96 protein-coding genes, 4 pseudogenes and 1 riboswitch (1 of these 101 cut by a window edge) are annotated in these 94,601 nt (G+C 68.4%); of the genes and pseudogenes, 56 read left to right on the plus strand and 44 right to left on the minus strand.

Annotation, left to right across the window (positions count from 1 at the left end):
• Positions 1–163, minus strand: partial view of a DUF454 family protein gene (locus AC1RNC_RS20920; RefSeq protein ID WP_492888184.1) — the 5' portion only. It extends 116 nt beyond the left edge of the window; only the first 163 of its 279 coding nucleotides appear in the window; its start codon is at positions 161–163; its stop codon lies beyond the left edge, outside the window.
• A gap of 38 nt (positions 164–201) precedes the next feature.
• Positions 202–447 carry a hypothetical protein gene (locus AC1RNC_RS20925; RefSeq protein ID WP_492888185.1) on the minus strand — a complete coding sequence of 82 codons (246 nt, stop codon included), beginning with the start codon at positions 445–447 and terminating at the stop codon, positions 202–204.
• Between the two features lie 134 nt (positions 448–581).
• On the opposite strand from AC1RNC_RS20925, the gene ubiA reads away from it, so the two are divergent.
• Complete coding sequence (gene ubiA, locus AC1RNC_RS20930; protein WP_492888186.1) at positions 582–1,532, plus strand: 4-hydroxybenzoate octaprenyltransferase; 951 nt, start codon at positions 582–584, stop codon at positions 1,530–1,532.
• 117 nt (positions 1,533–1,649) lie between these two features.
• Here ubiA and AC1RNC_RS20935 read toward each other — a convergent pair whose 3' ends face one another.
• A complete protein-coding gene (locus AC1RNC_RS20935) occupies positions 1,650–2,012 on the minus strand; it encodes a lysozyme inhibitor LprI family protein (protein WP_492888187.1) in 363 nt (120 codons plus the stop codon).
• Positions 2,013–2,078: 66 nt separating this feature from the next.
• On the opposite strand from AC1RNC_RS20935, the gene AC1RNC_RS20940 reads away from it, so the two are divergent.
• On the plus strand, positions 2,079–3,023 hold the full coding sequence (locus AC1RNC_RS20940; protein ID WP_492888188.1) for a fatty acid desaturase family protein: 945 nt from the start codon (positions 2,079–2,081) through the stop codon (positions 3,021–3,023).
• Here AC1RNC_RS20940 and AC1RNC_RS20945 read toward each other — a convergent pair.
• Positions 3,009–3,142: pseudogene (locus tag AC1RNC_RS20945) on the minus strand (hypothetical protein); the annotation flags it as partial. The gene AC1RNC_RS20940 and the pseudogene AC1RNC_RS20945 sit on opposite strands and share 15 nt — an antisense overlap.
• Positions 3,143–3,156: 14 nt before the next feature.
• Here AC1RNC_RS20945 and AC1RNC_RS20950 point away from each other — a divergent pair.
• From AC1RNC_RS20950 to AC1RNC_RS20965, 4 genes are all read left to right on the plus strand, one after another.
• On the plus strand, positions 3,157–3,816 hold the full coding sequence (locus AC1RNC_RS20950) for a class I SAM-dependent methyltransferase (protein WP_492888189.1): 660 nt from the start codon (positions 3,157–3,159) through the stop codon (positions 3,814–3,816).
• 46 nt (positions 3,817–3,862) lie between these two features.
• Entirely contained in the window at positions 3,863–4,216 is a 354-nt protein-coding gene (locus tag AC1RNC_RS20955) for a VOC family protein (RefSeq protein ID WP_492888190.1), read from the plus strand.
• A gap of 17 nt (positions 4,217–4,233) precedes the next feature.
• A complete protein-coding gene (locus AC1RNC_RS20960; RefSeq protein ID WP_492888191.1) occupies positions 4,234–4,746 on the plus strand; it encodes a hypothetical protein in 513 nt (170 codons plus the stop codon).
• Between the two features lie 77 nt (positions 4,747–4,823).
• Positions 4,824–5,327, plus strand: a complete 504-nt coding sequence (locus tag AC1RNC_RS20965) for a YkgJ family cysteine cluster protein (protein WP_492888192.1) — start codon at positions 4,824–4,826, stop codon at positions 5,325–5,327.
• Here AC1RNC_RS20965 and AC1RNC_RS20970 read toward each other — a convergent pair.
• On the minus strand, positions 5,324–6,184 hold the full coding sequence (locus AC1RNC_RS20970; protein WP_492888193.1) for an NAD-dependent epimerase/dehydratase family protein: 861 nt from the start codon (positions 6,182–6,184) through the stop codon (positions 5,324–5,326). The genes AC1RNC_RS20965 and AC1RNC_RS20970 overlap by 4 nt on opposite strands.
• 34 nt (positions 6,185–6,218) lie before the next feature.
• Here AC1RNC_RS20970 and AC1RNC_RS20975 point away from each other — a divergent pair, with 34 nt between their 5' ends.
• The 6 genes from AC1RNC_RS20975 (at position 6,219) to rsfS (ending at position 10,988) form a co-directional block, all read left to right on the plus strand.
• Positions 6,219–6,578 (plus strand): MmcQ/YjbR family DNA-binding protein, encoded by a 360-nt coding sequence (locus AC1RNC_RS20975; RefSeq protein ID WP_492888194.1) that lies wholly within the window; start codon positions 6,219–6,221, stop codon positions 6,576–6,578.
• Positions 6,579–6,696: 118 nt separating this feature from the next.
• Positions 6,697–7,536, plus strand: coding sequence for an aldo/keto reductase (locus AC1RNC_RS20980; protein WP_492888195.1), 840 nt, complete (start codon positions 6,697–6,699; stop codon positions 7,534–7,536).
• An 87-nt stretch (positions 7,537–7,623) separates the two neighbouring features.
• On the plus strand, positions 7,624–8,406 hold the full coding sequence (locus AC1RNC_RS20985) for a hypothetical protein (protein ID WP_492888196.1): 783 nt from the start codon (positions 7,624–7,626) through the stop codon (positions 8,404–8,406).
• 126 nt (positions 8,407–8,532) lie between these two features.
• Positions 8,533–9,807 (plus strand): glutamate-5-semialdehyde dehydrogenase, encoded by a 1,275-nt coding sequence (locus tag AC1RNC_RS20990; RefSeq protein ID WP_492888197.1) that lies wholly within the window; start codon positions 8,533–8,535, stop codon positions 9,805–9,807.
• On the plus strand, positions 9,773–10,423 hold the full coding sequence (locus AC1RNC_RS20995) for a nicotinate-nucleotide adenylyltransferase (protein WP_492888198.1): 651 nt from the start codon (positions 9,773–9,775) through the stop codon (positions 10,421–10,423). Before AC1RNC_RS20990 ends, AC1RNC_RS20995 begins: the two co-directional genes overlap by 35 nt.
• Positions 10,424–10,556: 133 nt before the next feature.
• Entirely contained in the window at positions 10,557–10,988 is a 432-nt protein-coding gene (gene rsfS / locus AC1RNC_RS21000; protein ID WP_492837582.1) for a ribosome silencing factor, read from the plus strand.
• 6 nt (positions 10,989–10,994) lie between these two features.
• Here rsfS and AC1RNC_RS21005 read toward each other — a convergent pair.
• Positions 10,995–11,085, minus strand: a pseudogene (locus AC1RNC_RS21005) (hypothetical protein); the annotation flags it as partial.
• A 17-nt stretch (positions 11,086–11,102) separates the two neighbouring features.
• Between AC1RNC_RS21005 and rlmH the strand changes: the two are divergent.
• The 3 genes from rlmH (at position 11,103) to AC1RNC_RS21020 (ending at position 14,160) form a co-directional block, all read left to right on the plus strand.
• Entirely contained in the window at positions 11,103–11,567 is a 465-nt protein-coding gene (gene rlmH, locus AC1RNC_RS21010; protein ID WP_492888199.1) for a 23S rRNA (pseudouridine(1915)-N(3))-methyltransferase RlmH, read from the plus strand.
• A gap of 16 nt (positions 11,568–11,583) precedes the next feature.
• On the plus strand, positions 11,584–12,654 hold the full coding sequence (locus tag AC1RNC_RS21015; protein ID WP_492888200.1) for a murein hydrolase activator EnvC family protein: 1,071 nt from the start codon (positions 11,584–11,586) through the stop codon (positions 12,652–12,654).
• A 114-nt stretch (positions 12,655–12,768) separates the two neighbouring features.
• Positions 12,769–14,160 carry a S41 family peptidase gene (locus AC1RNC_RS21020; protein WP_492888201.1) on the plus strand — a complete coding sequence of 464 codons (1,392 nt, stop codon included), beginning with the start codon at positions 12,769–12,771 and terminating at the stop codon, positions 14,158–14,160.
• A gap of 66 nt (positions 14,161–14,226) precedes the next feature.
• Here the strand turns inward: AC1RNC_RS21020 and AC1RNC_RS21025 are convergent, their stop codons facing one another.
• Positions 14,227–15,447, minus strand: coding sequence for a dipeptidase (locus tag AC1RNC_RS21025; protein WP_492888202.1), 1,221 nt, complete (start codon positions 15,445–15,447; stop codon positions 14,227–14,229).
• A gap of 57 nt (positions 15,448–15,504) precedes the next feature.
• Positions 15,505–17,895 (minus strand): TonB-dependent receptor, encoded by a 2,391-nt coding sequence (locus tag AC1RNC_RS21030; protein ID WP_492888203.1) that lies wholly within the window; start codon positions 17,893–17,895, stop codon positions 15,505–15,507.
• A 283-nt stretch (positions 17,896–18,178) separates the two neighbouring features.
• Positions 18,179–18,293, minus strand: a riboswitch (glycine riboswitch).
• A 291-nt stretch (positions 18,294–18,584) separates the two neighbouring features.
• On the opposite strand from AC1RNC_RS21030, the gene AC1RNC_RS21035 reads away from it, so the two are divergent.
• From AC1RNC_RS21035 to AC1RNC_RS21050, 4 genes are read left to right on the plus strand one after another with little or no spacing between them, the layout of a single operon-like run.
• Entirely contained in the window at positions 18,585–19,766 is a 1,182-nt protein-coding gene (locus AC1RNC_RS21035; RefSeq protein ID WP_492888204.1) for a divergent polysaccharide deacetylase family protein, read from the plus strand.
• Positions 19,767–19,788: 22 nt separating this feature from the next.
• Positions 19,789–20,277 (plus strand): RNA pyrophosphohydrolase, encoded by a 489-nt coding sequence (locus AC1RNC_RS21040; protein WP_492837496.1) that lies wholly within the window; start codon positions 19,789–19,791, stop codon positions 20,275–20,277.
• 23 nt (positions 20,278–20,300) lie between these two features.
• Positions 20,301–21,710, plus strand: a complete 1,410-nt coding sequence (locus AC1RNC_RS21045) for an alpha/beta hydrolase (RefSeq protein ID WP_492888205.1) — start codon at positions 20,301–20,303, stop codon at positions 21,708–21,710.
• A 57-nt stretch (positions 21,711–21,767) separates the two neighbouring features.
• Positions 21,768–22,517 (plus strand): alpha/beta fold hydrolase, encoded by a 750-nt coding sequence (locus tag AC1RNC_RS21050; RefSeq protein ID WP_492888206.1) that lies wholly within the window; start codon positions 21,768–21,770, stop codon positions 22,515–22,517.
• Here AC1RNC_RS21050 and sugE read toward each other — a convergent pair.
• The 12 genes from sugE to AC1RNC_RS21110 all read right to left on the minus strand — a co-directional run bounded on the left by sugE (position 22,514) and on the right by AC1RNC_RS21110 (position 31,338).
• The gene (gene sugE / locus AC1RNC_RS21055; RefSeq protein WP_492888207.1) at positions 22,514–22,837 is read right to left on the minus strand and encodes a quaternary ammonium compound efflux SMR transporter SugE; all 324 of its coding nucleotides are present in this window, start codon (positions 22,835–22,837) and stop codon (positions 22,514–22,516) included. The genes AC1RNC_RS21050 and sugE overlap by 4 nt on opposite strands.
• Before the next feature lie 132 nt (positions 22,838–22,969).
• A complete protein-coding gene (locus tag AC1RNC_RS21060) occupies positions 22,970–23,716 on the minus strand; it encodes a hypothetical protein (protein ID WP_492888208.1) in 747 nt (248 codons plus the stop codon).
• Between the two features lie 168 nt (positions 23,717–23,884).
• Positions 23,885–24,145 carry an ATP synthase F1 subunit epsilon gene (locus tag AC1RNC_RS21065; RefSeq protein WP_066686484.1) on the minus strand — a complete coding sequence of 87 codons (261 nt, stop codon included), beginning with the start codon at positions 24,143–24,145 and terminating at the stop codon, positions 23,885–23,887.
• Positions 24,145–24,396: a hypothetical protein gene (locus tag AC1RNC_RS21070; RefSeq protein ID WP_492102718.1), complete on the minus strand. Its 252-nt coding sequence runs from the start codon at positions 24,394–24,396 to the stop codon at positions 24,145–24,147. Before AC1RNC_RS21070 ends, AC1RNC_RS21065 begins: the two co-directional genes overlap by 1 nt.
• A complete protein-coding gene (atpD, locus tag AC1RNC_RS21075; RefSeq protein WP_492888209.1) occupies positions 24,396–26,015 on the minus strand; it encodes a F0F1 ATP synthase subunit beta in 1,620 nt (539 codons plus the stop codon). Before atpD ends, AC1RNC_RS21070 begins: the two co-directional genes overlap by 1 nt.
• Positions 26,016–26,062: 47 nt before the next feature.
• Complete coding sequence (locus AC1RNC_RS21080; protein WP_492888210.1) at positions 26,063–26,941, minus strand: F0F1 ATP synthase subunit gamma; 879 nt, start codon at positions 26,939–26,941, stop codon at positions 26,063–26,065.
• Positions 26,942–26,948: 7 nt separating this feature from the next.
• On the minus strand, positions 26,949–27,578 hold the full coding sequence (locus tag AC1RNC_RS21085) for a pseudaminic acid biosynthesis-associated methylase (protein WP_492888211.1): 630 nt from the start codon (positions 27,576–27,578) through the stop codon (positions 26,949–26,951).
• Between the two features lie 10 nt (positions 27,579–27,588).
• Positions 27,589–29,121: a F0F1 ATP synthase subunit alpha gene (gene atpA, locus AC1RNC_RS21090; RefSeq protein ID WP_492837504.1), complete on the minus strand. Its 1,533-nt coding sequence runs from the start codon at positions 29,119–29,121 to the stop codon at positions 27,589–27,591.
• A 50-nt stretch (positions 29,122–29,171) separates the two neighbouring features.
• Positions 29,172–29,726: a F0F1 ATP synthase subunit delta gene (locus AC1RNC_RS21095; protein ID WP_492837505.1), complete on the minus strand. Its 555-nt coding sequence runs from the start codon at positions 29,724–29,726 to the stop codon at positions 29,172–29,174.
• Positions 29,727–29,918: 192 nt separating this feature from the next.
• Positions 29,919–30,152, minus strand: coding sequence for a hotdog family protein (locus AC1RNC_RS21100; protein ID WP_492837506.1), 234 nt, complete (start codon positions 30,150–30,152; stop codon positions 29,919–29,921).
• A gap of 160 nt (positions 30,153–30,312) precedes the next feature.
• On the minus strand, positions 30,313–30,651 hold the full coding sequence (locus tag AC1RNC_RS21105) for a DUF8200 family protein (RefSeq protein ID WP_492888212.1): 339 nt from the start codon (positions 30,649–30,651) through the stop codon (positions 30,313–30,315).
• A 270-nt stretch (positions 30,652–30,921) separates the two neighbouring features.
• The gene (locus tag AC1RNC_RS21110; RefSeq protein WP_492888269.1) at positions 30,922–31,338 is read right to left on the minus strand and encodes a hypothetical protein; all 417 of its coding nucleotides are present in this window, start codon (positions 31,336–31,338) and stop codon (positions 30,922–30,924) included.
• Between the two features lie 156 nt (positions 31,339–31,494).
• Here AC1RNC_RS21110 and AC1RNC_RS21115 point away from each other — a divergent pair, with 156 nt between their 5' ends.
• The 8 genes from AC1RNC_RS21115 to AC1RNC_RS21150 all read left to right on the plus strand — a co-directional run bounded on the left by AC1RNC_RS21115 (position 31,495) and on the right by AC1RNC_RS21150 (position 37,991).
• Positions 31,495–32,808 carry an acyl-CoA dehydrogenase family protein gene (locus AC1RNC_RS21115; protein WP_492888213.1) on the plus strand — a complete coding sequence of 438 codons (1,314 nt, stop codon included), beginning with the start codon at positions 31,495–31,497 and terminating at the stop codon, positions 32,806–32,808.
• Between the two features lie 80 nt (positions 32,809–32,888).
• Positions 32,889–33,524 (plus strand): LemA family protein, encoded by a 636-nt coding sequence (locus AC1RNC_RS21120; protein ID WP_492888214.1) that lies wholly within the window; start codon positions 32,889–32,891, stop codon positions 33,522–33,524.
• A 1-nt stretch (position 33,525) separates the two neighbouring features.
• Positions 33,526–34,329 carry a TPM domain-containing protein gene (locus tag AC1RNC_RS21125; protein ID WP_492888215.1) on the plus strand — a complete coding sequence of 268 codons (804 nt, stop codon included), beginning with the start codon at positions 33,526–33,528 and terminating at the stop codon, positions 34,327–34,329.
• 1 nt (position 34,330) lies between these two features.
• A complete protein-coding gene (locus AC1RNC_RS21130) occupies positions 34,331–35,032 on the plus strand; it encodes a TPM domain-containing protein (protein WP_492837512.1) in 702 nt (233 codons plus the stop codon).
• Positions 35,033–35,048: 16 nt separating this feature from the next.
• A complete protein-coding gene (locus AC1RNC_RS21135) occupies positions 35,049–35,828 on the plus strand; it encodes a CPBP family glutamic-type intramembrane protease (protein ID WP_492888216.1) in 780 nt (259 codons plus the stop codon).
• A 21-nt stretch (positions 35,829–35,849) separates the two neighbouring features.
• Entirely contained in the window at positions 35,850–36,281 is a 432-nt protein-coding gene (locus tag AC1RNC_RS21140; protein WP_492837513.1) for a DUF1330 domain-containing protein, read from the plus strand.
• A 95-nt stretch (positions 36,282–36,376) separates the two neighbouring features.
• The gene (locus AC1RNC_RS21145) at positions 36,377–37,564 is read left to right on the plus strand and encodes an acetyl-CoA C-acyltransferase (RefSeq protein ID WP_492888217.1); all 1,188 of its coding nucleotides are present in this window, start codon (positions 36,377–36,379) and stop codon (positions 37,562–37,564) included.
• 289 nt (positions 37,565–37,853) lie between these two features.
• On the plus strand, positions 37,854–37,991 hold the full coding sequence (locus tag AC1RNC_RS21150; protein WP_199743329.1) for a hypothetical protein: 138 nt from the start codon (positions 37,854–37,856) through the stop codon (positions 37,989–37,991).
• Positions 37,992–38,075: 84 nt separating this feature from the next.
• Here the strand turns inward: AC1RNC_RS21150 and AC1RNC_RS21155 are convergent, their stop codons facing one another.
• Together AC1RNC_RS21155 and polA are read right to left on the minus strand one after the other, a co-directional pair.
• Positions 38,076–40,037 carry a HAMP domain-containing methyl-accepting chemotaxis protein gene (locus tag AC1RNC_RS21155; RefSeq protein WP_492888218.1) on the minus strand — a complete coding sequence of 654 codons (1,962 nt, stop codon included), beginning with the start codon at positions 40,035–40,037 and terminating at the stop codon, positions 38,076–38,078.
• 174 nt (positions 40,038–40,211) lie between these two features.
• Complete coding sequence (gene polA, locus AC1RNC_RS21160; protein ID WP_492888219.1) at positions 40,212–43,103, minus strand: DNA polymerase I; 2,892 nt, start codon at positions 43,101–43,103, stop codon at positions 40,212–40,214.
• A 126-nt stretch (positions 43,104–43,229) separates the two neighbouring features.
• Here polA and AC1RNC_RS21165 point away from each other — a divergent pair, with 126 nt between their 5' ends.
• The 3 genes from AC1RNC_RS21165 to rarD all read left to right on the plus strand — a co-directional run bounded on the left by AC1RNC_RS21165 (position 43,230) and on the right by rarD (position 46,865).
• Entirely contained in the window at positions 43,230–44,612 is a 1,383-nt protein-coding gene (locus AC1RNC_RS21165) for a TonB family protein (protein WP_492888220.1), read from the plus strand.
• 96 nt (positions 44,613–44,708) lie between these two features.
• Positions 44,709–45,737, plus strand: a complete 1,029-nt coding sequence (locus tag AC1RNC_RS21170; protein WP_492837519.1) for an aspartate-semialdehyde dehydrogenase — start codon at positions 44,709–44,711, stop codon at positions 45,735–45,737.
• A gap of 216 nt (positions 45,738–45,953) precedes the next feature.
• Positions 45,954–46,865, plus strand: a complete 912-nt coding sequence (rarD, locus tag AC1RNC_RS21175; RefSeq protein WP_492888221.1) for an EamA family transporter RarD — start codon at positions 45,954–45,956, stop codon at positions 46,863–46,865.
• 17 nt (positions 46,866–46,882) lie between these two features.
• Here rarD and AC1RNC_RS21180 read toward each other — a convergent pair whose 3' ends face one another.
• The 5 genes from AC1RNC_RS21180 to divL form a co-directional block, all read right to left on the minus strand.
• Complete coding sequence (locus AC1RNC_RS21180) at positions 46,883–47,680, minus strand: transporter (protein ID WP_492888222.1); 798 nt, start codon at positions 47,678–47,680, stop codon at positions 46,883–46,885.
• A 154-nt stretch (positions 47,681–47,834) separates the two neighbouring features.
• Positions 47,835–48,959, minus strand: coding sequence for a serine hydrolase domain-containing protein (locus tag AC1RNC_RS21185; protein ID WP_492888270.1), 1,125 nt, complete (start codon positions 48,957–48,959; stop codon positions 47,835–47,837).
• 4 nt (positions 48,960–48,963) lie between these two features.
• A complete protein-coding gene (locus AC1RNC_RS21190; protein ID WP_492888223.1) occupies positions 48,964–49,815 on the minus strand; it encodes a bifunctional hydroxymethylpyrimidine kinase/phosphomethylpyrimidine kinase in 852 nt (283 codons plus the stop codon).
• 145 nt (positions 49,816–49,960) lie between these two features.
• Entirely contained in the window at positions 49,961–51,352 is a 1,392-nt protein-coding gene (ahcY, locus tag AC1RNC_RS21195; protein WP_492837525.1) for an adenosylhomocysteinase, read from the minus strand.
• A gap of 107 nt (positions 51,353–51,459) precedes the next feature.
• Entirely contained in the window at positions 51,460–53,784 is a 2,325-nt protein-coding gene (divL, locus tag AC1RNC_RS21200; RefSeq protein WP_492888224.1) for a cell cycle protein kinase DivL, read from the minus strand.
• Between the two features lie 154 nt (positions 53,785–53,938).
• Between divL and AC1RNC_RS21205 the strand changes: the two genes are divergently transcribed.
• Positions 53,939–54,340: a metallopeptidase family protein gene (locus tag AC1RNC_RS21205; protein WP_492888225.1), complete on the plus strand. Its 402-nt coding sequence runs from the start codon at positions 53,939–53,941 to the stop codon at positions 54,338–54,340.
• The gene (locus AC1RNC_RS21210) at positions 54,337–54,744 is read left to right on the plus strand and encodes an SWIM zinc finger family protein (protein WP_492888226.1); all 408 of its coding nucleotides are present in this window, start codon (positions 54,337–54,339) and stop codon (positions 54,742–54,744) included. Before AC1RNC_RS21205 ends, AC1RNC_RS21210 begins: the two co-directional genes overlap by 4 nt.
• Here AC1RNC_RS21210 and AC1RNC_RS21215 read toward each other — a convergent pair.
• Complete coding sequence (locus AC1RNC_RS21215; protein ID WP_492888227.1) at positions 54,741–55,226, minus strand: GFA family protein; 486 nt, start codon at positions 55,224–55,226, stop codon at positions 54,741–54,743. The two genes, AC1RNC_RS21210 and AC1RNC_RS21215, sit on opposite strands and share 4 nt — an antisense overlap.
• 128 nt (positions 55,227–55,354) lie before the next feature.
• Here AC1RNC_RS21215 and AC1RNC_RS21220 point away from each other — a divergent pair, with 128 nt between their 5' ends.
• From AC1RNC_RS21220 to mmcB, 4 genes are all read left to right on the plus strand, one after another.
• Positions 55,355–55,978, plus strand: a complete 624-nt coding sequence (locus AC1RNC_RS21220) for a class I SAM-dependent methyltransferase (protein ID WP_492888228.1) — start codon at positions 55,355–55,357, stop codon at positions 55,976–55,978.
• 169 nt (positions 55,979–56,147) lie between these two features.
• The gene (locus AC1RNC_RS21225) at positions 56,148–57,290 is read left to right on the plus strand and encodes a ferritin-like domain-containing protein (RefSeq protein ID WP_492888229.1); all 1,143 of its coding nucleotides are present in this window, start codon (positions 56,148–56,150) and stop codon (positions 57,288–57,290) included.
• 131 nt (positions 57,291–57,421) lie between these two features.
• Positions 57,422–57,955 (plus strand): lipocalin family protein, encoded by a 534-nt coding sequence (locus tag AC1RNC_RS21230; protein ID WP_492888230.1) that lies wholly within the window; start codon positions 57,422–57,424, stop codon positions 57,953–57,955.
• Between the two features lie 44 nt (positions 57,956–57,999).
• On the plus strand, positions 58,000–58,455 hold the full coding sequence (mmcB, locus tag AC1RNC_RS21235) for a DNA repair putative endonuclease MmcB (RefSeq protein ID WP_492837534.1): 456 nt from the start codon (positions 58,000–58,002) through the stop codon (positions 58,453–58,455).
• An 8-nt stretch (positions 58,456–58,463) separates the two neighbouring features.
• On the opposite strand, the gene AC1RNC_RS21240 is transcribed toward mmcB, so the two are convergent.
• Together AC1RNC_RS21240 and recQ are read right to left on the minus strand one after the other, a co-directional pair.
• Complete coding sequence (locus AC1RNC_RS21240; protein WP_492888231.1) at positions 58,464–58,793, minus strand: hypothetical protein; 330 nt, start codon at positions 58,791–58,793, stop codon at positions 58,464–58,466.
• A gap of 48 nt (positions 58,794–58,841) precedes the next feature.
• Positions 58,842–60,683, minus strand: coding sequence for a DNA helicase RecQ (recQ, locus tag AC1RNC_RS21245; RefSeq protein WP_492888232.1), 1,842 nt, complete (start codon positions 60,681–60,683; stop codon positions 58,842–58,844).
• A 245-nt stretch (positions 60,684–60,928) separates the two neighbouring features.
• Here recQ and AC1RNC_RS21250 point away from each other — a divergent pair, with 245 nt between their 5' ends.
• Positions 60,929–62,890 carry a transglycosylase domain-containing protein gene (locus AC1RNC_RS21250; protein ID WP_492888233.1) on the plus strand — a complete coding sequence of 654 codons (1,962 nt, stop codon included), beginning with the start codon at positions 60,929–60,931 and terminating at the stop codon, positions 62,888–62,890.
• On the opposite strand, the gene AC1RNC_RS21255 is transcribed toward AC1RNC_RS21250, so the two are convergent.
• The 4 genes and pseudogenes from AC1RNC_RS21255 to AC1RNC_RS21270 form a co-directional block, all read right to left on the minus strand.
• Entirely contained in the window at positions 62,887–63,630 is a 744-nt protein-coding gene (locus AC1RNC_RS21255) for a YgjP family zinc-dependent metalloprotease (protein ID WP_492888234.1), read from the minus strand. The two genes, AC1RNC_RS21250 and AC1RNC_RS21255, sit on opposite strands and share 4 nt — an antisense overlap.
• Before the next feature lie 37 nt (positions 63,631–63,667).
• Positions 63,668–63,909 (minus strand): annotated as a pseudogene (locus AC1RNC_RS21260) (hypothetical protein); the annotation flags it as partial.
• Positions 63,851–65,113: a polyhydroxyalkanoate depolymerase gene (locus AC1RNC_RS21265; protein ID WP_492888235.1), complete on the minus strand. Its 1,263-nt coding sequence runs from the start codon at positions 65,111–65,113 to the stop codon at positions 63,851–63,853. The gene AC1RNC_RS21265 and the pseudogene AC1RNC_RS21260, both read right to left, overlap by 59 nt.
• Positions 65,114–65,227: 114 nt before the next feature.
• On the minus strand, positions 65,228–65,818 hold the full coding sequence (locus tag AC1RNC_RS21270) for an SCO family protein (RefSeq protein WP_492888236.1): 591 nt from the start codon (positions 65,816–65,818) through the stop codon (positions 65,228–65,230).
• Between the two features lie 74 nt (positions 65,819–65,892).
• On the opposite strand from AC1RNC_RS21270, the gene AC1RNC_RS21275 reads away from it, so the two are divergent.
• Positions 65,893–67,293, plus strand: a complete 1,401-nt coding sequence (locus tag AC1RNC_RS21275; RefSeq protein WP_492888237.1) for an ActS/PrrB/RegB family redox-sensitive histidine kinase — start codon at positions 65,893–65,895, stop codon at positions 67,291–67,293.
• A gap of 76 nt (positions 67,294–67,369) precedes the next feature.
• The gene (gene spdR, locus AC1RNC_RS21280; protein ID WP_492888238.1) at positions 67,370–67,927 is read left to right on the plus strand and encodes a stationary phase response regulator transcription factor SpdR; all 558 of its coding nucleotides are present in this window, start codon (positions 67,370–67,372) and stop codon (positions 67,925–67,927) included.
• A 43-nt stretch (positions 67,928–67,970) separates the two neighbouring features.
• Here spdR and AC1RNC_RS21285 read toward each other — a convergent pair whose 3' ends face one another.
• The 3 genes from AC1RNC_RS21285 to AC1RNC_RS21295 form a co-directional block, all read right to left on the minus strand.
• Positions 67,971–68,756 carry an SDR family oxidoreductase gene (locus AC1RNC_RS21285; RefSeq protein ID WP_492888239.1) on the minus strand — a complete coding sequence of 262 codons (786 nt, stop codon included), beginning with the start codon at positions 68,754–68,756 and terminating at the stop codon, positions 67,971–67,973.
• Positions 68,757–68,932: 176 nt separating this feature from the next.
• Entirely contained in the window at positions 68,933–69,214 is a 282-nt protein-coding gene (locus AC1RNC_RS21290) for a 4a-hydroxytetrahydrobiopterin dehydratase (protein WP_492888240.1), read from the minus strand.
• 61 nt (positions 69,215–69,275) lie between these two features.
• Positions 69,276–69,917 (minus strand): HAD-IA family hydrolase, encoded by a 642-nt coding sequence (locus AC1RNC_RS21295; protein WP_492888241.1) that lies wholly within the window; start codon positions 69,915–69,917, stop codon positions 69,276–69,278.
• 145 nt (positions 69,918–70,062) lie between these two features.
• Between AC1RNC_RS21295 and AC1RNC_RS21300 the strand changes: the two genes are divergently transcribed.
• The 4 genes from AC1RNC_RS21300 to AC1RNC_RS21315 all read left to right on the plus strand — a co-directional run bounded on the left by AC1RNC_RS21300 (position 70,063) and on the right by AC1RNC_RS21315 (position 73,506).
• Entirely contained in the window at positions 70,063–70,650 is a 588-nt protein-coding gene (locus tag AC1RNC_RS21300; RefSeq protein ID WP_492888242.1) for a hypothetical protein, read from the plus strand.
• A gap of 76 nt (positions 70,651–70,726) precedes the next feature.
• Positions 70,727–70,831 carry a hypothetical protein gene (locus AC1RNC_RS21305; protein WP_492888243.1) on the plus strand — a complete coding sequence of 35 codons (105 nt, stop codon included), beginning with the start codon at positions 70,727–70,729 and terminating at the stop codon, positions 70,829–70,831.
• Between the two features lie 74 nt (positions 70,832–70,905).
• Positions 70,906–72,987 (plus strand): AsmA family protein, encoded by a 2,082-nt coding sequence (locus AC1RNC_RS21310; RefSeq protein WP_492888244.1) that lies wholly within the window; start codon positions 70,906–70,908, stop codon positions 72,985–72,987.
• A gap of 243 nt (positions 72,988–73,230) precedes the next feature.
• Positions 73,231–73,506: a YjhX family toxin gene (locus AC1RNC_RS21315; protein ID WP_492888245.1), complete on the plus strand. Its 276-nt coding sequence runs from the start codon at positions 73,231–73,233 to the stop codon at positions 73,504–73,506.
• 76 nt (positions 73,507–73,582) lie between these two features.
• On the opposite strand, the gene rsmD is transcribed toward AC1RNC_RS21315, so the two are convergent.
• Positions 73,583–74,146 (minus strand): 16S rRNA (guanine(966)-N(2))-methyltransferase RsmD, encoded by a 564-nt coding sequence (gene rsmD, locus AC1RNC_RS21320; protein WP_492888246.1) that lies wholly within the window; start codon positions 74,144–74,146, stop codon positions 73,583–73,585.
• Positions 74,146–74,766 (minus strand): TMEM175 family protein, encoded by a 621-nt coding sequence (locus tag AC1RNC_RS21325; RefSeq protein WP_492888247.1) that lies wholly within the window; start codon positions 74,764–74,766, stop codon positions 74,146–74,148. Before AC1RNC_RS21325 ends, rsmD begins: the two co-directional genes overlap by 1 nt.
• 143 nt (positions 74,767–74,909) lie before the next feature.
• On the opposite strand from AC1RNC_RS21325, the gene AC1RNC_RS21330 reads away from it, so the two are divergent.
• On the plus strand, positions 74,910–75,875 hold the full coding sequence (locus AC1RNC_RS21330; RefSeq protein ID WP_492888248.1) for a CPBP family intramembrane glutamic endopeptidase: 966 nt from the start codon (positions 74,910–74,912) through the stop codon (positions 75,873–75,875).
• A 9-nt stretch (positions 75,876–75,884) separates the two neighbouring features.
• On the opposite strand, the pseudogene AC1RNC_RS21335 reads toward AC1RNC_RS21330, so the two are convergent.
• A pseudogene (locus tag AC1RNC_RS21335) lies at positions 75,885–75,977 on the minus strand (hypothetical protein); the annotation flags it as partial.
• Between the two features lie 6 nt (positions 75,978–75,983).
• Entirely contained in the window at positions 75,984–77,243 is a 1,260-nt protein-coding gene (locus AC1RNC_RS21340) for a pseudouridine synthase (RefSeq protein ID WP_492888249.1), read from the minus strand.
• Positions 77,244–77,301: 58 nt separating this feature from the next.
• On the opposite strand from AC1RNC_RS21340, the gene tadA reads away from it, so the two are divergent.
• Complete coding sequence (gene tadA / locus AC1RNC_RS21345) at positions 77,302–77,799, plus strand: tRNA adenosine(34) deaminase TadA (protein ID WP_492888250.1); 498 nt, start codon at positions 77,302–77,304, stop codon at positions 77,797–77,799.
• On the opposite strand, the gene AC1RNC_RS21350 is transcribed toward tadA, so the two are convergent.
• On the minus strand, positions 77,796–78,215 hold the full coding sequence (locus AC1RNC_RS21350) for a hypothetical protein (protein ID WP_492888251.1): 420 nt from the start codon (positions 78,213–78,215) through the stop codon (positions 77,796–77,798). The genes tadA and AC1RNC_RS21350 overlap by 4 nt on opposite strands.
• Positions 78,216–78,347: 132 nt before the next feature.
• Here AC1RNC_RS21350 and pseB point away from each other — a divergent pair, with 132 nt between their 5' ends.
• The 3 genes from pseB to AC1RNC_RS21365 all read left to right on the plus strand — a co-directional run bounded on the left by pseB (position 78,348) and on the right by AC1RNC_RS21365 (position 81,894).
• Positions 78,348–79,388 (plus strand): UDP-N-acetylglucosamine 4,6-dehydratase (inverting), encoded by a 1,041-nt coding sequence (gene pseB / locus AC1RNC_RS21355; protein ID WP_492888252.1) that lies wholly within the window; start codon positions 78,348–78,350, stop codon positions 79,386–79,388.
• Entirely contained in the window at positions 79,385–80,557 is a 1,173-nt protein-coding gene (pseC, locus tag AC1RNC_RS21360) for a UDP-4-amino-4,6-dideoxy-N-acetyl-beta-L-altrosamine transaminase (RefSeq protein ID WP_492888253.1), read from the plus strand. Before pseB ends, pseC begins: the two co-directional genes overlap by 4 nt.
• A gap of 236 nt (positions 80,558–80,793) precedes the next feature.
• On the plus strand, positions 80,794–81,894 hold the full coding sequence (locus AC1RNC_RS21365; RefSeq protein WP_492888254.1) for a DUF5694 domain-containing protein: 1,101 nt from the start codon (positions 80,794–80,796) through the stop codon (positions 81,892–81,894).
• A gap of 28 nt (positions 81,895–81,922) precedes the next feature.
• Here AC1RNC_RS21365 and AC1RNC_RS21370 read toward each other — a convergent pair whose 3' ends face one another.
• Complete coding sequence (locus tag AC1RNC_RS21370; protein ID WP_492888255.1) at positions 81,923–83,623, minus strand: hypothetical protein; 1,701 nt, start codon at positions 83,621–83,623, stop codon at positions 81,923–81,925.
• A 221-nt stretch (positions 83,624–83,844) separates the two neighbouring features.
• Between AC1RNC_RS21370 and chvI the strand changes: the two genes are divergently transcribed.
• From chvI to AC1RNC_RS21400, 6 genes are all read left to right on the plus strand, one after another.
• Positions 83,845–84,564, plus strand: coding sequence for a two-component response regulator ChvI (gene chvI, locus AC1RNC_RS21375; protein ID WP_047412158.1), 720 nt, complete (start codon positions 83,845–83,847; stop codon positions 84,562–84,564).
• The gene (gene chvG / locus AC1RNC_RS21380; protein WP_492888256.1) at positions 84,539–86,155 is read left to right on the plus strand and encodes a two-component sensor histidine kinase ChvG; all 1,617 of its coding nucleotides are present in this window, start codon (positions 84,539–84,541) and stop codon (positions 86,153–86,155) included. The genes chvI and chvG overlap by 26 nt, the downstream gene beginning before the upstream one ends.
• A gap of 35 nt (positions 86,156–86,190) precedes the next feature.
• Positions 86,191–86,622: an HPr kinase/phosphorylase gene (locus tag AC1RNC_RS21385; protein ID WP_492888271.1), complete on the plus strand. Its 432-nt coding sequence runs from the start codon at positions 86,191–86,193 to the stop codon at positions 86,620–86,622.
• Positions 86,623–86,697: 75 nt separating this feature from the next.
• A complete protein-coding gene (locus tag AC1RNC_RS21390) occupies positions 86,698–87,105 on the plus strand; it encodes a PTS sugar transporter subunit IIA (RefSeq protein WP_125154933.1) in 408 nt (135 codons plus the stop codon).
• Between the two features lie 3 nt (positions 87,106–87,108).
• Entirely contained in the window at positions 87,109–87,378 is a 270-nt protein-coding gene (locus tag AC1RNC_RS21395) for an HPr family phosphocarrier protein (RefSeq protein WP_492888257.1), read from the plus strand.
• 2,159 nt (positions 87,379–89,537) lie between these two features.
• Entirely contained in the window at positions 89,538–89,693 is a 156-nt protein-coding gene (locus AC1RNC_RS21400) for a hypothetical protein (RefSeq protein ID WP_492888258.1), read from the plus strand.
• A 14-nt stretch (positions 89,694–89,707) separates the two neighbouring features.
• On the opposite strand, the gene bioB is transcribed toward AC1RNC_RS21400, so the two are convergent.
• Complete coding sequence (gene bioB, locus AC1RNC_RS21405; RefSeq protein WP_492888259.1) at positions 89,708–90,751, minus strand: biotin synthase BioB; 1,044 nt, start codon at positions 90,749–90,751, stop codon at positions 89,708–89,710.
• Positions 90,752–90,850: 99 nt separating this feature from the next.
• Between bioB and AC1RNC_RS21410 the strand changes: the two genes are divergently transcribed.
• Both AC1RNC_RS21410 and AC1RNC_RS21415 read left to right on the plus strand, forming a co-directional pair.
• Positions 90,851–92,332 carry a CYTH and CHAD domain-containing protein gene (locus AC1RNC_RS21410; RefSeq protein WP_492888260.1) on the plus strand — a complete coding sequence of 494 codons (1,482 nt, stop codon included), beginning with the start codon at positions 90,851–90,853 and terminating at the stop codon, positions 92,330–92,332.
• A 113-nt stretch (positions 92,333–92,445) separates the two neighbouring features.
• Positions 92,446–94,470 carry a phytase gene (locus AC1RNC_RS21415; protein WP_492888261.1) on the plus strand — a complete coding sequence of 675 codons (2,025 nt, stop codon included), beginning with the start codon at positions 92,446–92,448 and terminating at the stop codon, positions 94,468–94,470.
• The last annotated feature ends 131 nt before the right edge of the window (positions 94,471–94,601 follow it).

The raw sequence follows: 94,601 nt of genomic DNA on the forward strand, positions 1-94,601 counted from the left end.
GGAAGCACAGCACCGCGCCGATCCAGAACACCGTGGTCGGCATGCCCGGCGTGACGATCCCCACCGCGCCGGTCGCCAGCAGCGCCCCGCCCAGGCCATCCAGCACCCAGCGCTCGACGCGGCTCAGGCGGCGGCGCGGCTTGCGGGCGGGTTCAGGAGTCATGCGCCCAAGCTAACGCGTCGCGTTCGCGCTCGGAAGCCTTAGAACGCCTCCGCCACCCCGCCCACGCGGCGCGGCGGACGGCTGTTCAGGCCGCGCCGGATCTTCGGGCCGAACTTGGTGGCCGAGGTCAGCCGCGCCACCATGCCGTGGTCGCCGGCCAGGGCGAACAGCCTGCCGGCGGCGGTCCACAGGCGGGTGGTCACCGGGTGGGGCAGGACGATGCCGGCGCCGACGCCGGCCAGCAGCAGGCTCCAGCCGGAGAGACGGATTGCGGCGGTGGTCATAATTGTCGCTCCTGCGAATGACTTGCAGAAAGACCTTGGTCTCATCGCGCCCACAAATCCAATTGATTGTTTCTCTGGACGAGATCGATCTTCCCTATGGGATTCCGCGCGGTTTGCGCGGTAAGCCTCGCCGCATGACCGCCTCCGCCCAAAGCCCCACGGGGATCCTCCCCGACGCCGTCGCCACCAACTGGGTCGATCGCCACGCGCCCGAGCGCCTGCGACCCTGGCTGAAGCTGGGCCGGTTCGACCGTCCGGCGGGAATCTGGCTGCTGATGCTGCCCGGCTGGCAAGGCATCGCCCTGGCGGCCGCCGAGCAGGGCCGCTGGCCCAATCCACTGCTGCTTCTCGCGGTGTTCATCGGCGCGGCGCTGATGCGGGCGGCCGGCTGCGCGTTCAACGACATCGTCGACCGCGATTTCGACGCCCAGGTGGCCCGCACCGCCATGCGCCCAATCCCGGCCGGGCTGATCACCGTCAAGCAGGCCTGGCTGTTCCTGATCGGCTGCAGCCTGGTCAGCCTGATGATCCTGCTGACCCTGGGCTGGGTGGCGATCGGGCTGGGCGTACTGTCGCTGGGTCTGGTGGCGGGCTATCCGTTCATGAAGCGGATCACCTGGTGGCCGCAGGCCTGGCTGGGCCTGACCTTCAACTGGGGCGCCCTGCTGGGCTACGCCGCCGCCACCCACCACCTGTCCTGGTCGGCCGCCCTGCTCTACGCCTCGGGCGTCTTCTGGACCCTGGGCTACGACACGATCTACGCGATCCAGGACATCGAGGACGACGCCCTGGCCGGCATCAAGTCCTCGACCCGACGCCTGGGCGACCACGTCCAGATTGGCGTGGCGGGCTTCTACCTGGCGAGCTTCGTCTGCGTGGTCGCGGCCGGCTGGGTCGGAAACATCGGGCCGCTGTTCCTGCCCTTGGCCGCCTTCTTCGCCCTGCACCTGTCGCGCCAGGCGGCCGCCGTCCGCATCGACGACGGCCAAGGCGCGCTGAAGCTGTTCAAGTCCAACGCCGTGGCGGGACTGATCGTGTTCGCGGGGCTGGTGGCCGGACTGTGGAAGCCGGGCGTGCGGTTCTAAGAGCCCCTTCCCACTCGCGGGAAGGGGTTGGGGATGGGGGCGCCGGCTCCGTATCGGCCGGCCCGAAACGCTGGCTCCCCCACCCCCGCCCCTCCCCGCAAGGGGGAGGGGTTCAGATCAGAACGGCCCTTGCTGGTACACCCGCTCCATCACCGTGTTCAGCTGGCGAATGCGGTTGTCGTAGCTGCGCGCCAGGCAGGCGCGGTTGCCGCCGCAGGTCTTGCGCGCCGCCAGCCACGCGCGCTGGTCGTCCATGATCGCGCCGCGACCGCCCATCGGCACGAGATGGCGGGTGATCCCGTAAAGCTGGTCCATCCGCACGTCCTGGTCGTTGAGATCGCGGTTGGCGCAGATCGCCTTCTCGTCCGCGGTGCGGGCCTTGCGGCAATCGAAGCTGGCGGCGGCGGCGGGCGTCGCGCCAATGGCGAAAACACCGGCGCAGACAGCGGTCAGAACGAAAGCGGGGATCAGTCGGCGCATGGGTGGCTCCAAATGTGACGTCGGGTCATCCTGTCAGGCCTAAGCTGAATGTGCGATGATCGTTCCATGGCCGTCGCCCCCCGCGTCAAACCGCAGGATCTGTTCACGCCCGACGAATGGACGCGGATCTCCGCGCGCTCGTCCTGGCGCGGGATCTTCATGGTCGCCCACGCCTGGGCGGTGATCATCGCCGCCGGGGCGCTGTTCGTCTTCTTTCCCAACCCGCTGACCTACGTGCTGGCCGTGATGCTGATCGGCGCGCGGCAGCTGGGCCTGGCCATCCTGATGCACGAGGCCGCGCACGGCGGGCTGCATCCGAACCTCAAGGTCAACGACTGGCTGGGCGAGTGGCTGTGCGCCGCCCCGACCGGCGCGTCCCTGGCCAGCTATCGCCCCTATCACCTGACCCATCACAAATACGCCCAGCAGGCCGAGGATCCGGACCTGATCCTGTCGGCGCCCTTCCCGACCACGCGGGCCAGCCTGCGCCGCAAGATCATCCGCGACCTGACCGGCCAGACCTTCTTCAAGCAGCGGTTCGGACCGCTGCTGGGCAAAATGAAGGGGGATCAGCCGAAAGGCGCGATCTTCGCCGGCGAGGTGGCCCGGCAGAAGCCGTTCCTGCTGTGGAACCTCGGCATACTGATCGTGCTGTCGACGCTCGGCCTCTGGTGGGCCTGGTTCGCCCTGTGGATCGTGCCGATGGCGACCTGGTTCCCGCTGGTCACGCGCCTGCGCAACATCGCCGAGCACGCCCTGGTGGCCAAGGACGAGCCCGACCCGTTCCGCCACGCCCGCACCACCCACGCCAACTGGATCGAGCGCGCCCTGATCGCGCCCTATCACGTCAACTTCCACGCCGAGCACCACCTGTTCATGCACACCCCGTGCTGGAACCTGCCGATGGCGCACCGGCTGCTGGAGAAGAAGGGTCTGACGTCGGGCATGCTGACCGCTCCGGGCTACCTGACCGTGCTGAAGGCCGCCTCTAGCAAACCGGTCGCCGCCTGAGGCCCGCCCTCGTCCTTCGACAGGCTCAGGGTGAGGACGACTTCAACGTCACGGTAGAAATCCTCATCCTGAGCCTGTCGAAGGACGAGGATTTCGGCTCCCCAGCCGAAGCCCTGGATGCTCTAAGCGCGCCATGATCGTCCAGACCCTGGAAGGCCGCCGGGCCTTCATCCGCGACAACACCCGCTTCCAGCCGACGCCACACGCGCCGGAACTGTCGCTTCACCTGGCCGACGAGATCACGCCGATCTGGAAGCTGACCGAGGAGGCGCTGGAAGAGATCGGCCTGCCGCCCCCCTTCTGGGCCTTCGCCTGGGCGGGCGGCCAGGCCCTGGCGCGCTTTATCCTCGACAACCCCGAGACCGTCGCCGGCAAGCGCGTGATCGACTTCGCCACCGGCTCGGGCATCGTCGCCATCGCGGCGATGAAGGCCGGCGCGGCCAGCGTGCTGGCCGCCGATATCGACGTCTTCTGCGAGGCCGCCATCGGCCTGAACGCCGAGGCCAACGGGGTCGCGGTGGCCTTCACCGATGTGAATCTTCTCGATGCTCCGCCGCCGGCCTGCGACGTGCTGCTGGCCGGCGACATCTGCTACGAGAAGCCCATGGCCGAGGCTGTGATGGACTGGCTGCGGCAAGGCCGGGCCGCCGGCGCGACGGTGTTCATCGGCGATCCGGGCCGCACCTATTTCCGCAGGGACGACCTGGTGAAGCTGGCCGAGTATCAGGTCGAGACCACCCGCGAGCTCGAGGACTTCGCCGTGAAGCGCACGAGCGTCTGGACTCTGCCCTAGCGGCGAACTAGAACATTTAGAGAACATCGTTTTCGGGAGAGCACCCATGCGTGAGGACGGCAAGATCGACTATATCGAGTGGCCGGGCGGCGACCTGCCGGCGACCAAGGGCTTCTATTCGGCCGCCTTCGGCTGGAGCTTCGTCGACTACGGCCCCGACTATGTCGCCTTCGAGGGCCAGGGCGCCGATGGCGGCTTCGCCAAGCCGCAGGAGGGCGCGACCGACCGTCCGCTGGTGATCCTCTACGCCCACGACCTTGAAGCCATGCTGGGCAAGGTGACGAAGGCCGGCGGCGTTGTCACCGCCCCGATCTTCAGCTTCCCTGGCGGACGCCGCTTCCACTTCACCGATCCATCCGGCAATGAACTGGGCGTGTGGAGCGCGACGGGGGTCGAGTAGATATGCATCTGGCGAGCGTGAGCATCTTGCTGTTGGCGACGGCCGGAACCGCCTGGGCGGACGATCCGCCGCCGGCGCCCGTGCCGGCCGAGGTCGGCGCGCTGCAAGGCTGCTGGCGCGGCGCGGGCGAGGTCATGGGCAAGGCGGTCGAGATCACCCTCGCCGCCAAGCCCGTCGCGCTCGGAACCATGCTGACGGTGGACGCCGACAGTCGCGCCAAGGCCGATCCCAAGGATCGCTACGCCGCCCACCTGGTGTTTGGCGGTCGGGGCGCGGCGCTGAAGGGCGGTGAGCCCGCCGGCGTGTCCGGCTTCTGGTCCGACAGCTTCGGGGGCGACTTCACCGCCGTCGGCCAGGGCGCGGCCCAGCCGGGCGGGTTCGACATCGCCTACGCCTATCCGGACGCCAGCTACGTCAACCGCTGGCGGCGCGACGGCGACCGGCTGACCTGGACCATCGTCGCCCAGAGCGGGGCCAAGGAAGCGCCGTTCGCCCGCTACGAGCTGACCCGGACGAGCTGTCCCGCGTAGCGCCGCCCCATCAAACCGTCACACGGCATCGCTACCGTCCGCCTCCTGACGATCAAGCTCACTTCGGGCAGGGACGGATGGGCGACAAGAGCTGCGGCGACTGCGGCCTGTGCTGCAAGGTTCTGGCCATCGAGGCCCTGAACAAGGCCGACGGCGTCTGGTGCTCGCACTTCAGGAAGGGCGGCGGCTGCGGCCACTATGAACTGCGGCCCCAGGCGTGCCGGAGCTTCATGTGCCTGTGGATCACGCCCGAAAGGCTGGGCGACGCCTGGCGGCCCGACAAGGCCGGCTTCGTGATGTACGCCGACCGCGACGGCAAGCGCCTGAACGTCGTCGTGGACGCCGGCAAGCCCGCCAGCTGGAAGCGCGAGCCGTACTATTCCTACATCAAGAACATGTCCCGCCGGGCCCTGGACGGTTACGAGCTGGTGGTCTGCATCGGCGACCGCCGCATCGTGGTGTTCCCGACGGAAGAGATCGACCTGGGGGTCCTGCCGCCCGACCGCAAGCTGGTCAGCGGCTATGTCGAACGCGACGGCGGCCTGACGCCGTTCGCCATGGTGCTGGCCGACGCGGACTAGAAGCGCGGGTGGAACTTTCTCGGGCTCCACCCGAAATCCCGCATCGCCGCCGAGCTGTCGAAGGTCAGGTCCTGGCCCATCCGCGCGCCCATGGCCACGGTCGCGCCCGGGTAGAACGGCTTGGCCAGCCGCATGATCAGTCCAAACAGCCAGGTCGGCATCGGCAGGCTGCGCGGAGTCTTGCCCAGGCCCTCGAAGATCCGGTCGACCATCAGGCGGTAGGTCACGGTCTCGCCGCCCACCAGGTCATAGGCCCGGTTCATCGTCGCAGGCGCGTGGGCGGCGGCCAGCGCTCCAGCCGCCAGGTCCTCGGCATGGACCGGCTGGCGCAGGCCCGCGCCGTCGCCTGATAGCGGCATGACATGGAAGCGGCGGATCAGGCGGGCGATGCGGCTGACGTTCTCGTCGTGGCCCTCGTCATAGATCAGGGTCGGCCGCAGGATGGTCCAGGCGACGCCGTGCCCGGCGCACCAGGTTTCGACCGCCGCCTCGGCCTCCGCCAATGTCCGCGCCACCGCCCGCTCGCCCTCGTCCGGCGAGTCGACCTTGGTGAAGCGGCTGGTCGAGGAGAAGGCGATCAGCCGCTCCATGCCGCGCGCCTTCAGCGCCGGCAGCGCCGTCGGCAGCAGCCAGATCGGCGACAGCGCGAACACCGTCGCCGCCACCGGCAGCCGCTCGTCCAGATCGGCGTCCTTCAGGTCACCACCGATCCAGCAGGTCTCCTCGGTCGGCGGGCGCCGGCTGAACGCCGTCGGATCCAGGTCCTCGGCCTTCAGCCGCGCCAGCAGGTGACCGCCGATCAGGCTGGTCGCGCCCAGCACCAGGACCGGCGTCTTCAGGGTGTTCTCAGCGTCCATTCCCCACATATAGTCGTGCTGGGGAAGAGAGCCCATGACCTACGACGACGTCAGAGCGTTCGCGCTCAAATTGCCCGGGGTCGAGGACGGGACCGCCTATGGCCGGCCTTGCCTGAAGGCGCACGGCAAGTTCCTGACCCGCCTGTTCGAGGACGGCGAGAGCCTGGTCTGCCCCGCCGTGCCGTCCGATGAACGCGAGATGCTGATCGAGGCCGAGCCGGACGTCTTCCATGTCACCGATCACTTCAGGAACTACCCCTACGTCCTGGTCCGCCTGCCCCATGCCCATCCGGGCACGGTCGAGCGGCTGGTCACCCGGCAGTGGCGAGCCACCGCGCCGAAGAAGGTGCTGAAGGCCTGGGACGAAACCCATCCGACGGAGACCCTGCCTTGAGGATCAGGGCCGCGCGGGCCTTCGCCGTGGTCTTCATCGCCCTCTCGCGCGTTCGCACCAAGGTGGCGCTGGCCAAGCCAGAGCCTATATCCGCCTGACGTCTTCCCAGGAGTTCTCCATGTCCAAGCTCGTTCCCGCCATCCGCTCGGGCGACGTCCTGATGCCCGCCCTCGGCTTTGGCACCTGGCAGCTGGAGAACGGTACGGCCGTCCCCCTGGTCGAGAAGGCCCTGGAGGTCGGCTATCGCCATATCGACACCGCTCAGATCTACGGCAACGAACGCGATGTGGGCGCCGCCCTCAAGGCCAGCGGCGTCAAGCGCGACGAGATCTTCCTGACCACCAAGGTCTGGATCGACAAGTTCCACGACGGCGACCTGCAGCGCTCGGCCGAGAAAAGCCTGGAAAAGCTGGGTGTCGACCATGTCGACCTGCTGCTGCTGCACTGGCCCAAGCCCGAGGTGCCGCTGGCCGAGACCCTGAAGGCGCTGAACGAGGTCCAGTCGCGGGGCCTGACCCGCGCCATCGGCCTGTCGAACTTCCCATCGGTTCTGCTGGAAGAAGCCGCGAAGCTGTCGGAAGCCCCGATCGCCAACGATCAGGTCGAGTATCACCCCTACCTGTCGATCAAGACCCTGAAGGCCAAGGCCGACGCCTTGGGCGTCTCGATCACCGCCTGGTCGCCGCTGGCCCAGGGCAAGGTCGCCCAGGATCCGGTGCTGGTCGAGATCGGCCGCGCCCACGGCAAGACCCCCGGCCAGGTCACCCTGCGCTGGATCATCCAGCAGGGGATCATCGCCATCCCCCGCACCAAGAACCCGGCGCGGATCGAGGAGAACTTCGACATCCTCGACTTCAACCTGTCCGACGACGAGATGACCCGGATTCACGCCCTGGCGCGACCGGATGGGCGGCTGGGGGACTGGCTGGACAAGGCCTACGCGTGGGACGCGGCGTAGGATCTAGGTACCGCTATATCGACCCTAGACTCGCCCTGAGGCCCTCACCAGTGCACGTAGCATTGAACATTGTCGCGAGACGAACTGATGAATGAGCCTGTCAAAGAGCCACTATCGCGTCCGCCTGGTTGGGGCGACGACACGCTTACCGCTTACATGGAACACGCGGCGCGTCACCGCTGGGCGACTTTCGCTCACTACCAGTTAGTGATGCGAGATCTTGCATCCATCGACTCGCAGTTCGTGCCACTTGATGGATTGCGAGATCCAACGAATGTAGTCACGCCTCATCTCGGCTTCAGAAGCCATGCAAATTTCAGGGCGGCCTGTGAGCATGCACTCGCGGGTCAATTGGGCGACATGTTTCCGATGGTTCGAGCCTCTCTTGAGGCGGCAGCCTATGCGGTACACCTGAATGACGATCCGGTACTGACGGAGGCGTGGCTACGCCGCCACGATGATGGAGGCATGAAGGCATTCAAAGAGAACAAGTTCAGCCAAACCTCTGTCCGTACTAGCGTTGCGCGGCACGATCCCGATTTGGCGGCGCTATACGGAGAACTGTACCAACAGGCTATCGACTTCGGTGCGCACCCTAACGAACGCGGACTCAGTGTTAATGCGAGGTCAGTATCGCACGAAGAAGGGAAGCGGTTCCTGCTCGTATATCTGCACGAAAACGGCCCTGCGCTTAAGTTCGCCCTGCTTACGGCATTGGAGACGGGGGCTGCAGCCCTAGCACTATTGAGGCTCGTCTTTCCGGCCTCCCTTGGGGCCGACGAACCGATCCACCGCGAGCTTCGTGCAAGGCTACGCGCCAGCCGGGTTAGACTAACAACTTCAACCGAACTCATGCAATCAGCCGAGTGAGGTCTACGCCCCACCAAAACTCCGTCCGTTTTCAGACGAAGCCGGTTTCATCCTGCCTTGAAAGCGCCTAGGTAAGCCTCAACCTGAGCATAACTGACCAGGGCCATCAGGATTAGGACGGGGACGATGGACGACGCGGGCGCCGGCTTGCAGGCGACGATGGCGGGGATGGGCCGGACGGCTCGCGAGGGCGCGCATGCGCTCCGCCTCGCCACGCCAGAGCAGCGCACCGCCGCCATCCAGGCCATGGCCGCCGCGATCCGCGAGGACGCCGTCGCCATTTTGACCGCCAACGCCAAGGACCTGGGCCGCGCCGAGGCCAATGGCGTCTCCGGCCCGATGCTGGACCGCCTGGCCCTGGACGAGGCGCGGCTGGAAGACGTCGCCGCCGGGGTCGAGGCCGTGGCCGCCATCCCCGATCCTGTCGGTGTCGCCACCGCGCGCTGGACCCGGCCCAACGGCCTGGACATCAGCCGCGTGCGCACACCGATCGGCGTCATCGCCATGATCTATGAAAGCCGCCCGAACGTGACCGCCGACGCCGCGGCGCTGTGCGTGCGCTCGGGCAATGCGGTGATCCTGCGCGGCGGGTCGGAGTGCATCCACTCCAACCTGGCGCTTCACGCTTCGATAGAACGCGGTTTGAAGGCCGCTGGCCTTCCCGCCGCCGCCGTCCAGATCGTCAAGACCCCCGACCGCGCCGCCGTCGGCGCCCTCCTCTCGGGCCTGGACAAGGCCATCGACCTGATCATTCCGCGCGGCGGCAAGAGCCTGGTCGCCCGCGTCCAGGCCGAGGCCCGCGCCCCGGTCCTGGGCCACCTGGAAGGTCTCAACCACGTCTTCGTCCACGCGGCCGCCGACGTGAAGAAGGCCGTCGACATCGTCGTCAACGCCAAGCTGCGGCGGGTGTCGGTCTGCGGCTCGGCCGAAACCCTGCTGGTCGACAAGGCCGCCGCCGAAAAGCTTCTCCCGCCGATCGCCGACGCCCTGATCCGGGCCGGCTGCGAACTCCGGGGTGACACGGCTGCGCGCGCCATCGAGCCCACGATGAAGAAGGCCACCGTCGAGGACTGGACCACCGAATATCTGGCCCCGATCCTGGCCGTGGCCGTGGTCGACGGCGTGGCCGGCGCGGCCCGGCACATCGCGGCCTATGGCTCGGGCCACACCGACGCGATCGTCACCGAGGACGCCGGCGCCGCCGACGCCTTCGTGGCCGAGGTCGACAGCGCCATCGTGCTGGTCAACGCCTCGACCCAGTTCGCCGACGGCGGCGAGTTCGGCTTCGGGGCCGAGATCGGCATCGCCACCGACAAGCTTCATGCCCGCGGCCCGGTTGGGGCCGAGCAACTGACGACGTTCAAATATGTGGTTCGCGGGACCGGCCAGACTCGTCCCTGAGGCCGGCCGGCCCAACGCTCAGCGTCTTGGCTTCCACCTGGAACCGGGCATGCGCGTCGGCCTGTTCGGCGGCAGCTTCAACCCGGCGCACGAGGGCCACGCCCACGTGGCCGAGACCGCCATGCGCCGCCTGGAGCTGGACCGCGTCATCTGGCTGGTGTCGCCACAGAACCCGCTCAAGTCCTCGCACGAGACCCGCCCCGTGGCCGAGCGAATGGCCAATGCCCGCCGCTGGGCGCGCGGCTCGGGCATGATCGTCTCGGACGCCGAGACGCGCCTGGGTTCGCGGTACACCATCGACACCCTGCGGGTGCTGCGGGCGCGCTATCCCGGCGTGAAGTTTGTCTGGGTCATGGGCGCCGACAGCCTGGCCACCTTCCATCGCTGGCGCGGCTGGACCCAGATCATGCGCGAGGTTCCGGTCGCCGTGATCTCCCGCCCCTGGATCGCGCTGAAGGCCCGCACCTCGCCGGCCGCCCGCCGCTTCGCCTTCGCCCGCTGGCCCGCCAGCGCCGCCGCCAGACTGCCCGACGCCAAGTCGCCGGCCTGGGTCTACCAGACCGGACCGCTGAACTTCGCCTCCTCCACGGCTATGCGGTCACGGCAAAAGGGCTGAAAGCCAAGCTTTCGGGCGTTGCGTGAACGCCTCAGGGGCGCCGACGAATCGGCGTTCGGCCATCACCCCCTCACTTCCGGCTCAATTCCGTGCTATGGAAGATATCCACAGCGAACCCATAAGGAGCAATCCGCTGCGTAGCGACCCCGCGCTTAGTGCGCACGAAGGCCTGGCCGGCGCCGAGTCATCGACTGAATCCCCGGGCCTGAGTCTGCCCCTCGATCTCAAGGCGCTGGAGCGCCTGATCCTGGAACGTCTGGATGACGACAAGGCCCAGGACATCGTCCACATCGACTTGGCGGACAAGAGCTCGGTCGCCGACAGCCTGATCGTGGCGTCGGGCCGTTCGCACCGTCACGTCGGCGCGCTGGCCGACCACCTGCTGCGGGCGCTGAAGGAAAACGGCTACGGCAAGGCGCGGGTCGAAGGCCTGCCGCATTGCGACTGGGTGCTGATCGACGCCGGCGACGTCGTCATCCACCTGTTCCGTCCCGAAGTGCGCAGCTTCTACAACATCGAGAAGATCTGGGCGGTCGACGCACCGCACCGCACCGCGGCGAACTGATAGCGCCAGGCGACCTCGCCCTTCGACAAGCTCAGGGTGAGGTCTATTGATGCGCGTTCTTGAGATCCTCGCCCTGAGCCTGTCGAAGGGCGGGGATCTCAACGCACTCCCCCGATGAAGATCACCATCCTCACCGTCGGAAAGCTCGGCCGCATGGTCGAGGCGCAACTGGCCGTGGACTATGCGTCCCGCGCCACGGCGTCCGGCCGCGCCCTGGCCCTGGGGCCGGTCGAGATCCTCGAGGTCGAGGCCCGCAAGCCCGGCAAGGCGGCCGAGGCCGAGGTGCTGCGCCCGCACCTGGAGGGCGCGCACGTCATCGCCTGCGACGAGCACGGCAAGGTCCGGCCCAGCCGCGCCTTCGCCGACCACCTGGCCCGCCTGCGCGACGACGGGACGCGGCGGGTAGTGTTCCTGATCGGCGGGGCCGACGGCCTGGATCCCTCGATCCTGGCCGCCGCCCACGAGACCATGGCCTTCGGCCCCCAGACCTGGCCGCACGCCCTGGCCCGGGCCATGCTGGCCGAGCAGGTCTATCGCGCCGCCACCATCCTGTCGGGCTCGCCCTATCACCGCGACTAGGGCTAAAGGTTGGGCGATGCCCCGCTCGCGACTCGTCATCGCCGTTTGCGCCCTGGTCCTCGCCGTCCCGACGGCCGTGGTCGGCTGGCAGCGCGCTGACCGCATCGTCGAGGACCAGCGGGCCAGGGATCGCCAGACCGCCATCGACACCCGTCGCGAGATCGAGGATCTGCGCGCCGAGCTGGACCGCCTGGACCACGCCCGCATCGCCGCCGGCGGCGACGTCGACGCCAAGCGGGCCCGGCTGGAAGCCTTGAACGCCCGCGAGAACGCCATCCTGGCCGACCTGGGCGCCAACCGGCAGCGGCTGTCGCTGCTGCTGTCGGCCCTGCAGCTGTTCCGCCGCGATCCGCCGCCGGCGCTGCTGGTGACGCCGAACGATGCGCGCGATGCGGTGCGGGCCGCGATCCTGATCCGGGCCATGACGCCCGAGTTGCAGAAGCGCGCCGAGGCCTACGGCCGCCAGGCCGTGGCGGTCGGGACCCTGCGCCGCGAGGCCGCCGCCGCCTCGGCCGAACTGTTCACCGCCGAGAGCGCGGTCGCCGACCGCAAGGGCGAGATCGAGCGGCTGATCATCGAGAAGACCCAGCTGGAGCGGGCCTATGCCCAGGAAGCCCTGACCCAGCAGAATGAGCTGCGCACCCTGGGCGCCCTGACCGACGGCCTATACGCACCAGGAGGGGGTAGGGTCGAGGCCACCGGGCCGCTGGTGCTGCGACGTCCCGCCGCCGGCGAGATCGTCCGCCGTTTCGGCCAGGACATGCCGGCCGGCGGCAAGTCGCCCGGCCTGACCGTGCGCACGGAGAAGGGCCTGACCGTCACCGCTCCCGTCGCCGGAACCGTCGAATATGCCGGCGCGCTGAGCGGCTGGGGCGCGGTGCTGATCCTTCGCGCCCAGGGCGCCTATCACGTGGTCGTGGCGGGCCTCGACCAGATAACGGCCTCACCCGGACAATCTGTCGCGGTCGGCGCCCCCATTGGGAAGATGCCGGATCATGTATCTTCCGAGCCGGAACTCTATCTAGAGGTTCGGGAGAACGGCGCGCCGGCCGATCCGGAGCGTTGGCTCAAACAGGAGTCGCGGTAGACGGCTTTTTCAGTAATGGTGGCCGTAATTATACCTCCGGCCTCTGACAGTGGTTGGGTGGGGCTAAATTCGGTTGCGACGCCGCGCGTCGCGTAGGGAGCCTTCCGGGCCTTAATGCGCAAGTACCTGCTCATCGGCGTTTCCGCCTTCGTCCTCGGCGCGGGGGCCATGGCGTATGTCAGTCCCATCGCCCAGGCCAACAACGCGCCTAAGACCAAGACCTACAAGATGCTTGAGCTGTTCGGCGACGTGCTGGGCACGGTCGAGGACCAGTACGTCACCGAGGTCGACGACAAGAAGCTGATCGAAGCGGCCCTGGACGGCATGCTGACCAGCCTCGACCCGCACTCGGGCTATCTGGCGCCCGACGCCTACGAGGACATGCAGGACACCACCCGCGGCGAATACGGCGGTCTCGGCCTGGAAGTGACCAGCGAGGACGGCGTCGTGAAGGTGATCTCGCCGATGGACGGCACTCCGGCCTCCCGCGCCGGCGTCCAGGCCGGTGACTACATCACCGCCGTCAACGGCCAGAGCGTGCTGGGCCTGACCGTCAACGAGGCGGTCAAGCAGATGCGCGGCCAGCCCGGCGAGGCGGTCACCCTGACCATCGCCCGCGACAAGACCGATCCGTTCGACGTCAAGCTGGTCCGCGAGGTGATCAAACCCAAGGCCGCCATCGCCCGCATGGAAGGCGACTATGGCTACGTCCGCCTGCCCGGTTTCAACGAGAAGGCCACCGACGCCCTGGTCGCCTCGATCAATGATCTGAAGGCCAAGAACCCGAAGATGAAGGGCCTGATCCTCGATCTCCGGAACAATCCGGGCGGCCTGCTGGACCAGGCGGTCGGCGTGGCCGACGTGTTCCTGGACGGCGGCGAGGTGGTCAGCCAGCGCGGCCGCGATCCGCGCAACATCCAGCGCTACAACGCCCGCCCGGGCGACCTGCTGAACGGCATGAAGATGGTCGTGCTGATCAATCAGGGCTCGGCCTCGGCCGCTGAGATCGTCGCCGGCGCCCTGCAGGACCGTCACCGCGCTGAACTGGTCGGCCTGACCAGCTTCGGCAAGGGTTCGGTGCAGACGGTGATCCCGCTGCGCGGCGGGGCCGACGGCGCCCTGAAGCTGACCACGGCCAAGTACTTCACGCCGTCGGGCCGCTCGATCCAGAAGACCGGCATCGCCCCGGACCTCGAGGTCGCCCAGACCCGTGACCAGGCCCAGGACATCGCCAACCGCGTCTGGTTCAGCGAGGCCAGCTTCAAGAACGCGCTGAACGCCGACGAGGGCAAGAGCCGCGTGGGCGTCCACACCCCGGCCGAAGCCCCGCCGACCGCCTTCGACGACAAGAAGGGCGACTTCCAGCTGCAGCGCGCCATCGCCGTGCTGAACGCCGGCGGCGTCGCCAATACGCCGAAGCTGCCCAAGCCGGCGGCCAAGGTCGCCGAGGTCACCGCCAAGGCGGCCGCCGCGGCGAGCGGCAAGCCGGTCAGCGAGAACAAATAGGGCTTCGCCTGCCTCGATCCGATCAGCGCCGCTCCGGGCAACCGGGGCGGCGCTTTTCGTTCGACCTTAAGCCGCCTTGGCCGCCTCGGCCGCGCGCAGCAGGCGCAGGACGTTGCCGCCCCAGATCTTGGCCAAGTCGTCGCGGGTGTAGCCCTCGGCCAGCAGGCGCTCGCTGATCTTCCAGTAGTCCGAGGCGTCGTTCAGACCGGTCACCCCGCCGCCGCCGTCGAAGTCGATGCCGATCCCGACGTGGTCGACGCCGGCCACCTTCAGCGCGTGGTTCAGGTGGTTCATGAAGTCCTCGAAGGTCGCCTTCGGAACGGGGTACTTGGCGTCGATCGCCTTCATCTCGGCCATGAAGCCCGCGCGTTCGGCCTCGGTCATCTTGGCCCGCGCGCCCGCCTTGGCCCGCAGCGCCGCCATGGCCGCGTCGCGCTCGGCGTTCTTGGGCGTCTCGATCAGATAGCTGGAATAGGCGTCGACCTGGATGACGCCGCCGCTGGCCGCCAGGGCCTTGATGCGGGCGTCGTCGACATTGCGCGGATGGTTGAACACCGCCTTGCAGCCCGAGTGGGTCAGGATCACCGGCGTCTTGGACAGGGTGATCAGCTGGTCCAGCACCTCGTCGGACGAGTGCGAGCCGTCCAGCACCACGCCCAGGCGGTTGGCCTCGGCGACGAACTGTTTGCCCAGCGGCGACAGGCCATGCCACTCGGGCGTGTCCGTCGAGCTGTCGGCCATGTCGTTGTTCTTGAAGTGGGCCAGGCCCGAGATCCGCACGCCCAGCGCGTAGAAGGTCGACAGCAGGGTGACGTCGCCATCCATCGGATAGCTGTTCTCGACGCTGACGAAGACCACGCGCTTGCCCTGGGCGGCGATGCGCTCGGCGTCGTCGGCCTTCAGGGCCAGGGCGAACTTGTCGCCGTGCTTGGCGACCATTTCGTGGATCTCGACGCCGCGGATGATCGCCGCGTCGCGGGCGGCGCGCGTGGCCTCGGGCGTGCGTGGCCCCTGGTTGGTGAAGATGGCGAAGAAGCCGCCGTCCAGCCCGCCCTCGACCATGCGCGGATAGTCGATCTGCGAGCCGTCCTTGTCGGCCGAATGGCGATCGAGAATGTCCCAGCCCGGCCGGCCGAAATTGGCGGGGGTGTCCAGGTGGGTGTCGAGGGTCAGCAGGCCCTCGTGCAGCTTGCGCGCGGCGGCCGGATCGGCGGCCCAGGCCGTCATGGGCGCGGCGCCGGCGACCAGGGCCAGGGCGGCGGTCGTGGCGAGGAGGAAACGGGTCATGAGTACGCTCGAAAAGGGTCCGGCCGGCCTTTGCAGAGGCCGACCGGAGGGCGGGGACTAGAAGTCGGCGGAGATCGTGAACTGGATCGTGCGCGGCGGGGCCGGACGGAAGCTGGCCGGCGTGTTAACCGTGGTGTTGATCGTGCCCAGATAGTCCTTGTCGAACAGGTTATCGATGTTGACCCGCGCCTTGACCTGGCTGAACGGCCCGGCCGCGAAGCCGTCGCCGATATCGATATAGGCGTTGACGATGGTGTAGCCGCCGACCTTCTCGCTGTTGACGAAGTTGGTGAAGCGGCTCTCCAGGTGGCGGGCCGAGACGTTCATCAGCAGGCCATCGAACGGCTCCAGCGTCACGCCGCCCTGGAACACCCAGTCGGGGAAGTCCGGCACCTTCTTGCCGGCGACGGCCAGGGTGACCGGCGCGGCCGTGGTGCTGGCGCGGTAGTTCAGGACGTCATCCTGGAACTTGGCGTCGTTGTACGAGACGTTGGCGTTGAAATAGGCCTTGCCGGCGAAGATCTCCGGCTTCCACTGGCCGCTGAACTCGACGCCCTTGGCCTTCACCGCCCCGACGTTCTGGTAGAAGGTCTCGGTCGTGCCGCCGCCGCCGGGCACCAGCGAGGCGAAGGCCTGCAGGCGGTTCTTGAACTCGGTCTGGTAGGCCACGATCGAGGCGTTGAACGTCTTGTGGTTGGCGCGGTAGCCCAGCTCCCAGTTGGTCGAGGTCTCGGGATCGGGGCCGGCGACGGTCGGGCTGGCGGCCGAGAAGATGTCGTCGGCGCCGCGCGGCAGGGCCATGTTCTCGGAGTACGAGGCGAAGATCTGGTCGCGGCCGGTCACGCTGTAGACCGCGCCGACCTGGGGCAGGAAGCTGTCCTTCCAGTTGTCCTTCAGGATCGGGTGTCGGCCGTTGATGTAGTCCAACGGATTGCGATAGCCGGCGATCTTGTAGTCGATGTCGGTGGCCTTGAAGCCCAGCTCCAGCTTCAGCTTGGCGTCCAGCAGGGTGACGGTGTCCTTGACGAAGAACTGCTTGGTCTCGCGCAGCGACTTGTAGTCGCGCTGGGCGTGGACCCGCTCGTTGAACAGCGGCTTGCCGTCGGGATTGCCGTTCTCGACGTTGTAGCGGTTCTGGGTGCGGTGATAGTCGTCGTTCTCCAGCCAGAGGCCGGCCTCGATCTTGTTGAAGCCGAGGCGCCAGGCGACCTTGGCGGTGACGCCCTTGCGGATGCCGTCGATGCCGGAGAGGCCGTACTGGATGCCGCGCGGGGCGACGATGCCGGCCACCTTGCCGACCTCGGCGTCATAGCTGGACTTAGAGGTCGAATAGGCCTCGGGCGAGACGCCGTAGCCGCCCTTGTCCTCGTAATAGGCCGTGGTGGTCAGGTCGAAGTTGTCGGTGATCGGCGTGTTCAGCGTCAGGCCGTACAGGTGGTCCTTCCGCTTGTTGACCGCGAACTTGTAGTACTGGGCGTAGTTGGCGTTGGAGTACGGCACCCCCGCCACGGCTTCCGGCAGGCTGCCCGTCGGGATCGACAGCGGCGTACCGAACGGGACCGAGGTCGGCACCGCGCCCAGATAGGCGAAATAGCGCCCCTGGCGGCCGAACACGTCGCCCGCCGTCCCGGCGTACTGAGCCTTGGTGATCGACGGGCTGTCATAGTCGAAATAGTCGTTGTGGACGGTCTGGAAGCTGATGTCGCCGCCGTTGGGCAGGTCGTACTTCAGCTTGCCCTCATAGTGCTTGCGATCGATCGTGCCCGGGCCGCGCCACAGGTCGCCCTTGATCCAAGAACCGCTGACATAGCCCGACAGCGGACCCACCTTGCCCGACTCCAGGCGCAGGAAGGTGCGGCGCAGGTCGTCGCTGCCGAAGGTCTGGCTGATCGCGCCGCCCATCTCCTCCGACGGGGCCTGGGTGAAGTAGTCGACGATGGGTCCCAGCGAGGCATAGCTGGGCAGGGCGACGTCGCCGGCCCCGGCCGAGGCGGTCACCCGCAGCAGGTTCTCGTTGTCGACATAGCGATAGATCGGGCTGCCGCCGAACTGGTCGCTGCGGCCCATCGGGATGCCGTCCAGCAGGAAGCCGATCTGCTGGAAGTTGAAGGCCCGCACCGAGACCGAGTTGCCGAACTCGTACATGCCCAGGGCGTCGTTGGCCTGGACGTTGAAGCCCGGCAGGCTCTCCAGCATCTTCAGGCCGGTGATCCCCGCCGGCGCGGACAACAGAGCCTCGCGGGTGATCGAAACGGTGGCCGTGGCGTGGTCGGTGCCGATGGCGACGCTGGCTTCCGACAGGCGCTTGCCGGTCACCACGACGGTTTCCAGTTCGGCCGCCTTGTCGGCTTCCTGGGCCAGGACCGGCGTGGCGCTTCCCAGAACCGAGGCGGCGAGCAGCAGCGCCCTAAGACGAACGGCGGCGTGTGCAGGTATGCGAGTGGTCATGACTATCCCCGATCATTTTGACCAGGGCAACGTCATCAACGCCTCATCGCAGGTAAACTAAGAATTTCTCGGATCGCATCCACATAATCACAAAGTGGAAACGTTACGCATCCATGTTCGATTTATGAACACTTCGAATATATTCATTTTATATACCTAACAGATATCTCACGAAAGTCGCACACGACGATCGCGTTCATTACGTTTCGCTATATCGATATGGAAATGCCTAGATCTGCATTGGCGCACGCGTGGGTCTGAGCGGGCCGGGACGGCTCGCCTTCGCACCCCCGCTGTCCTTGGGCCTGAGAGATTCAGCGCCCCGTCTCCGATGGACGGGCGGTCGCCTTGCTCCTTCGGCGAGGGCGTTACGCGCCCTGCTTTCCAGCGTTCAACATCTCGCGCGGTCCTTCTGCTTGAGCGTTTCCGGGGCGGTTTCGCCTTCAGCGCCGGGCCGGGGCCCGATCTCTCCCGCGAGAGGACTCCAGGGAAGGAGCCGGGGCCGCGCCCGTCAACCGATCAGACCGCCCGCAACCGCACTCAGCGTTCAACGCCTGCGGCGATTGCAGAAAACGCCAATTTCAGCGGCGCCCGCGTCGCCGCGCCGCGGCCAGAAGGTCATCAGAACGCCATACGGCCATACCTCGTTAACCATATATTCGAAGCTTGCCCGCTAGCCTTAAGAGGTCATGGCCGTATCCTTTTCGCGTAAGCCCGCCTATGCCGCCGCCGCGCCCGCTCCGGGCGGGTCCGGTGACCTGCGCGCCAAGCTGATGGCCGCGGTCAGCAATCCCTTCATCGGCGCCAGCGGCGCGGCCTGCCTGTTCCTGGCCTCGCTGGCGACGCTGGTTCTGATCACCAGCGACCCGCACGCCGGCTCGCCGGTGATTCGCCTGGAGCTGACCAAGATCGGCGCCACCAAGAACGCGCCGGAGGGCTGGCGCGAGGGCTTGGGCGGCGAGGATCCGCACGGGGCCGAACTGGCGCCCGGCCAGTTGGACCTGTCGGCCAATCCCTTCGCCCCGGTGAAGCCCGAAGAGGGCAAGGCGCCGGCCGCCGAGGGCCTGCAGAACCTGCCGCCGATCCAGCAGGGCCCGGGCCTGGCCCAGGCCCCGATCGCCGGCCTGACCGCGCCGGGCCCCGGCGGCGGCCCTCTGCCGATCATCGGCGCCGACGGCCGCACCGCGGCCGAGGCCTATGCTCGCCCCTTCACGCCCAACGGCCGCCCCAAGGTGTCGATGGTCATCGGAGGGCTCGGCCTCAACGCCCAGACCACCCGCGCGGCGATCGAGACCTTGCCGGGCGAGATCACCCTGTCCTTCGCGCCCTATGCCGAGGGCCTGCAGGGCTGGATCGACCTGGCCCGCGCCCATGGCCACGAGGTGCTGCTCGAGACCCCGATGGAGCCGGCCGACTATCCGGCCAACGATCCGGGTCCCTACACCCTGATCGCCGCCAACAGGCCCGAAGACACCGTGCGCAAGCTGGAATGGCTGATGTCGCGCGCCACCGGCTATTTCGGCCTGTCGAACTATCTGGGCGCCCGCTTCGTCGACAACGACCAGGCGATGGCCACCTTCAACGGCGTGCTCAAGTCGCGGGGCCTGGCCTTCGTCGACGACGGCCTGGCCGCCCGCCGCGCCGGCCCGATCCCGCGCGCCTCGGCCGACCGCGTGATCGACGACGAGCTCTCGGCCGGCGCCATCGACACCCAGCTCAAGGCCCTGGAGACCGGCGCCGCCGGTCGCGGACAGGCGCTGGGCTCGGGCTTCGCCTATCCGGTGACGATCAACCAGGTGCGTATCTGGGCCGCCGGCCTGCAGGCGCGCGGCATGCAGCTGGCCCCGGCGTCAGCCCTGGCGCACCGCTAGAACTCGTGGAAAAAGGCTCGGCATGACCGAGCTCGACCATCCCAAGCACCGACCGAACGTCGGCGTCGTCCTGTTCCATCCGGACGGCCGCGTCTGGCTGGGTCGCCGCCACAAACAGCCCCCGCCCTACAACTGGCAGTTCCCGCAAGGCGGTGTCGACGAAGGCGAGGACCTGGAGGCCGCCGCCCGGCGCGAGCTGGCCGAGGAGACCGGCGTCAGCTCCGTCGAACTTCTGGGCCGCACCGAAGGCTGGATCACGTACGACTTTCCGCCCGAGGTGCTGGCCAACGAGAAGCGCTCGCGCGGCTGGCTGGGGCAGAAACAGGTCTGGTTCGCCTATCGCTTCATCGGCGACGAGGCCGAGATCGATCTGGAAGCGGACGCGCACGTCGAGTTCGACGCCTGGAAATGGGGCAGGCTCGACGAAGCACCCGAACTGATCGTACCCTTCAAGCGCGGGGTCTACGAAGCTGTGGTCGCCGCGTTCCAGGAGTTCGCGCGCGGCGGCTGATCTCCCGCGCTGGGGAGTATCGAATGGCGAATACGGTCCTGCTGATTCACGGCTATGGCTGCGCGGGGGACGTCTGGGGTCCCGTCGCCGCGCGGCTGAAGGCCGAAGGCTATCGCGTGGAGGCGCCGACCATCCGATCGGCGGTGCGCACGGTCGAAGGTCCGCGCGCGGGTCTGGTCGGCCTCTCTCTGGCCGACTATGTCGCCGAGATGAGCGCCCTGGCCCAGACCCTGGCCAAGGAGACCGGCAAGAAGCCGCTGGTCTTCGGCCATTCGATGGGCGGGCTGATCGCCCAGAAGGTCGCCGAGGCCGGCCACGCGTCGGCGCTGGTGCTGTTCGCCCCGGCCTCGCCGGCCGATGCGCGCGGCAAGCCCAAGCTCTCTCCGGTCTTCACCTTCCTGAACATGGCCCTCCGATCCAAACCCGAGACCCGGGCGGGCAAGATGTGGAAGACCGGCTTCAAGTTCGGCGTCATGAACGCCGTGCCGGCCGAGCGTCACGACGCGCTCTACGCGACGATGGTCTATGACAGCGGCCAGGCGCTGGCCGACCTGGCCTGGCCGCACAAGGACGTCCACAAGACGGCCTACGTCGACGAAGCCAAGGTGACCGTGCCGATCCTGATCAATGCCGGCGCCCTGGACCGCACCACGCCGCTGGACGACGTCCAGCGCCTCGGCCGCAAGTACCCGCAGGCCGACCTCAAGATCTATCCCAACAACGCCCATTATCTCATAGACGAGCCCAACACGATGAAGATCCTCGACGACGTGATCGCCTGGCTGACGGGCAAGAAGCAAACCCCGGCCGCGACGGCGGCTCCGGCCCCCGCCCCGGCTCCGGCTAAGCCGCCCGAACCCGCGCCGACGCCCGCGCCCGTGAAGGCGGCGGAACCGACCCCGGCTCCGGCTCCAGCTCCGGCGCCCGCGCCGACCCCGGTGGCGGCGGCTCCCGCCCCGGCGGCCGAGAAGCCCGCGCCGAAGAAGGCGGCGGCTCCCAAGGCCGCCGCCAAGCCGAAGGCCGAGGCGAAACCCAAGGCGCCGGCGAAGGCCGCGCCCGCCAAGACCGAGGCCGCGCCGAAGCCGGCCGCGAAGGCTCCAGCCGCCAAGGCTCCGGCCAAGGCCGCCGCCGCGCCGAAGCCCGCCGCCAAGGCCGCTCCGGCCCCGAAGGCCGCTCCGGCCGCCAAGCCCAAGGCCCCCGCCAAGCCGAAGGCCGAGGCCGCTCCGGCTCCCGCCAAGGCCGCCGCGCCGAAGGCCGCTCCGAAGGCCGCGGCCGCGAAACCGGTCGCCGCCAAGGCCGCGCCCAAGGCTGCCGCTCCCAAGGCCGCCGCCGCCCCGAAGGCCGCGGCTCCGAAAGCAGCCGCCGCGCCCAAGGCCGCCGCCAAGGCCCCTGCGACAAAGACGGCCGCCAAAACCTCGCCCAAGGCGAAGTAGAGCGTGTAGGCTGCTCCCCGCCGGCTGCTTCGTCGGCGGGGTTTCTTTAGGGCGTTCATGCGCGCACCCGTGATCATGGTCCACGGCGCCTTCTGCGGCGGCTGGACCTTCGACGCCTTCCGCGCGCCGTTCGAGGCGGCGGGTCATCGCGTGCTGACGCCCGACCTGATCGGTCATGACGGTCAGAGCAGCGCCGCCGGTGTCTCGATGAGCGACTACGCGCGCCAGATCGCGCGCCTTATCGAGACCTGCGAGACGCCGCCGATCGTGGTCGGCCACTCGATGGGCGGCCTGGTCGCCCAGATGGCCGCCAGCCGCGCCAAGGCCGCCAAGCTGATCCTGCTGGCCCCCTCCGCGCCCTGGGGCGTCTCGGGCGCGAGCCTGGAGGAGGCGGTCTCGGCCGTCAGCCTCTACAGCCTCGGCCCCTACTGGCTGCAGGCCATCGCGCCGGACTATGGCGTGGTGCGGCGCTACAGCGTCGACCGCCTGCAGCGCCCCGAGCGAAAGGCGATCTTCGCCCGCATGACGGCCGAGAGCGGCCGGGCCCTCTGGGAAACGCTCAATTGGTGGCTGGACCCGTTCATGACCACCTCGGTCTCGGCGCCGGGCTGTTCCGTGCTGGCGATCGCCGGCGGCCAGGACGTCATCCATCCGCCCGCCACGGTCCGCCAGACAGCCGCGCGCCTGGGCGGCGGCGTCGAGGTGTTCCCCGAGATGAGCCACTGGCTTCCCGGGGAGCCGGGCTGGGAAAAGGTGGCGGAACGGTGCCTGGCGTTTATCGCTGACGAAGGCCGGGCAGCGGCTTAAGCCGTCGGCGAGAACACCTTCAGCCCCAGGATCCCGGCCACGATCAGGCCCAGGCAGACGAGCCGGGCGGCCGTCGCCGGCTCCTTGAACAGCACGATGCCGACAATGGCCGTGCCGACCGCGCCGACGCCGGTCCAGACGGCGTAGGCCGTGCCCAGAGGCAGGGTCTTCACCGCCCAGCCCAGCAGCCCCATGGACAGCACCAGGCTGACCGCCGTCAGCGCGATCGGGATCGGCTTGGTGAAGCCCTCCGTGAACTTCAGGCCCACGGCCCAGCCCACTTCGAAGACGCCGGCGATGAGGAGAATGATCCAGGCCACGACGAGCCCCTTTCCTGAAAAGGTGGGGTCGTCCCCGGACAATCGGCCTTCGCGAAAAGCAAAAGGCGCGGGGGTCGTCCCCCGCGCCTCGCCTAGATAGATCGCGCCGCCCCGAAGGGCAACCAACGGGCCTTAGCGGCTGGTGGTGCTGTAAAGGATCTGGGCGCGTTCGAAGTTCTTGCCGACCGAGGTTTCGTCGGTCTTCTTCAGCCGCATGAACACCAGACCGGCGTGGCCGCCAGCCCAGGCGTCGTCCCACGACACGGTGAAGCGGCGGAAGTCGCTACCGACCGTCTGGTCGTTGCGGATCAGGCGCAGCTGCGGGCTGTTTTCCCAGGTGGCGTAGTCGTGCAGGGCGTTGGCCAGTTCCTGAGCCTGCTCGGGGGTCTGCGCGTAGTCGATGGTGATCGTGCAGACGTTCTTGTTCGAGCCCGGGTTGTCCAGGGTGATGTTGTAGGGCTTCTCGAGCGCGAAGACCCACTGTTCCTTCTTCTTCTTGAAGCCGTAGTCCTTGACCAGCTGCGCGAAGTCGCCGCCGGCGACCGACGGCTTGCAGACCTTGTCCAGCACGTCCATCAGGCGGACCGACAGCGGGTCGGTGGTGCGCGGACCGCGAACCGGAGCGGTATAGGTTTCGGCCGGAGCGGCGCTGGCGGCCGGCGCGGCGACGGGCGGCGCGGCTTGATCAGCCGGAGCGGCGGCGGGAGCGGCCTGATCGGCCGGGGCTGGCGCGGCGGCCGGAGCCGGAGCGGGCGTGGCGGCGGGAGCGGTGGTTTGCTCCTGAGCAACGGCGGCGGTCGAGACCGCACCGAGGGCGATCAGGCTGGCGAGCGCAAGGCGCATAGGCTGGATATCCCCAACAAGACGAGAGGTCGGCATTAAAACCGACGGACGGTCCCTCGCAACCCTTATGGCTACGGATTAAGACCAAGATTGGGCCACAAGTGTAATTTTCTTACGCTTGACACCACGGATGGTCGCCCCACACGCGAAAACGCCCCCGATCACGAGGACCGAGGGCGTTTCAGAACACGTAGAAAACCTGAATCAGGCCGCTTCGACGGCGTGCTCGGCCAGGATCGTCAGGCCTTCCGGACCGACGTCGGCGAAGCCGCCCTGGATGTCGAACACCTTGGTCGTCGCGCCGTCCTTCACGGTCACCTTGCCTTCGCGCAGGGTGGTCATGAACGGGGCGTGGTTAGCCAGGACGCCGAAGTCGCCTTCCGCGCCGGGAGCCTGGACCATGTCCACGTCGCCGGAGAACAGTTCGCGCTCGGGCGCAACCAGGGAAAAATGCAGCTTGGCCATCAGTTGAAGGTCTCCTCGACACCGCCCAGGGCGGCCTCGATGTCTTCGTCGGTCTGGATTTCGGTCCCGCAGAACGGGCAGAAGTGGATCGTGGCCAGCATCAAGCCGGTCTCGCCCTCTTCTTCCCGCTCACCGAGGTTCAGCAGGATCAGGCCGCTGTCATGCTCGATGAGACCGGCGTTGGTGTCCGGAGACACCGCCTCCGCCAGCTCCTCGCAGCAGAAACCGGCCAGTTCCGTGTCTTCGGTCATTAGGCTTCAGCCGCCATCTTTTCGGCCTTGGCCACGGCTTCCTCGATCGGGCCGACCATGTAGAAGGCGCCTTCCGGCAGGTGGTCGTACTCGCCGTCCACGATGCCCTTGAACGAGCGGATCGTGTCCTTCAGCTGGACGAAGGCGCCCGGCGTGTTGGTGAACTGCTCGGCGACGTGGAAGGGCTGGCTCAGGAAGCGCGAGATCTTGCGGGCGCGCGAGACGACCAGCTTGTCCTCTTCCGACAGCTCGTCCATGCCCAGGATGGCGATGATGTCCTTCAGGGCCTTGTACTGCTGCAGCACTTCCTGGACCGAGCGGGCCACGTTGTAGTGCTCTTCGCCGATGACCAGCGGGTCCATGATCCGCGAGGTCGAGTCCAGCGGATCGACGGCCGGGAAGATGGCCTGGGCGGCGATGTCGCGGCTCAGAACGGTGGTGGCGTCCAAGTGGGCGAACGAGGCGGCCGGGGCCGGGTCGGTCAAGTCGTCGGCGGGCACGTAGATGGCCTGGACCGAGGTGATCGAACCCTTGTTCGTCGAGGTGATGCGCTCCTGCAGGTTGCCCATCTCGGTGGCCAGGGTGGGCTGATAGCCCACGGCCGAGGGAATGCGGCCCAGCAGAGCCGACACTTCGGCGCCGGCCTGGGTGAAGCGGAAGATGTTGTCGACGAACAGCAGCACGTCCTTGCCTTCTTCGTCACGGAAGTATTCCGCGATCGACAGGCCGGTCAGGGCGACGCGGGCGCGGGCGCCCGGGGGTTCGTTCATCTGGCCGTAGACCAGGGCGCAGCGCGAGCCTTCGGTCGAGCCGTTGTTGGCCTTCGGGTCGACGTTGACGTTCGACTCGATCATCTCGTGATAGAGGTCGTTGCCTTCGCGGGTGCGCTCACCCACGCCGGCCAGAACCGAGTAACCGCCGTAAGCCTTGGCGATGTTGTTGATCAGTTCCTGCATCGTCACGGTCTTGCCGACGCCGGCGCCGCCGAACAGGCCGATCTTGCCGCCCTTGGTGTAGGGGCACATCAGGTCGATGACCTTGATGCCCGTGACCAGCACTTCAGCGGTGTTGGTCTGCTCGGCGAAGGTCGGGGCGTCACGGTGGATCGTGCGATAGATGTCCGACTGGATCGGACCCTGCTCGTCGATCGGCTCGCCGATGACGTTCATGATGCGGCCCAGGGTGCCCGGACCGACCGGAACGCGGATCGACTCGCCGGTGTCGCGCACGGGCTGGCCGCGAACGAGGCCTTCGGTGGCGTCCATGGCGATAGCGCGGACGGTGTTCTGACCCAGGTGCTGAGCGACTTCGAACACCAGGCGCTGGCCGGTGGCGGTGTTGACGGTCTCGACGGCGTTCAGGATCGCCGGCAGCTCGCCGGTGAACTCGATGTCGACGACGGCGCCGATGATCTGCACCAGGCGGCCGGTCGCGCCGTCCAGGTTGACGGCGGCGGCGGCCTTCGGGGCGGCCGGCTTCCTGGCGGCCGGAGCCTTAGCGGCGGCGGGAGCCTTCGCGACAGCGGCCTTCGGCGCCGCGGCGGCCTTGGGGGCGGCGGGCTTCTTGGCGGCGGCGGCCGGCGTTTCGGTGGCGGGAGCCTTAGTCGGGGTCTTGGCCATGGCTTGCGGTCTTTCGGTCTCTGCGTGCTTGTGTCGTTAGGCTTGGATCAGACGGCTTCGGCGCCGGAGATGATCTCGATCAGCTCCTTGGTGATCTGGGCCTGGCGGGAGCGGTTATATTCGAGGGTGTAGCGCTTGATCATGTCGCCGGCGTTGCGCGTGGCGTTGTCCATGGCGGTCATCTGGCTGGCGTAGAAGCCGGCCATGTTGTCCAGCAGGGCCGACAGGATCTGGACCGTCAGGTTGCGCGGCAGCAGGGTCTCGAGAATGGCCTCTTCCGAGGGCTCGTACTCGTAGACCGCCGAAGCGCCCGTCGCGGGCGCCGCGGCGCCGTCGACCACGGCCGGGATCAGCTGCAGCGCCGTCGGGGTCTGGACGACGACCGACTTGAACTGGCTGTAGAACAGCGTGACCACGTCGATGTCGCCAGCTTCATAGAGGCGCGTGACGACGTCGGCGATCGGCTGGGCGACCGACAGGGTGAACTGGCGATAGGCCGACAGGTCGAAGTTCTCGACCACCTTGTCGCCGTAGGGGCGCTTCAGCTGGGCGCTGACCTTCTTGCCGACGCAGACGATCTTCACGTCCTTGCCCTGGGCGATCAGGCTGTCGATCCGCTGGCGCGCGGCCCGCACGATCGACGACGTGAAGCCGCCGGCCAGGCCGCGATCGGCCGCGGCGACGATGATCAGGTGACGATCATCGCGCCCCGTGCCGGTCAGCAGGGCCGGAGCCCCGTCGCCCGACACGCCGGCGGCCAGATTGGCGATCACCGAAGCCAGGCGCCGGGCGTACGGACGGGCGGCTTCCGCCGCGTCCTGGCTCCGGCGCAGCTTCGCCGCCGCCACCATCTGCATCGCCTTCGTGATCTTCTGCGTCGCCTTGACGCTCGAGATCCGATTGCGCATTTCCTTTAGGCTTGCCATCCGCCTATCAGACCTTCCTAAACAGCCACCAGGTGGTGTCGTCCATCACGGTCGTTCTTCTCCAGAAGAACCCGTAATCAACCAGCACCAGATCCGGGAACAGATCCAAATAGAGCGAGCCGAAATCGTTCTTGAACAGAAGATCCGTCTCGCCTCGGTACGTAATCGTTTCCGCCTTCGGCGAAAAATACTCGGCGCAGAGGACGTACTTGGCGGACACGCGATGAATCTCGCGCATCGTCGCCTCAAGCTGGGTCGGATCCACGTGGATCAGAACGCCCGAGGTGAACGCCAGGTCGACCGCGCCATCCGCCAGCGGAATGCTGTGCCCAAAGCCCTCGAACAGACGCTCGGGCGGCAGGACGCCATCCTCGAGGATCTGCTTGCGGGCCGCGCCGTTGGGCTCGATGCCCCACAGCTCGGCGTCGGTGATCGCCTGGAGACCCCGCAGGTTCAGCCCGACGTTCGGACCGACTTCCAGGATGCTCTTGGGCGGATCGCCGACCAGACGCGGCAGCACCTGCCCCCAAGCCTTCGTCCGGCCGCGCACGGCGTCGACGGTCACGGCGTTCCGCTGGGTGTAGCGGTCGCCGAACTCGCCGGACCAGGCGTCCAGGGTCTTGGGGGCGTCAGCCATCTGCCTCGCCTTAGGCGAAGGTCGCCGAGAAGCTGTCGAGCGCGCTCTTCAGCGTGTTCTCCAGATCCTTGTCGAGGGCCTTCTTGGTGCGGATGCCGTCCAGCAGGTCCTTGTGGGCGCTGTGGAGGCGAGCCAGCAGCTCGGTCTCGAAGCGGCGGACCGACGAGGTCGGGATCTTGTCCAGATAACCGCGGGTGCCGGCGTAGATCACGCAGACCTGCTCTTCGACCGACTGCGGCGCGTACTGGGGCTGCTTCAGCAGCTCGGTCAGGCGCTCGCCGCGGGCCAGCATCTTCTGGGTCGAGGCGTCCAGGTCCGAGCCGAACTTCGCGAAGGCGGCCATTTCACGATACTGGGCCAGTTCGCCCTTAATCGGACCGGCGACCTGCTTCATCGCCTTGATCTGGGCCGACGAGCCGACGCGCGACACCGAGATGCCGACGTTCACGGCCGGGCGGATGCCCTGGTAGAACAGGTCGGTTTCCAGGAAGATCTGGCCGTCGGTGATCGAGATCACGTTGGTCGGGATGTAGGCCGACACGTCGTTGGCCTGGGTTTCGATGATCGGCAGCGCCGTCAGCGAGCCCGAACCGTTGTCTTCATTCAGCTTCGCGGCGCGTTCCAGCAGGCGCGAGTGCAGGTAGAACACGTCGCCCGGATAGGCTTCGCGGCCCGGCGGGCGGCGCAGCAGCAGCGACATCTGGCGGTAGGCGACGGCTTGCTTGGACAGATCGTCATAGATGATCAGGCCGTGCAGGCCGTTGTCGCGGAACCACTCGCCCATGGCGCAGCCCGAGAACGGCGCCAGGTATTGCAGCGGGGCCGGCTCCGAGGCCGAGGCGACGACGACGATCGTGTATTCCAGGGCGCCGTGCTCTTCCAGGGTCTTGACGATCTGGGCGACGGTCGAGCGCTTCTGGCCGATGGCGACGTAGACGCAGTAGAGCTTGGCGCTCTCGTCCTTGCCGGCGTTGACGATCTTCTGGTTCAGGATGGTGTCGATGGCGACGGCGGTCTTGCCGGTCTGACGGTCACCGATGATCAGCTCGCGCTGGCCGCGGCCGACCGGGATCAGGGTGTCGATCGACTTCAGGCCGGTCTGCACGGGCTCGTGCACCGACTTGCGCGGGATGATGCCCGGCGCCTTGACGTCGACGCGGCGACGCTCGGTGAACTCGATCGGGCCCTTGCCGTCGATCGGCTCGCCCAGCGGGTTGACGACGCGGCCCAGCAGGCCACGGCCGACCGGCACGTCGACGATCTCGCCGAGGCGACGGACTTCGTCGCCCTCCTTGATGGCCTGGTCCTGGCCGAAGATCACGGCGCCGACATTGTCGCGCTCGAGGTTCAGGGCCATGCCCTTCACGCCGGCCTTCGGGAATTCCAGCATTTCACCGGCTTGGACGTTGTCCAGGCCGTAGATGCGGGCGATGCCGTCACCGACGGACAGCACCTGGCCGACGTCCGAGACGGCGGCCTCTTCGCCGAAGTTGGCGATCTGCGACTTGAGGATGGCCGAAATCTCGGCGGCGCGGATGTCCATGGTCTTCTGGGCTCTCTGCGATCTAATTTTTCTGGCGCTTACTTAAAGGCTTAAGCGCGCTTCAGGGCGAATTTCAGGGAATCGAGCTTCGAACGGAGCGAAGCGTCGAAGAGACGCGAACCGACGCGCACCTTCAGACCGCCCAACAGGGACGGATCGACGCGCGTGGAAACTTCAGGGGTCTTGCCGAGCGCTTCAGCGAGAGCGGCTTGCACGCCCTTCAGCTGGGCGGGCGACAGGGCGGCGGCCGAGACGACCTCGGCGGTGACGACGCCGCGGTGCTTGGCCGACATCTCGGTGAAGGCGGTGATCGCGCCCAGCAGGTCGCCAGCGCGACCGTTGGCGGCGACGAGGCCCAGGAACTTGGTGGTCAGCGGCTGGAAGCCGGCCTTCTTGGCGACGGCGGACAGGCCCTTGCCCTTGTCCTCGGCGGAGAAGGCCGGCGAGGCGATCAGGCGGCGCAGGTCGGCGCTGTCGGCCACCATGGCCTTCAGGCTCTTCAGGTCGGCCTCGACCTTCTGCAGGGAGCCGTTCTCGATCGTCAGTTCGAAGAGGGACTGCGCATAGCGCTGACCCGCATCCGTCGCCTTGGTTTCGTCCGCCACTTGGTATCCGCCCGGTGCGTTGTAAATGGCCGCGAACAAGAAGGTTAACCCTTATCGCGGCTTAAAGGCTTGAGCGTGCTTATGAAAAGCACATGGACGGCCGACGCGTCCGCGCCGCCCTGTCCGAAGCCGCGCGCCTGATAACACGGGCCTTTCGCAGTCGCAACCAAAGGGGCGAGGCTGGTTAGCCGTTCAGTCCGCGGCGCGGCGGAACACGGCCGAGGCGGAAGCCGCCAGAGCGCCGTCCGGACGCCGCAATTCGCCCTGGGCGAAGACCAGGCTGCGGGTGCCCCGCTCGACCCAGGCCTTGGGCTCCAGACCCTCTTCGCCGGCGCCCCCGGCATAGTCCACGGTCATCGAGGCCAGGGCCGTTCCTTCGCCCGCGGCCTTGCGCAGAACGGTTTCCAGCTGTGCGGCCAAGCTCATGTCCATCAGCGTCAACTAATCACTGGTCCGGAAAAGAAAAGGGGCGACGGAAGGTTTCCGCCGCCCTTGAAGGTGAATGCTCGAGGAAACAGCCAGACCGGGTCGGAGAAACGGCGACCCACAACGCGTCTGGTACTCAGGTAAAGCGCGGTACGTGTTCCTACTTAGCCGCGGCCAGGGACGAAACGTCCTTGGCCGAGGCGTTGCAGCGGGTCAGCTCGTCGGCGTCCAGCGACTTGGTTTCGCCGCCGAAGGCCGCGACGCGACCCACTTCCCTGGCGAGCGCCTTGCAGGCGACCGCGGTGAGGGCCCGCGACGGGGCCTGGGCCGAGACGCACTCGGCGCCTTCGCAGACGAAGACCGCTCCGCCGGCGACGACCTTGGTCTTGGCGGCGACGGGGGCGTCCAGGGCGGCGGCGATACGGCCGTCGGCGAGGGCCGAACCGGCGAACATCGAGAAGGAGATGGCGGCGACAGCCGCCAGCGTGCGGAGCTTCATCAGAAAGCCCTCCGGTGTTGGGGAAATTGCGGTCAGATCGTTGATCGTCGAAAAGCGGTACTGGCCGCCCGGACCCTACCAATCCCTTGGGACCACCCTATCTAGGCATGGCCGCGCCGGTATCCCCACCGGTGCTTCGGGTCCGAACTAAGCATCGCTTAGATATCAGTGATAAGAAATTGCGCAAGCGGAATTTTGCGGGCGCATCGCATTTTCAGAAAACGGGGATTTCGGAGCGATTGCGGCGAATGGCGGCCGGAAACGGCGAGCCTACAGCCCCAGGATCGAGTCGATCCGGCTTTCGGCCTTGGCGTGGATGGCGCGGTCCTCGACCATGCCCTCGGCCCGAGCATAGCGGCCGTTCTTGCCGGCGCGACGCTGGATGCCCTCGGCGGTGAGCACCGGCGCGACCTGCTTGGGGTCTGTGAAGGCGCCGAGCAAGGCGGCCATGACGGCGCCGATCACGGCGGCGGCGATCGGGCCGCTCATGCCGATCCAGTCTTCGCCGAAGATCGCCTGCAGTCGCATGATCAGCACTTCGCGGTTCGGCTGGCGCTCCATGATCCCGACGGCCCAGTAGACCCCGCCCTCGACGAGCATGGCCAGGACGATCGGCAGCAGCACGCCCAGCCAGCGCGGCCGGACGAACAGCCCGAGCGCGGCCCCGATGATCGCGAAGGCGGCCATGGTGATCATGGCCGAAACCCTACGCACGCTCTGGTCAAGGACCGGTTAAAACTTCATTCCGCAGGGGCACGGTTGGCCGCGGCCGCGCGCCGCGCTTAGTCTCTCGCCATAACCATAAGATGTGCGCTCAAGAACGCGCTTGAGGGAGGCTTCGCCATGGACTTCCACTTGCCACCAGAGCTGACCGCCTATCTGGGCGAGCTGGACGCCTTCATCGACAGGGAGATCGCGCCCCTGCAGGCGCGCGACGACAACGATCGCTTCTTCGACCACCGCCGTGAATGGGCCCGCACCGACTGGGACGGCGGCGGCCTGCCCAAGCACGAGTGGGAAGCGCTGCTGGCGCAGGCCCGCAAGCTGGCCGACCAGGCTGGCCACTACCGCTTCGCCCTGCCCAAGGCCTATGGCGGCCAGGACGGCTCCAACCTGTGGATGGCGGTGATCCGCGAACACCTGGCCAGCAAGGGCCTGGGCCTGTTCAACGACCTGCAGAACGAGCACTCGATCGTCGGCAACAACCCGTTCGTGCTGATGATCCGCGACTTCGGCCGGCCCGACCAGCAGCACCTGATCACCGACATGCTGGACAAGGGCGCCTTCCGCCCGACCTTCGGCCTGACCGAGCCCGACCACGGTTCGGACGCCACCCACATGGAGACCCAGGCCGTGCGCGAGGAACGCCATGGCGAGGCCGGCTGGCGGATCGACGGCGAGAAGATGTGGACCACGGGCATGCACGCGGCCACCCACTGCTGCCTGTTCGCCCGCACCTCGGGCGAGGACGGCGACGCCCGGGGAATCACCGCCTTCCTGGTCCCGGCCCACGCGCCCGGCGTCAAGATCGAGGAGTACCTCTGGACCTTCAACATGCCGACCGACCACCCGCGCGTCAGCTTCACCGACGTCTGGGTCCCGGAGTCGGCGATGTTCGGGCCCGAGGGCGGCGGCCTGGCCCTGGCCCAGCACTTCGTGCACGAGAACCGCATCCGTCAGGCCGCTTCCAGCCTGGGCGCGGCGACCTTCTGCATAGAAGAAAGCATCAAGTACGCGCGCGCGCGCAAGCCGTTCGGCAAGGCCCTGGCCGAGAACCAGGCCATCCAGTTCCCGATCGTCGAGCTCTCGACCCAGGCCGAGATGCTGCGCCTGCTGATCCGCAAGACCGCCTGGGACATGGACCAGATGTCCAAGGTCGAGGTCGAAAAGCGCCTCTCCGACAAGGTCTCGATGTGTAACTACTGGGCCAACCGTCTGTGCTGCGAGGCCGCCGACCGGGCCATGCAGATCCACGGCGGCATCGGCTACTCGCGCCACAAGCCCTTCGAGCACATCTATCGCCACCACCGCCGCTACCGGATCACCGAAGGCAGCGAGGAGATCCAGATGCGCAAGGTCGCGGCCTGGCTGTTTGGCTATGCCGGACCGCGAAAGCAGGCCTTCGCCCAGGAACGGGCGGACATGGATAAGGTTTAACCCGTCGCGACCTGACGTGTATCAATGGACACGCTATCTAACCGCGATACGCGAACATACGTGTTCGCGCAGGAGGCTCCATGAACCGTCTCGTCCGTTACGCCGCGCGCATCGCCCTGATCGTCGCCATTCCCGCGACGCTGGCCGGCTGCGGCATCAACACCATCCCCACCCAGGACGAGGCCACCAAGGCCGCCTGGGCCGAGGTGCAGAACCAGTACCAACGCCGCGCCGACCTGGTGCCGAACCTGGTCGCCACGGTGAAGGGCTACGCGGCCCAGGAAAAGAGCGTGCTGGTCGAGGTGACGCAAGCGCGCGCCAGCGCCACCCAGGTCAAGGTCGACGCCTCGACCATCACCGATCCGGTCCAGTTCCAGCAGTACGCCGCCGCCCAGGACAAGCTGTCGGGCGTGCTGGGTCGGCTGATGGTCATCCAGGAGCAGTATCCGGACCTGAAGTCGAACCAGAACTTCCTGGCCCTGCAGAGCCAGCTGGAAGGCACCGAGAACCGCATCACCATCGCGCGCCGCGACTACAACAGCGCCGCCCAGACCTACAACACCACGCTGCGCACCTTCCCCAGCGTGCTGTGGGCCAAGACCGTCTACAGCGGCCAGAAGCCGGCCCAGCTGTTCCAGGCCACGGCTTCGGCCCAGACCGCCCCGACGGTGGACTTCTCCAGCCCGCCGACGGCGACCCCGCCGAAGGTCAACTAGGTTGCAACGCGCCCTGCCCAAGGTCCGGGCGAGCGTGAGGACGTGGCTGCTGGCCCTCACGGCCGTGCTCTTCGCCCTCCCCGCCTTCGCCGATCCGAAGTTCCCGCCCCTGACCGGGCGGGTGGTCGACGAAGCCCAGATCCTGTCGCCCCAGGTCGAGCAGGACCTGACGGGCAAGCTGGAAAACCTCGAGACCACGACCGGCCGCCAGCTGGTCGTGGCCACCGTACCCAGCCTCGACGGCTATCCGATCGAGGACTACGGCTACCAGCTGGGCCGGACCTGGGGCATCGGCGAGAAGGGCAAGAACACCGGCGTGATCCTGCTGGTCGCGCCCAACGACCGGAAGGTGCGGGTCGAGGTCGGTTACGGCCTTGAGCCCGTCCTGACCGACGCCTTGTCCAGCGTCATCATCCAGAGCGTCATCCTGCCGAAGTTCCGCGACGGCGACATGGAGGGCGGCGTCGTCGCCGGGACCGACGCCCTGGTCGAGCAGCTCAGCCTGCCCGCCGACCAGGCCAAGGCCCGCGTCGCCGAGGCCAGCCAGCCCGAGCGGCAGAAGGCCAAGGGCTCGCCGATCGTCGGCTTCCTGATCTTCCTATTCATCATCTTCGTCTTCTCCAGCCTGTTCCGGGGACGCCGCGGTCGCGGCGGCCTGGGCTCGGCCCTGCCGTGGATCATCCTGGGCGCGCTGAACGACAGCGGCCGGCGGGGCGGAGGCGGGGGCTGGGGCGGCGGCGGTGGCGGCGGCTTCTCCGGCGGCGGCGGATCGTTCGGCGGCGGCGGCAGTTCGGGGAACTGGTAAGATGGCGCAATTCATGACCCCACAGGACCTCGACCGTATCGCCGGCGCGGTGGCCGAGGCCGAGAAGACCACCGGCGGCGAGATCTTCTGCGTGCTGGCGCCCGAGGTGTCGGACTATCGCGAGACGCCCCTGGCCTGGGCGGCGTTCGCGGCCCTGGTCCTGCCGGCCGGAGCCCTGTTCGCCGGCTTCCGGCCCGAGATGCTAACCCGCCTGTTCGGCGGCTGGAGCATCGGCCACCAGGCCGCGCTGGACGGCGCGATCCTGTCGGCGCTGTCGACCTACATCGCCCTGCAGCTGGTGGTTTTCGTCGTCGTCGCGCTGGTGGTGTCGATGCCGCCGGTCCGCCGCGCCCTCACGCCCGGCTCGCTCAAGGCGGCCCGGGTCAAGCGCGCGGCCCTTGAGCAGTTCCTCAGCCACGGCCTGCACGTCACCCGCGACCGCACCGGCGTGCTGATCTTCGCCGCCCTGGCCGAGCACCGGGTCGAGGTCATCGCCGACGAAGGCATCTACGCCGCCGCGCCCAATGCGGTCTGGGACGAAGTCGTCGCCGACCTGGTCGCGGGCCTCAAGCGCGGCGAGATCGCCGACGGCTTCGTCGCCGCCGTGAACCGCACCGGAACGATCCTGGCCACCCACATTCCGCCGCGCCCCGACGACCGCAACGAACTGCCCGACGGCCTGACCATCCTGACGAAGCGGTGAGGACAAGGACTGGGAGATGGGCCGCCTTACCCGCTTCTTCGTCCTGACCTTCACGATCACCTGGGGCGTCGGCGGGTTGTGGCTGCTGTTCCCCAGGCCGCTGACGGCGCTGTTTGGCCCGTTCGCCTACGGCTCTCCCGCCTATCTGGTCGCCGCCTGCGCGCCCTCCTTGGCGGGCCTGGCCTTAACCCTCGCGGAGGACGGCCGCGCCGGCCTCGTCGCTCTGGCCCGGCGTTTGCTCCCCGCCACCAGCCCGAGCCTGGCGATCGCCGTGCTGGCTCTGCCCGTCATCGCCCTGGCGCTGAGCTTGACGATGCCGCAGCCTTGGCCGGTCAAGCCGGCCGACGTGCTGGTCGCCACGCCGCTCCTGCTGCTGACCACCGCGCAGCTCATCCACAACTCCGGCCCGCTCGGCGAGGAGCTTGGCTGGCGCGGCTTGGCCCTTCCCCGGATGCTGGAACACTGGCAGCCCATGCTGGCCGGGACGATCCTGGGCCTGATCTGGACGCTCTGGCATGTCCCCGCCTTCCTGTTCTCGGGCATTGTGGCCACGCCGGTATCCGACCTCGGCTGGTACGCGCTCGGCACGGTAGCCCTGTCACTGTTGATGACCTGGCTGCATCTGAACGGCCGGGGAAGCCTGCTGGTCGCCGGTCTGATCCCTCACGCGATGATCAACGCCCTCGGGGCCGTTGGCGCCTGGCGGACACGTCCGGCTGAAGCCGTCGCCCTCGCGATATTGAGCTTGGCGTTGTTTCGGTTCTGGCCTCCACTGCGGTCCGAACAAGAGCGCTGAGGCGCCGAGACCGGAGGAACCATGTCCAGCATCGACCCGACCCGCGCGCAGTTCGACGCCTTCAAGGCCTTGCCGCGCGACACGCCGATCCAGATGCTCAACCTGATCCGGCTGAAGCCCGCCGCCGACTATCCGCAGGGGCATCCCCTTCATGGCAAGGGCCTGACCGGCCTCGACGCCTATCGCGAATATGGCCGCACGACCGCGCCGCTGTTCGCCAGCCTGGGCGGGCGGCAGGTCTGGGCGGGACGGCCCGAGGGCGTGGTCACCGGCCCGACGGACGAGCGCTGGGACCTGGCCTTCATCGCCGAATATCCGAACGCCGGCGCCTTCCTGGCCATGGTCACGAACCCGGACTACCGCGTCTTCGTCGAGCACCGCACGGCGGCGGTCGAGGATTCGCGGCTGATCCGCCTGGCGCCGATGGAGCCGGGCCAAGGGTTCGGGGAATAGACCTACCGTTGACGCTAACGTCATCTTTCGCCGCGCGGAAAGCCGGTCTAGGGTGAGCCCAATTCAAACTAACGTTTAACGGGGAGTGCGCCTCTATGCGCGAAGCGGTTATCGTCTCTTACGCCCGCACGGGCCTGGCCAAGTCCAATCGGGGCGGCTTCAACAACACCCATGGCGCGGCCATGGCCGGTCATGCGATCCAGCACGCGGTGAGCCGCGCCGGTCTCGACGGCCCGGAAGTCGAGGACGTCGTCCTGGGCTGCGGCGGCCCCGAAGGCGCCACCGGCATGAACGTGGCCCGCAACGCCGCGATCTGGGCCGGCCTGCCGGTCACCACCTCGGGCCAGACCGTCAACCGCTTCTGCTCCTCGGGCCTTCAGGCCATCGCCACGGCGGCCAACTACATCCGCAACGACGGCGCCCCGGTCGCCATCGGCGGCGGCGTGGAGTCGATCTCGCTGGTGCAGGGCGGCGGCCACATGAACCGCTTCCACATCACCGAAGACAAGCTGATGAAGGAAAAGCCGGCCCTGTGGATGGCGATGATCGACACCGCCGATATCGTCGCCAAGCGCTACAACATCAGCCGCGAATACCAGGACGAATATTCGCTGCGCAGCCAGCAGCGCATCGCCGCGGCCCAGGCCAGCGGCCTCTTCGACGACGAGATCGTGCCGATGGCCACCAAGATGAAGATGGTCAACAAGGAGACCAAGGAAGAGAGCCTGGTCGACTACGTGGTCACCAAGGACGAGTGCAACCGTCCGGAAACCACCCTCGAGGGCCTGGCCAAGCTGGAGCCGGTCAAGGGTCCGGGCAACTTCGTCACCGCCGGCAACGCCAGCCAGCTGTCGGACGGCGCCGCCGCCGTGGTGGTCATGGAAGCCAAGGAAGCCGCCAAGCGCGGCCTGGAGCCGCTGGGCCTGTTCAAGGGCTTCGCCATCGCCGGCTGCGAGCCCGACGAAATGGGCATCGGTCCGGTCTTCGCCGTGCCGCGCCTCTTGGAACGTCACGGCCTGAAGGTCGACGACATCGACCTGTGGGAGCTGAACGAGGCCTTCGCGTCGCAATGCCTCTACAGCCGCGACCGCCTGGGCATCGATCCGGAGAAGTACAACGTCAATGGCGGCTCGATCGCCATCGGCCACCCCTTCGGCATGACCGGCGCCCGCTGCGCCGGCCACCTGCTGCTGGAAGGCAAGCGCCGCAAGGCCAAGCTGGGCGTGGTGACCATGTGCATCGGCGGCGGCATGGGCGCCGCCGGCCTGTTCGAAATCTTCTGATTTCGATCAGGACGGAGGACGGCGCCCATCACCAAGAGTGGCTGAGATCGCTCTTCGCGATCTCAGCGCGGCGCGGCGGGTCTTTTCGAAATCGTCTAAGTCCGCTTTCGCAGCGCATCGATCCTAAAAAGGCCGGGAACCCGCAAGCGGGTTTCCGGCCTTTCCTATTGGATCAGGACGCTTCGGGACCACAGGAACCCGGGCCTTGAACCTGGCGGCGGCGGGGCCATCTAGGCCCTCGTCGACGCCCGCGAATTGTCGCTTCAAGACGTCAGACCCGAGATAGGACATGGCTGCCAAGGCCTTCTTCACCGTCGCCCTGCTGATCGCCGCCGCGATCGGCCTGGCCCTGCCGACGCCGAACCCGAGCCACGGCCCCCGGACCACCCAATCGTCGTTCGAGACGATCGCCCTGAACCGCGGCTAAGCTCGCGCTAAACGAAGACGGGCTCCCCGATTTCCCGGAGAGCCCGCTCAAGATCGCTGATCGTGCAGCCTCGGAGCAAGGCGATCAGAACTCTTCCCAATCCTCGCGGACCGCCACGGCGGCCGAACCGCGTCCCGGACGAGCCGAGACCACCGGACGCGCGGGCTCGGCTCGGGCGGGAACCCGAGCCGGCGCCGGAGCCGGCGGACGATAGGTCGTTTGAGCCGGACGCGACGTGGCGACGGCCGGCGCGCCCTCGGTCACGCGGAAGCGACCGACCAGCTCCATCAAGGCCGCGGCCTCGTTCTTCAGCGAGTGCGAGGCGGCGGTGGCTTCCTCGACCATGGCGGCGTTCTGCTGGACGACCTGATCCATCTGGTTCACCGCGCCGTTGACCTCGTTCAGACCGGTGGCCTGCTCGGTGGTCGAGGCCGAGATCTCCTTCATCAGGGCGTCGATCGAGGCGACCTGCTCGACGATGCGGCTCAGGGCCTCGCCGGTCTGGCCGACCAGATCCACACCCGCGCCGACCTGCTGGGTCGAAGTCGAGATCAGGGTCTTGATCTCCTTGGCGGCGTCGGCCGAGCGCTGGGCCAAGGCCCGAACTTCCTGGGCGACGACCGCGAACCCGCGGCCGGCTTCACCGGCGCGAGCGGCCTCGACGCCGGCGTTCAGGGCCAGCAGGTTGGTCTGGAAGGCGATCTCGTCGATGACGCCGATGATGTTGCCGACCTGGGTCGAGGAGGTCTCGATCTCGGTCATGGCGGCGACGGCCTGGCTGACAATGCGGCCCGAGCGTTCGGCGTCCGACCGGGCGTTGGCCACCACCTGCGAGGCCTCCTTGGCCCCCGCGGCGGTCTTGCGGACCGTCGCGGTGATCTCATCGAGGGCGGCGGCGGTCTCTTCAAGGCTGGCGGCCTGCTGTTCCGTCCGGCGCGAGAGGTTGTCCGAGGCCTCGGCGATCTCGTCGGCGCCGCTGTTGACGCCGCCGGTGGCCGCGTTGATCGACTGGATCGCCTGCTGCATGCGGTCGGCGGCGGCGTTGAAGTTGGCCTTCAGGCTTTCGGCCTTGGGCGCGAACGGGGTGGTGATCCGGTGGGTCAGGTCGCCGCTGGCCATATGGTCCAGCGCCTCGTTCAACGCGGTGATGGCGATGGCGTCGGCGCGGGCGACCTCGGCCTTCTCGGCCTCGTTGGCGGCGCGCTCGTCGTCGGCGGCGCGGCGGTGCTCGGCGGCGGCGGCCTCGATGCGGACCTTCTCGGCCTCGGAATCCTTGAAGTAGGCGACGGCGGCGGCCATGTGGCCGATCTCGTCCTTGCGGCCCTGGGCCGGCACCTCGACGGTGCTGTCGCCCGAGGCCAGGCGGCGCATGGCGTTGGTCATGGCGGTCACCGGCGCCGCGATGGCGCCCGTCAGCAGCAGGCCGCCGCCGATGGCGATGCCGGCCGTGATCAGGATGCCGATGGCCAGGGCCAGGGTCGATTCCAGCGAGGCCTTCTTCTGGGCGGCGGCTTCCGTCGCCAGCTGGGCCTCGGCGTGCTTGGTGATGGCTTCGATAGCGTTTTCGACCGGCTCGACCGCCTTGTCGGCGACGCCGTCGTTGCGCACAAGCTCGACCGCCTGAGGACGAGTGGCCGGATCGGCGCCCAGCCGCTCGCCCGGCTCGATGGCCATCTTGCGATAGTTGGCGTAGGCGGCGTCGACGGCGGCGATGCGGGCCAGGTCTTCCTGGTCGCCGGCGGCCAGCGCGCGCATCTCGTCCAGCGCCTTCAGGAACTTCGGCTTGTGCGCCTCTTCCAGGCGCTGGACGTAGTAGTTGTCGCCCGAAAGCAGGAAGCCGCGCAGCGAGTTCTCCTGACGGGTCAGGCGGAAGGCCGCCGTATCCGCCTGGCGCAGCATCTCATAGGCGCGCTCGGTGCGTTCCACGGAATGAGCGAGGGCGACCTTGTTGGCGTAGAGGGACACGCCCATCACAACGATGGTCGTGAGCATGACAGCGAAAACCGCCATCAGCTTGTGCGGAATTTTCAGATCGCCAAAAGACACCGGCCGGGGCTCCTCGAAATGGGGCGGCGACCGCTAAACCTCGGATAACACTACTCTTTGAAACTGCACTACGGTTCGCGGGCGTCACAGGCACAGTGGCCGCGAACAATTGCCGGGGCATTAACCGTGCCGTGGCGGAATGTCGCATAAATGACAACTCCGCCACTTTTTTGGTCAGTGAGCCTCATCCCAGTTGAGCGCGGCGCGGGCCTCGACGGTGAGCGGCACGGACAGCGCCACGGCGGGCTCGGCGGCCTTTTCCATGACGTCGCTGATCACGGCGCAGGCGCGATCGGCCTCGCTTTCCGGCGCTTCGAAGACCAGTTCGTCGTGCACCTGCAGCAGCATCCGCGCCTCGAGACCGGCCGCCTCGAGGGCGGCGGGCATCCGGATCATCGCCCGGCGCATGACGTCGGCGGCCGCGCCCTGGATCGGGGCGTTGATCGCCGCGCGCTCGGCGAACTGCCGCTGGCCCACCGACTTGGACTGGATCTCCGGGATGTTGATCTTGCGGCCGAAGACGGTCGAGACGTAACCGTGCTCGCGCACGAAGGCCTTGGTCGCGTCCATATAGGCCTGGATGCCCGGGAAGCGCTCGAAATAGGTCTTGATGTAGGCCCCCGCCTCGCCTTGCGAGATGCCCAGCTGGTTGGCCAGGCCAAAGGCGCTGATGCCGTAGACAATGCCGAAATTGATGGCCTTGGCCCGGCGGCGGATCATCGGGTCCATGCCCTCGATCGGCGTGTCGAACATTTCCGAGGCCGTCATGGCGTGGATGTCCAGGCCCTGCTGGAACGCCTTCTTCAGCTGCGGGATGTCGCCGATATGGGCCAGCAGGCGCAGCTCGATCTGGCTGTAGTCGGCGCTGATCAGCACCTTGCCCGGCGGGGCGATGAAGGCCTTGCGGATCTTGCGGCCTTCCTCGGTGCGGACCGGGATGTTCTGCAGGTTCGGGTCGGACGAGGACAGGCGGCCCGTCGTCGTCGCGGCCAGGGCGTAGGAAGTGTGGACCCGGCCCGTGGACTCGGCGATCGCGGCGACCAGGTTCTCGGTATAGGTGCCTTTCAGCTTGGACAGCTGGCGCCAGTCCAGCAGGACGCGCGGCAGCTCGTGCTCCAAAGCCAGGCTTTCCAGCACGTCGCTGTCGGTCGACCACTGGCCGGTGGCGGTCTTCTTGCCGCCCTTCATGCTCATCTCGCCGAACAGCACGTCGCCGATCTGCTTGGGGCTGCCCAGGTTGAAGGGCCGGCCGACGATCTCCTGGGCGCGCGCCTCGAACTTGGCCATGCGTAGCGAGAACTCGTTGGAGAGCAGGCGCAGCGCCTCGGGATCGACCTTGACCCCGTTGTTCTCCATCATCGCCAGCACCGCCGGCAGCGGCCGTTCCAGCGTCTCGTAGACGGTCGCCAGGCCCTCGCGCGCCAGGCGCGGCTTCAGCGTCTGCCACAGGCGCAGGGTGACGTCCGCGTCCTCGGCGGCGTAAGCCGTCGCCTCGTTCAGGCCCACATGCTTGAAGCTGATCTGGGCCTTGCCCGTCCCGGCCACCTGCTTGAACGGGATCGGCTTGTAGCCCAGGTGCAGCTCCGACAGCTCGTCCATGCCATGGCCATGCAGGCCCGCCTCCAGCACGTAGGAGATCAGCATGGTGTCGTCGATCGGCGCGACCTGGATCCCGTACCGAGCCAGGACGGCGATGTCGTACTTGGCGTTCTGCGCCACCTTCAGCACCGCCGGATCCTCCAGCAGCGGCTTCAGGGTGGCGATGACCTCGTCCAGCGGGATCTGCACCAGGTCGGCGGCGGCTTCCAGCGCCAGGCCGTCCTTCTCGCAGTGGCCGACCGGGATGTAGCAGGCCTCGCCGGCGTTGATGGCCAGCGACACGCCGCACAGACCGGCCGTGGCCGACGACAGGGCGTCGGTCTCGGTGTCGAAGGCCACCACGCCCTTGGCCGTGGCCTTGGCGACCCAGGCCTTCAGGGTGTCGAGATCCTGGATACGGACATAGGCCGCATGGTTGATGCTGACCGGCTCGGCCACCGCGCTGGCCGCGGCGCGGGCGGCGGCGCCCATGTACGACACCGTGCTGACCGGGGCCTTGGGCTGGGCCGGAGCCCGCTCGAGCGTGCCCGGCGTGGCGGCGGCCGAGCCGTCGCCGACCCGGCGAGCCAGGGTGCGGAACTCCATCTGTTCGAGGAAGGCCGCCAGGACCTCCTTGTCCGGCTCGCGCACGGTCAGCTCGTCCAGCGGCTGGGGCAGCGGCGTGTCGCAGTCCAGCTTGACCAGGGCTCGCGAAAGGCGGATCTGGTCGGCGAATTCGATGAGGGTCTCGCGGCGCTTGGGCTGCTTGATCTCGCCCGCCCGGGCCAGCAGCGTGTCGAGGTCGCCATATTCGGTGATCAGCTGAGCGGCGGTCTTGATCCCGATCCCCGGCGCGCCCGGGACGTTGTCGACGCTGTCGCCGCACAGGGCCTGGACGTCGACGACCTTGTCCGGATAGACGCCGAACTTCTCGAACACCTGCTCGCGCTCGATCCGCACGCCCTTCATCGGGTCGAACATCGAGACGCCGTCGCCGACCAGCTGCATCAGGTCCTTGTCGGACGAGACGATCACCGCCTCGCCGCCGACCTCGCGGGCCTTGCAGGCATAGGCGGCGATCAGGTCGTCGGCCTCGTAGCCGGGCAGCTCGATGGCCGGCACGCCGAACGCCAGGGTGGCCTCGCGCACCAGCGGGAACTGCGGGATCAGGTCTTCCGGCGGCGGCGGACGGTGGGCCTTGTACTTGTCGTAGAGGTTGTTTCGGAACGTCTTCTCCGAGTGGTCCCAGATCACCGCCAGGTGGGTGGGCGTGTCGCCCTGCATGTCGCGCATCAGCTTCCACAGCATGTTGCAGAAGCCCTGGACGGCGCCCACCGGCAGGCCGTCGCTCTTGCGGGTCAGCGGCGGCAGGGCGTGATAGGCGCGGAACAGATAGGCCGAGCCATCCACGAGAAAGAGCCGGACGGTGGGCCCATCCTGGGTCAGGTCGGAAACGTTTGGAAGCGGGGGCACGGCGGCGTCGGTCATGGCCGGCAACATAGGGGGCGGAAGGTGCGTCGGGAACCCTCTGGCGGCGCGCAAATGGATCGCCTAGGCTCCACCTAAGGTCGAGCCACGAAGGGGTCGTGCGCCGGCCCGTTCCTGGGGTTTCCCGTGCTGTCGCGCACCTTCCTGCTGGGCCTGCTCACGGCCGGCCTCTCCACCGCCGCCCTGTCCACGGTCGCCTTGGCCACGGGCGCCTTGGCCACGGCCGCCTTGGCCCAGACCGACGACGACGCCCCGCCCTCGGGCTGGCGGCCGAACTTCGTCACCCACGTGCCCGAGGCCAGGATGAAGGCCGCCTTCCCCAAGGGCGCGATCGTCACCGGCAAGGCCGTGCTGGGCTGCGTCACCGACAAGCGCGGACGCCTGGTCGACTGCAAGGTGCTGCGCGAGGATCCCGTCGGCCAGGGCTTCGGCGAAGCCGCCCTGTCGGTGGTCGGCTACGAGCGGATCGCGACCAAGGACGCCCAGGGCGCCTCGGTCGAGGGCCGCCCGGTCCGCACCAGCTTCGAGTTCCTGGCCCCCGGCGACGCCAATCCCGGCTGGATCCGCAAGCCGAACGGCGCCGAGATCGCCAATGTCTTTCCCAAGAAGGCGCTGGACAGGCGCGTCGGCGGCAAGGCCGTGATCCGCTGCAAGGCCACGGTCGAGGGCTTCCTCGAAGCCTGCCGGGTCCTCTCGGAATCGCCCGAAGGCATGGACTTCGGCGGGGCCGGCCTGCAGCTGGCTCCGCAGTTTCGGATGTCGCCCAAGATCCGGGGCGGCCGCGCCGTGCCGGGCGGCGACGTCAATATCCCGATCACCTGGGAGGAGCCCCCCGGCGGGGCGCCGATCAACAGCACCTCCATCGTGCTGGACCCGCCCTGGAGCCGCGCGCCCACCCTGGCCGAGCTCGACGCCGCGTGGCCCAAGGCCGCGGCCGGCGAACCGTTCGGCCAGGCCGCCCTGCGCTGCGTCCTCATGAAGACCGGCCAGTTGCGCAGCTGCGACGTGATCTCCGAAAACCCGCGCGGCAAGGGTTTCGGCAAGGCGGCCCAGGACCTCTCGAAGCTGTTCCTGGTCAATATCGGCCCGGCCGACGCCAAGTCCTTCAAGGACTACAAAATCGATCTGCCCTTCCGATTCCGCGATCCGGCCGCGCCGGAGGCCCGCAAGCTGACCAAGCCGCGCTGGATCCGCACCCTGTCGGCCGAGGGCATGGCGGAGGTCTATCCGCAGGCGGCCGCGAAGGCGGGGGTCAAGTCCGGCCTCGGCGCGGCGACCTGCACGGTCACCGCCACGGGCGAACTGACCGGCTGCAAGCCCGCGCGCGAAAGCCCGGCCGACCTTGGCTTCGGCGCGGCGGCGGTCGAGGCGGTCAAGGCCATGCGCATGAACCCCTGGACGCGGGAAGGCGATACGGTCGACGGCCTGACCATCACCATCCCGGTGCAGTTCACCCTGGACGTGAAGGCCCAGGACGAGCCCGCCGCTCCAGCTGGCAAGCCGGGCTGATCGCCGCGCCAGCTTTCCTCGCCTTGCGCGCCTGGACCATGAAGCGTAACGAACCACGCTCCGCGCGGTACGCGGGCACAGTTTCAGGAGAGCGCGATGGGTTACCGGGTCGCCGTGGTCGGCGCCACGGGCAATGTGGGCCGCGAGATGTTCAACATCCTCGAGGAAGTCAAATTCCCCGTGGACAAGATGCACGCCATCGCCAGCCGCAAATCCATCGGCGTGGAAGTCTCGTTCGGCAACCAGATCCTGCACTGCGAGGACCTGGAGAAGTTCGACTTCTCGACGGTCGACATCGTGCTGATGAGCGCCGGCGGCGCCATCTCCAAGGCCTGGGGCGAGAAGATCGGCGCGGCCGGTCCGATCGTCATCGACAACTCAAGCCACTTCCGGATGGATCCGGACGTGCCGCTGGTGGTGCCGGAAGTGAACCCGAACGCCGTCGACAAGCTGCCGAAGAACATCATCGCCAACCCCAACTGCTCGACCGCGCAGCTGGTGGTGGTGCTGGCCCCCCTGCACGCCGAAGCCAAGATCAAGCGCGTCGTCGTCTCGACCTACCAGTCGGTGTCGGGCGCGGGCAAGGAAGGCATGGACGAGCTGTGGGAGCAGACCAAGGGCGTGTTCGTCCTGGGCGCCCCGCCGCCCAAGAAGTTCACCAAGCAGATCGCCTTCAACGTCATTCCGCACATCGATGTGTTCATGGAGGACGGCTACACGAAGGAAGAGTGGAAGATGATGATGGAGACCAAGAAGATCTTGGATCCGTCGATCAAGCTGACCGCCACCTGCGTGCGCGTGCCGGTCATGGTGGGCCACGCCGAGGCCGTGAACATCGAGTTCGAGACCCCGCTGGACGAGGACGATGTCCGCGAGATCCTGCGCGACGCCGAAGGCGTGGAAGTCATCGATAAGCGCGAGGACGGCGGCTACATGACGCCAAAGGAAAGCGCCGGCGAGTTCCCGGTCTATGTCTCGCGCATCCGCACCGACCCGACGGTCGAGAACGGCATCGCTCTGTGGTGCGTGGCCGACAACCTGCGCAAGGGCGCGGCGCTGAACGCCGTGCAGATCGCCCAGCTCCTGCACGACAAGGGCCTGATCAGGCAGAAGACCCCGGCCTAGGGTTCCTTAAATCCGATTTCCCCGGCGAAGGCCGGGGCCCAGATGGAAGAGCGCGGGGCTGGCGCTATCGGCTCCGCGCGCTTCCCATCAGCCCAAGCGCCTTGAGATCTGGGTCCCGGCCTTCGCCGGGAAGATCGGATCTTGGAAAGCTCAGCAAGATGCGGGCGGACGGCGAACTTGCCGGCTGAGACAAACGCCGCCGAAAGGTTTGGTCCCATGCCGCCCAGTTCAGCGAGCTCCTCGGCCGAAAGTCGTTCCGCCTATGTCGCCGGTGTCGGCTGTTACGTGCTCTGGGGCTTCCTGCCCCTCTATTTCCACCTGCTGTCGAACCTGGGCGCCACCTCCTGGGAGATGATCGCCCACCGGACGCTGTGGTCGGTGCTGTGGGCTGGCGGCCTGGTATTGATCGCCCGGCAGGGCGGCCAGGTCGCGCGGGTGCTGCGCCAGCCGCGCACACTGGGGATGCTGCTGCTGTCGACGGCGGCGATCTTCGGCAACTGGACGATCTACGTCTTCGCGGTGAACGCCGGCCACGTGATCGAGGCCAGCCTCGGCTATTACATCAACCCACTGATGAACATGGCCGCCGGGGCCCTGCTGTTCCGCGAGCGCATGACCACCGAAGGCAAGGTCGCCATCGGCTTCGCGGCCGTCGGCGTCGCCATCCAGACCATCGCCCTGGGCCACCTGCCGATCGTCTCGCTGGGCCTGGCCGCCACCTTCTGCGCCTACGCCATCCTGCGCAAACAGGTGAAGGCCGACGCTCAGACGGGCCTGTTCATCGAATGCGCCTATCTGGCGCTGCCGGGCCTGGCCTATGTGCTGCACCTGCAATCGACGGGACAGGGCCATTTCGGCCACGGCGCCGCCGTCACGGGCCTGCTGGCCCTGGCCGGTCCGGCCACGGTCATCCCCCTGGCCCTGTTCGCCTGGTCGGCCCGCCGCCTGCCGCTCAGCGCCGTGGGCTTCCTGCAGTTCATCGCCCCCACGCTCCAGTTCCTGCTGGGCGTGGCGTTTGGCGAGGCCTTCACGCCGCTGCGGGCGCTGTCGTTCGTGTTCATCTGGCTGGGCGTGGCGACCTTCGCCTACGGAGCCTGGAAGAGGACCAAGGTCCTGGCGCAGGCCTGAAGACCGGGCCATGGGTCCTAAAAGCGGTGCGCCAGGCCGACCACCAGCTCCAGGTCCGGCGTCTGGCGGTTGAGGCCGACATAGGCCGAGGCGTCCAGCTGGACGTCGTGCAGGGCCTTGGGCGTCCAGGCCGCCGTGAGGTCGAAACTGGCCTGGGTGACGTGGCCCGACGGGTCGTCGTCGCGATCGACCCACAGCTCCGCGCCCAGGTTCACCGGCCCGACCGCGCGGCCGACGCCGCCGGCCAGGGCGTAGCCGGCGTGGCGACCAGAGCCGCTGGTGTTCTCGCGCGCCTCGACCTGGGGCGACAGGCTCAGCGACCAGTCGGCGTTGAGCGGGATCGAGAGCGGGACGATCACCCCGCCCCGCCACAGATCGCCGCCGCCGACGCCGTTGGCGCCGGTCGGGGCGGTGACATAGGGCTGGATCGCGGCCGAAAGGCCGTCGCCGCCGGGGTTCTTCAGCGACCACCGCAGGCCAAGGCCCAGGTCGCCCGCGCCCGAGACGGTCGAGACGACGCCGTGGTCGTTGGTCCTCACCCGCTCGTGGGCGGTCCAGGTCAGCTGGCCTTCGACGGTCGAGGTCAGGCCCAGCCGCAGCTCCAGCCCGCCGTAGGAAACATCGTCGACCGAGACCCCGCCGCCCCGGCTGAAGGCGGCGTCGACCCCGCCCAGCTCTGCCTGGAAGCGCCCCTTGTCCAGCACGCACGGCGGCGAGCCCTTGCCGGGCCGGTCCGCGCAGAAGTCGCGATCCTCGGCGTGGGCCGCGCCGGCCAGAACGAGCAACAGGGTTGCGACAGCAAGAGCCCGCGTCATTCGACGTCTCCCGACTCGATGGCTATTCCAAAATCCGATTTCCCCGGCGAAGGCCGGGGCCCAGATCATAGGGCTCTAAGGCGCCAAGATAGTCTGAAAGCCACGGCTGAACCTGGACCCCGGCTTTCGCCGGGGAGATCGGGATGAGGGGGACCTAAAGCGAAGCGTAAGCCGCCTCGATCAGGCGCACGGCGCGCGGATCGCCGATCAGGGCGGCGCCCTGCTTGTTCATCACATAGGCCCCGGAGACGCCCCGCGTCGGATCGGCGAAGGCGCACGAGCCGCCCCAGCCCGAGTGGCCAAAGGCCTCGGGCGTCGGCCCGTAGAACATGTTGGGTTCGTTGCGCATGAAGCCCGCGCCCCAGCTGATCACGAAGGGCAGCACCAGGTCCTGGCCGATGATGCGCTGGGCGCTGGCGGCCTTGATCCCGGCCGGGGTGATGATCGAGCGGCCGCCCAGGGTCCCGTCGGTGGCCAGGGCGCCCATCAGGCGGGCCAGGGCCTCGGCCGTGGCGTGACCGTTGGCCGAGGGGATCTCGACCCGCCGCCACTCGGCCGCGCCGCGTCCGCCGGGCGAGGACCAGGGCTTGAGAAAGGCGGCGGTCACGGCGGCGTTGATCTCGCCGAACTTGGGCAGGGCCGTCGGGCGCATCAGGTCGGCGACGCGGCCGTGCTCGCTGTCGGGCAGGCCGATCCAGAGATCCAGGCCCAAGGGGGCGCAGATGTCCTCGCGCAGGGCCGTCCCCATGGTGCGGCCGTCGACCCGGCGGAAGATCTCGCCGGCGATGTAGCCGTAGGTGACCGGGTGATAGCCGCTGGCCGAGCCGATCGGGAACAGCGGAGCCATGGCGGCCAGTTTCGCGCAGGTGGCGTCCCAGTCGAACCACAGGGCCGGGTCGGTCTCGTCCGGGAACCCCGACAGGCCGGCCTGGTGCGACAGGGCCTGCTCGACCGTGACCGCGCCCTTGCCGGCTTGCGCGAACTCCGGCCAGACGTCGGCGACGGGCTGGTCGTAGGCCAGGCGCCCCTCGTCCACCAGGCGCGCGACCATCAGGGCCGCCACGGCCTTGGTGGTCGAGAACAGGGCCGTCAGCGTGTCGGGACCGAAGGCGACCTCGCGCTTGCGGTCGGCGAAGCCCCCCATCAGGTCGACGACGATCTCGCCATCGACGGCGAACGAAAAGCGCGCGCCGAGCTCGCCCCCATCGACGAAGTTGGCTTCGAACGCCTCGCGCACGCGGGCGAAACGGTCGGGGCAGAGGCCGGTGATTTCGCCCACCATCCTAAGCCAGCCGCTCGATACGGACCGTCGGCGAGGTCTGCTTGATCCGCGCGCCCATGGCCACGATCGGCAGCTCCGGGGCGTTCCAGATATTGGCCGCGGTGACCGTCTCGGCCACCCCGCCGACGGCGCGGGCCAGGCCGTACGAGAAGGTCTGCCCCTCCAGGATCGAGGCGGCGTAGAGGGCGGTCAGCAGGTCGCCGGTGCCGTTGGGCGAGCGCTCGGCCTTGGCGTGAGCGGCCAGCCAGGCCTCCTTCTTGTCGGCCAGCACGGCGCCGATCTCGGCCCCGCGATGCACGGACGAAACCAGAGTGATCTTGCCCAGCAGCCGGGCGGCGCGCATGGCGCTCTGCGGGTCGCGGGCGTCCGTGCCGGTCAGCTTCTGCAGCTCCCAGCTATTGCAGGCTACGACGTCGGCGCGGGGGATCAGGTCGGCGATGATGGCGTCGGCGGTCTCGGCCGGGATGTAGAGGCCCTTGCCGGCGTCGCCCATGGTCGGATCGACGATGACGGTGGGCCGCCGCGTGGCCGCGCCGTTCGGGCGGGGTGACTCGCGCACGGCGTCGATGACCCGCGCGGCGGCCCGCACCTGGGCGGCGGCGGCGAAATAGCCGGTGATGACCAGGTCGACGAGGCCGAACAGCCCGTTGGCCTCGATCCCGTCCATCATGCCCTCGAACACCTCGATCGGCACCGGCGCCCCGCCGGGGATGCCCCAGCCAGGATGGCGGCCATACAGCACGGTCGGCACGACCATTGAGTCGATACGGAACTGCGCCAGGGCGGTGGCTTGCGCCGTCGCGCCCACCTGGCTGCCGGCGACGTGGCTGGAGATGATCAAGGCTAACGGCATGGCAAAGCGATTAGCCGAGCAATGCGGACTTGAATAGGGCGTCCCGACCTGTGGCCGAAAAAGAAAAGGCCCACCGTCGCCGGCGGGCCTTTCCTCTTGTTTCAAACGATTTCCGCAACGGAAACTGGCGCCGCGGATGTCGCTATTAGTAGCGATAGTGGTCCGGCTTGAACGGACCCTTTTCCGGCACGCCGATGTAGTCGGCCTGATCCTTGCGCAGGGTCGAGAGCTTGGCGCCCAGCTTTTCCAGGTGGAGGAAGGCGACCTTCTCGTCCAGGTGCTTGGGCAGGGTGTAGACTTGGTTCTCGTACTTGGCCTTGTTGGTCCACAGTTCGATCTGGGCCAGGGTCTGGTTGGTGAACGAGGCCGACATCACGAACGAGGGGTGGCCCGTGGCGTTGCCCAGGTTCACCAGACGGCCTTCCGACAGGACGATGATCTTCTTGCCGTCCGGGAATTCCACGTGGTGGACCTGCGGCTTGATCTCGTCCCACTTGAAGTTGCGCAGGCCGGCGATCTGAATTTCCGAGTCGAAGTGACCGATGTTGCAGACGATGGCGTTGTTCTTCATCCGGCGCATGTCGTCGACCGTGATGACGTCCTTGTTGCCCGTCGCCGTGACGAAGATGTCGGCCTTGTCGGCGACGTCCTGCAGGGTCTGGACCTCATAGCCTTCCATCGCCGCCTGCAGGGCGCAGATCGGGTCGATTTCGGTGACGATCACGCGGGCGCCGCCTTGACGCAGCGAGGCGGCCGAGCCCTTGCCCACGTCGCCGTAGCCGCAGACCACCGCGACCTTGCCCGACAGCATGACGTCGGTGCCGCGACGGATGGCGTCGACCAGCGATTCACGGCAGCCGTACAGGTTGTCGAACTTCGACTTGGTGACGCTGTCGTTGACGTTGATGGCCGGGAACGGCAGGTCGCCCTTGGCGGCCATCTGGTACAGGCGGTGCACGCCCGTGGTGGTTTCTTCCGACACGCCGCCGATGGCCGCGCGGATGGCCGAGTAGAAGCCCGGCTTTTCGGCCAGATACTTCTTCATCACGGCGTAGAGGGCTTCTTCTTCCTCGTTCTGCGGGTTGTTCAGGATCGACGGATCCTTCTCGGCCTTCGGGCCCAGCACGCAGAGCAGGGTGGCGTCGCCGCCGTCGTCGAGGATCAGGTTCGGGTAGCCGCCGTCGTGCCACTCGAAGATCTTGTGGGCGTATTCCCAGTACTCGACCAGGTTCTCACCCTTGAAGGCGAACACCGGCACGCCCGAGGCGGCGATGGCGGCCGCGGCGTGGTCCTGGGTCGAGAAGATGTTGCACGAAGCCCAACGGACCTCGGCGCCCAGGGCCGTCAGCGTCTCGATCAGCACGGCGGTCTGGATGGTCATGTGCAGGCTGCCGGCGATGCGGGCGCCCTTCAGGACCTGGGCCGGGCCGTACTCGGCGCGCGTGGCCATCAGGCCCGGCATCTCGGTCTCGGCGATGGCGATTTCCTTGCGGCCGAAATCGGCGAGCGAGATGTCCTTGACGATATAGTCGGCCACGGTCGGGCTCCTGCGGTCGGATGGGATCTTGAGCGGCTTATAGCGCGCCCGACCCTTCCTAGCAATTAACGCATAAAGATATCTTTATGTCCGGCGGCGCGCGCCGTTCAGAAGCTCAGTTCGGGCTGCATCGCGCCAGGCTGCTGGGTCTCGGGCAGGTGGCAGGTGAAGGTCGAGCCGGCGCCGGGCTCGCTCTCCAGCGCCACCCAGCCGCCATGCAGCTCGACCAGCGCCTTGACCAGGGCCAGGCCCAGGCCAGGCCCGCCGCGATCCCGGCCGACGAAGCGGTCGAAAATATGGGCCTGGACGTGGAACGGCACGCCCCGGCCGGTGTCGGAGACGTCGAGGCGCACCTCGCCCAGCGCGCGGCGGGCCGACAGGGTGACGCGGCCGCCCGGCGGGGTCTGGCGCAGGGCGTTCTCGACCAGGTGGTCCAGGGTCTGGGCCAGGCGCTTGCCGTCGCCGCGGATTAGCCCGACTTCTTCGTCGCACTCGACCGCCAGGGTCACCGCGCCCAGCTGGGCGTCCTTCAGGGCGTGTTCCTGGGCGTTGAGCAGCAGGTCGGAGACGCGGATGTCCCCGATCTCCAGCGCCATCTCGCCAGCGTCGATCTGGGCCATGTCCAGCACGTCGTCGATCGAGCGGGCCAGCTGGGTGGCGGCGGCGCGGACGGCGGCCACGTGGTTGCGGCCGCGCTCCGAGATGCCGTCGGCGCGCTCCAGGAGCTCGGAATAGCCGATGATCGTCGTCAGCGGGGTGCGCAGCTCGTAGCTGACATTGCCGACGAAATCGCGCTTCAGGCGCTCGGCCTCGGCCAGGGCGGCGGACCGGTCGGCCAGCGCGCTCTGAAGGTCGCGGGTGTCGGTGACGTCGGCGAAGGCGATCAGGGTCGCGCCGTCCGGCAGCGGCCGGCTCTGGTAAACGACGATGCGGTCGTCAGAAGTGCGGACCTCGCCCGAGGTCGGGGCGCGCATCTGTGGATCGGGATCGGCCACCCGCCCCTTCAGTTCACGCCAGAAGGCCAGGTCGTGCAGGCGCGGCACGCACAGCTCGACCACGCCCTCGAAGTCGCCGGCCGCCTCCAGGGAGAAGGCGCTGACGTTCCAGAAGGTCTCGAAGGCCTCGTTGTGCAGGCGCAGGCGCCCGTCAGAGCCGAACACCGCGACGGCGTCGTTCAGCTTGTCCAGCGTGGCCTGCTGCACCTGGATCAGGGCGTTGTACTGGGCCTTCAGGCGCAGCTCGCCGGTGATGTCGGAATAGATCAGCAGCATGCCGCCCAGCGGATGGGGCTGGCGCACGACCTTCAGCGTCCGCCCGTCGGGCAGGTGCCACAGGTCGTCGGCCTGGGGTCCCACGTCTTCGTAGCGGGCCAGTTCGGCGGCCTTCCAGACGGCGTAGTCGATGGTCTCGGGCAGGCGACGGCGTTGGCGCAGGCGATCCAGGATCTCGCCATGGGTCGGACGGTCGGCCAGCCAGGCCGGCTCCAGGCCCCACAGTTCGGCGAAGGCGGTGTTGTGGAACGACAGCCGCCGCGTGGCGCTGAAGATCGCCACGGCCTCGGCGATGTGGTTCAGGGTCTCGTCGTGGGCCTCGACGTGCTTCTTGAAGGCGTCGCGGACATCCTCGATCTCGGTGACGTCGGCGCAGAACACTCCGACCCCGCCGCCTTCAAGGGGCTGGGCCGACAGGCGGAACGCGCGGCGGCGGCCTTCCAGGTTGATCCAGCGCACGGCCTCGCGGCGGCCTTCTCCGTTGGCGCTTTTCTCGACGGCCTCGACGACCAGGGCGTCGGCGGCGCGGTCGAAGCTCTTGCCGGCCAGGGCGGCCGCGGAGGCGGAGCTGGCCCCGACGGCGCGGACGAAGGCGGCGTTGCCCCAGACGGCCTGGCCGTCGGCCCCGGCGATCCAGGCCGGTTCGGCCACGCTGTCGACGAAGGCGGCGAAGCGGGACGCCGACGGCAGGCCGGAATCGCCGCCGCTGCCGGCCATCAGGCGCAGCCAGGCCAGCGCCCCGACCGCGCGGCCCTCGACCGAGACCCAGCCCGCGGCCCCGCGCGCTTCGAACACGCAGGCTTCGCCGCGCTCGAACAGCGCCGTCAGCTTGTGGGCGTGGTCGGGATCGGCCCCGCCCAGGGCGGCGATCACCGCGTCGACGCGGGCCTCAACGCCCAGCACCTGGGCGCAGGCCGAAAGACCCTCGGCCCCGGCGGCCAGATCGGCGCGGCCGCCCTCGACGGCGATCACGGCGGTGTCGAAGGCTTCGACCCAGGCGGGCGCGTCCAGGGCGTCGCCGCCTTGCAGGCCAAGGCGGGCCTTCAGCGCGGCGATGCGGGCCTCATAGCCGCGGCGCTGCCCCAGCGACCACAGGGTGACGCAGATGGCGAGACAAACCGCGCCGGCCACGGCCGCGAGGATCAGGTCGTACGATGTCATCAGGCGCGTCGCTTACCCCAGCGGGTCGTCGAATCAGAATCCCAGATTAGTCGGGCCATGACCAGAGCGCGATCAAGGTCGGGTGTGGCGGTCGGTCGCGATTTCATCGCGACACCCGGTGGCTTAACGCTCCAATCGCTCTATTTGGAGACCCATGACCTGGTCCGACCGCCTCGCCCCGTCGCTCGACGACTTCGCCGCCCTGGCCCGGCTGGCCTTCGACGCCCTGCCCGACGAATTCCGCAAGCTGACCGGCGACGTGGTCATCCGGGTCGATGACTTCGCGGCCGAGGAGGTCCTGGACGGCCTGGACATCGAGGACGCCTTCGAGCTGACCGGCCTCTATCAGGGCGTCGACCTGGGCCGCCGCTCGGTGCTGGACTATGGGACCGAGCCGTCGCGGGTGTTTCTCTACCGCCGTCCGATCCTGGACGAGTGGGCCGAGCGCGGCGATGTCAGCCTCGGTGACCTGATCGCCCACGTGCTGGTCCACGAGATCGGCCACCATTTCGGCCTGTCGGACGACGACATCCACCGCATCGAGGACGAGGCATGAGCCAGCTGTTTGACGCCGACACGTGGCGCGAGCGCATGGACGAGCGCTGGTTCGACACCGGCGCGGCCATGGCCGAGGCCGGCGCCGTCGACCTCGTCTCGATCGAGGACGAGAAGGTCACCGCCCACGTCACCGGCAGCGTCGGCGACCTCTATGTCGTGCAGCTGTGGGCTCCGGCCGGCGAAGGCCTGTGCACCTGCCCAGGCTTCGAGAAGTTCGGGGCCTGCAAGCATCAGGCGGCCGTGGTCACCGCCGCCAACGCCGCCGACCTGACCAAGGTCCGCGAGCGCATGGCGAAACTGCGCGACGGCCTGGCCCTCGACAGCAAGGACGCCCTGATCGAACGCCTCGCCGAACTGGCCCGCGTGCAGCCGGCCGTGCTGGTCGCGCTGGAAGGGCGCTAGAGGAAGTCGTCGATCGGCGCCTTGCGCTTGGCCTTCGGTTTCGGCCGCTCCCACATCACGCCCGGATAGCCCTTCAGCGGGATCAGCTTGCCGCCGCCATAGGCCCAGTCCGGCGCCTGGTCGAGCGAGGTGTGGTAGCGCGGCTCGCGGCCGGTGCGGGTCTCGAACAGGGCGCGTGGCAGGTTGATCATGGTCGGGGCGCGCTTGCGCTCCATGAAGATCGGCGTCCCGCAGCGACTGCAGAAGCCCCGGGTTGTTCCCTCGTGCTCGTGGCGGGTGACGAGGTCCTCGCCCTCCAGCCAGCGGAAGCGGCTGCGGTAGCTGGCCGTGTAGGTGACATAGGCGCAGCCCTGGGCGCGGCGGCTGGCGGCCGAGTGGTCGTGGAACGCCCACCGCGCCGGCACGCCGATGGCGACCCGCACCGCCCCGCACGCGCACGCGCCTTCGGCCTCCTCGGCGGGCGGTTTGAGGGGCTTGGGCATGGGGAGAACTCCGAAGCGACTGGCCGTTTCCGAATAAAGCGCACTGCTGCCAGATCTGACAGCAGGCCGGCTTGACCAAACCCGCCCCGCGCCGCTCTGCTGCCAACTCAAAAAAGGGGGAAAACGCCATGGCGACGCTGTACGAGCGCTACATCCTGCCCAAGCTGCTGTGCTGCGCTTGCGGCGCGCCGGCGTTTCGCGAGCAGCGGACCAAGATCGTGCCCCAGGCGTGGGGCAAGGTGCTGGAGCTCGGCGTCGGCGGCGGCTTGAATCTCGCCTTTTACGACCCGGCCACGGTGACCCGCGTCACCGGCGTCGACCCCTCCGCCGAGTTGCGCGCCCTCGCCCAGGCCGCCCCGCGCCCCGAGGGCCTGGCGGTCGAGATCGTCGCGGGCGAAGGCGAGAGCCTGCCGTTCGGCGACGCCCGTTTCGACACCGTGCTGTGCACCTTCACCCTGTGCTCGGTCCGCTCGCCCGCCGCCGTCTTGTCCGAGGCCCGGCGGGTGCTGCGGCCGGGCGGCCGCTTCCTGTTCTGCGAGCATGGCCTCACGCCCGACGCCGGTACGGCGCGCTGGCAGCGACGCATCGAACCGCTGTGGAAGCGCCTGGCGGGCGGCTGCCACCTGACGCGGCCGGTCTCGGCGGCGGTCCAGGCGGCCGGCTTCCGCCTGGACGAGAACCACCGCTTCTATCTCGACAAGACGCCGCGTCCGCTGGGCTGGTGCGAACGGGGCGCCGCGAGCGTCGCCTAGAGGCCGGCCACATCCCAGCCCAGCCCAGCCACGCCAGCAAACCTGACGCCTCCGTCATTTTTTGTTTGACCCGTCCGCTCAACTGAGTTGACAGTGTTCAGATGGGCCGAGATCCGCGCAAGACGGACCCTGCCCGCTGGACATCGCACGGCCGATAGGGAGCGCCGACATGACCGACCCAATCTCTAAAGACCGGAATATCACCAAGGACGCCATGTACGACGCGGTCGCGCCGGACGACTTCGAGTCGATGCTCGAACTCGACCGCTACGGCAATCGTTCCAGCGCCTTCGACAAGATCATCTCGGCGACCCACGACCACTTCTGGGATCCGCTGGACAAGACCTATATCGACTTCGACGAGCCGTTCGACATGGAGAACCAGGCCCTGGTTCCCGAGGACATGGTCATCGCCCTGTCGACCGACTACGTCTCCAACCACCTGTCCGACCCGAAGACGCGCATCCGCTTCATCAACCAGTCGGTGCTGCGCAGCTTCTCGTCGATCCTGCACGGCGAGCAGGGCGCGCTGAACCTGTCGGCCAGCCTGTGCCACGTGCTGAAGGACCAGGGCGCGCAGGAATACGCCGCCAACCAGACGCGCGAAGAGGCCCGCCACGTCACGGCCTTCGCCAAATACATCAAGGCCCGCTGGGGCAAGCCGGTCGAATGCGGCCCGGCCCTGAAGACCCTGCTGGTCGAGATCATCGGCGCGCCCGAGGTCTACAAGAAGATCATCGGCATGCAGATGCTGGTCGAAGGTCTGGCCATGGGCGCCTTCGCCACCTTCTACAACAATATCAACGATCCCGTGGGCAAGCGCCTGCTGCAGCTGGTGATGACCGACGAGGCCTTCCACCACAAGTTCGGGAAAATCTGGGCCGACCGCACCGTGCCCAAGCTGTCGCCCGAGGAACACGCCATCATCGAGGACTGGGCGGCGCACTGCTTCCAGACCCTGCTGTTCAACCTCGTCTCGCCGCACCAGCAGCTGGACCTCTATGCCGAATTCGGCCTGGATCCCGACAAGGTGGTCGAGGAGTACGGGAAGATCATGACCGACGACGTGCGTCGGGAGAACATGAAGGAGCAGACCAACATCTTCCGGGTGCTGGTCAAGACGCTGCTCAACGCCGGCATCATCACCGACCGCACCAAGGCCTTCTACGCCATGTATGTCGACATCGACGAACTGAAGGGCGAGGGCGAGCGGATGGTCGGCGACGACATCGCCGAGGAAGGCATCCGCCACCTGCAGGCCATCAACTTCAAGGACCGCCCGGTCGGCGCCGTCAGCATCGCCGCCGAGTAGGCGCGCCCCGACGCCAGAGCTTAGCCGCCCCGCCGGAACCCCGGCGGGGCGGTCTTCGTTTTTGGACCGCGCTATCATCCGGCGGCCGCTGGCCGTCGTATCTGGTCACGCGTTCACGCCCCGGAGTCTTCATGCGCGCCGCCCTCCTCGCCCTGCCGCTCGTTCTGTCGCTGAGCGCCTGTGTCGCTGGCCCTAGCGGCAATGCGCATCCGCCCCAGCCGGCCAAGGCCGTGGAGCTCGATCGCTACCTGGGCAAGTGGTACGAGGTCGCCCGCTACGACATGCGCTTCGAGAAGGGCTGCGAAGGCGTCACCGCCGAATATTCCAGGCGCCCCGACGGCCTGATCCGCGTGCTCAACACCTGCCGCCAGGGCGCGGTGGACGGTCCCGTGAAGGTCGCCGAGGGCAAGGCCAAGGTCGTCGATACGGCGACCAACGCCAAGCTCAAGGTCAGCTTCTTCGGCCCGTTCTTCGGCGACTACTGGGTCATGGACCACGCCGACGACTACAGCTGGTCGATCGTCGGCGAGGGCTCGGGACGCTATCTGTGGCTGCTGTCGCGCGAGCTGCCGACCGAAGCCGACCGCGCGGCGCTGACCGCGCGGGCCAAGGCGCTAGGCTATGACTTGGGCATGCTGCGGCCGACAAAGCAGCCAGCGCCTTAGCGCCCCTCTTGATCCGCGAACAAAGCTGGAACACTATTCCGTCGATGGACGTGATCATCCAGCTTCAGAGCCGGCCTGAAACCACCCTGAACGTGACGCGCGGCGCCGCGCGACTGCTGGTGGATCTGGGCTATGCGCCGCTGGCTGAAGTGACGCTGCCCAACGGACGACGCGCCGACCTGATGGCGCTGGGTCCCAAGGGCGACGTGCTGATCGTCGAGGTGAAGTCGGGGCTGGAAGACTTCCGGGTCGACCGGAAGTGGGGCGAGTACGCCCCCTATTGCGACGCGTTCTATTTCGCCGTCGCACCGCATTTCCCGGAGGGCGTCCTGCCGGACGAGCCGGGGCTGGTCGTCGCCGACGGCTTCGGCGGCGCGGTCGTGCGCGAGGCCCCGCTCACGCCCCTGGCGCCAGCGCGTCGCAAGGCCCTGACGCTGGCGTTCGCCCGCCTCGCGGCCTTGCGGGCCGCGGGCGTGAACGCCGAGCGCCTGAGTCTCTAAAGGTCTGGCTAGTCCAGGTTCCGCGCGATCAGGAAACCCACGCCCAGGCCGATGGCGAACGCGCCGAAGGCCACGCCGATCGGGTGTTCCTCGGCGGTGTGATGAACCACCTGGGCCTTGTCGCGGGTCCAGGCCGCGCCGACCTTGGCCTTTTGCTCGGCGAAGGTGCGGGTCTGCTGGGCCACTTCGGTGGCGGTCTCACGGGCCGACTTGACGGCCTTGGTCACCGCTTCCTTGGCGCGCTTGGTCTTTTCGGCGGTCGTCTTCCTGACCTCGTCAACGGCCGCAGCGGCGGCGGACGAGGCGTCGTTCGGGGTAAAGCTGCTGACGTCGGTCATGGGGGGAGGCTCCTCGGCTTGACGGGGAGCTAACGCGCGGGGAGCCGTCTAGTTCTCCCGCACGACCTTCAAAACCGCCTCGCCGTAACGATCCAGCTTGCCCTGGCCGACGCCGCCGGACTTGCCGAGCGCCGCCAGGGTGGCCGGACGCGCGGCGGCGATCTCGGCCAGGGTGGCGTCGTGGAAGATGACGTAGGGCGGCACGTGCTGCGCCTGCGCCTGCTCCTTGCGCCACGCGCGCAGGGCCTCGAACAGGACCTGGTTCTCGGTCGGGATGGTCAGGGCCTTGCCCTCGCGGCGCTTGCGGCCGGCCGTCGAGCGGCCGGTCTCCGGCGCCTCGGCCATCTGGCGCAGGGCGACGCGGCGCTCGCCGCGATAGACCTGGCGCACGCCCTCGACGTCGCCCAGGCCGATCAACGGCCGGCCGTCATTGGGATCCTCGCGCAGCAGGCCCTCGAAGATCAGGGTGTCGAACAGGTCGCGCCAGACCGGCTGGCTGAACTCGCGGCCGATGCCGAAGGTCGGCAGCTGGGCCTCCTGCGGCGTGACGTCCTTGGTCTTGCCCAGCAGGTGTTCGATCAAGCGACCGCGCCCGAACCGGCCGCCCATGCGGTGGACGGCCGACAGCGCCTTCTGAGCGGCCTCGGTGGCGTCGATGCCGGTCGGCGGCGAGACGCAGACGTCGCAGACCCCGCAGCGGGCCACGCCCTCCTCGCCAAAATAGCGGCGGACGGCGGCGGCGCGGCAGGTGACGCCCTCAAGCATGGAATAGAATTGGCGCAGCTTGCGGCCTTGCGCCTGCTTGACCTCGTCGGGGGCGTCCTTGGTCTCGATCCGGCGGCCGGCCCAGGCCATGTCGGCCGAGCCGTAGAGCGTGATGCCCTCGGCCGGCTGGCCGTCGCGGCCAGCGCGGCCGACTTCCTGCCAGTAGGCCTCGATGGCGGCCGGCGGGTCGGCGTGGATCACGAAGCGGACATCGGGCTTGTCGACGCCCATGCCGAACGCGATCGTCGCCACCATCACCGCGGCGTCGGCCTCCAGGAAGTCCTCCAGCCGCTTGGCGCGGACGGCCTTGTCGAGGCCGGCGTGATAGGCCAGGGCCGGAACGCCCTCGGCGTTGAGCTTCTCGGCCAGCTTTTCGGTGGAGTCGCGGCTGCCGGCATAGACGACGCCGGCCCGGCCAGGACGTTCCAGCACCAGTTCGACCACCCGGTCATGGCCCTTGCCGCGCTTGCGCTCGGCGGAGAGGGCCAGCTCGGGCCGGGCGAAGCTGTCGACGAACTCGGCCGCGCCCTGCAGGCGCAGTTCGGCGCGGATGTCGTCGCGGGTCCGGGCGTCGGCGGTGGCGGTGACGGCCAGGCGCGGCACGTTCGGGAACAGCTCGGCCAGCCGCCCCATCATCCGGTATTCGGGCCGGAAGTCGTGACCCCACTGACTGACGCAGTGGGCCTCGTCGACGGCGACCAGGGCCAGTGGGGTGCGCGCCAGGCGATCCAGCATCCACGGCTGCATCAGGCCCTCGGGCGACAGGTACAGCAGGTCCACCTCGCCGGCGTCGATGCGCCGCCAGATGTCCGAGCGCTCGTCCATCGAGACGTTGCTGTCCAGCCGCTCGGCCGCCACGCCCGCCTGGCGCAGGCCCTGGACCTGGTCGGCCATCAGCGCGATCAGCGGCGAGATCACCAGACCCAGCCCGGGCCGGATCAGCGACGGGATCTGATAGCACAGGCTCTTGCCGCCGCCGGTCGGCAGCACGGCCATGGCGCTGCGCCCGGCCAGGATCTCGTTGATCACCCCCGCCTGCATGCCTCGGAAATCGGCGTGGCCGAAGGTGCGCCGCAAGACGTCGCGGGCGTGGTCGAGTTCTGGGGATTCGGGAGGAACATACACGGGCGCTCTTTTGGCAGCGTCCGGCCCCCAGGCCAAGTGTTGGGGCCCCCAGGACGTCATGATCACCGCGCCTCTCGCTTACTCAATTCCAGGTGGCATATCGCCATGATCGGCCGAGCGCCACAAGAGCGCCTCGGGTCGCATTTACCGCTCGTCAATCTTGTCGCGCGTTCTGTGGGCTTCGGCTAAACGGAACACGCGCGAGCGTGAGCCTCCTCGCGGCCGCATCTTGGAACAGGAAGACCATGGCGAACGGACCCTTCGGCGGGAACAAGGCGGCCAGGCCGCAGCGCACCCCGCTCCAGGCCCTCGTCTATTGGGGCACGGTCCTGGGCGTCTGGGGCTTGATCTTCATCGTCGCCTTCTTCGCGGTGTTCGCCAGCGATCTGCCGGACACGTCCAAGCTCTACGACGTCAAGCGCCAGCCCTCGATCAACTATCTGGACCGCTCGGGCGCCCTGCTGGCGGTGCGCGGCAGCCAGTACGCGCCGCCGGTCGATATCGACGCCCTGCCGGAATACGTGCCGGCCGCCTTCGTGGCGATCGAAGACCGGCAGTTCTACCACCACTTCGGCTTCAACCCCTGGGGCATCATGCGATCGGTGGCGTGGAACGCCACCCATGACGGCCCGCAGCGCGGCGGCTCGACCATCACCCAGCAGCTGGCCCGCAACCTGTTCCTGAGCCCGGCCCAGAACTATCGCCGCAAGGCCCAGGAGCTGATCCTGGCCGTCTGGCTGGAGATGAAGTTCAGCAAGAAGCAGATCCTGGCCCTCTACATGAACCGGGTCTATTTCGGCGCGGGCGCCTACGGCATCGAGGCCGCCTCGCAGCGCTACTTCAACAAGCCCGCCAAGGACCTGACCATCGGCGAGTCCGCGCTGCTGGCCGGGATGATGAAGGGGCCTGCCCGCTATTCGCCGGTCTCGGCCAAGGAGCGCGCCGCCCGCCGCGCCACCATCGTCCTGGACGAGATGGTGCGCATCAAGGCCATCACGCCCGAGCAGCGCGACGAGGCCTTCAAGGAGCCAGTGCGGGTCTCGGCCACCCTGGCCAACCAGCGCGCCCAGTACTTCACCGACTATATCGACGCCCAGGTCCGCTCGCTGGTCGGCGAACCGACCGAGGACCTGGTCGTCGAGACCACGCTGGACCTGCCGATCCAGGTCTCGGCCGAGCGCGCCGTGAAGCTGGGCGTCGATGGCCACGGGGCCCAGGGCGTGCAGCAGGCGGCGCTGGTCGCCATCGACGGCGAAGGCCGTATCCGCGCCTATGTCGGCGGCGCCGACTATGCCGACAGCCAGTTCGACCGCGCCACCACCGCCCGCCGTCAGGCCGGCTCGGCCTTCAAGCCGTTCGTCTATCTGACCGCCATGGAGCAGGGCCGCACGCCCGCCGTCATGGTCGTCGACGAGCCCGTCAAGATCGGCAACTGGGAACCGAGGAACTACACCAACAAGTATCTGGGCCCGATCACCCTGCAGACGGCCCTGGCCCAGTCGATCAACACGGTCGCCGCGCGGCTGGCCAACGAGGTCGGCACCAGCAATGTCGCCGCCACCGCCCGTCGCCTGGGCATCACCAGCAAGATCCAGCTGGACCCGTCGATGGCCCTGGGCGCGGTCGAGGTCTCGCCGATGGAGATGGCCCAGGCCTACGCCCCGTTCTCGAACGGCGGCTTCATGGCCAAGGGCTACGGCATCGAGCGCATCCGCACCGCCAGCGGCAAGGTGCTGTACGACCACAGCGTCGACCGCCAGGCCCGCTCGGCCGTGATCGGCTCGCCGGCCCTGCAGTACATGAACCAGATGATGCGCCAGGTCGTCGCCTCGGGCACCGGCACGCGCGCCAGGGTCCCAGGCTACGACATCGCCGGCAAGACCGGCACGACCAGCGACTACAAGGACGCCTGGTTCGTCGGCTACACGGGCGGCTTCGTCACCGCCGTCTGGACCGGCAAGGATGACAACACCCCGATGAAGCGGGTCACCGGCGGCGGCGCCCCGGCGGAAATCTGGCGCACCTTCATGGCCGCCGCCCTGCCCCGCCTGAAGGCCACCCCGATCCCGGGCGGCGTCGTCGAGCCTCCGCCGATCGAGAACACCGACCCGATCGGGGACCTGATGAACACCACGCCGGGTCCGGAAGGCCCGGCGGCGGAAACCCCGGCCGGCGCGGCCCCGCCGGCGGACCAGCTGCCCTACTAGGTCGGCGAAGCCCCGATCGCGTGCAGCTCTGCCGCGTGGGCCCGTAGCCACGCCCGATGCGGAGCGGGATCGCCGGCCAGCCGCTCGCACAGCGCCCAGAAGCGCGGCCCGTGGTTGGCCTCGATCAGATGGGCGCACTCGTGGGCGGCGACGTAGTCGGCCACCACCGCCGGGGCCAGGATCAGGCGCCAGCTGTAGCGAATCGCCGCCGGAGCCCTGGATGTCGCCGGCCGGCAGGAGCCCCAGCGCGCCTTGGGATCGGCCACCGCCACCGACGGCATCGGCCGGCCCAGGGCCGCGGCATGGACGGCGGTGCGCTCGGTCAGCACGGCCAGCGCCTCGCGCCTGGCCAGGCGGATGACCTTCAGCCCCCAGTTGGCGTCGTCGGGCGCGACGATGCGGGGCCCATCGCCATGGGCGTCGTCAAGGCGGGCCCGCCCCGGACCGACCTCGAGGCGATAGGCCTTGTCGTTAAGCCGCAGGATCCCGCCGGGCGCCAGGTTCATCCGCTCGGGCAGGGCCGCCAGCTGCTTGGCGATCCAGCCGGACTTCTCCTGGGCGAAGGCCACGGCCTCGTTGAGGCGCTTGGGATTGGGAGCCAGGGCGACGATCTCGGACCTGGCCCGGTCGACGCGCAGCGAGATCCGCCGCGCCCGGCCGTCCACCCGCAGGCGAACCGGCCAGCCGCCGATCTCCAGTCGATCACCGTCGGAAAAACGTTGGGCCTTGAGCGCGAACATCGGGGCTTAAGATCGGGTGCGTTGGCTCGCGCCGCAAGCGGGCCCGCAATCCTCGCCCTTCGACAAGCTCAGGGTGAGGATTTCTAGTGTCCCGATTCCGAAGTTCGCAAGCGCTTGTGGCAAGCTCCGACGAACTTCGGAATCGATAAGGACACTAGCGCGGCGCCAACATTCGTCCTCACCCTGAGCCTGTCGAAGGGCGAGGACGGTCGCTCGGCCCCTACGCCTCTTCCTCGAAGTGCGGGTCGCACTTGCGGATGAAGCGGCGCACGCGCGGATAGATCTCCTCGCGGAAGCGGCGGCCGTTGAACACGCCGTAGTGGCCGACGCCGGGTTGCACATAGTCCAGCTTCAGGTCGTCGGGGATGTTCGCGCACAGGCCGTGGGCGGCCTGGGTCTGGCCGATGCCGGAGATGTCGTCGTTCTCGCCCTCGACCGTCATCAGGCCGATGTCGGTGATCGTCTCGGGTTTCACCAAGGTCCCGCGGTGCGTCAGCTCGCCCTTGGGCAGCAGGTACTGTTGGAAGACGATGTCGATGGTCTGGAGATAGAACTCCTCCGTCAGGTCCAACACCGACAGATACTCGTCATAGAACTCCAGGTGCTTGTCGGCGCTGTCGCCGTCGCCGGTCACCAGGTGCTCGAAGTAGCGGCGGTGGGCCTCCTGGTGGCGCTCGGCGTTCATGCTCATGAAGCTGGCCAGCTGGACGAAGCCCGGATAGACGCGCCGGCCCGCGCCCGGATAGGGCGGCGGAACGGTGTAGATCATGTTCGACTGGAACCAGGTGAACGGCTTTTCCTCGGCCAGCTGGTTGGTCACGGTCGGCGACAGGCGCGCGTCGATCGGCGAGCCCATGAAGGTCATGCTGGCCGGGCGCGACGGATGGTTCTGCTCGGCCATCAGGGCGGCGGCGGCCAGGACCGGCGGGCCGGGCTGGCAGACGGCCACGACGTTCGGGCGCGGACCCAGCACGGCCAGCATCTCGATGATGTGGTCGATATAGTCGTGGAAGTCGAAGCGGCCTTCCAGCACCGAGACGTTACGGGCGTTGACCCAGTCGACGATGAACACCGAATGGTCGGGCAGGAAGGCCTCGACCGTGCCGCGCAACAGGGTGGCGTAGTGGCCCGACAGCGGGGCGACGATCAGCACGGCGGGATCCAGCGAAAACTTCCCGGCCCGGCGCATGTCGGCCATGTCGCGGTCGAACTGGATCACCCGCGCCCAGGGGCTTTGCCAGACCACGGTCTCACGGACGCGGACGTCGACCTGGCCGACCCTGATCGTGTCCAGGTTCCATTTGGGCTTGCCGTAGCGGCGCGTGACGTTGGCGAACAGATCCGCGCCGGCGTGCATATGTCGGCCGACGGCCGAGTCGGCGGCCGGATTCAGCGGCGATCCCCAGAAGTCCCGGGCCGCCCGCGCCGCGAGGCGCATCGGCGTGGAGGCGTAATAAGCCGCCTCATGTAGAGCGTAGAGCATGGCGCACTCGCGATGTTGCATCGCAACATAGCACGCCAAAGCCTAAGAGAGTCTACCTTTCACAGCGATTGGCGCCGCGTCATGGGGCCGCCTCACGCCGGAGTGGTAGCGTTCTCAGCCCTCGCGCATCGCGTCGCTGATCCGGCGTGCGATGTCCGCCGGCGGCAGGTTGTAGGGGATTACCGTCTTAAAGCGCCCCTTGGGGTCCATCAGGTAGATCGCCGTCGAGTGGTCCATGGTGTAGCCGGGGCCGTCGCCGACCTTGGCGTAGTAGACCTTGTAGGCCTTGGCGGCCGCCTGGACCTGCTCCTGCGTCCCGGTCAGGCCGATCGTCGTCTTCGGCACATAGTCGGCCGACAGATAGGTCTTCATCTGCTGGGGCGTGTCGCGGGCAGGGTCGATCGAAATGAAGACGATCTGCAGGTCCTTGGCCTTGGGACCCAGCTGGTCGGTCGCCGCCGCCAGGCCCTGCAGCGTGCCCGGGCAGACGTCGGGGCAGTAGGTGAAACCGAAGAACACCGCGCTCCATTTACCTTTCAGCGCTTTCTCGGTGGTCGGAACACCATTCTGGTTCACCAGCTGGAACGGCCCGCCGACCGCGACGGACGCTTGGGACTTGAATACTCCGGCGCGCCACGCCAGGCCCGCGGTCACGGCGAGCCCCAGGACGCAGGCCAGGATCAGGACAAGGCGGTGGCGAGGCATGTGCTTTTCATCCTTTTCTTGCCGCTTGTCCTTTTGCTCTCGCAAAGCGCGCAATTCTGGACAATCCTGCGACCATGACTGACGTATCGTTCGCGAGAGCGCCCGACGATCAACGTCACAAAGGGCTCGATAGGCCGGGCGACGAACCGGCGCAAGACGACGCCTGGTCCTGGACGGCTCCAGGACTGCGCCGCGGACGCTTAAGGGTGCGAACCCTTCTGGCGCAGCGCTGGCTATGGGTGGTCGGCCAGACCGCGATCCTGCTGATTTCCGGACTGGTTCTGAAGCTGCAGGTGCCGTGGGCGCTGTGCTTCACCCTGATCGCCCTTTCGGCCTGGCTGAACGTGCTGCTGGGCCTGGCCTCCAGCGGCCAGCGCCTGGCCCGCGACGGCGAGGCCACCGCCCAGATCGCCTTCGACATCCTGCAGCTGTCGGGCCTGATCTATCTGACCGGCGGCGCGCACAACCCCTTCGCCTTGCTGCTGATCGCGCCGGTGACTCTGGCGGCGGCGACCTTGCCGGCCCGCTACGCCTTCGGCCTGGGCGCCCTGGCCATCGCCGCCTCGGTGCTGCTGGCGATCTTCCACATGCCGCTGCCGACCATAAACGGCCGTCCGTGGCCGTTCGAGCCCAACCCGTTGATGCTGTGGACCATCGTGTCGGCGCGGATCGTCGGCATCATCCTGACCGCCGCCTATGCCTGGCAGGCGGCCAGCGAGTCCGCGCGGATGGAGCTGGCCCTCAACGTCACCGAGACCGTGCTGGCCCGGGAGCAGCGTCTGTCGGCCCTCGGCGCCCTGGCCGCGGCCGCCGCCCACGAGCTCGGCACGCCGCTGGCGACCATCTCGGTGGTGGCCCGCGAAATGGCCCGCAACGCGCCCGACGAGCAGACCCGCGAGGACGCCGAGCTGATGATCGGCCAGGCGGCCCGCTGCCGCGAGATCCTGCAGCGCCTGACCGAGATGCCCGAGGCTCAGGACGCCGTGCACGAGCGCATGAGCCTGGTCCAGCTGGTCCAGGACGTGATCGAGCCGCACCTGGTGCATGGCGTCCGCGTGGAAGCCGTCGTCAACGGTCCTTCGGGCGAGACCGCCCCGGACATCTGGCGGCGCCCGGAGATCATCCACGCCATGACCTCCATCGTCGAGAACGCGGTCGATTTCGCGAGGGGCGAGGTGATCGTCATCGCCCGCTTCGACGCTCGCTACATCGTCATCGAGGCGCGCGACGACGGTCCGGGCTTCTCGCCGGAGGTGCTGGCCAAGCTGGGCGAGCCCTATGTCACGACCCGTCCGGGCGCGGAAGGGTCGCGAACGGGGCACATCGGCATGGGTCTGGGCTTCTTTATCGCGAAGACCTTGCTGGAACGAACCGGCGCGACAGTGGATTTCCGTAATGGTCGCCGGGGTGGGGCGGTGGTTTCGGCGCGCTGGCCTCGTCCGGCCTTGGAAGCTCCTGGTTTCGCGGGGGCTTGAGTACGACGCGGAAGCACGAAAGTATGGGTTGTTATTTGGCCTGTTGAGTATTGGCGCTGGGGAGGCGCGGACTTCTATGGCGGATATCGGTGAGCTGGTTTCGGCGCTGCCGGACAAGACGCTGCTCTTGTTGGATGATGACGCTCCGCTGCGGACCCGATTGGGTCGAGCGCTGGAGCAGCGAGGGTTCGAGGTGACGCTGGCCGCGTCCGTGGCCGAGGCCCTGACCCTTCTGCGCAGCCATGCCCCGGCCCACGCGGTGCTGGACATGCGGCTGGAGGACGGCTCGGGCCTCAAGGTGGTCGAGGCGGTGCGCGACGCCCGCGCCGACGCCAAGGTCATCATGCTGACTGGCTACGGCAACATCGCCACGGCCGTGGCGGCGGTGAAGGCGGGGGTGGTCGACTACCTCTCCAAGCCCGCCGACGCCGACGACGTGGCCCGCGCCCTGCTGGCCGCCAAGGACGCGGCTCCGGTGCCGCCGGAAAACCCGATGAGCGCCGACCGCGTGCGGTGGGAGCACATCCAGCGCGTCTACGAGATGTGCGGCCACAACGTGTCGGAAACGGCGCGCCGGCTGAACATGCACCGGCGGACGCTGCAGCGGATCCTGGCGAAACGCGCGCCGCGCTGAGATGCAAGATCCTCCCCCACGACACGGGGGAGGATCTATCCCATCACATCGCCGAGATGCCGCCGTCGACCTTGATCTCGGCGCCGGTCATGAACTTGCTCTCGTCGCTGGCGAGATAGAGCACCGCGTTGGCGATGTCGTTCGGCTCGCCGATGCGGCCCAGCGGCACCTGACGGGCCAGCTTGGCGAAGGCTTCCTCCTTGCCGAACCGCGAGGTGAAGCCCTCCAGGATCGGGGTGTCGATGAAGGTCGGGTGGATGGAGTTCGAGCGGATGTCGAGCTTCATCTTGGCGCAGTACAGCGCGATGTTCTTGCTGAGCAGCCAGACCGCCGCCTTGGAGGCGTTGTAGGCGGGCGAGTTGCCGTTGGCGATCAGGCCGGCGATCGAGCTCAGATTGATGATCGAACCCGGCTGATGCGCCCGCATGTGGGTCAGGGCGTGCTTGGCGCCCAGGAACACCGAGTCGACATTGACCGACATCACCTTTTTCCAGAGCGCGAAATCCAGGCTCTCGATCGGGCCGTCGCCGCCGATGCCGGCGTTGTTGACCAGCACCGACAGGCCGCCCATGTCGCCGGCGGCCTTTTCCAGCACCTCGATCCACTGGTCTTCCTGGGTGACGTCCAGATGGTAGGCGAAGGCCGTGCCCGCGCCGTGGGCGCCGTTGATCTCGTCGGCCACGGCTTGGGCGCCGGCCAGGTTGAGATCGGCCAGGGCGACCTTGGCGCCTTCCTTGGCCAGCATCCGCCCGGCCGCCGCGCCCAGGCCCTGGGCCCCGCCGGTGATGAAGGCCTTCTTGCCGGCGACCCGGCCCGTGCTCTGCGCCATGCGGCGTCCTCCCGATTGTTCAAACAACAGTTTGAACCGGGCATGAGAACAGGGGAAGCCGAAATCTCTCCTCCCCCTCTTTGGGAAGGGGGACAGCTCGGTCTCGCCTACGCAGACCCCCTCCGTCTCCGCGCGTATTCGCGCGAATCCACCTCCCCCAGAAGGGGAGGAGACTCCTAGGCGGCGCTGTCCATGAACTTCGCCAGCGTCACGTCCAGGTCCGTCACACCATCCGCGTCGTGCGTCGTCAGCAGCACCTCGACGCGGTTGTAGACGTTGAACCATTCCGGGTGATGGTCGAGCTTGTCGGCCATTAGCGCCACGCGGGTCATGAAACCGAAGGCTTGATTGAAGTCCGCGAACTTGAAGGTCTTGGTGATCGCGTCCTTGCCGGAAGCCGCGCTCCAGCCGGAAAGCTGGGCGAGCGCGGCGTCTGCGCCGATCTTGGGACGGGACATGGGATTTCTCTTCCGACGATGAAGAGAAGCCCGTGGGCCACGGGCTTCTGGGGTTTCCCTCTCAGAACGCCAAACCGGTCGCTTGGGCAAGGTCGTCCAACAACTGAGCCTCGCCCGACACCTTGATCGCCGTCATGCCCAGGGTCGCCGCCGGCTTGCAGTTGATCCCCAGGTCGTCGAGATAGACGCACCTGTCCGGCGCGACGCCCAGCCGCTCGCACATCATCTGGTAGATGCGCGGATCCGGCTTGCGCACCCCGGCCTTGGAGCTTTCGATCACCGCGTCGAACAGGGCCATGATCTCGCCGACCGCCAGGGCCTTTTCGGCGCTCTGGGCCATGCCGGGTCCATGGCCGGTGGGGACGTTGTTGGTGATGCAGCCGACCTTGAACCGCGCCTTGCAGGCCTTCAGCGCCTCCAGCACCCGAGGCCGTAGGTCGCCGTAGAGCAGCGGCAGCACCTCGGCCCCGCGCACCGCATGGCCCAGGCGCGTCGCCTCCTCCAGGAACAGGCCGTCGAAGGCCGTCGCGTCGATCTCGGCCCGCTCGAAACGGGCCCAGGCGTTCACGTCGGGGTCGGTGGCGTTGACCGTGCGGATGAAGTCCGCGGGCAGGCCGCGCTCGGTCTCGTAGCGGCGGAAGGCCTCGAACGGCGAGGTGGTGAACACCCCGCCGAAATCCCAGATCACCGCCTCGATCGCCATGGCCGCCCCTCAAACAGATGTTTGATGCAACGCTACCCGTCTCGCGGCGTGAGGGGAAGCCGCCACGGCCACGCTCGCGCGACGGGTGAAAGGACGCTCGCGACCGCGCTGGAAATGTTTTGTTAACCCTCGTCCGGAGTCGCCCATGATCGCCTTTCGCCGCCTGACCACGATCGCCCTCGCCACGGCCGCCGTCCTGACGGCCGCGCCCGCGCTGGCCGGTTCGAGCCCTGGCGGCGTCGGCGGCCCGCCGGGTCCGGAGATCCTGCCGCCCAACGCCGCGCCCGGCCAGTGCTTCTCGCGCCGGGTCACCGGTCCGGGCGGGGCCTATCGCTGGGATCGTATCGAGTGCGACAGCGCCTATGGCGGCGGCTACGGTCACGGCTATGGCGGCGGTCGCCTCGACGTCCAGACGCAGGGCGCGCCCGCCTACGGGTATCAGGGCGGGTACACGACCGACTGTGGCGGCTGCGGCGGTTGCGCGGACCGTGGCTATCCGGGCGGCTACGCCCATGCCGGTGATCGCTACGGCGAGCGCCGGTACGATAGTCGCAATTCGCGATCACAGTACGCGTACGAGAGCAGCTCATACAGCGGCGGTTACGCCTATGGCCGTGGGGGCCAGGGCGAGAACTATCCGCCGCTGTATGGCTACGGCTCTCCCTACCCCGGTTACGTCGCCGCCGGGCGCGACGAGGCCGGTTACCTGATCTGGCCCGGAAAGGCGCCTTAAACCCCAAAGTGGGTGGCGCCGCCCTTGCGCCGGAAGCGTCGAGTTGCACCAAAATGGGACGGGGGAACTATTCATCATGCGCACGCCAAGCCGGCCGTTTTTCAAGGCCTATGAACTCGTGGCCATCGCCATCTTCATCATCGCGGGGGTGGTCGTCAGCCGGATCGGTCTCGTCTACTGACGGGCTGATCCCGGAACCGGCCTGAAGGTCGTTTCGCTTCAAATTGGAACAGGATCGCCCGGCTCACGCGTTGTGTGGGTTCAATCGGAGCCACGATCCTGTCCACGGCCGACGTCACGCCCGCGCCCAAGCCGCCCCGGAACCCGTTCCGAGGCCTGTCGCGGCGCGCCCGGATCGGCATCGGCGCGGCCCTGACCCTGGTCGCGGCGATCGTGATCTTTCTCGTGATCTTCGACTGGAACTGGCTGCGCGGCCCGATCGGCCGCTACGCCTCGGCCCAGCTGCAGCGCGAGGTGGCGATCACCGGCGACCTGCGCGTCCACCCCTGGTCGTTCGCGCCCAAGGCCGAGGCTTTTGGCGTGCGGATCGGCCAGCCGGCCTGGGCCAGGTCCGTCGATCCACAGGCCGGCCAGATGGCCCAGGTCGAGCGCATCGCGGTGCAGATCAAGATCCTGCCGCTGCTGCGCGGCCAGGTCATCCTGCCGTTCCTGGCCATCGACAAGGCCGACGTGCGCCTGCTGCGCGACAAGGACGGCCGGGCCAACTGGACCTTCGGCGCGAGGAAGAGCGACAAGCCGCTGAAGCTGCCCGCCGTCCAGCGCTTCGTGATCAACGAGGGCCGGCTGCGGGTCGACGACCGCCAGCGCGGCGCGCTGTTCGTCGGCACGGTCAACGCCCAGGAACGCGCCGGCGACAGGGGCGGCCGCTTCGTGCTGGAGGGCAAGGGCAGCCTGAACCGGTCCGCCTTCGTCGCCCAGGTCACCGGCGGCCCGCTGCTGAACATCTCGCCCAGCCGTCCCTACCCGTTCGACGCCGACATCCGCGCCGGCTCGACCCGCGTCACGGCGCAGGGCAAGGTCATCAAGCCGTTCGATCTGGGCCGCTTCGAGACCCAGCTCACCGTCTCCGGCGCGGACCTGAACCGCCTGCACGACCTGACCGGCCTGACCCTGCCCAACACCCCGCCCTACAAGGTCTCGGGCCATCTGGTCCGCAGGGGCGACCGCTACGACTTCGAAAAGCTGTCGGGCCGCGTGGGCGACAGCGACATCCGTGGCGACCTCTTCGTGCTGACGGGTCGCGAGCGGCCCTATCTGGAAGCCGACCTGCGCTCGCGCCGGCTGGATTTCGACGACCTGGGCAGCCTGTTCGGCGCCGCTCCGGCCACCGGTCGCGGCGAGACCGCCTCGGCCGGCCAGAAGGTCGAGGCCGCGCAACGTGACGCCACCCAGCGCCTGCTGCCCGACGCCACCCTGCAGGTCGAACGTATCCGCGCCATGGACGCCAAGGTCAGCTACCGCGCCGAGACCGTGAACGCGCCCAATCTGCCGCTGCGCAAGGTCAGCGCGGAGGTGGTCCTGGAGAAAGGCGTGCTGACCGTCGACCCGCTGGCCCTGACCTTCTCGCGCGGCGACCTGAAGGGAACCGTGCGCCTGGACGCCCGCCCGGCCACGCCGAGGACCGACATCGACGTGCGCCTGCTGAACGGCCGCATTGAGGACTTCATCCCGATCAAGAGCCAGGGCAGGCCGGCCATCGAGGGCGCGGTCATGGCCCGCGCCAAGCTGACCGGCACGGGCAACAGCGTCCACCGCGCCGCCTCCACGGCCGACGGCTCGGTCACCCTGGTCGCCCCGCGCGGCCAGATCCGCCAGGCCTTCGCCGAGCTGCTGGGCGTCAACGCCTCCAAGGGCCTGCTCCTGCTGCTGTCCAAGAGCGACAAGGAGACGCCGGTGCGCTGCGCCGTCGCCGACTTCGACGTCCGGAACGGCGTCATGACCACCACCACCTTGGTCGCCGACACTGGCGTGGTGCTGGCCAAGGGCCGCGGCACGGTGAACCTCGCCACCGAGCGCATGGACTTCCGCATCGAGGGCGACAGCAAGAAGCCGCGCCTGGTGCGCCTGTTCATCCCGATCACCATCAAGGGCCCGATCATGGCGCCCAAGACCGGCCTCGACGTCAGCAAGACGGTGGGCCAGGGCGGCGTCGCCGCGGCCCTGGGTTCGCTGATCAACCCGCTGGCCGCATTGCTGCCCTTCGTCACCGCCGGCGAGACCAAGGACGCCGACTGCGCCGGCCTGGTTTCCGAGGCCCGCCAGCAGGGCGCGCCGGTGAAGGTCGGGCAGACGACGGCGGCGAAGGTCAAGAAGTAGCGGTCGCTTGGGCTCGCGCGGATGTTCCGAACGTCCAGCCGAAGAGCCGACCTTGAGCTTCGCTGGCTCTTGCCCCATCTTCCCGTCACCAACCTCTCTTGTGTGGTTCATGTCCGAGATTGTGCGCGAGGCGCGGGCCTAACAGGCTCCGGACCTCGGTTCGAAAGTCGCTAGGCCCGCTATCCGCCCGCGTATCCGCTGGCCGGATGCGCGATCGTATGCCTCGATCTCTCGGACAATCCCTTGAACATCTCCAAACCGCAGCAAAGGACGCTGCACGCGCTGGCCCAGGGCGGCCGGATCGAACTCGAACGCGACGAGAAGGGTAAGATCATCTCGGCGCCTTGCATCACCCGCGACGGCTGGGCGCTGACCGACTGCACGGTCGGCGTCTTCCAGTCGCTGAAGCGCAAGCGGCTGATCGCCAGCCAGGACGGCGGGCCGTACCGGATCACCCGGCTGGGGCTGGGCCATCTGCGGGCGCAGCTCGACAACCGGGTGGGGGCGAAGGCGTGGTGAGCTAGACCCTCCTCAACTTGTCATCCCGGAAGCGCGTAGCGCTGTCCGGGATGACAAGATTTGGAGCGTTAGGGGTCTAAAGCAGCTTGTAAAACAGCACGCGCGCGGCGCCGTAGTCGCGCGCGTCGATCTGCTCGAAGCCTTCCAGAACCGGGTCGATCTCGCCCCGACCGCGCTCGAACATCAGGATCGCGCCGGGGGCCAGCCAGCCGTGGGCGCGAAGCTCCGCGACGGCCTTCTCGCCCAGGCCCTTGGCGTAGGGCGGGTCGAGGAAGGCGATGTCGAACGGCGCTCCGGCGCTGGCCGGGCGGGGTCCCAGGTCGGTCGCGTCGCGGCGGTGGACGCGGGTGACGCCAAACAGGTGCATGGCGTCGATGTTCTCGCGGATCGCGCCGCGCGCGGCGTCGTCCGTCTCGACGAACAGGCAGAAGCCGGCCCCGCGCGACAAAGCCTCCAGCCCCAGCGCGCCCGAGCCGGCGAACACGTCGATGACCCGCGCGCCGTTCAGCTCCGGCGCCCAGGCGGCGTGCTCCAGGATGTTGAACACCGCCTGGCGGGCGCGGTCGGAGGTCGGACGGGTGGCCTCGCCCGGCGGCGCGACGATGGCCTTGCCACGATACTGGCCCGAGACGATGCGCATCAGGCGGCCTTCGGCGCGGCGCCCAGCCGGCGGCCGATCCAGTTCAGGCCCAGCATCAGCCCGGCCAGCAGGGCCCAACCCCACGGCTTGACCAGGCTGAAGATCGTCAGCCCGCACATCAGGCCGGGCAGCAGCGTCACGCGCAACAGCACGAACAGGGCCTCGCCCACGGGCATCGGCTCGGTCAGCTTGCCGACGAAGGCCGCGTAGGCCCAGACCAGACCCATGGCCAGGCCGATCACCGCCACGTGGCCGACATAGACGAGCACGACCTGTCCGCCGCCCTCCCACAGCAGCTCCGTGCTCAGGGGCAGCAGGGCGATCAGGCCCAGCACCACGAAGTTGAACACATCCAGGCCGCCATCGGCCCGAACCAGGCGGGCGAACACCCGGCGATGGCTGAACCAGCAGACCCCCACCACCGCGAAGCTGACGGCGTAGGCGGTCAGCTTGTGGCCCATCTGATGGAACAGGTCCGCCACGCCGCGCCAGTGCTCGGGCGGATGGATCTCGATGGCCAGCAAGGTGATGGCGATCGCGAAGACGGCGTCCGAAAACAGCACCAGCCGATGCAGATGCCCCGCGCCCGTGTCGCCTTTGCCCGAAACGCCGTCACTCATGCCTGCCCCCTTACAACCCGTAACCCGATGTGTGCCGTCCCGCGCGCGCTGCGGCAAGCACCCGCTTTACAAGATCGCGCCCCTTCCCTCTTAGTCGGCCCGGAAGCCAGCAACGCGTGGCGAGAGGCGAGCGGACGATGCGCATGGGCGAGCTGATGGAGGCGGTGAAGCGTTCGCGCTTTCTGGCCGACCTGTCGCCCTATGACCGCGACCCGTGGCGGACGGTCTTCGCCGTGCCGGTCGGCATGCTGGCCGGCGCCGTGGCGGGCCTGCTGGGCGCGACCAGCGCCACCCTGATCAGCCTGCTGGTGGTCAGCGGCCTGGACGGCGCGCCGGCCGCCGGCGACCTGTTCAGCGTCTTTTCCGATCCGAACCTGACCGAGCCGACGGCGCGGCAGTCGTTGTTCTTCCTGGCCGTGCTGGCCGGCGTGAACCTGGGCGCGGCGGTCGGCTTCGTGTTCGCGGCCGGCGCCATCCACCACCGCCGCATCACCGACTACATCAATCGCGGCCAGCCCGTGCGCTGGCGCCTGCTGCTGGGCGGGCTCGTCCTGGTCGGGGGGGTGATGATCGCCGTCACCGGCGTCGCCGCCGCCCTGGGCGAGTCGCTGGATCCGCCGCTGTGGAAGGTCTCGCCGAACCTGGTGGGCCGCACGCTCTACGCGACTATAGCCATCGCCCTGCTGATCCTGGCCTCGGCCGCCGAGGAGCTGGTGTTCCGCGGCTGGCTGCTGAAGCAGAGCGCGGCCTATGTCCGCGACCCGATCGTGCTGATGGCGCTGAACGGCCTGCTGTTCGCGGCCATCCACTTCGACCCGAACATCGACGCCTTCCTGGTCCGCGCGGCCATGGGCGCGGGCCTGACCTGGATGGCGTTGCGCCTGGGCGGCATCGAGCTGGGCATCGGAGCCCACGCGGCCAACAACGCCGTGATCCTGCTGCTGATCCGGCCGATGACCACCCGTCCGGACTCGCCGCACGAGTTCAAGGCCGGCCTGATCGCCAGCGCCCTGGTGGTGCTGGCCGGCTTCATCGGCGTGGCCGAGCTGTCGGTGCGCTGGCCGGCCCTGCGCCGCTGGACCGGCGGCTCGAGCCCGGCGGCGGCTTAGCGTCGAACCGCGTCCCCGCCCTTCGACAAGCTCAGGGTGAGGACGAATGCCGACGTCGGTCTAGAGACCCTCATCCTGAGCTTGTCGAAGGACGAGGGTCTCGGCTCCTCAGCGCTTAGGCGGACCACCGCGCGGGGCGGGACCGCGCGAGGGCTTGGCCGCTCCCGGACGCGGCGCCGCCCTGCCTGGCTTCTCCGACACACGACGCGCCGCGCCGTCCACCGGCTTGCCCGGCGACTTGGCCGCCGGCTTGCCGCGCGCGGCGGGTTTGCCGATGTCGATGAACTTGCTCTCCATCGACTTGGGCGCGCGCTTGGCCTTGGGCGCGGCGATGCCCTTGCTGGCCCCCTTGGCCGGGGCGTGGGGCGAGACCTTCTTCTTCGGCTTGGCCCAGCCGGCTTTGTAAACCGGCTTCTCGGACTTTTGCGGCGCGTCGAGAACCACCGCCCGGTCGGCGCGCGGAACGCCCCGGCGCTGCAGGTCGCCGCCGCCCGGCGTGCCGGGAGCCTTCACGGCGCTGGCGATACCGTTGAACTTCGGACGATCGCCCGTCGGCATGTTCTCTTCGGAGACAATGCCTTCCATCAGCTCGCGGATCACCCGAGGGCCGACCTCCTCGATCTGGCCGGCCTCCAGCGGACCCAGGGCGAACGGGCCGTAGGACATGCGGATCAGGCGGTTGACCTTCAGGCCCAGGGCTTCCAGCACCTTGCGGACCTCGCGGTTCTTGCCTTCCGACAGGCTGACCGTGATCCAGATGTTCTTGCCGCCGCCGGCCTTGTCGTGGGCCTTGTCGATCTTGGCCTCGATCGAGCCGTACTTGACGCCCTCGACGGTAATGCCGTCCTTCAGCGTGTCCAGCTTGGCCTGGGTCGTGTCGCCGAAGGCCCGGGCGCGATAGCGGCGGACCCAGGCGTTGCTGGGCGTCTCCAGGGCGCGCGACAGCTCGCCGTCATTGGTCAGCAGCAGCAGGCCTTCGGAGTTCAGGTCCAGGCGGCCGACCGAGATCAGGCGCGGCAGTTCCTTGGGCAGCGACTGGAACACCGTCGGCCGGCCCTTGGGGTCGTTGTGGGTGGTCATCAGCCCGGTGGGCTTGTGGTAGCGGAAGATCCGCGTCGGCTCGCGCTCGGCCACCAGCTGGCCGTCGACGGTCAGGAAGTCGCCGGGCTGGACCTTGACCGCGGGCGTGGTCAGCACCTTGCCGTTGATCGCCACGCGCCCCGCCTCGATCAGCCGCTCGACCTCGCGCCGCGAGGCCACGCCGGCCCGCGCCAGGGCCTTGGCGACGCGTTCGCCAGGACCGCCGTCGAGCTCACCGTCTTGACCGTCGAGTTCAGGCTCGTACAGGGGATCGTGTGGCTTGGTCATTTTCGGCGTCCTTCTCGGGCTGGGCGCATCTCTCGATGGGCTGTTTCAGGTTCAGGTAATGCACACCGATCTCCCCGACGATCAAGACTTGGAGCAAGACCGCCGCATGATGCGCCTGGCCCTCGACGCCGCCCGCGCGGCGGCCGAGGCCGGCGAGACGCCGGTCGGCGCGGTGATCCTGGATCCGAGGACCGGCGAGGTCATCGCCACGGCCGGCAATGGCCCGATCGCCGCCCACGACCCCACGGCCCACGCCGAGATCGCGGCGATGCGGGCCGCCGCCGCCAGGCTGGAGAACTACCGCCTGACCGACCTGACCCTGGTCGTCACCCTGGAGCCCTGCGCCATGTGCGCCGGCGCGATCAGCCACGCGCGGATCGGCCGGGTGGTGTTCGGAGCCGAGGATCCCAAGGGCGGCGCCGTGGTCCATGGCCCGAAGTTCTTCGCTCAACCCACCTGCCACTGGCGGCCGGAGGTGACGGGCGGTGTTTTGGCCGAAGAGAGCGCCGAGTTGCTGCGGGGGTTCTTCCGCGCCCGCAGAAAAACCAAAGGCTAGCTGAGCAGGGTCGAGCCCAGCAGGACCTTGGCGCCGGGCTTGCCAACCACCTGGTCGCAGGCCTTCTGCAGCTCGCGCGCCACATAGTCGAGGTCCGGCGGGACGCCGCCGCGCAGGCCGGCGGCATAGACCATCAGCACCTGGGCGAAGGCCGCCCGCAGGCGCGGCGTCGAGGCCTGGGCGCGCTCCATCAGCTTGGGATCCTTGGCCTCGATGCCGGCCTCGACGGTCATCACGCCCCGGCGGCCGTCACGGCGCAGGACCACCGCGTTGATCGGATCCAGGGCGAAGTAGGTCGGCGGCGCCTTCTTCTCTTCCTTGCCATGAGCGCTGGCGAAGGCGACCGTCGGCGCGGCCAGGGAGCCGCCGGCGAGGGCGGCGATCAGGGCGATCGGAAGGAGGCGGTTTCGGCGCATGTCGCCTTGCTACCGCACCGGGGTTGACGTCCTCTTTACGCCTGCGAGCGCACACAGGGGCGTTAACCACGATTCGTCGCCACGCCCGCTCTGGGCGCCTCTAGGGCGGACGAACGTCGCAGGAGGCAGTCCTTGGGCCGTTTTTCCCCCAAATCCCTCGATCTGGACGGCAAGGTGATCCTGGTCACCGGCGGCACCGGCTCGTTCGGCCGGCGCTTCATCGAGACCGTCCTGCGTCGCTACGCGCCGCGAAAGGTGATCATCTATTCCCGCGACGAATTGAAGCAGAGCGACATGCAGCTCGAAATGCGCGAGCAGTTCGACGAGGCCACCTACGGCAAGCTGCGCTTCTTCCTCGGCGACGTGCGTGACCGCGAGCGCCTGACCCTGGCCCTGCGCGGCGTCGACATCGTCATCCACGCCGCGGCCCTGAAGCAGGTGCCGGCGGCCGAATACAATCCGTCCGAGTGCATCCACACCAACATCATGGGCGCCGAGAACGTGGTCTGGGCCAGCCTGAACAACGCCGTCAAACAGGTCGTAGCCCTGTCGACCGACAAGGCCTGCAACCCGACCAACCTCTATGGCGCGACCAAGCTAGCCTCGGACAAGACCTTCGTGGCCGCCAACAACCTGTCGGGCGATATCGGCACCCGCTTCGCGGTTGTTCGCTATGGAAACGTGGTGGGGTCGCGCGGCAGCGTCGTGCCGCTGTATCGCCGCCTGCTGAGCCAAGGCGCGACCGAACTGCCGGTCACCGACCCGCGCATGACCCGCTTCTGGATCACCCTGAACGAGGGCGTCGACTTCGTGCTGTCGTCCCTGACCATGATGCGCGGCGGCGAGATCTTCGTGCCGAAGATCCCGTCCATGGCCATGCCCGACCTGGTCAAGGCCATGTCGCCGGACGCCGGCATGAAGGTGGTCGGCATCCGTCCCGGCGAAAAGCTGCACGAGATCATGATCAGCGCCGACGACGCCCGCGCCACCGTCGAGTTCGAGGATCGCTACGCCATCGAGCCCAACTTCGCCGAGTTCGGCCGCACGCCCTATTCGGAAGCCGACGGCGCCCGGCGCGTGGCCGAGGAGTTCTCATACAGCAGCGACAACAACCAGGACTGGCTGACGCCCCAGGGCCTGCTGGCCATGCTGGAGGAGAAGGCCGCGCGATGAGCGGCTTCCTCCCCTACGGCCGGCAGACGATCGAAGACGACGACGTCGCGGCCGTCGCGCAGGCCCTCCGCGGCGACTTCCTGACCACCGGCCCGACGGTCGAGGCCTTCGAGACCGCCTTCGCGAAAAAGGTCGGGGCCGAGCACGCCATCGCCGTCTCCAACGGCACGGCCACCCTGCATCTGGCGATGATGGCCCTGGGCGTCGGCGAGGGCGATGTCTGCGTGGCGCCGTCGATCACCTTTCTCGCCACCGCCAACTGCGCCCGCTACGTCGGAGCCGAGGTGGTGTTCGCCGATGTCGATCCCGACAGCGGCCTGATGACCCCGGACACCCTGGCCAAAGCCCTGAGTGGGGGGGCCCTGAACGGCGCGCCTGGCAAGCGGGTCAAGGCGGTGCTGCCCGTCCATCTGCGCGGCGACGTCTGCGATCTGCCGGCCCTGAAGGCCATGGCCAGCGCCTCCGGCGCGGTGCTGGTCGAGGACGCGCCCCACGCCCTGGGTTCGGTCGGAACCTTCGGCGGAACCGCCCACCCGGTCGGCGACTGCGCCTTTTCCAGCTTCGCCAGCTTCTCGTTCCATCCGGTCAAGACGCTCGCCACCGGCGAGGGCGGCATGCTGACCACCAACGACGCGGCCCTGGCGGCCAAGGTCCGGCTGCTGCGCTCGCACGGCATGGTCCGCGAGCCCGGCGGCGATCCCTGGTGGTACGAAATGCCGGAGCTGGGCTTCAACTACCGCATCCCGGACGTGCTGTGCGCGCTTGGCCTGTCGCAGCTGAACAAGCTGGACCGCTTCGTGGCCCGGCGGCGCGAACTGACCGCGCTCTACGCCAAGCGGCTGGCCGAACGCGTCCCGCGCGTGCGTCTGGCCGCGAGCCCAGCCCATTCGAACCCGGCCCTTCACCTGCTGACCGTGCTGATCGACTTCGAGGCCGAGGGCCTGTCGCGCCGCACGGTCGTCGACAGCCTGAAGGCCGGCGGCATCGGCACGCAGGTCCACTACATCCCGGTGCACCGTCAGCCCTATTACGTGAACCGCCAGGGCCTGGCCGACCTGCCCGGGGCCGACGCCTGGTACGCGCGCTGCCTGACCCTGCCGCTCTATCCGACCATGACCGACGGCGATGTCGAGCGGGTCGTGGACGCGCTGGCGGGGATCCTGGGGTAACCCTCGCTTGTCATCCCGGAAGCGCCTTAGGCGCTGTCCGGGACCTACGGAGTGCGTGGCCTCAGCGCCGGCCGCCCCTGGGTCCCGGCTCTACGCTTCGCTTCGGCCGGAATGACAAGATTTAGGTGTCCCCGCTCACCTGGGTGACCGGAGAGGCGATCATTAAATAAAAGACAGGCGCCTCCGTTCGCCCTCCTCCGGGCCCCTAAGCTTGAGTAGCTATCCGAGGGGCCTCCATGTTTCGCACCGTTCGTGTTCTCGTCGCCGGCGTTGGGGCGTTGGCGGTCATCGCCGGCGCCGCCCAGGCGCAGGACTATAAGCCCACCTTCCATCCCGAAACGCTGAAGGGCCCGCCCGCCGGCAAGGCCAACGAGGTGCTGGTGCTGGGCACGGCGCACCTGTCGGGCCTGCCCAAGACCTTCGACATGGCGCTGCTGGCGCCGCTGGTGGACCGCCTGACGGCCTGGAAGCCCACCGGCATCGCCACCGAGGACCTGTCGGGCCTGCAGTGCGACGCCCTGCGCCGCTACCCAGCCCGCTACGCCGAGACGGTGAAGAGCTATTGCTACGATCCGACCAAGGCGGGCCAGGCCGTCGGCCTCGACGCGCCCGCCGCCAACGCCGAGGCCGAGCGCCTGCTGGCCGCCTGGCCGGCTCAGCCCACCGCCGCTCAGCGCCGACATCTGGCGGCGGTGTTCATGGCGGCGGGCGAACGCAACTCGGCCCTGGTGCAGTGGCTGCGGTTGCCGGAGGCCGAGCGCCGGGCCGGCGACGGCCTGAACGACGAGTTGGCCGCCTATCTGGAGTCCTTCAAGGTCCGCCGCAACGAGTCCACCCTGATCGCCGCGGTGGTGGCCGCGCGCCTGGGCCATGAGCGCGTGTGGAGCGTCGACGACCACTCGGCCGACACGCCCGACAGTCCCGACCCGGCCGAATCCAAGGCCTTCGAGACCGCGATCCGGGCGGCCTGGGACAACCCTGTCAGCCACGCCCGCCGGGCCGAAAGCCAGCGCCTGGAGGCCGACCTCGACAAGCCGGACGGCGTGCTGAACCTCTACCGGGCCTACAACAGCGCCAACGCCCAGCTGATGGCCTTCAGGGGCGACTTCGGCGCGGCGTTCGTCGAACCCTCGCCCCAGGGCTTCGGCCGGCGGTATCTCGGCTACTGGGAGACCCGCAACCTGCGCATGGTCGGCAACATCCGCGACGTACTGGGCCAGCACCCGGGCATGCGGATGCTCGCCATCGTCGGCGCGTCGCACAAGGGTTACTACGAGGCCTATCTGAACCAGATGCACGACGTCCGGCTGGTCAGCGCGGACGCGGTGCTACGGTGAGGCGGCTAGCTCCGGTGGCAAGCGCCCCCTAAGCCGCCTGCCCCAGCAGGGTCTTCAGCAGATCCATGGTCTGCGGCGAGCCCTGGAGCTGTTCGCGCGAGGTCGGATCGCGGGCCAGTTTCAGAGCCTCGACCCGGGCCTTGTCGGCGACCGGGCCGGTGGGACCGGCCTCGCCGAGAGCCAGCTTGGCCAGCAGCTGCAGACGGTGCGGCAGCGGCGCGGGGGCGCGGACCAGCATGGTCAGCAGGCGCGAGTCGGCCTCGATCAGCGCGCCGATCTCGCCCAGCTTGACGCACAGCGGCTCGAAGTCCTCGCGCACCAGGCCCGAGCGGACCAGCTGGCGCTGGAGGCCGGCCAGGTTGCCGAGCTTGGCGACCGGCGAGTCCGGCCCCGCGCGCAGTTCCTTCTCGAAGCGCATGGCGCTGATATTGGCGTTCAGCCAGCGGGCGGCGTTGCGCTTATTGACCGCGCCCATGACGTTCTCGGCCAGGCGGATCAGCATCTTGATCTCTTCATAGGCCGAGCGGTCGCGACCCAGCAGCGCCTCGATGAAGTCGCCGTTCAGCAGGGTCTTGGAGCGGGTCGTGAAGGCGTTCTGGATGTCCTCGGCCTGGAGGATACGGCCAGCGGCGGCCGTCAGGCTCATGGCCAGGGCGCGCAGATATTCGATCTCGGCCTCGGCGTCCGTGGGCTTGAGGCGGCGAACGCCGTTCAGCTCGGTCAGAACGCGTTCGGCGATGGCCTTGCGCACCGAGGGGAAGTTGTCGCCGGCCAGCCATTCGCCCAGGCGCCGGGCCGTGCCCGACAGCTCGGGCATGCAGCCGCGGACGCTGGCTTCGATCTTGATCAGGGCCTCGACGGCGACGCCGCCGGTCAGCCGGGTCATGGCCGCCAGGGTGACGCCCAGATCCTCGTTGGTGGTGTCCAGCAGGTCGGCCATGCCGGCGCGCGAGCCGATGATCTCGGCCAGCGGCTGCTCGATGGCCTGCAGGGCCGCGAAGCGGGCGCGCGGCTCCTCCGGGGCGGCGTCGGCCAGGTCCAGCAGACGGGCGATCTTGGCCGACCAACTGACGGCCGGGGCGATCGAGGCGGCGACGCCGGCCCCCAGCAGGAAGGCGCGGTCCGGGTCGGCGACCAGGCGCTCGGCGGCCCTGGCGAAGCCTTCCTTGTCGAGGTCCGGCAGGGCCCCCTTCTTGAAGGCCTTCATCAGGTTGGCGACGGTGCGCTCGACCAGGCCCTGGAAGTGGCGGATGACCTCGTGCACGGACTGGCCGCGCGCCTCGGCTTCCGGAATGGCGATCTTCTGCAGCGCGTGCTGCAGGTCGGTGCCGGACGCCTCGAGCTTCTCGACGAGATCGGGTCGGTGCAGCAGTTCGAACGGCGTGGCCTTGTGCCGGGCCAGCCAGCCTTCCAGCAGGCGGCCGATGCGGTCGCGGGCGTGGGCGGTGTAGAGGTCGGCCGGCTGCACGCAGAGGGGGTCGCGGTCCTCGACCTCCTTCTTGGGCTTGCCGCCGTCGACCAGCCCCTTGGTGAAGATGGCGATCGACTTGTATTCGCCGGTGGCCTCGTCGAGCGTTTCCTTGCTGACGCGCACGGCGACGGCGCGGTTCTGGACCAGCACGTCCTCGGCGACCTGCAGCGCGTGCGCACGGTTCTCCGAGGCGATCTCCAGCGTCCACTGGGCCCCGACTTTCCGCCGGACAAACAACTCGTAATGGACTTGGCTCATGCCCGCCCCGCTTCAGGAGGCCTCACCATGGGCTTTCAGACCTTAAGGTGAGGTTGAGGGAACCCGCGCCCGCCGGCCGCCAGCGCCGCAATCGCGCCTTTCTGGAGCCGCAAAGGCCAGGAAGAAGCAGGGAAAGCTTTACCGCGCCACGCGTTGAAGCCAGGACGTTCGACCGATAGGATCGGCCGACGCAAGATAAGGCTAAGGACAAGAACGACCAGATGGCCGCCATTACGCTCATTGACGACGACGAGAACATCGTCGCCTCGGTCTCGCTGGCCCTGGAAAGCCACGGTCACGCGGTGAAGGCCTATTACGACGGAGCCTCGGGTCTCGAGGCCGTCGAGGCCAGCCCGCCCGATCTTGTCATTCTCGACGTCAAGATGCCGCGCATGGACGGCATGGAGGTGCTGCGGCGCCTGCGCCAGACGTCCGAGATCCCGGTGATCATGCTGACCTCGAAGGATGACGAGATCGACGAGATCCTCGGCTTCAACCTCGGCGCCGACGACTACATGCACAAGCCGTTCAGCCAGCGCCTGCTGCTGGAGCGGGTCAAGGCCGTGCTGCGCCGCGCGCGTCCGGACGACGAGGACCTGGCGCCGATGGCCGGCTCGGCCGCCGCGGCGGCGGGCTCCAAGGTCATGAAGCGCGGCAAGCTGACCCTCGACCCGGCCCGCCACGACAGCCTGTGGGACGGACGGCCGGTGCGCCTGACCGTCACCGAGTTCCTGCTGCTGCAGGCCCTGGCCCAGCGCCCGGGCTTCGTGAAGAGCCGCGACAACCTGATGGACGCCGCCTACGACGATCAGGTCTATGTCGACGACCGCACGATCGACAGCCACATCAAGCGCATGCGCAAGAAGTTCCGTCAGGTCGATCCCGAGTTCGACTCCATCGAGACCCTGTACGGCGTTGGCTACCGTTACCGCGAGTCCTGAGGCCGAGAGCCTCGAGGCCCCCAAGGCCAGGCGACGCTTCGTCTGGCCGCGCGGGTCCAGGCTCGGCCGGCTGATCATCGTCCTGAACGTGCTGGCCCTGGCGATCGTGGTCGTCGGGGCCCTGGTGCTGAACGAACTGCGCAGCGGCCTGATCGCCGCCCGCATCGACAGCCTGACCACCCAGGGCGAGCTGATCGCCAACGTCATCGACCAGACCGCCACGGTCGGCGAACCCGAGCCGGCGCTCGACCCCTATGTCGCCAGCCAGCTGCTGCAGGTGCTGTTCATCCCGCGCAACCAGCGGGCCCGGCTGTTCGACGCCCACGGCAAGACGCTGGCCGACTCGTTCGTGGTCGCCGACCGCGTCGACTGGAAGGTGCTGCCGCCCGCTCGCAAGCCGGGCGACAAGGACGCGCCGCCGCACCTGACCCCCGCCGCCCAGGCCCGCGCGGAGAAGGCCCGCAAGGCGCTGGCCAACGAGATCACCCAGGCCATGAAGGGCCGGCCGGTGGCCGGAACCCGCGTGGCCGAGGACGGCGAGCGGGTGGTGTCGGTGTCGATCCCGATCCAGCATGTCCGCGCCGTGCTGGGGGTCCTGACCCTGGAGGCCGGCGACGTCGACGAGATCATCTCGGCCGAGCGCAAGGCCCTGCTGCCGTTCATCATCGTGGCCATGGTCGCGATCGTGATGTCCAGCGTGATGCTGCACCGCCTGATCGCCGTGCCGGTGCTGCGCCTGGCCCGGGCCGCCGACCATGTGCGCCTGCAAGGCGCGCGCGCCATCTCCCTGCCCGACCTGTCCGAGCGCCGCGACGAGCTGGGCGACCTGTCGCGCTCGCTGGAGGACATGACCCACTCGCTGTCCGAGCGTATGGACGCCATCGAGCGCTTCGCCGCCGACGTGGCCCACGAGATCAAGAACCCCCTGACCTCGATCCGCTCGGCCATCGAGACCCTGGACCTGGTCACCGACCCCGCCGCCCGGGCCCGGCTGCTGGCCATCCTGCAGAATGACGTCAACCGCCTGGACCGCCTGGTCACGGACATCTCCAACGCCTCGCGCCTGGACGCGGAGCTGTCGCGCGAGCATCCCAAGGCGATCGACCTGTCCAAGCTGCTGGCCGAGGTCGCCAGCCTGTACGAGACCCAGCTGCGCGCCGGCCCGGCGCCGGGCAGCGTGCGGGTGCGGTTCGAGGCCGACCTCTCCCGCCCGATCCTGGTGCTGGCCCGCGAGACGCCGATCGGCCAGGTGTTCCGCAACCTGATCGACAACGCCCGCTCGTTCAGCCCGGACGACGGCGAGGTGCGGATCTCCCTGATCCGGCCGCGCGGCAAGTCGACCGTGGCCGTGATCGTCGACGACGACGGCCCCGGCATGCCGCCCGACAATCTGGAGACCATCTTCGAGCGCTTCTACACCTCGCGCCCCAAGGGCCGGGCGTTCGGCGGCAATTCGGGCCTGGGCCTGTCGATCGCCCGTCAGATCGTCGAGGCGCACGGCGGCCAGATCCACGCCGAGAACCGCAAGGACGAAGCCGGGGCCGTGATCGGCGCCCGCTTCGTGGTCGAGCTGCCGGAAGTCCGGGAGTGATTCGGCCGGAGACCCAGCCAGGCGCGCCGTCCGAGATCCGTCACGCCGGCCTGATCGCCCGGCGCCAGGGCGGCCTGTGGCGGGGCGCCCTGATCGAGGGCCCGTCGGGCGCCGGCAAGAGCGACCTGGCCTTGCGCGCCCTCGACGCCGGCTTCCGGCTGGTCGCCGACGACCGGGTCGTGGTCTTCACCGCCGACGGGCGCCTGTACGGCAAGGCGCCGGAAACCCTGGCGGGCCTGATCGAGGTGCGGGGCCTGGGCGTGTTCGACGCCGGCGCCCTGCCCTTCTGCGAAGTGGCGCTGGTCATCCGCTGCGTCGCCGACCCCGCCGCCGTCGAGCGCCTGCCCGATCCGCGCGCCGAGACGATCATGGGCGTTTCCGTTCCCGTTTTCGACCTGTGGCCGCGAGAACCCGCCGCCCCGGCGAAAATAAGACGCATGATGCAGTCTCTTGGAGTCGCCTCCTAACGAGCGTATCAAGGCCGCCCGCGCGACGCTCTCCCGGTCGCCACGGGAATGGGGATCCCTGTTGAGATACAAGGCATGATCGGGCTCGTGATCGTGACGCACGGGCGTCTGGCGGAAGAGTTCATCTCCGCCATGGAGCATGTGGTCGGGCCGCAGGCCGCCGTGAAGGCGATCTGCATCGGCCCCGAAGACGACATGGAACGCCGCCGTTCCGACATTCTGAAGGCCTGCGCCGAGGTCGACACCGACGGCGACGGCGTCATCCTGCTGACCGACATGTTCGGCGGCACGCCCAGCAACCTGGCCATCTCGGTCATGGAGCAGACCAAGGCCGAGGTCATCGCCGGCCTGAACCTGCCCATGCTGATCAAGCTGGCCAGCGTGCGCCAGCGCGAGACCCTGCAAGCCTGCGTCGCCCACGCCCAAGAGGCTGGACGCAAGTACATCTCCGTGGCCTCCTACGTGCTCGCGGGGGAAAAGTAGGGAATGACGTCAAGAACGGTCGAGATCGTCAATGAGCGCGGCCTGCACGCCCGCGCCTCGGCCAAGTTCGTGAAGATGGCGTCCGGCTTCGACGCCGAGGTGACCGTCAGCCGCGACGGCGCGTCCGTCGACGCCCGGTCCATCATGGGCCTGATGATGCTGGCCGCCGGCATCGGCTCGACCATCGACATCAGCGCGGAAGGCCCCGAGGCCGGGCCGGCGGTGGAAGCGTTGTGCGAACTGGTGGCGAACCGGTTCGACGAGGAGCGGTAGGGGCGCGGGGCCTGCCGTGAGGCGGGCGTTCGGGATGACCGCTAAGGGTGGAGGCTGTGTAAAAACGTCGGAGCGGCATTTCTCAGTAGAAAATATTCTGCTGTTTAGCCCAAACGGGTTGAGCCTTTCGAGATCGGATGGAAACTCATCCATAGGCGAAAGAAAATGCCCGCAAAATTTTCAGCGCGGGTGTTTTCACAAAGCCTCGGTGGAAAGCCGCCGCCGGCGTGGCGGCCTAGCTCGGAAACACTCGATCGCGCGTAGGCCGCCAGCGCAAGCGACTTAACCGCAAGAGATCAACCCCGCATTTGCAAAAGCGCACAACCTATGGTGATTTTCAGGCGGGGCACTTCCGCCCGTTGAGGAGACTACGTATGAAGCGCTTCGTTCGAGCCTCGCTGATAGTCGCTCTGGCCATTTCCTCTATCCCCGCGGTTTCGACCGCGCTTCCCCGTTTTTACCGGGAGACGATCTACTATGAGTATCTATATGAGGCGTCACCGGAGCATTCTCCCTCGACTGGGGAGCGAGTAGAAGTGGGATGGGATCGCTACTATTGCGACGGGACTGTGAGGTCGTTCGGACAGCGGTCCGGCTATTCCGAGGACTCTGTGTTCGGCACTTGCGACTGAATTCGTCCGCCGGGCCCGTCGTCAGAGACGGCGGGCCTAAACTGTAATCGGGCGGGCGAGGCTGATGAACTGCAGCCCTAAACCGCGATGAGTCGCGGGCGGCCATTCGCGGGCACTAACTGCGGCTCGGGGCTTCCCGTCCCGAAGCGGACCACTATGGCGTCAGCTAAGGGTCGATTGTGTTGAAAAGTCGATCCCACGATTTCACAGGCTCATTTTCAGCACGAATAATGCCGGTCGATCCAGTTTTCTGAACGGTTCAATCTGCGGCGTGAGCGTTCACGCACAGATACGCCTCGTCCGCTAAGCCCGGCGGACTTTTTCAACACAATCGGTCGAAAGCCGACCTTGGTCGGGGCGATCCTTAGATCTCTTGGAGGCTGCAGCGTGCAGGGCTGATCAGGTCAGTCAAGGCTCGCCTCCGGCGACCGCGCGCGGCGACGCGGAGCGTCGGCCTTGAGTGACCTGGACAGCCCTGCGATCGTCTCGCCGTGAGATGTAGGGGGGGCGCTCTTCCGGGGCGGAAGGGCTTTCTCACCGATCCTAAAAACATCCACCGTCATTCCCGCCCTTGTGGCGGGAACCCCTGGTTCAGCTGACACGTGAGACGCCTTGGCGGGCTGGCCCGCCACACCGCCGCCCTTGCAGCGGACAGAGGGGTTCCCGCCACAAGGGCGGGAATGACGGTTGTTTGTGGGGATTGAGGGGCCTCTATCCTCGGCGTTCGCGGCGCCGAACCCCACGAAATCAATCGCTTGTCGTTTTTACGCGCCCCTGAATGATCCGCGTTGAATCCGCCGCGATACTCAATGCGTCCCCGTCGCGGGGGAGGGCGTTTGGATCCGGCCCAAGACGGCGGCGGGGATAGGTTGAGCGGGGCCGCTGGCGGTTCCCGGCGGAGCCATCACGCCACGTCGCTTACTCTTTAGGAGCGCACGCGGGTGATGGGATCGTCCGGGATCAAAACCATCAGCGGAGCGACAGGGCGGTGATCGTACAAGCCGCCTATCGTGGATCGTCGGGGTCGAGACGGATGTAGCCGATCGACTTGGTCCGCGCCCGTCCGGGGGCTAGTGGGGTCCCGAGCTGAAAGACGCTCACGCCCCCCATCCTCACGGGCAAGAACAGCCTGGCGGAGCGGTCAAGCGAGCCGAAACACAACAAATCTCACGGTCTCCGGGTTCGCCCGGCCGCTCCGTCGCCTCCCCACATGCCTTCAGCGGCTCGGCCGCGTGAAGCCGCCAAGCCGCGCCGGCTCAGCACAGGCCCCCACCTGACCTGCTCACGCAGGTCTGTCCGCCCCCAAGCGGGGCGGAGAGGGAACCACGTCCCCTTCTCTCCTCCCCCTGTTGGGGGAGGGGGACCGGCGAAGCCGGTGGAGGGGGTCGGCTCCGCGCCGTCAAACAGGAGAGACCCGATGACCCAATCCCTGATCCGCGCCCGTCACGAGCGCATGTTCGGCAAGGGCCGCCACCGCAAGCGTCGCCTGGTGAAGGGCGACGAGCGATTGCTGGCCTTTTTCGACAGATGCTGACGATCATGGACGAGGCCGAGCGCGACCTGCGCGCGATGATGCAAGACTATCCGCCCCACATTCTGGCTCAGTACCTGGCCGACGCGGCCGAGGTTCGGCGTGAGATCGAGGCCCAGCGCCGCGATATCCTGCTGAACCCTATGCCCTAGCGTGCCGGCGCGCCCTACTCCGCCGCGACGATCTCGTGATCGTGGTGATGCGCCTCGACCCGCACCGCGCCGCCCATCGGCCGCAGGTCCAGGTCCTGGAACAGCTGGCTGTCCTCGTCCTGGCCCGGCAGCGGCGTGGTCAGCAGCTTGCCGCCGACGAAGATCGAGTTGGCGCCGGCCAGGAAGCACAGAGCCTGCAGTTCGCGGCTCATGCCCTCGCGACCGGCCGACAGGCGGACCATGGATTTCGGGCAGACGATGCGGGCGACGGCGATGGTGCGGACGAACTCGATGGCGTCGATGGTCTTGCCCTCAGCCAGCACCTTGTCGCCGAGCGGCGTGCCGCTGACCGGCACCAGGCCGTTGATCGGCAGGCTGTCGGGATGAGCCGGCAGGGTGGCCAGCTGGTGCAGCAGGCCGGCGCGGTCGCGGCGCTGCTCGCCCATGCCGACGATGCCGCCGCAGCAGGTGCTCATGCCGGCGTCGCGGACATGGGCCAGGGTGTCGAGGCGCTCCTGATAGGTGCGCGTGGTGACGACGTCCTTGTAGTAGTCCGGACCGGTGTCGAGGTTATGGTTGTAGTAGTCGAGGCCCGCGTCCTTCAGGGCCTTGGCCTGGTCGGCGGTCAGCATGCCCAGGGTGGCGCAGGTCTCCAGGCCCAGCGCCTTCACCTCGCCGATCATTTCGGTCAGCTTGGGCAGATCCCGATCCTTCAGCTCGCGCCAGGCCGCGCCCATGCAGAAGCGCTGGGCGCCGCCGTCGCGGGCGGCGCGAGCCTTGGCCACCACGTCGTCGGCGGCCATCAGCTTCTCGGCCTTGAGCCCGGTCTTGAAGTGGGCCGACTGGCTGCAATAGCCGCAGTTCTCGGCGCAGCCGCCGGTCTTGACCGACAGCAGCTGCGACAGCTGCATCTCGGAGGGATCGAAATGCGCGCGGTGCACGCTCGCGGCGTCGAACACCAGCTCCATGAAGGGCCGTTCGAACAGCGCCTCCACCTCGGCGAGGGTCCAGTCGTGGCGAGCCACAGGTGAGACGGGCGAAGCGTTGATCTTACTCATGGCGCGCAGGTTTGAACCGCTCCATGACGCTTGGCAAGACGTCGGCGAGGCGGCATAGCGCTAGGGGAGCCGAAGGGCCGCGCGGGAGTTGGTCAGGTCATGGATCGCGAGATCGAACTGAAATTCCTGATCCCACCCGAGGCGGCGCTGGAGGCCCTGGCCCAGTTGAAGGGCGAGAGCGAGGTGCGCCAGCTGGACGCCACCTATTTCGACACCCCCGGCCATGCGCTGCGCAAGGCGGGCTTCGGCCTGCGGGTGCGCGATGGCGACGGCGGCCGCAAGCAGACCCTGAAATCGGCCTCGGCCGGCGGCGTGTTCTCGCGCGGCGAATGGGAAGAGAGGATCGCCGGCCCCGATCCCGACCCCGACGCCCTGTCCCGCACCCCGGCCGCGGCCATGCTGGTCGGCCAGACCCTGGCGCCGGTGTTCACCACCCGCGTCCAGCGCACCGTACGGCTGGTCGAGGTGGGCGGCGCGGTGATCGAGGCGGCCCTCGACCAGGGCGAGCTCCTCGCCGGCGGTCGTCAGGCCCCGGTCTGCGAGCTGGAATTGGAATTGAAGAGCGGCCCGGCCAGCGCCTTGTTCGACCTGGCGCGCGAGGTCGCCCGCCACGCGCCCTTGCGGCTGTCGTTGGTCAGCAAGGCCGAGCGCGGCTACGGCCTGGCCGCCGGCGACGAGGGCGGTTTGCCTCGTCGGCAGGCCGCGGCGCTGGACCACCACGCCACCGTCGGCGAGACGCTGCAGGCCTTGGGCCACGCGGATCTGGCCCATCTCTGTTCGGCGCTGGAATCGCTGCGCGAGCGGCCGGAGCCGGAGGGCGTGCACCAAGCCCGCGTCGCCACCCGGCGGCTGCGGGCGCTGCTGAAGATCTTCAAGCCGCTGGCCCAGGACGCCGCCGCCCAGAGGCTCGACGAAGGCCTGCACTGGCTGGCGGCCGAGTTCGACACGGCGCGCGACCTCGACGTCTTCATCGGCGACGTCTGGGACGAAGGCGGCCGCCGCGCCAGCTTCGCCGGTCGCGACGACTTCGAACGCGCGCTGAACGCCGCCCGCGCCAGCGCCTATCTGCGCATGGAGGCGGCGGTGGCCAGCGCCCGGGCGCGCGAGGTGCTGCTGGAGGCCGCGGCCTGGCTCGAGACCGGCGCCTGGACGCGCGATCCGGACCTGGCTGAGGTGCGCGACGGCCGCGCCGACGCCTTCGCCGCGCGGGTGCTGGATCATCGCTTCAAGCAGGTCAGAACCCGCGCCAAGCATTTCGACGACCTCGACGCTAAGGCGCGGCATCGCCTGCGGTTGAAGGGCAAGACCCTGCGCTACGCGGCCGAGGATCTCGCTCCGCTGTTCCCGCACCATCCCCATCGGGTCGAGCGGTTCCTGGAGGCCGCGCGGGCGGTGCAGGACACCTTGGGCGCGCTCAACGATCGCAACGTCCGCAAGACCCTGGTCGAGACGGCCACTCAGGGCGACGCCGACCAGGCCCGCGCCGTCGCGCGCGTTGCCCTCGCCGACGACGAGGACGACCTCGTGGACGCGGCCCGCGAGGCGCTGAAGACGCTTCGGGAGGCCAAGCGGTTCTGGTGAGGCGAAATCGGCGGAAATCTTGCTCCCCGTCTCACGCGGCTGTCATCGACGCGCGGTATGCGGACGAAACGGGGGTCGGGGGGACAGGCCGCCGAGCACGAGGGGCCCGAGCCATGAACCGTCTGAGACTCGCCGCCAGCCTGCTGGCCCTGATGACCGCGGCGCCGGCCCTGGCTCAGACCTCTCCTGGCGTCGGCGTCATCGGCGCCACGGTTCCAACCGCCCAGGGCGGCGCCAACGCCGTGGCGCTGCTGCGCGACCCGAAGGATCCGACGCGCAGCGTGATCGCCGCCTCGGCCAAGCTGGGCGGGCTCGAGTTCTACGGCCTGGACGGCCAGCGCATCGCGGCCATCCCGGGCGGCGAGGTCTATGCGGTCGACACCCGCGACGATGGCGCGCGCGCTCTGCTGGCCGTGCTGGACCGTCAGGCCGGCCGCTTGCGGCTGTTCGGCCGCGATCACGCCAGCGGCGAGACCACGGCGATCGACGCCCGCCCGCTGCTGCTGGGCTACTCGGGCGAAGGCCTCTGTCTGCATCGCAGCGTCCGCGACGGCGCGCTCTACGCATTCACCATGGGTCGCGAAGGGCAGCTTGATCAGTGGCTGCTCTACCCTACCGCCGACGGCAGGGTCGACGGTCGCGTCGTCCGCACCCTGCGCCTGTCGTCGGAAGCCAAGTACTGTGTCGCTGATGACGCCAGCGGCGCGCTCTATGTCGCCCAGAAGGCCGTCGGCGTCTGGCGCTACGAGGCCGATCCCGAGGCCGAGCCGGTTCCGGTCATCGTCGACATCAATCGCCTGGGCCATATCGCCGGCGAGGTCGGCGGCCTGGCGGTGATCAACGGCGGCAAGGGCGCTGACTATCTGGTCGCCGCCAATGCCGACGCCGGCGATTACAATGTCTATGACCGGAGCGCGGGCGACCGCTTCCTCGGAGCCTTCAAGGTCCAGGCGAACGGGACGGCGGCGATCGAGGGGCCTTCGGGCCTGTTCGGCGTTCGCGCGCCCGTCGGCGCCGGCCTGCCGGCCGGCGCCCTGCTGATCGCCGACGACCGCAACGCCGGCGCCAACAGCAAGATCCTGTCGTGGCGGGACATCGCCTCGGCGCTGAACCTGTCGCTCGGCCAGGATGCGCCGACGGTCGAACCCAGCAAGACCGTGCTCGTCCAGGCGACCATGGAGACCGAGCCGGTCGGCCACGACGGCGACGCCGCCGACGATCCGGCCATCTGGGTCCACCCGACCGATCCGTCCCGAAGCGCCATCATCGCCACCGACAAGAAGGGCGGCCTGCTGGTCTACGACCTGTCGGGCAAGCGGCTGCAATATCTGGCCGACGGCAAGATGAACAATGTCGACCTGCGCGGCGGCTTCAAGTTGGGCGGCAAGACCGTGACCCTGGTCGCGGCCAGCGACCGGACCCACAAGGCCATCGCGCTCTACACGATCGATCCCGAGACCCGACTGCTGACCAGCGTCGCCGACGGCGTCCAGGCCACCGGTCTCTCGGATCCCTATGGCCTGTGCATGTATCGCGACCGCAGAGGCGGGACCTTCGTCTTCATCAGCGATCCCGACGGCCTGGTGCGCCAGTGGAAGCTGACCGCCACCCCAGCCGGCAAGGTCGCCGCACAGGCCGTGCGCGACCTCAGGTTCGCCACCCAGACCGAAGGCTGCGTCACCGACGACGAGACCGGGGCGCTCTACGTCGCCGAGGAAGACGTCGCCCTCTGGAAGCTGGGCGCCGACGCCAAGGCCGGCCAGACCCGGAAAGCCGTCATCAGGGTGGCCGACAACCCGGCCTTGAAGGACGACCTCGAAGGCGTCGGCCTCTACGCCCAGGCCGGCGGCAAAGGTTATCTGGTCGTCTCCAGCCAGGGCAATAACAGCTACGCCGTATTCCGCCGCGAGGGCGACAACGCCTATGTCGGCAGCTTCGCGGTGACCGCCAATGGCGACAACGGCGTCGACGGCATCTCGGAGACCGACGGCCTGGATGTGACCAGCGCCTCGCTCGGCGCGGGCCTGGAGACCGGCGCCTTCGTCGCCCAGGACGGCCGCAACATCTCGCCCCCCGAGCACCAGAACTTCAAGCTCACGCCATGGTCGGCGATCGCGGCGAAGCTGAAACTTGAGTGAGACGGCGCCCAGAAACGAAAAAAGCCGCCCGAAGGCGGCTGTTTCACGAAAGACCCTTGGGTGCGGGGACAGGATTTGAACCTGTGACCTTCAGGTTATGAGCCTGACGAGCTACCGGGCTGCTCCACCCC

The sequence above is a fragment of the Caulobacter sp. GW822-FHT01G02 genome, assembly GCF_058802865.1.

What these genes read in the sequence shown, in the direction of transcription:
- AC1RNC_RS21270 (WP_492888236.1), bottom strand. Translation starts at nt 65,818, where the DNA reads ATGCCTCGCCACCGCCTTGTCCTGATCCTGGCCTGCGTCCTGGGGCTC.
- AC1RNC_RS20925 (WP_492888185.1), bottom strand. Translation starts at nt 447, where the DNA reads ATGACCACCGCCGCAATCCGTCTCTCCGGCTGGAGCCTGCTGCTGGCC.
- AC1RNC_RS21330 (WP_492888248.1), top strand. Translation starts at nt 74,910, where the DNA reads ATGGGCGAGCTGATGGAGGCGGTGAAGCGTTCGCGCTTTCTGGCCGAC.
- AC1RNC_RS21015 (WP_492888200.1), top strand. Translation starts at nt 11,584, where the DNA reads ATGCCCCGCTCGCGACTCGTCATCGCCGTTTGCGCCCTGGTCCTCGCC.
- AC1RNC_RS21180 (WP_492888222.1), bottom strand. Translation starts at nt 47,680, where the DNA reads ATGACGCGGGCTCTTGCTGTCGCAACCCTGTTGCTCGTTCTGGCCGGC.
- AC1RNC_RS20950 (WP_492888189.1), top strand. Translation starts at nt 3,157, where the DNA reads ATGATCGTCCAGACCCTGGAAGGCCGCCGGGCCTTCATCCGCGACAAC.
- AC1RNC_RS21250 (WP_492888233.1), top strand. Translation starts at nt 60,929, where the DNA reads ATGGCGAACGGACCCTTCGGCGGGAACAAGGCGGCCAGGCCGCAGCGC.
- AC1RNC_RS21240 (WP_492888231.1), bottom strand. Translation starts at nt 58,793, where the DNA reads ATGACCGACGTCAGCAGCTTTACCCCGAACGACGCCTCGTCCGCCGCC.
- AC1RNC_RS20940 (WP_492888188.1), top strand. Translation starts at nt 2,079, where the DNA reads ATGGCCGTCGCCCCCCGCGTCAAACCGCAGGATCTGTTCACGCCCGAC.
- AC1RNC_RS21080 (WP_492888210.1), bottom strand. Translation starts at nt 26,941, where the DNA reads ATGGCAAGCCTAAAGGAAATGCGCAATCGGATCTCGAGCGTCAAGGCG.
- AC1RNC_RS21295 (WP_492888241.1), bottom strand. Translation starts at nt 69,917, where the DNA reads ATGGCGATCGAGGCGGTGATCTGGGATTTCGGCGGGGTGTTCACCACC.
- AC1RNC_RS21120 (WP_492888214.1), top strand. Translation starts at nt 32,889, where the DNA reads ATGAACCGTCTCGTCCGTTACGCCGCGCGCATCGCCCTGATCGTCGCC.
- AC1RNC_RS21085 (WP_492888211.1), bottom strand. Translation starts at nt 27,578, where the DNA reads ATGGCTGACGCCCCCAAGACCCTGGACGCCTGGTCCGGCGAGTTCGGC.
- AC1RNC_RS21050 (WP_492888206.1), top strand. Translation starts at nt 21,768, where the DNA reads ATGCGCGCACCCGTGATCATGGTCCACGGCGCCTTCTGCGGCGGCTGG.
- AC1RNC_RS21290 (WP_492888240.1), bottom strand. Translation starts at nt 69,214, where the DNA reads ATGTCCCGTCCCAAGATCGGCGCAGACGCCGCGCTCGCCCAGCTTTCC.
- spdR (WP_492888238.1), top strand. Translation starts at nt 67,370, where the DNA reads ATGGCGGATATCGGTGAGCTGGTTTCGGCGCTGCCGGACAAGACGCTG.
- AC1RNC_RS21370 (WP_492888255.1), bottom strand. Translation starts at nt 83,623, where the DNA reads ATGAGCCAAGTCCATTACGAGTTGTTTGTCCGGCGGAAAGTCGGGGCC.
- AC1RNC_RS21035 (WP_492888204.1), top strand. Translation starts at nt 18,585, where the DNA reads ATGGCCGTATCCTTTTCGCGTAAGCCCGCCTATGCCGCCGCCGCGCCC.
- divL (WP_492888224.1), bottom strand. Translation starts at nt 53,784, where the DNA reads ATGACATCGTACGACCTGATCCTCGCGGCCGTGGCCGGCGCGGTTTGT.
- AC1RNC_RS21400 (WP_492888258.1), top strand. Translation starts at nt 89,538, where the DNA reads ATGCTGACGATCATGGACGAGGCCGAGCGCGACCTGCGCGCGATGATG.
- AC1RNC_RS21040 (WP_492837496.1), top strand. Translation starts at nt 19,789, where the DNA reads ATGACCGAGCTCGACCATCCCAAGCACCGACCGAACGTCGGCGTCGTC.
- AC1RNC_RS21105 (WP_492888212.1), bottom strand. Translation starts at nt 30,651, where the DNA reads ATGAAGCTCCGCACGCTGGCGGCTGTCGCCGCCATCTCCTTCTCGATG.
- ubiA (WP_492888186.1), top strand. Translation starts at nt 582, where the DNA reads ATGACCGCCTCCGCCCAAAGCCCCACGGGGATCCTCCCCGACGCCGTC.
- chvI (WP_047412158.1), top strand. Translation starts at nt 83,845, where the DNA reads ATGGCCGCCATTACGCTCATTGACGACGACGAGAACATCGTCGCCTCG.
- AC1RNC_RS21210 (WP_492888226.1), top strand. Translation starts at nt 54,337, where the DNA reads ATGAGCCAGCTGTTTGACGCCGACACGTGGCGCGAGCGCATGGACGAG.
- AC1RNC_RS21045 (WP_492888205.1), top strand. Translation starts at nt 20,301, where the DNA reads ATGGCGAATACGGTCCTGCTGATTCACGGCTATGGCTGCGCGGGGGAC.
- AC1RNC_RS20985 (WP_492888196.1), top strand. Translation starts at nt 7,624, where the DNA reads ATGAATGAGCCTGTCAAAGAGCCACTATCGCGTCCGCCTGGTTGGGGC.
- AC1RNC_RS20955 (WP_492888190.1), top strand. Translation starts at nt 3,863, where the DNA reads ATGCGTGAGGACGGCAAGATCGACTATATCGAGTGGCCGGGCGGCGAC.
- rarD (WP_492888221.1), top strand. Translation starts at nt 45,954, where the DNA reads ATGCCGCCCAGTTCAGCGAGCTCCTCGGCCGAAAGTCGTTCCGCCTAT.
- AC1RNC_RS20990 (WP_492888197.1), top strand. Translation starts at nt 8,533, where the DNA reads ATGGACGACGCGGGCGCCGGCTTGCAGGCGACGATGGCGGGGATGGGC.
- pseC (WP_492888253.1), top strand. Translation starts at nt 79,385, where the DNA reads ATGAGCGGCTTCCTCCCCTACGGCCGGCAGACGATCGAAGACGACGAC.
- polA (WP_492888219.1), bottom strand. Translation starts at nt 43,103, where the DNA reads ATGACCGACGCCGCCGTGCCCCCGCTTCCAAACGTTTCCGACCTGACC.
- AC1RNC_RS21340 (WP_492888249.1), bottom strand. Translation starts at nt 77,243, where the DNA reads ATGACCAAGCCACACGATCCCCTGTACGAGCCTGAACTCGACGGTCAA.
- AC1RNC_RS21275 (WP_492888237.1), top strand. Translation starts at nt 65,893, where the DNA reads ATGACTGACGTATCGTTCGCGAGAGCGCCCGACGATCAACGTCACAAA.
- AC1RNC_RS21390 (WP_125154933.1), top strand. Translation starts at nt 86,698, where the DNA reads ATGATCGGGCTCGTGATCGTGACGCACGGGCGTCTGGCGGAAGAGTTC.
- AC1RNC_RS21230 (WP_492888230.1), top strand. Translation starts at nt 57,422, where the DNA reads ATGCGCGCCGCCCTCCTCGCCCTGCCGCTCGTTCTGTCGCTGAGCGCC.
- AC1RNC_RS21410 (WP_492888260.1), top strand. Translation starts at nt 90,851, where the DNA reads ATGGATCGCGAGATCGAACTGAAATTCCTGATCCCACCCGAGGCGGCG.
- AC1RNC_RS21305 (WP_492888243.1), top strand. Translation starts at nt 70,727, where the DNA reads ATGCGCACGCCAAGCCGGCCGTTTTTCAAGGCCTATGAACTCGTGGCC.
- tadA (WP_492888250.1), top strand. Translation starts at nt 77,302, where the DNA reads ATGCACACCGATCTCCCCGACGATCAAGACTTGGAGCAAGACCGCCGC.
- rlmH (WP_492888199.1), top strand. Translation starts at nt 11,103, where the DNA reads ATGAAGATCACCATCCTCACCGTCGGAAAGCTCGGCCGCATGGTCGAG.
- AC1RNC_RS21140 (WP_492837513.1), top strand. Translation starts at nt 35,850, where the DNA reads ATGTCCAGCATCGACCCGACCCGCGCGCAGTTCGACGCCTTCAAGGCC.
- AC1RNC_RS21350 (WP_492888251.1), bottom strand. Translation starts at nt 78,215, where the DNA reads ATGCGCCGAAACCGCCTCCTTCCGATCGCCCTGATCGCCGCCCTCGCC.
- AC1RNC_RS21190 (WP_492888223.1), bottom strand. Translation starts at nt 49,815, where the DNA reads ATGCCGTTAGCCTTGATCATCTCCAGCCACGTCGCCGGCAGCCAGGTG.
- AC1RNC_RS21025 (WP_492888202.1), bottom strand. Translation starts at nt 15,447, where the DNA reads ATGACCCGTTTCCTCCTCGCCACGACCGCCGCCCTGGCCCTGGTCGCC.
- AC1RNC_RS20995 (WP_492888198.1), top strand. Translation starts at nt 9,773, where the DNA reads ATGTGGTTCGCGGGACCGGCCAGACTCGTCCCTGAGGCCGGCCGGCCC.
- AC1RNC_RS20965 (WP_492888192.1), top strand. Translation starts at nt 4,824, where the DNA reads ATGGGCGACAAGAGCTGCGGCGACTGCGGCCTGTGCTGCAAGGTTCTG.
- AC1RNC_RS21285 (WP_492888239.1), bottom strand. Translation starts at nt 68,756, where the DNA reads ATGGCGCAGAGCACGGGCCGGGTCGCCGGCAAGAAGGCCTTCATCACC.
- AC1RNC_RS21415 (WP_492888261.1), top strand. Translation starts at nt 92,446, where the DNA reads ATGAACCGTCTGAGACTCGCCGCCAGCCTGCTGGCCCTGATGACCGCG.
- AC1RNC_RS21365 (WP_492888254.1), top strand. Translation starts at nt 80,794, where the DNA reads ATGTTTCGCACCGTTCGTGTTCTCGTCGCCGGCGTTGGGGCGTTGGCG.
- AC1RNC_RS21115 (WP_492888213.1), top strand. Translation starts at nt 31,495, where the DNA reads ATGGACTTCCACTTGCCACCAGAGCTGACCGCCTATCTGGGCGAGCTG.
- mmcB (WP_492837534.1), top strand. Translation starts at nt 58,000, where the DNA reads ATGGACGTGATCATCCAGCTTCAGAGCCGGCCTGAAACCACCCTGAAC.
- AC1RNC_RS21150 (WP_199743329.1), top strand. Translation starts at nt 37,854, where the DNA reads ATGGCTGCCAAGGCCTTCTTCACCGTCGCCCTGCTGATCGCCGCCGCG.
- AC1RNC_RS21100 (WP_492837506.1), bottom strand. Translation starts at nt 30,152, where the DNA reads ATGAGCTTGGCCGCACAGCTGGAAACCGTTCTGCGCAAGGCCGCGGGC.
- AC1RNC_RS21065 (WP_066686484.1), bottom strand. Translation starts at nt 24,145, where the DNA reads ATGGCCAAGCTGCATTTTTCCCTGGTTGCGCCCGAGCGCGAACTGTTC.
- AC1RNC_RS21030 (WP_492888203.1), bottom strand. Translation starts at nt 17,895, where the DNA reads ATGACCACTCGCATACCTGCACACGCCGCCGTTCGTCTTAGGGCGCTG.
- AC1RNC_RS20980 (WP_492888195.1), top strand. Translation starts at nt 6,697, where the DNA reads ATGTCCAAGCTCGTTCCCGCCATCCGCTCGGGCGACGTCCTGATGCCC.
- AC1RNC_RS21020 (WP_492888201.1), top strand. Translation starts at nt 12,769, where the DNA reads ATGCGCAAGTACCTGCTCATCGGCGTTTCCGCCTTCGTCCTCGGCGCG.
- AC1RNC_RS21255 (WP_492888234.1), bottom strand. Translation starts at nt 63,630, where the DNA reads ATGTTCGCGCTCAAGGCCCAACGTTTTTCCGACGGTGATCGACTGGAG.
- AC1RNC_RS21145 (WP_492888217.1), top strand. Translation starts at nt 36,377, where the DNA reads ATGCGCGAAGCGGTTATCGTCTCTTACGCCCGCACGGGCCTGGCCAAG.
- AC1RNC_RS21130 (WP_492837512.1), top strand. Translation starts at nt 34,331, where the DNA reads ATGGCGCAATTCATGACCCCACAGGACCTCGACCGTATCGCCGGCGCG.
- AC1RNC_RS20935 (WP_492888187.1), bottom strand. Translation starts at nt 2,012, where the DNA reads ATGCGCCGACTGATCCCCGCTTTCGTTCTGACCGCTGTCTGCGCCGGT.
- AC1RNC_RS21215 (WP_492888227.1), bottom strand. Translation starts at nt 55,226, where the DNA reads ATGCCCAAGCCCCTCAAACCGCCCGCCGAGGAGGCCGAAGGCGCGTGC.
- bioB (WP_492888259.1), bottom strand. Translation starts at nt 90,751, where the DNA reads ATGAGTAAGATCAACGCTTCGCCCGTCTCACCTGTGGCTCGCCACGAC.
- AC1RNC_RS21325 (WP_492888247.1), bottom strand. Translation starts at nt 74,766, where the DNA reads ATGAGTGACGGCGTTTCGGGCAAAGGCGACACGGGCGCGGGGCATCTG.
- AC1RNC_RS21060 (WP_492888208.1), bottom strand. Translation starts at nt 23,716, where the DNA reads ATGCCGACCTCTCGTCTTGTTGGGGATATCCAGCCTATGCGCCTTGCG.
- AC1RNC_RS21395 (WP_492888257.1), top strand. Translation starts at nt 87,109, where the DNA reads ATGACGTCAAGAACGGTCGAGATCGTCAATGAGCGCGGCCTGCACGCC.
- AC1RNC_RS21265 (WP_492888235.1), bottom strand. Translation starts at nt 65,113, where the DNA reads ATGCTCTACGCTCTACATGAGGCGGCTTATTACGCCTCCACGCCGATG.
- AC1RNC_RS21220 (WP_492888228.1), top strand. Translation starts at nt 55,355, where the DNA reads ATGGCGACGCTGTACGAGCGCTACATCCTGCCCAAGCTGCTGTGCTGC.
- AC1RNC_RS20975 (WP_492888194.1), top strand. Translation starts at nt 6,219, where the DNA reads ATGACCTACGACGACGTCAGAGCGTTCGCGCTCAAATTGCCCGGGGTC.
- AC1RNC_RS21205 (WP_492888225.1), top strand. Translation starts at nt 53,939, where the DNA reads ATGACCTGGTCCGACCGCCTCGCCCCGTCGCTCGACGACTTCGCCGCC.
- AC1RNC_RS21110 (WP_492888269.1), bottom strand. Translation starts at nt 31,338, where the DNA reads ATGGCCGCCTTCGCGATCATCGGGGCCGCGCTCGGGCTGTTCGTCCGG.
- AC1RNC_RS20970 (WP_492888193.1), bottom strand. Translation starts at nt 6,184, where the DNA reads ATGGACGCTGAGAACACCCTGAAGACGCCGGTCCTGGTGCTGGGCGCG.
- atpD (WP_492888209.1), bottom strand. Translation starts at nt 26,015, where the DNA reads ATGGCCAAGACCCCGACTAAGGCTCCCGCCACCGAAACGCCGGCCGCC.
- AC1RNC_RS21070 (WP_492102718.1), bottom strand. Translation starts at nt 24,396, where the DNA reads ATGACCGAAGACACGGAACTGGCCGGTTTCTGCTGCGAGGAGCTGGCG.
- AC1RNC_RS21135 (WP_492888216.1), top strand. Translation starts at nt 35,049, where the DNA reads ATGGGCCGCCTTACCCGCTTCTTCGTCCTGACCTTCACGATCACCTGG.
- AC1RNC_RS21300 (WP_492888242.1), top strand. Translation starts at nt 70,063, where the DNA reads ATGATCGCCTTTCGCCGCCTGACCACGATCGCCCTCGCCACGGCCGCC.
- AC1RNC_RS21170 (WP_492837519.1), top strand. Translation starts at nt 44,709, where the DNA reads ATGGGTTACCGGGTCGCCGTGGTCGGCGCCACGGGCAATGTGGGCCGC.
- rsmD (WP_492888246.1), bottom strand. Translation starts at nt 74,146, where the DNA reads ATGCGCATCGTCTCGGGCCAGTATCGTGGCAAGGCCATCGTCGCGCCG.
- atpA (WP_492837504.1), bottom strand. Translation starts at nt 29,121, where the DNA reads ATGGACATCCGCGCCGCCGAGATTTCGGCCATCCTCAAGTCGCAGATC.
- AC1RNC_RS21225 (WP_492888229.1), top strand. Translation starts at nt 56,148, where the DNA reads ATGACCGACCCAATCTCTAAAGACCGGAATATCACCAAGGACGCCATG.